We start from the raw sequence: 115343 nt of genomic DNA, 5'->3' as shown, positions 1-115343 counted from the left end.
ACCTTGCAGTCGCAGAACTGCCAGATGAACACGCCCTGGCACGGCTCGAACGCGAGGATCTGCGAAAGCTGCTCGCGCAGCGCATAGGCCTGGTACTCCTCGCTCCATATGTCGCGGCCCGGGTCGCGGAAGCCGTAGATCGCGCCGGCGCCGGTCTCGGTGACGAGGAACGGCTTGCCCTCGCCGCCGTGCTCGGCGCTCCACGCGTGCGTTTCGGAGACCATGTCGGTGGCGGTCCGCCGCTCGTACCAGTACGGGTACATGTTCCACGAGACCACGTCCGGCAGGTCGAGGCAGATGTCGCGGTGGAACTTGCAGGTGGCGGAGCTCACCGGACGGCTCGCGTCCAGCGACCGGATGAGCGCGTACTGGGCCTCGTAGCAGGTGCGGCCGTACTCGGTTTCGCTGGCGCACTCGTTGAGGATGCCCCAGATGAAGATGGACGGGTGGTTGGCGTGCGCGTCGATCATCTCGGCGATCGTTTGCTCGGACTGCTCCTCGAAGCGCGGGTGGCGCATCTGCTCCTCGCTCAGGCCGCGCGCGTGCCCCTCCTCCCAGATGAGGATACCGAGCTCGTCGGCCAGATCGAGGAAGAGCTCGTCGTTCGGGTAGTGGCTGGTGCGCACGGCGTTGCCGCCCATGTCGCGGATGAGCATGAGGTCGCGGTTCATGATGCCGAACGGGATGGCGCAGCCGTAGTCGGGATGGTCCTCGTGCCGGCAGAAGCCCTTGATTCTGGGCGCGCGGCCGTTGACGAGGATGCGGTTGCCGCGCACTTCGACCGTGCGGAAGCCCACGCGATCGATGAGGTCGTCGATCGGCTCGCGGGCGACGGCGCCGGATTGGGCGTCGCCGTCGAACAGCGTCACGGCGACGCGGTGCAGGTTCGGCTCCTCCGGCCGCCACGTGAGCGCGTGCGGGAACGTCAGCTCCTCGTCCACGCAGACGGTCGACCCCGGCTGGGCGACGGCGGCGAACGTCTGCGCGGCCTCGCCTTCCGGCACGTCCAGCAGACGCACGCCGACCGTGACCGGGCGCGGCTCGTCCGCGAGGTTGCGCACACGCACGCGCACGCGGGCGACCCAGCCGCCGGTTTCGCCGTCCGCCCCTCCGTCCACGACCAGCGGACGGACCGGCGTCACGTGCACGCGCTCCACGAACAGGTCGCCGACCTGCTCCAGCGCCACGCCGCGCGAGATGCCGCCGTACGACATGTAGTCGTTGGGCACGTCGAGCGCGTATTGGTCGGAGAACGATCCGTCCACGTCCACGCTCAGCGTGTGCTCGCCCGGCTTGAGGCCGCGCACGACCGCGTCGAACGGCGTGTACGAGCCATAGTGCTCGGCGACCGTCTCGCCGTCCACGCGCACCGAGGCGAAGTGGCTCACGCCCTTGAATTCCAGCCGCACGTTGCCTTCGTCCGTCGTCTCGAACGTCGTCTCGTACCGGGCGCGGCCGGCGTACTGCTCGAATCCGGGGTACGTCTGCCAGCAGCTCGGCACGGGCCGCATCGAGGATTCGCTCGCGCGCACGCCGTCGGCGTCGTCGAGCGGGGTGAACCGCCACAGCCTGCCGGACAGCTCCCGCGCCGGACGCACGTCATGGGTGTTGAAGGTACGCAGCATGTCATCGCTCCTGTTCCGTCGTCGTTGCCGTTGTATCCGCCGCGTGCGTGCACGCCACGTCGCGCACGGCGAGTCCCTCCACGTCCGTGCAGGTCATGCCGTCGTCCGCCGCGCAGCGGATGTCGTCCAATACAATACCCTCCAGCGGCCGCTCGGGCAGGCCCTTGAGGCAGATGCCCAGGGGCGCGCCGGCGATGTCGATGTCCCGGAAGGCCACGCGCTCGAGATCGGTGGGCGCGGCGCTCTTGGGCTCGACCGTGGTGGTGTCGTAGAACATGTTGACGTCCAGCGCCACGGTGTCCACGTCGCGGATGCTCAGCCGCTCGAAGGTGAGGTCGGACACGTAGCCGCCGCGGCCGCGCATGGATTTGACGCGCACGCCGCGCATCACGCCGCGCATCGTGCAGTCGTGGACGTGCACGTTGCCGATGCCGCCGGAGACCGCGCTGCCGATGGCGATCGCGGCGTGTCCGCCGGTCATCGCGCAGTCGCGGATGACGATGTTCTCGCACGGACGGCCCACGCGCCAGCCGTCCTCGTTCATGCCCGCGTTGACGGCGATGCAGTCGTCGCCCGTGTCGAACGAGCAGCGTTCGATGAGCACGTTCGCGCACGAGTCGGGGTTGAGGCCGTCCGTGTTGGGTCCGGCAGTGCGCACGGTCACGCCGCGCACGACCACGTCGTCGCAGTACACGGGGTGCAGCGTCCACTGCGGACCGTCCAGCACGGTGACGCCTTCGATGAGCACGCGGCGGCAGCCGATGAACTGCACGAACGACGGGCGCAGCGCCGCCTCCTCGGTGCCGAACACGCGATCGTCCACGGGCACGCCGGCGGCGGCCATGTCGTACAGCGCGTTGGAACCGGCCGCCTGCGTGCGCTTCCAGTCCCACCACGCCTCGCCGTGGCCGACCAGCTCGCCTTCGCCGGTCAGGGCGACGTCCTCGCAGTCCCTGGCGTAGACGAGCGGCGAGTAGTTCCAGCATTCCAGGCCCTCCCAGCGCGTGAACACCGGGGGCAGGTAGTCCTCGCGGTCCGCGCTGAATTCGACGCGCGCGCCGGCCTCCACGTTGAGGCGGATGCGGCTCTTCAGGTGCAGCGGGCCGGTGTGCCAGACGCCTTCGGGCACGGTCACCGTGCCGCCGCCCAGGGACGCGCAGGCGTCGATGGCCTGCTGGATGGACGGGTGGTCGGCTGCGGAGACGACAAGATTCGGGATGTTCGGTTCGGGGACGTTCAGTTCGGGGATGTTCGGCTCAGTGATATTCGGTTCAACGGTCGGGCGGCTGGCCTGACTGGCGGAGGGGGCGGAGGGGGCGTGGACGCCGGCGGCGGAAGTGGACATTTTTGCGAAAACCATTCTTCGTGTTTGGGCATTCGTGTGGGATATGGGGTTGCCGCGGCCGACGCTCGCACAATGCGTCGGCCGCGGCGGAAAGGAAAAAATCATGCGGATTGCATGCGGTTGATGGGGTTGATGATGGTGCTATAGGCGGCTCCTTGCGGCGTGACTCCTTGTGGTGCGGCGCCGTGTGGTGCGGCGCGTCACGCGGTTTCGATCGAGTGGCTCAGGTCGTTGATGAACGCCTCGGCCGCGGAGCGCGCGTCCATGCGGCCGAACGCCACATCCTCCTCGTAGCGCATGATGAGCTCGTTGAGCTTGCTGGCGCCGTTCGGCGTGGGCTCGGGGGCGTCGCCGATCGTGTCCGCGATCTGCTCGGGGAAGTCGAGCGACTGCTTGTCGGCGCCGGTGGCGGACGAGCTCATCTTCTTGAGGATGCTCTTGTTGGCGGGCAGGCCTCGCTCGGAGCCGAGGATGTCGCCGGCCTCCTCGCTGTTGACCAGCCAGTTGACCAGTTCGGCGGCCTCCTTGGGCGCCTTCGTCGACGCGGAGATGACCCAGTGCATGCCGGGCTTCATGTAGCCGTACTTGGGGTTCTTGCCGAGGTTGGGGATGGGGGCGAGCGTCATGTTCTCCGTGCCGGCGGCGGCCACGTAGGCGGGCAGCTGGGTGGTCTGGGAGAAGCCCATCGCCGCCTTGCCGGTGCCGAGCGCGCCCTGGTTGAGCGTGGCGCTGTGCTGCTCGGCCCACTGGTCGGTGGTGCCAGCGATCTCGTCGCCGTGGGTCCAGTCGTAGGCCATCTGCAGGTAGCTGGTCATGGTGTCCACGGAGATGGAGACCTTGCCGTTCGTGTACAGCGCCTCGTTGTTCTGGCGTGCCCACAGGTGCAGGCTCATGCCGTTGCCCATGGTGGAGTTGATGCCGTAGTATTCGCCGTTGGACTTCTTGCGCACCTGCGCGGCGAAGTCGATGAACTCGTCCCACGTCCATGTGGAGGTGTCCGGCAGGGTCAGGCCGAGCTTGTCGAGCACGTCGTGGTTGATGATGAGGCCGAACGGCGTGGAGGAGATCGGCATGGCGTACTGCTTGCCCTCCCACTTGCCGCTGTCCGCGAGCGACTGGTCGATGTCGCTCAGGTCCAGCACGTCGGAGACCTCGCCAAGATCGAGCAGGATGCCCTGCGAGGCGAAGGTGGCGAGGGACGCCTCGTCCATCTGGATGACGTCCGGGGCGTTGTCGCCTGCGATGGCGGTGTTGAGCTTGTCGAAGTAGCGGGACCAGTCGGAGTACTGCATTTCGACGTGGATGTTCGGGTGGCTCTGCTCGAACGCCTTCACCGCCTCCTCGGTGCGCTTGACGCGCTCGTCGCCGCCCCACCAGTTGAGGTTGATGGTGACGGAGCCGTCCTCGTTGCGGCCCGATCCGCTGTCCGCGCCGCAGCCCGACAGCACCATCGTCACCGCCGCCGTGGCCGCCATGACGGCAACCGCCTTGCGGGTGATCGTCCTGCGCGTGCCGGACTGGTGCCTGTCCGTCGGGTGGATGCCCGATCCGTGTTCGTTGTGCGCCGACATGTCCTTGCTCCTTCGCTCCGTGGGTCTCGGTTCCTTCGCGCGGTCGCCCTCGTCGGCGGACCGCCCGCATGCATGGAGCGCGATCGTCGCTGCATGGTCATTGCATGGTCATTGCATCGTCGTCGCATCATCGTTGATTGACAGGAATGTTGCTGTTCCGCCATCTCCATGTTCTGCGTGATGTCCTTGATAATACAAGGTTCCATGATGCTCGGTGACATGTGAATTGCGTTGGAGGCAATGATTCTTGCTATAGTTGGGCAGTATGAATGACGGCAGGGACGGCGGCGCGCACGGTGACGAGCGCGACGGCGAACGCGGCAACGGCCCGATCCGCGGCGGGGACGCGGATCGCGGCGCGGATGGCGATGCGGACCGCAGCCCGCACAAGGTCACCCGCGAGTGGCCGGGCAAGGTTCCCGGCGATTCCCGCTACTACATCTACGCGCCCAGTCCGTTGGCCCGCGGCATGTTCCTGTGCCCGCTGCGCGTGGGCATTTCCCACTACCGGCCCGGATTCCTGCGCCGCCCGCTGCCGTCCGACGCCTACTTCCTCATCATGGTGCTGCACGGGTCGCTGGCACTGACCGTCGGCGACGTGACGCGGCGCGTCGGTCAACATCAGGTGGCCATCATCGACTGCGCCAGAGGCTTCCAGTACACCGTCGAAGAGGACACGGAGGCCATCTGGTTGAATTTCGACGGCCCGACGGCGCCGCAGTACTGCGGCCTCATGATCGATACGCTGTCGAACGCGTTCACGCCCTCGGACGTCCCCGCGGTCATGACGCCGCTGATGGACCTGCTGCGCCTGTTCGACACGCAGACCGCCATCAGCGAGCCGCTGCTGTCGCGCATCATCACCGACCTGCTCACCGCCTGTCTGCTCAGCGGCGACGGCGAGGCCACCACGCGCACGCGCTCGCGCAACATCGACGCGGCGATCGAATACGTGTCGGACCACCTGGACGCGCCCCTGACGGTCGGCGCGCTGGCGCGGCAGGCGCATATGAGCGAATACCACTTCATCCGCCTGTTCAAGCGCCAGACGGGCATGACCCCGCACGAATACGTCACGCGGGAGCGGGTGCAGCTGGCGCAGTCGCTGCTCATCGACACCGCCGAGCCGCTGCCCGCCATCGCGCGGGAATGCGGTTTCAGCGACCGCCGCGTGCTCACCGCCGCGTTCAAACGCGTCGTCGGCATGTCCCCGACCACCTACCGCGCCGCCGGCCGTCGAGGAAAGACCGCCTGACCATCCGGTCACCCGAACTTTCGCCCGCGACTTGCCCGCGACTTGGGGCGCTCAGGCCGCGGCCGCTTCGGGCGCCCCCTCGTCGTCAGGCTGGGTTTCGGGGGCGCTCAGTTCGCGGATGTTGCCCTTTTCCGAGTCGATGAGGTCCACGTCGCCGATCACGCGGGAGCGGTCGAGCTTCTGGAGCTTGCGCGCGGAGACCAGCACACGCGACTCCAGCGACGCGGCGAACTGGTTGTAGGCGCCGACGGTCTTGGTGATGGCGTTGCCGAGCTTGGTGGCCTTGTCGCCCAGCACCGCGAAGCGCTCGTACAGCTCACGCGACAGGTCGAACAGCACCTTGGCGTCGTCGGTCAGGCTCTGCTGCTGCCATGCGTAGGCCACGGACTTGAGCACGGCCCACAGCGTGACCGGCGAGGTCAGCGCCACCTTGCGGGCGAAGGCGTCGTCCATGAGCGTCGGATCGGATTCGAGCGCGGCCTGCAGCAGGGCCTCGTTGGGGATGAACGCCACCACGAAGTCGGGCGCCACGGGGAAGGCGTTCCAATACGCCTTGTCGGATAGCGCGCGGACGTGCTCGCGCAGGTCGTGCGCATGGGCGCGCAGCAGGTCCGCCTTGCGGTCCAGCTCCTCCGGCGAGGCCGTGTCCGGGATCTCGCAGGCGCGCTGGTAGCTGGCGTACGGCACCTTCGCATCAATCGGAATGGTCTTGCCGCCGGGCAGGTGCACCACCATGTCCGGCCGCTGGATGCGGCCCTCGGCGTCGGTGACGACCACCTGCGTGTCGAAGTCCACATGGTCCAGCAGCCCTGCGGACTCCACGATGTTCTTGAGCTGGGCCTCGCCCCACGCGCCGCGCACCTTGTTGTTGCGCAGCGCGGCCGAAAGCGAGCTGGTCTCGCGGTCCAGCCGGGACTGCTGCTCCCCCAGCCCCTTGAGCTGCTCGCTCAGAGCGCCCATCTCATGCTTGCGTCCCTCCTCGATCTGCGTCACCTTGAGCTGCAGCGCGTCGAGGTTCTTCTGCACGGGAGCCAAGGCGCTCAACACCTTGCTCTGCTCCTTGAGCGCCGCCTCGCGCTCGCGCTCGCGCTGCTCCGCCTGTTCCTGGGCCCTCTCACGCTCGCGCTGCAGCCGCACCTGCTCGGCCTGCTGCGCCTGCGCCAGCTGGGACTGCACGTAACCGAGCTGACGTTCCAAGCCCTCCGTCTGGGTGCGGGCCGCGACCGCCTGCGCGTTGGCCCGCTCCAAATCGGAGCGCATGGTTTCCAGACGGGAACGGCCGTCCTCCAACTCGTGCGTCGCCTGAGCGCGCACGGATTCGGCTCCCCTGCCCTTGCCGAACAGGTAGCCCGCGAGGAGTCCCAGCAGGACTCCGATCACCAGCACCGCGACCAACGTCGCCACAATCGCAATATCGAACATGTGTTCTATAACAGCAGTTCGCATGGACTTCACCCCGAAGCGAACATGGTGCAGTCACAAGGAATCCTTACTGCCACAAGGCAACACGCCGCACGTCCATGGTCGAACATACGTTCTATATCAAGCCCGTAGGCAAAAAGCGGGCCGCGGTCTATGCCCGATGCGCCGGCTCGCGTAGAGTTGGCCGCGTACTGACAACGAAGGAGGAACGATGGGTTTCGATCTGTTCATGCTGGCCATAGCGATCATCGTGGCCGGACTGCTCACGTGGGCGGTCATCCGCTTCTTCTTCGCCGAGCGCGAGGCGGCGGCCAGCACCGTCGGCGCTGACTCGCAGACCGCCGCCATCACCGTGCGCGGCGGCTATTCGCCGGACGTCATCGAACTCAAGGCCGGCCTGCCGACCACATTGGTGTTCGACCGTCAGGAGACGGGCGAATGCACGTCCCATGTGGTGTTCGTGGACTTGGGGCTGGACGCCGCGCTGCCCGGCAACGCGAAGACCTCCGTGGAGCTGCCCGCGCTGCCCGCCGGAGAATACCCGTTCGCCTGCGGCATGAACATGGTCCACGGCCTGCTCAAGGTAACCGGCGATGCGACGGAACAGTCCAACGCCGTCACGCCCGCGGGCGCAGGGACGCCCCGCGCCGCTTCGGCTCCGGCGAACGCCTTGGAGAACGAGCGGCTCGACGCCGAGGAGCGGCGCGAGGAAATCCGATCCACCACGAGGCTGACGATCATCGCGGCCGTCTTCACCCTCCCGGTGTTCGCCATCGCCATGCTGTCCATGCACGGCAACATGCTGCCCGGTTGGCTCACCACCCCGTGGCTTCAGGCCATTCTCGTCACCCCGGTCATGTTCTACTGCGGCAATCCGATCCACCGCGTCGGGTGGTCGGCCCTGCGCCACCGCAGCCCCGACATGAACTCGCTGGTCACGCTCGGCACCAGCGCCGCATACCTGTACAGTCTGGTCGTCTGCGTGGCGTCCAGCCTCATGCCGTCGGGCTCGCAGGACCCCTACTTCGAATCCGTGGGCGTGGTCATCACGCTGGTGCTGGTCGGCCGACTGCTGGAGGCCAAGGCGCGCGAAGGCACCGGCAAGGCTGTGCAGTCGCTCATCAAGCTCGCGCCGAGATCCGCCCGCCGCATCAACCAGACCGACCTCGACGCCGGCGAGGCCCACTGGAAGCTCCTGAGCACGGGCTCCGACGTGGACATCGACCGCGTCGCGGTGGACGATCTGCTGGTCATCCACCCCGGCGAGCGCATTCCCGCCGACGGCGTCATCGTGGCGGGCTCGGCGCAGGTGGACGAATCGATGATCACCGGCGAGTCGAAGCCGATGGACAAGCGCGAAGGCGACGCCGTGACCGGCGCCACCATGACGCTCAGGGGCGCGTTCGTCATGCGCGTGACCCAGACCGGCGGCGACACCGTGCTGTCGCAGATCATCACGCTAGTGTCCCGCGCGCAGGCCACCAAGGCTCCGGTGCAGCGGCTCGCCGACCGCATCGCGCGCGTCTTCGTGCCCGCGGTGATGATCATCGCGATCTGGACGTTCGCGATCTGGCTGACGGTCGGCCCTCAGCCGAAGCTGGCCCATGCCCTCATCGCGGCCGTGAGCGTGCTCATCATCGCCTGCCCGTGCGCGCTGGGACTGGCCACGCCGCTTTCCGTGACCGTCGCCACCGGTCTGGGCGCCACGAACGGCGTGCTCGTCACGTCCGCGCAGGCGCTGGAGCAGGCGCGCCTGATCCGCACGGTCGTGTTCGACAAGACCGGCACCATCACGCGCGGCGTCACCGACGCCGGGTCGTCGCTCGACAAGGCGTCGTACGTCAACGACACCATCAAGGATGGTTCCAAGCAGGCCGTGGCCGCGCTGCGCAATGCGGGCATCCGCACGGTGATGCTCAGCGGCGACCGCGCCGACGTGGCCGAGGGCATCGCGCGCGAGGTCGGCATCGACACCGTCATCGCCCAAGTGCGCCCGGACGGCAAGGCGGACTGGATCGCCAAGCTGCAGGCCGAGCGCGACCGGGACGGCCGGAGCGGCGAACTCATCGCCATGGTGGGCGACGGCATCAACGACGCCCCGGCTCTCGCCAAGGCGGACGTCGGGTTCGCCATCGGCACCGGCACCGACGTGGCCATGCAGTCCGCCGACGTGACGCTCATGAGCGGCGATCTGCGCGGCGTGCTGCGCACCATCAACTTGTCCAACGCCACCATGACCAACATCAAGGAGAACCTGGCCTGGGCGTTCGGCTACAACGTCATCGGCATCCCGCTCGCCGCCGGCATCCTGTACCCGTTCACCGGGTGGCTGCTCAGCCCCATGATCGCCGGACTCGCAATGGCCCTGAGTTCCGTCTGCCTCGTGCTCAACGCGAATCGCCTGCGCTATGCGAGAATCCGCGAGGACGCCGTCGGCACCGCACAATCGCATGAGGGCCACGGTCATTCCGGCGACGCCGATGCGACGAGCGGCACCGGCGCGAACGCCGCCCATGCGCATGACGTGCGGGTCATCATCGACGAGCACACCGAATTCACCCAGCTTGACAGCGCCAACACCGGCGATGCCACCGCAACCAACAAGGAGAACACCATGAACATGCATCACATGCATATGGACCAGCCCGTCCACGGCGAGACCGCCACGGATCCGGTCTGCGGCATGACCGTCGCCGTCAACGCCGACGCGATCACCCGCGAGTACGAGGGCAAGACCTACTACTTCTGCGGCGAGCACTGCGCCACCAATTTCATGAAGGCCCCGCAGGTCTTCCTGAGCTAACCGGTCGAACCGCGACCGCGGCGCACCAGTCGAACCGCTCTAGGCCGACAAGCAACGCCGAGACGGCGGCAGCGGCGCAATGGCGGGCGCGGATCCGCCACCGCCGGCCAAAGCCAATGGTCGGAGCAAACGCTGACCAAGACCGGCAATGGCATAAAAACACTATGGGAACACAATGGGCGGGGTGGGAATGCCGATCATTCGGCATTCCCACCCCGCCCAAGTCATGTTCGGATTTCAGATTATCGACGGCAGGTCGATCCGCGGGGCGCCGACGCAACGCCACCGCCCCGCGACATCACATCATCACTTGCCCGACGCGCCCGCGGCACCCGAAGCACCGGAGCCGTCGCCGGTCCGCCCGGCGCCCTTGTCGTCGCCGTCGGCCTCCACATGGTCCACGGAGACGTCCGGATCGTCGGGGACGATCTTGTCGGACGCCCACGCGGACAGCTCCAGATGGTCGCCGCCGGTCTGGTCGACCAGCACGGTGTCGCCGTCGTGGACCTTGCCGGCCAGCAGCATGCGGGCCAACTGATCGCCGACTTCGGTCTGCACCAGACGACGCAGCGGACGGGCGCCGTACGCCGGGTCGTAGCCGGTGTTGGCGAGCCACTCGCGGGCCGAGTCGGTCACGTCGAGGCTGATGCGACGCTCGGTCAGGCGCGCGGCCACGCCCTTGACCTGAATGTCCACGATGCTGCCCAGCTCCTCGCGGGTGAGCGGGTGGAACATCACGATGTCGTCCAGGCGGTTGAGGAACTCCGGCTTGAAGTTCATGTGCACCGCGTCCATCACGGCCTTCTTCTTGGCGTCCGCGTCCATGTCTTCGTTCACGAGGAACTGCGAACCCAAGTTGGAGGTCATGATGAGGATCGTGTTCTTGAAGTCCACGGTCCGGCCCTGGCCGTCGGTCAGACGACCGTCGTCGAGCACCTGCAGCAGCACGTCGAAGATCTCCGGGTTGGCCTTCTCCACCTCGTCGAACAGCACCACCGAGTACGGGCGACGACGCACGGCCTCGGTCAGCTGACCGCCCTGCTCGTAGCCCACGTAGCCAGGCGCGGCGCCGATCAGGCGGGACACGGACGCCTTCTCCATGTACTCGGACATGTCGATGCGCACCATGGCCCTCTCGTCGTCGAACAGGAAGTCCGCGAGCGCCTTGGCGAGCTCGGTCTTGCCCACGCCGGTGGGGCCGAGGAACAGGAACGAGCCGGTCGGGCGGTTCGGATCGGAGATGCCGGCGCGCGAACGGCGCACGGCGTCGCTCACGGCCTGCACGGCCTCCTTCTGGCCGATCACGCGCTTGCCAAGGTACTCCTCCATGTGCAGGAGCTTCTCGTTCTCGCCCTGCATGAGGCGGCCGACGGGGATGCCGGTCCAGTCGGAGACGATCTCGGCCACGGAATCGGCGTCCACGCGGTCGGGGACCATCGGCTCCGGCTTGGCGGCGCCGTCCTCCACGGACTCGGCGTCCGCGGATTCGGCGGCGGCCAGCTCCTTCTGGATGGCCGGAATGTCGCCGTACAGGATCTTCGACGCCTTGGCGAGATCACCCTCGCGGGTGGCCTTGTCCGCCTCGACGCGCAGGTCGTCCAGCTTGGCGCGCAGGTCGCCGACCTTGTTGTGGCCGGCCTGCTCGGCGTCCCACTTGGCCTTGAGGCCGCCCAGCTTCTCGCGGGTGTCCGCGAGCTCGGCCTGCAGCTTGCCCAGACGCTCCTTGGACGCGGGGTCCTCGGCCTTCTTGAGCTGCATCTCCTCCATTTCGAGGCGCGTCACCTTGCGCTGCAGCTCATCGATCTCCTCGGGCTGCGAGTCGAGCTCCATGCGCAGGTGCGCGGCGGCCTCGTCCACCAGATCGATGGCCTTGTCCGGCAGCTGACGGCCCGAAATGTAGCGGTTCGACAGCGTCGCGGCCGCGACCAGCGCATCGTCGCCGATCGTCACCTTGTGGTGGGCCTCGTAGCGCTGCTTCAGGCCGCGCAGAATCGCGATGGTGTCCTCCACGCTCGGTTCGCCCACGAACACCTGCTGGAAACGACGCTCCAGCGCCGGATCCTTCTCGATGTTCTCGCGGTACTCGTCCAGCGTGGTCGCGCCGATCAGGCGCAGCTCGCCGCGGGCCAGCATGGGCTTGAGCATGTTGCCCGCGTCCATGGAGCCCTCCGCGGCGCCGGCGCCCACGATGGTGTGGATCTCGTCGATGAACGTGATGATTTGCCCGTTGGCGCTCTTGATCTCGTTCAGGACGGCCTTGAGGCGCTCCTCGAACTCGCCGCGGTACTTGGAGCCGGCCACCATGGAGCCGAGGTCCAGCGAAATGAGCTTCTTGCCCTGCAGCGTGGTCGGCACGTCGCCGGCGACGATGCGCTGGGCCAGTCCCTCGACGACGGCGGTCTTGCCGACGCCGGGCTCGCCGATCAGCACCGGGTTGTTCTTGGTGCGGCGGGACAGGATCTGGATGACACGGCGGATCTCCGAATCACGGCCGATCACCGGGTCGAGCTTGCCCTCCTTCGCCTGGGCCGTAAGGTCCGTGGAGTACTTCTCCAGCGCCTTGTAGCTGCCCTCGGCGTCCGGGCTGGTGACCTTCGCGCCGCCGCGCACGCCGGGCACGGCCTTGCGCAGGGCGTCCGCGGTCACGCCGTTCTGCTTGAAGATGTCCGCGCTCTGGTTCGGCGTGGACGCCACGATGCCGATGAGCAGGTGCTCGGTGGACACGTATTCGTCGCCCATCGCCTGCATTTCCTTCTCCGCCTGCGCCAGCGCGGCGGTGAGCTGACGGCTCGCCTGCGGCTGGGAGGTGGTGGAGCCGGACGCGCTCGGCAGGCCGACCAGCGCGTTGCGCACGGCCGCGCCGATGCGCTGCGGATCGCCGCCCGCGGCCTGAATCAGCCCGCGCACCACGCCCTGCTCCTGACGCAGCAGCGCGTCAACGAGATGCAGCGTCTCCACCTGGGCGTTGCCCGCGGCGGAGGCACTCTGGATGGCGTCCCCTATGGCTTCCTGCGCCATCGTCGTGAACTTCTGTTCCATATCGTCCTCCTACGTAGCGCGCCGAAGCCGACCGCCCTCGCGGCCGCGGACCCCGGCGCAATGTCGTTGTCTGATATGGTCAACCGACCTGCCACCCATTCTATTCCCAAAAGTTGAGCCCAACACACTCAAGTTTTGCATTACGTGGGCACGCCAAGCAGCCTTGCCACGCAGCCGCACGAGGCTCCGCCACCCGCTAGCCCAGTTTGCCGAGCGGGTCACGACCGCATTGCGTTACCTGCCGCCCCTGCGTACCTTCCGGATCCTCGTCCTGAACCTTGTACGGCCCGTTCCTGTTCTGCGAATCACGCTGATAATCCTGCACGGTATACGACGGGTCCACAATCCCATGATCAATGAGACACCGCACGGTATAAGGCACCAAATCAAGACGATCGGGATTGCGCACGGCGTTGAAGTAGATGCCCGTCAGCATCGCATACCCGGAGTCCGTCTGGCACCGCTTGTCCGCGGCGGTCAGCGCATTGCCGTCATTCCTCACATCGCCGCCGTCGGCCCTGACGACGACGATGCCGCCGCTGTCGTCGGTTTGCACGGCCTTATAGCCCAGATCGGAGTAGCACTGCTGCATGCGCCGCTTCGCCTCGTTCATTTCGTCGGCGGTGATGGTGTTGTCCGCGATGATCGCGGACAGGAAATCGTTGCCGGTCCGTTTGGCGAGCGCGTCCAAATCGGCCCGATATTGCGCCACGTCCGCTTCGCGGCTGTACGACACGTCCTTTGGCAGCGCGGCGGAGGCACGACCACTTCCATCCGCCGACGACGCACCGGCGCCCGAGCCACACGCCGTCAGCGACACCAGTGGCATCAGCATCGCCAATATGCCCATTACGGCGACAGTTCTTCTCATGGCCGTATCCCTTCAATTGTGACGAGCACCACCGCGAATCCACTCCGCGTCCGCATGCCTCCAGCCTATCCGGCCCGACCGCACGCCGCTCTGCCGCCCCGTCGTCCGAACGGTCGCATCCTATACTGATGCCAAGGGATCATGAACCACAGGGGGTAGGAGACAATGGCGGCACGGCAACGCGGCGTAACCGGAAACATAACCGAAGGCACGGGTCACCATTCACGTTCCGGAACCCCGCTTCGCTTGGGCATCGTGGACAACGATCCTCTGGTGTTGCGCATGCTGGAACGCAACATCAATGGCTCCGGCGCGCCGGTTGAAGTCGCCTGGACCGCGTCGAGCGCCGTCGACGCCCTTTCGCGGCGGACCCCGGACATGGTGCTCACGGACCTCCAGATGCCCGGAGTCGACGGAGCCGAGCTGGCCCGGCGCATGCACGCCGCTTCCCCCGGAATCCCCGTGGTGGGCATTACCGCATTCGCCATTGAACAGCCAACACGCGCCGAACACGATGATTCCTCGCCGTTCGCCGCCGTACTGGACAAGATCATTCCCACGCCCGACCTGCTTGCCGAGCTGGCCCGCATATCCGGCAATGCGTCGATGCTCGCATGGCTGGCGGGCGAAAGCGCGGCCAAGCCGTTGAGCGATCAGGAATTGGAGGTGATGCGCCTCTACACGGACGGTCTCACCAATGAGGCCATCGCGCATCGCATGCATGTGGGGCTGACCACCGTGAAAACCTATGCCCGCCGCGCGTTTGAAAAGCTCGGGACCCACTCGCGCACCGAGGCCGTGATCGCCTGCCTGCGGCGCGGATTGATCTAAAGTCTGCCGAGCGGGTCGCGCCCTTGTCGTTCAAACGGTCGGGGCGATCGGCGCCGGCAATACGGCCGATGCGGTCCAAATGTCGTCCTCGCGGGAGACCGTCAGGCTTCCTCCATACACGGCGAGGCTGTCGCGCAGCAAGGCCAGACCCGTTCCCCCGCTCAGAGACGATTCGCCGTCCCCGACTTCGCCCGCGTCTTCGGCTTCGCCCGCATTCGCACCCGCGCACGCATTGGACGACCACACGCGCACGCCACCCGCATCGTCCGCCACGACGGCGATCGCACACGGACCGGGCACGGCGTACTTGACCATGTTGTTGCCCATTTCATCGACGACGCGGACGATCAGCGCGGCCCGCTCCCCGTCCAGTCCCGACGGATCGCCGCGCACCACGGTTTCGCACGGCAGACCCACGCCGCGCAACCGATCGGCGGCGCGTTCCACATGTCGCCTGATCGTGGCCATGGCATCGCCGGACGCGGCGGTTCCCTCGCTCGGATGCCCGTCGGCGGCCCCAACCGGCGGCCCCTCCTCCACCAGACGGCGCGTCGGCTCGATCACCCCATGCCGCAACGACCCAAGCGCCTGCGTCACGGCCTCTTCGACCCGCGCCGCATACCCCGCGGAATCCGAATCGGCCTCCGCCGACCGCCCGTTTTCCTCCCGCATGCGCCGGCACAGCAGCACCGCATAGGCCAGCGAGCCGGCCACTTCGCCATGCAGCCGGTGCAGCAGGTCCAGCCGCTCACGGTATTGCGCGTTCTCCCGCTCCAACAACGCCCGCCGCGCTTCGGCGCGCTCCTTGCGACGCATCTCCAAGCGCCACATGCGCATGCCGAGCCCCAGCATGCACGCGACAACGAGAAACGGGAGCATGAGCATCATCGAGGGATGGAACGTGGTGATGAGCATCCGGTCGCCCTGCGCCAACGACAGGCACGACAGCACCACGATCGCCGCGACGGCCGGCCACAGCAGTCCGCGCATCGTCAGCACGATCAGGGCATACCACAGTCCCCACATGCTCTGCACCGCCCACGAATCCATGGGCATCATCACCTCGGCGAGCGTCACGACCACGATCGCCGCGCTCGCCGCCACCGGACGCAGCGGCAACGCCAGCAGCGCCAGCGCATACGCCCCGGAAATCGCCATGTCCAGCGGCGACATGACCACGGCGACCGTGCTCCATTCGCTGATCGCCGCCGCCAGACAGATCGCCGCCGCAACGGTGTGCACCACGCCCGCACTCGCGCGCGGACGATTGCGGATGAATGACCAACGTATGTGCATGGGCGCCCCAACTCGTCATCGAACGTCTCCATTGTAGGGCGCACGGACGGCCCGGGGACGGCCTCGGCTCACGCGCACAAATCCGTCAGGCGGTCGCGGAACAGGGCGGTGAAGCGGGACGCGTCCACGTTCAGGGCCACGTGCGCGGTCTTGCGCGGATCGCGCAGGCGGGTCGGGTCGCCGATCGTGCGGCCGCGGAAGCCATGGCCGTTGCCGGTGGCCGTCTCGACCATCATGTTGACGTCGAAGCACGCCACGAGACCCGGGTCGAGCGCCACGGCGACGGCGAGCGGGTCGTGCAGCGGGCTGCCGGCCAGGAAGATCGGGTCGGACGACTCGTTCGCGTTGATGTAGAAGCCGACCATGTCCGCGAGAAACGCGCCGCGCGGCGTGCCGGTCGCCCTCCACGCGGCGGCGTCGGCGCGGGTCATGAGGCACTGGTGGGTCACGTCGAGGCCGATCATGGTCACGTCGCCCACGGCGCGGAACACGCGGTTCGCGGCCTCCGGATCCTGGAAGATATTGGTTTCGCAGATGAGGTCGTAGCAGTTGCCCTCCTGCGTGAGCGAGCCGCCCATGATGACGAGCCGCATGTCCGCGGCGATGTCCGGCGCGGCCTTGATCGCGGCGTCCACGTCGGTGAGCGGTCCGGTGGCGAGGATGGTCACGTCCCGCCCGTGCGCACGCACCTCGTCGACGATGAGCCGCACGCCCTCGGGCACGCCCTCGTCCCGCCACTCGGAGGGACGGTTGGCGCAGGAGGCGTCGCACGCCAGTCCGGACGTGGCAGGCGCGAGGTCATGCCGTTCGCCGCCGAGCGACAGCGCCGCCGGGCGGTCGAGCTCGGCCATGTGTCCCACGACCGTTTCGACGCCGTCCGCGCCGCCGTCCGCCGCACCGGCCACTCCGACCACTCCGACCACTCCGGCTGCATCGGCCGCATCGGCCATGTACCGCGCCGGATCCACGTTGCCCAGCCCGTTGACGCCATGGAACCGCGCGCACCCCTCGTCCACGGCGAATCCGTCGGCCCACGACGGGCACACGCATCCGCGCGGCACGGGAACGCCGGCCGCCCCGAACAGCTCCAGCACCGCCCGGTTGTTGCGCACGGCCGTGGACGCCAGCACGTTGCCATACGTGCCGATCACGCCCGCCAGCTCACACTCCCCCGCGCGCGCCGCCGCAAGCAGATAGCACAGGGCCAGCGTGTCGTCGATGCCCGTGTCCACGTCCAGCACGATTCGCTTCGGCTCGGTCATGTCGTTCCTTTCGCTCATTCGCCCGCCCGCGGCCCCGTGCCCCGCGTCAAGGGCGGCAGGCTGTTTTGCGCACGTGGTCCCATTGTGCCCACGATGTGCCCACATTGTGCCCACGCCGTCACCAGCTCCAAAAAACAATACCAATGCTCCCCGGAAGGCCCAGCAGCCGCGCCGCGCGCACTGACCGGGGGATAAACCGGAAGGACGGCGGGGCGGGCGAATACGACGACGCCGGCGCATGCGCACGAGGAATGCGCACGCGCCGGCGTCGATCGGCTGCGACTGCACCGGTGAAATCACCGGCGGAACCTACTTGGCGAGGAACTCGTTGGTCGAGACGTCGGACACCTTGGGAGCCTGCTTGACCACGTTGTCGTTCGCGTCGGTGAACGCGTCGGCCTCGGCGATGAAGTCGAGGTACTTCTGCACGCCGTCGAAGTCGTTGGTGCCGAGCACGAAGGAGCCGTCCTTGATCTTGGCCTTGTCGCCCCAGTACTGGCCCTCGGTGATCACCTGCATGCTGCGCTTGACGAAGTCGACCTGCAGCGTGGAGTCGCCGGCGTCGTCCACGAGGATCTGCGCGGCCTCGTCCGGGTTGTCGTACGCGTACTCGTATCCCTTCTGCGCGGCCTGGGTGAAGGCGCGGACCGTGTCGGGATCCTCCTTGATCATCTTCTCGGAGGTGATGATGCCGATGCCGTCCGCGTTGCCGGGCACGCCGTAGTCGGGCTCGGTGAAGCAGTTGAGCGCCGGGCCGTACATCTCGGCCTGCACGCCCTCCCACGTGGCGTAGAAGCCGCCGAAGTCGGCCTGACCGGAGGTGAGGGTCTGGAACGTGTTGGTGCCCACGGTCACCTTGTCGAACTCGCCCTTGCCGCCGTCGGCCTGGATCATGCGGCGGATCACGGCGTCGGACTCGTTGGAGCCGAAGGTGGCGAAGGTCTTGCCGTCGAAGTCCTTCGGGGACTTGATCGACGTGTTGGACGCGAGCGCGCACCACACGGCGGACGGCTTCTGCTGCACCTGAAGGGTCTGGATGATGCCAGCGCCCTTGAGGCTGTAGCTCGCGGCGTTGGTCAGGTTGGACAGCGCGAAGTCGGCCTGGCCGGTGGACACGGCGTGCTCGGCGCCGGACTGGCCCACGGCGATGATGTCCACGTCGAGGCCGGCGTCCTTGAAGTAGCCCTTGTTCTTGGCCACGTAGACGCCGATGTGGTTGGTGTCCGGCACCCAGGCGAGCATGAAGGTGACCTTCTTGAGCTCCTTGGACGCGGAGGACGAGGCGTTGCCGGAGGTCTGGGCGGTTGTATTCGCTTCGCCGCCGCACGCGGCCAGCGAGAACGCCATGGCGGCCGCGCCCACGAGCGCGACGAGCTTGCGCATGATCTTCATGATGATTCCCTAATCCATCTCTTGAATCGCCGCGCTCTGGGAGCATTGGAAAAGCACTCACCGGCAGAGCGCGACGGGTAGGGCCGGCGGCGCGAACGTCGAAGTCCCCTCGCGCCCGCTCTCTCCAAGGCGCAGGTTTGCCACACATCGACGTCGCAAAAGCTTATCGATTATACGACCCACCCCGCACACCCGCAACGCAAGGCTCCTATACTCGCCCTCGTGCTGTTTCAATCAGGATCGCTGCTGCTGGTGATCATCGCCACCTACGCGCTCAAGCATCTGCATATCTTCACCGACCGCGACTACCGGGTCGCGCAGGGACTCGTCTTCAACCTCACGCTGCCGTGCGCGATCGTGATGAGCTTCGCCACCAACGAGCACGACATGTCCATGCTGTGGATCGTGCTGTTCGGCTTCGTGTGCGCCATCATCCCCATGTTCGTCGTGTTCCTCGGCTCGCGCGGCGACGAAACCCGCTACCGCGCCTACCAGATCCTCAACGCGTCGGGCCTCAATCTGGGCGCGTTCTGCCTGCCCGTCGCGCAGACGCTCATCGGGCCGGCGGCCGGCCTTCCCGTGGTCATGATGGACATCGGCAACGCCATGGTGGCCACCGCCCTCGCGCTGACGCTCACCAAGAGCCTGCTGCACATGGGCGACGCGGCGCAGTCCCTGCCGCTCGGGCTCAAGATCCGCAGCGTGGCGCGCGACTTCCTGAGCTCCACCTCGTTCGACACGTACATGCTCATGCTCGTGCTCATGGTGGCGCACGTGACGATCCCGCACTGGATCGTCTCGCTCGTCACGCCGTTCGCCAACGCCAACGCGTTCATGACCATGGCGATGATCGGCCTCATGATGGAGATCCCGTCCGAGCGCAAGGACCGCATGGAGCTCATGAAGGTGATCGCGTGGCGCGCGCTGTTCGCCGTGCTCATCGGCGCGGCGGGCTGGACGCTGCTGCCGTTCGACCGGCACATCCGCGGCATCATGCTGCTGTGCGCGGCCAGCCCGGTGACCATCTTCTCGACCAAGTTCACCGACTCGCTCACCGGCAACCCGAAGCTCGCCGGCTTCAGCCTCACCGTCACCGGCGTGCTCGGGCTCGTCGCCATGACGGCCATTCACGCCGTCGTGAGCATGTAGGGCCTTTCAGACCCGTCATTACGGTCCTTGGCGGACCGCTGACCGCCCGGCCGAGCCTACGGATAGCCCACCGACCGAACTATCCGCTTGACGGCTCAGCCCTTGACCACCACGTTGCGCAGGCTGCCGATGCCCTCGATGTGCACCACGGGCTCGTCGCCGGGCGCGAGGTGGCCGGACGCGTTGGGCGTGCCGGTCATGATCACGTCGCCGGGCAGCAGCGTGGAGAAGCTCGAGATCGCGGCGATCTGCTGCGGGATCGAGTGGATGAGGTTCGCGGTGGTGCCGGACGCCTCGGGCACGTCCTCGCCGTTGAGGGAGAACGAGATCTTCGCGTCCGACCAGTCCAACTCGGTCTGGATCCACGGGCCGAGCGGGCAGGAGGTGTCGAAGCCCTTGGCGCGCGTCCACATCGGGTCCTTGCCCTGCAGGTCGCGCAGGGTCACGTCGTTCACGCACGTGTAGCCGAGCACGTAGTCCATGGCCTCCAGCTCGGACACGTTCTTGGCCATGCGCCCGATCACCACGGCCACCTCCGGCTCGAAGTTCATGTCGTTCGAGCACGGCGGAATCACGATCGGGTCGTCGGGGCCGATCACGGAGGTGCTCGGCTTGGTGAAGATCCACATGTCCTCCGGGGCGTGCGCCACGTCGGAGTGGCCGGCCTCGTGCATGAACTGCGCGTGGGCCTCGTAGTTCTTGGCCAGGCCGAAGATCTTGGACGGGATCACGGGCGCGAGCAGACGGATGCCGTCCGCGTCCAGGGCGTAGCGCTGGCCGGTGGGCTTGACCGCGCCGGCGCCGAGCGGGTAGCCGTCGAGCTCGACGAGATAGTCCTTGCCGTCGTTCTGGTCCTGCTGGACGAAGGCGTAACGAGGGGTGCCATTGAGCGAAAAACGTGCGATTCTCATGGCTGCCAGTCTACTCGCCCGCCCGCACCTCGCCGGTTTCGCGGCCTATCCGCGGAGTGTGCGGCACTTTTTACCTCGTGATATGGGTGCCGCACGGAACGAAGATGGATGTCCGCGGCATCCGAAAAGTGCCGCACACCATGCGAACAGTCGGCATATGCCGCGACCGAACACGGCGCGACGCTCAGATGAACGCGCGCGGGCCGAAGATCGCGGTGCCGACGCGCACGATCGTGGAGCCCTCGTCGATCGCGAGCGCCATGTCGTTGGTCATGCCCATCGACAGCTCGCGGCATTCCGCGGTGCCCGGCTCGCCGGAGGCCAGAACCGCGTCGCGCGTCTCGCGCAAATGGGCGAATCCGCGGCGGATCGTCGCCTCGTCGTCCACGTGGGCGCCGATCGTCATCAGGCCCTCCAGGCGCAGACCCTCCAGCGCGCCGATCCGCGCCGCCAAGTCCCGCGCGGCCGCCGGATCGCACCCGGACTTCGACTCCTCGCCCGACTCGTTGACCTCGAGCAGCACGCCGACCGTGACTCCGCGGGCCGCCGCGCGCCGGGCGATCTTCTGCGCGAGCTCGAACGAGTCCACCGACTCGATGGTCGTGACGGACGGCAGCACCTTGTTGATCTTGTTGGACTGGAGCTGGCCGATGAGGTGGAACGGCAGCGGGGTCAGCGGGGATTGCGCGCCGGTCTGGCCGCTCCCGGACGCGACGATCGCCCCCAGCGCGAAGCCGCGCTCGGCGCACAGCCGCGCCAGCCCGGCGGACTTGACCTCCACCTCCTGCGGGCGGTTCTCGCCGATCATGCGCACGCCGGCGTCGATCGCGGCCATGATCTCGCCCACGTCGCGCGTCTTGGTCGCGGCGAGCAGGCGGACCTCCCCGGCCGCGCGGCCGCTCGCCGACTCCGCCTCGGCGATGCCGTCGAGCACGCGGTGCACGCCGTCCGCGATCTGCCGCGCGCGTGCGTCGTCGATGGTCTCGTTGGCCAGATCCTTGTGATCCATGTACGCGGTCATGCCACTCCCCTCGTTGCCGTCCATCCGTTTTCCTCGCCCATGAGTGTAGTCGCATGGGCGCCCGGAACACAGGTCATCGCATGGGCGGAACTGGTGACGCCCCGGAACGGTCATGCATGATGCGGCGGTTCCAGGGCGGCCGGCTGGTCCGGCATGACGCGGTCGGCAAGACCGGGACGGCCCGCGTGGCCGGCGCGCCCGGCATCATCGGAGCGCAGACCCTCCCAGCCGCCGGCGGCCACGAACGCATCCAATGCCTCCGCGGCGGTCATGGGCGCCGGCTCCGGCTGCGGGCCGCCCAACCCCAGCAGCCACGCGCAGTAGCCGACCACCTGCTCCGGCCTCACCCCCCGCGAGCGCAGGAATCCCAAGTCCATCGAATGCTCGCGTTTGGCCATGCGTCGGCCCTGCGCGTTGTCGATCAGCGGCAGGTGCGCGAACGACGGGCGCGGCGCGGGCGGGACCTGCGGAACGCGCGACTCGTATGGAGCGCGCGAGCCCGCGTCCTGCATAAGATCGCGGATGTACAGCTGCAACGCCGTGGAGCGCAGCAGGTCGCGCCCGCGCACGATGTCCGTCACACCCATGTCGAGGTCGTCCACGGTCACCGCGAGCTGGTAGGCGAACAGGCCGTCCGAGCGGCGGATCACCGTGTCGCCCACGTCGCGGGCGAGGTCGTAGCGCTGCGGGCCGAACAGGCGGTCGTCGAAGGTCACCGTTGCGGACAGGGACGGGATTCCCTCTTCCGGCACGGCGACGCGCCACGAATGCTGCTCCCCCGCCTCGACGCACCGGCGCACCTCGTCCGGGTCGGTCTCGATCAGGCGGCGGCACGTGCCCGGGTAGACCACGAACCCGTCGCCCTCGTTCGGGGCGGACGCGGCGCGGATGTCCGCGCGCGAGCAGAAGCACGGGTAGACGAGCCCGCGGTCGCACAGATCCCCGAACACCTGCTCGTAGCGGTCGAGCCGCGCGGACTGGTAGACGGGCTCGCCGTCCCAGTCGAGGCCGAGCCACGCCAGATCGTCCATAATCCAACGGTCGGCATCCTTCACCACGCGGGGACGGTCGATGTCCTCGATGCGCAGCACCATGCGCGAACCGGCGCCGGACGCCCGTCCCGCCGCCCGCGCGGACAGCCACGCCGCGAGCATGGCGTACGCGTTGCCCACGTGCATGCGGCCCGACGGCGTGGGCGCGAACCGGCCGACCGTCTTCCCGGGCGCTCCGGGCCTCCCATTCGTTTCGCTCATACCCGCCACCCTACCGCGCCGGCATGCCCTGTTATCCACCGCGACGCGAGTTGTCCACTTATCCACCGATGCGTCGGCCCGGCTTGCGAGCGCGGGAACGCCGTCCATACCGTGAAGCCATGAACGCCGATTTCAGCAGCATCCTCCTCACCACGCTCGCCAAGCGCCGCGAGGAAACCATCGCGCGATGCCTCGAGGCCGCGTCGCGCACCTCCCAGCGCCTCGTCTTCAGCCATTCGACGGCGCTGCTGCTGCTCGGCGCCGAACTGCCCGACCGCATCGCCCGCGACGCCCGCGAGGAGCTGCACGTGTGCGTCTCGCGTCAGGAGCAGCGACAGCCCCTGCTCACCGTCGCGCCACACGTTTGGAGCGGCGTCGCGGATGTCCAAATTCCGTACAATGGCTTGATGTGCGTGGGGCCATGCGTGGCATGGGCTCAAATCTCTCCCCAGCTGACGTTGGAGGAACTTGTGGTTCTCGGCGACGCATTGATGCGCAGGAATCCCAAACTGCGTCTGGCGGCGGCATCCGACTTCGACAACATGCTCGTCGGGCCGGGCAAATTCCCATCCAAACGAAAGTGCAAGCTGGCGATGCGGCTCATGCGCGAATCCACCGACTCGTCCCGGGAGACCCTGACTCGTCTGCTCATCATGCGGTACGGGCTGCCCTGCCCTCAGGTCAACTACGGCATTCCCGCAGGCAGCGGCGGCATGCTGCATTTCGACATGGCGTATCCGAATTTGAAGATCGCCATCGAATACCAAGGTTCCCAGCATGACACGGACGTGCACCAAGCACGGCTGGATCGCGGAAGGCGCGATTTTTTGCGCACCCGTGGATGGGTCTGGCTGGAGCCCGACAATCGCATTTTCATCGATCAGTCTCAATGCGAGGAATTCATCGAGAATCTGGCCATGCTGCTCAGCGACAGGCTGAAGGTCGTCCTGACGCCGTCTCCTCTCATGACGCTATATCAAACGGCGGATGCACGCAGGTCCCACAACCGGCGCAATGCCCAATTACCGGTGTAAAGCCGAACCTTGTTACGGAACGACAGCGGTATTTTCGATTCGTGTGGTGGTTTTGAGTCATTATCCCGGATATCGGCAGGATCATTCCGCCGTTATTGCAATGCCCATATCCAAGCATGTGCCGGAAAACCACCACACGAATCGAAAATCGGTTTTCCGACGTGCGCTTCGCCGTCAAAGGAGGCAAGGAATAAGCAGTTTTCGGCGCCAAACTCTTCAAAAGAGAGCTACTCCATCTGCAGGACGCCAACCTCTGCCGCGGCGCACGCCCAGCTCGGGCGACACTAAGCCACAAGCAGGGCCATCCATCGACCCGCCGCCTCAAACCGCCTCAAACCGCCAAATTAAAACAAAAACGGGGCGGGGCAACGCCGCGGCACATGCCGCAACGCCACCCCGCCCCGCAGAGGCGAGCCGAAAAGCCCGAACGAAAAACTCAGGCGAAGAACTGGAACATCCACGCGCCCACGATGGCGCCGGCGATGGGGGCCACCACCGGGATCCACGCCTCGCCCCAGCGGGAGTCGCCCTTGTGCGGGATGGGCAGGATCTGGTGCAGCAGTCGCGGCATGAGGTCGCGGGCCGGGTTCAGGCCGGGGCCGGTCGGGCCGCCCATGGAGGTCACCAGACCCCACACGATGAAGCCGACCACGATGGACGCGGCGGCCGGGTCGGCCTTGCCCCACGGCAGCACGAGGCAGCACAGCGCGCCCACCACGAGCACCAGGGTGCCGAAGAACTCGTTGAGGAAGTAGTTGACCTTGTCGTTGTGCGCGTCGGTGGTGCAGAAAGAGCCCAGGATGGCCTCGGCCTCCTCGGTCTCCTTGTAGTGCGGGTAGTAGGTGATGTACACCACGAGCTGGCCCACGAGCGCGCCGAGCAGCTGCGCGACGATGTACGGCAGCACCTCGGACCACGGGAACATGCCGTTGACGGCCTGCGCGATGGTCATGGCCGGGTTGATGTGCGCGCCGGAGACCGCGCCGAACATGAGGACCGGGAACATGACGCCGAAGCCGTAGCCCATGGCGATGTTCAGCCAGCCGGCGTGGTGGCCCTTGGTGTTCTTGAGCTCGACGTTGGCCACGGAGCCGTTGCCGAAGATCATGAGGATGGCCGTGCCGAGGAATTCGGCGGCCAGCTTGGTCATGAGGCTGTATTCCATTGCTTCTCTCTCTTTGTCGCTGGAAGGTTCCTCGCGTCCGCGCGAGCGACCGGCCGTGCGGGCAACAAAAAACCCGGCGTGCGATTTCTCGCAACGCCGGGTGAGGAAGTGCCCCCGCAGGGATTCGAACCCTGGACACGCTGATTAAGAGTCAGCTGCTCTAACCAACTGAGCTACAGGGGCGTTGGTCATTTCTTGAGCCGAGTGATAAATATACTCAGATTCGCGCGAAATGCAAATTCCGCGACACGCCGATGTTTTTCAACGTTTTTGAGACCCCGGTTTTTGCCCAGAAATCGCCGCGGAGACGAATTTGACCTCCGAATCACCCAAAATCGGGCGGTTCGGAGGCCAAATTCATGCCGCTTCGGCGTGTCGCGGATTGCCCGTGCCGGCAGTCAGGCGGCAGCCGGGCAGCTCAGCCGGGCCGAAAGGCTCAGACGATCTTCGGCATCGGCGTGGTGAGCGACGTCGTCAGGTTCACGTGCACCAGCCCGGCGCCCGCGTGCACCTCGACCTTCTTCAGGGTCACGGTGCGCTCGCCCTCCGGCGCGCGGTCGTTGTCGGTCATGGTGGCCGGCGACTTCACGGCCACCACGGCGAGGTCGTCGAGCGAGACGCCCACGCCCTTGCACAGCGCGGCGGCCTCGGCCAGCGAATCGGTGAAGCCGGGCTTGAGCAGCACGCGCTCGGACGGCACGCCGTACGCGTTCTGCGCGATCCAGCGGACCTTCTCGAGCAGGTTCATGCCCTTGCGGCTGTGGAACTGCGGCGCGGACTGCGCGGAGTCGAGCGCGGCCACGAAGCCGTCGAGCTGCGGGGCCAGCGCGTCGCCGCCGTCGCGGAACAGGTTGCCGATGATCGGGTCGCGGAACTCGAGCTCCTTCGCGGTGGCGCGCAGGGCCTCGACCTGATCGTCCTCGCCCTCCCACAGGTTGACGAGCGGGAAGGTGGGGATGTCGAAGTTCTCGAGGCGCTGGACGTGGAACGGGTAGCGCCAGGCGAGCTCCGGGTCGTCGCGCCACGTGGAGGCGCGGGTCACGACGATCGCGGCGGCGGGCCACTGCGCGCCGAACTCGCGGGCGGCGATGTCGAGCCACTTCTGCGCGCCGGCGTCGGCGCCGTAGCCGGCCTCGACGATCACCACGTCGTGCAGCGCGCACGCCATCTCAACGCTCACGAGCGTCGGGATGCCGATGGACACGTTGGCGAACGGACCGCCGTGCACGTACACCGGCGAGCCGTTCACGGTCTCGGTGACGGCCGGCTTGACCGCGTCGCCGAGGATGCCGGTGATGCGCCACAGGTCCACGAACTCGCCGAACGTGACGGGCTTGCCGTCCTTGGTGCCGGCGATCATGGCGGCCACGCGCCGGCCGATCTCGTCCATGGAGCGCGACAGGCACACGATCTGCATGAGCTCGGAGGTCGGCGTGAGCACGACCTTCTCCGCCACATTGCCCTTGCCGTAGTCCACGGCGATGGAGCGCAGCGAGCGGGACGGCACCTCGGAGACGCGCGGCACGAGGACGGTGTCGATGCGGCCCTCGTCCACGGCCTTCTCCGCGAAGGAGACGAGCAGGTTCTGCGCGGCGGCGATGGCGGCCATCTCGCCGGTCAGGCCCCAGTCGATGATCTCGGGGTGGGTGAGCGACGCCTTGCCGCCGCCGGACGCGCCGCCCTTGGAGCCGGCCGCGGTGATGCCCATGCTCGGCTGGCGCAGCACGGCGGCCGCGTCGATGCCGCGCTTGTTGAGCGCGTCGATCAGGGCGATCGTGGTGGTGGTCTTGCCCTCGCCGCGGCTCGCCTTGAGCGGGGTGTCGGCGGTGACGAGCACGACCTTGCCGTGCTTGCGCGGCGCCTCGGGGTTGGCCTTGAGCCAGTCGAGGTAGCCGAACGCGTCGATCTTGCCGACGAGGCCGTACTGGGTGGTGAAGTCCTGGATGGTGGTCATGTGGCTTGGATTTCCTTTCGTTCGTCGTCCGGGAAACGGATCGGATAAGCGGAGCGGATATGCGGATCGGATCAGAAGTCGGACATGTGGAAGCCGTTGCGCATCTCCATGCTGCGCGTGTACAGCACGGAGTCGAGGAGCTTGTCGGTCTCCTCCTTGAGCTGGTCGGCCATGGTCTGGTTGGCGGCGGCGAGGATGCCGCGCACCTCCGGGTTGCGCGTGGCGGCCACGATCTCGTCCGGTTCCATCGGCTCCACGTCGCCGTCCGCGTTGTCCGCCTCGAACTCGGCGTCCACGGCGTCAAGGCGGGCGACCTGCTCGTCGGTGGCGGCCACGAGGCGGTGGCCCATCGCGCCGGTCTTCTCCTGATAGCGCTCGACGGCGTTGGAGGTGGAGCGGAACGCGCCGTCGCACAGGGCGGCGATCACGCGGTTGGCCCAGTAGAAGTTCTCGGTGGTGACGCGCGTGGTGGTGTCCTCGAGGTACTTCGGGGTCCCGTCCACGTTCGGGAAGAACGGCACGAGCGTGTTGAACGGGTTGGAGCCGTACGCCATCCACTGGATCGCGCGGCTGGCCTGCGGGCGGTAGGGGCGGATCTGCATCACGGCGAGCTGGCTCTGGCGGTTGATGCCGATCGGGCGGAACATGTGGCGGGTGCACTCGTCGCCGAGCTGGCCGTACGGGTCGTACGGGGTGCCCTGATAGTGGGAGCTCAGCACGTACTTGATGTCCTCGATGGTGATCTTGCGCTCCGGCTGGCGGGCCCACGGGATGTCGTCGCTCATGGGCTTGTGGTCGGCGTCGGGGCCGTCCCACACCTCGTCGTAGGGGTTGAGGAAGCGCTGCATGACCCACGCGCGCGGCGTGTTGTACACATGGTCGGAGTCGGAGTGGGAGCCGAACGCGTCGCGCGGGTTGAACGGCGTGGTGGACTCGACGGCGAGGTCGAGGTGGTTGGCCTCGATGAACTCGGCGAGGTCGGCGGAGCACATGTGCTCCTCCTGGTCGCCCAGCGCGTCCTCGAGGTCGAACTCGTCGATGCCCAGCTGGTTCGGCATGGTCACGTAGGCCTCGTCCGGCACGCGCTTGGCGATCCAGTGGTGGCCGCCCACGGTCTCGAGCCACCAGATCTCCTCGGAGTCGGAGAAGGCGACGCCGTTCATCTCGTAGGTGCCGTGCTCCTCGAGCAGCGCGCCCAGACGGGCCACGCCCTCGCGCGCGGTCTTCACATACGGCAGCACGATGGTGAGGAAGTCCTCCTCACCGATGCCGCCGGGGATCTCCGGCTGGTCGCCCTTGGCGGGCACGAGCTCGACGAACGGGTCGGCGCCGAGCACGCGCTCGTTGGTGGTGAGGGTCTCGGTGGCGCTCATGGCCACGTTGGCCTCGTTGACGCCGGCCTCGCCCCAGATGCCCTCCTTGAGGTCCGCGTTGGGCACGGCGGTGTACTGCAGCGGGTCGTCCGGCAGGTCGAGCTCCACATGGGAGATGACGGAGCGGTAGTGGCGCGGCTGCTCGTCGGGCTTGACGACGATGAAGCGCTTGGGGTTGAACTCGCCGTTGGAGGAATCCTCGTTGCGGGCGATGATGGTGGAGCCGTCGTAGCTCGCGTCTTTGCCGACCAGAATGGTGGTGCAGGCCATGATGCTGTGTGTTTCCTTTCTTGGTTGATCGGTGAAATGATCGGTGAAATGAAGTATGGATGGGTGACGGGCTGGATGCCCGACCGCTTGGCTGCCCGGCTGTTCCGCTGTCCGCCTTGTCCGACTTGCCCGGCTACCCGGCGGATTGCCGGGCGGAACATGGGAGGACGTCGGGCGATCGCCGGACGGGCGTCAGCCGACGCGCGTCACGCCCTGCCGGTCAGGAAGATGCCGTCCGCGTCCGGGCTCTCGCCGGAGTCACGCAGCGCGTGGAGCATCTCGTTGAGCCAGAAGCCCTGATTGAGGCCAGGCAGCGGCTTGGCGGTCGCCCACACCTGCAGGTAGTACTCGTGGTCCTTGTCCGGCGGCTGCGGGCCGTTGTAGCGCATGGTCACGGCCGGGTCCGCGTTGCGGCCCAGGAACTTGGAGGCGGACGAGTTGCGGCCCTGCACGGCCTCGGGGATCATGGAGGGCATCTGGCGGGAGAAGTCCGGCGGGATGGCGAGCGCGTGCGAGTCGTTGAAGTCGTACATGAGCGCGTCGATGGGCAGGTTGGCCACCGACCAGTGGATCCATTCGAAGCCGCACACGGGGATCGAATCGGGGTCCACGAACTCCCAGTGCAGATAGTGCGCGTCGGGCCTGAGCTCGTCGAGGTAGAACGGGAAGGACACCACCGGGATGCCGTCGACGCGGTACTCGGGCGCGGCGGCCTTCGCAAAGTCGTCGGGAATCACCGTGAAATCAGCTGAAATCCTCATGCGACCAGTATAGGAGCCGGGCAAGTCCGGGCAACGGCGGCGGCGCGGACGGCGGGAGCGCGGCGGAAACGCGACGGGAGCACAGCGGAAAGCGGTGCGGCGGAAAGCGCGCTTCTCTCTTTCCCGTGTCCCGATCCGCATCCTTTCCCGAGTTCGGATGCGGATTGGGACACAGGAAGGCTCTCTTTTGTCTCGCAACGCCACCATTGCCGGAATCGGATGCGATCCCGGACACGGCAGGCCCGCCATGCGTCCCGATCCGCATCCCGTTCAGACAATGGATGCGATTCAAGACACGGGACGGCACCGTCATTCCGATTTTTGGACGTGACCGTGTCCGGGGCGTGACACAGACCGTGACAAAGACCGCACCGTCGCGGTCACGCATGATGCAAAACGGCTTCATTCCAACGATCTTGAATCGCCGCCACGCATCCCCACCCGTGCACGGTCACGCCGGCGCACGAGGCCCGGAGGGACGCGACACGCACGCCGCCGCACGGGTCATAAAGTTCACGGAATGAGCGCACAGAACAGGGCCTCGAACACGAGCGCGGGGTTGCCGTTGCCGAGCAGCCGCCTCCTCGCCGTGCCGATCGCCTCGAGGCGCGCCACGGCCCCGGCGCGGTTCAGCCGCACCGACAGTTCGGTGATGGCCGCGCGGTTTTCGAGGTTGATGAGCCCCACGGCATCCTCGGCGTTGTTCTGCAGCACGGCCACGTCGCGGTACACGCTGGCCACGGAGTTGAGCGCGCGGTCGAGCACGTCGCGGCTGCGGCGGGTGGTGCGCCGGCGGATCTCCTCCTTCTTGCCGATCGCGTTGAACGCCCCGCGCAGGGCCGGCGGGATGCGGTCCTTCTCCCCCAGCCCGTTGACGCGGCGGAAGTCGGCCTCCTCGGCGGCCACCTTGCGCTCCACGTCCTCGCGGGCCTGCGCGTTGGCGTTGTCGATGAGCGAGCCGGCAAGCAGCACCGCGTCGGACGCCTTGGCGAGGTTCAGCACGCCCACCACGAGCTCGTCGCGGTCGGCCATCACCTGATCGTCGCCCGCGTACAGCCGGGCCACGCCGATGTGCCCCTCCGCAAGGCGCGCGGCGCGGTTGGCCACGTGGCGGTCGGCGCCCATCGAGTCCACCAGAAAGTCGGCGACGGCGGCGTTGGACGGCACGGCGAGGTTCACGATCCGGCATCGCGACCGGATGGTGGGCAGCACGTCCTGCGCGCTCGGGGCGCACAGCATCCAGATGGTGTGCTCGCTCGGCTCCTCGATCTCCTTCAGGAGCACGTTCGTGGTGCGCTCGAGCATGCGGTCCACGTCCTCCACGATGATCACGCGCCACGGGGCGGTGGACGGGGTCTGCTCGGACGTGGCGATGAGGTCGCGCACCTGATCGATGCCGATGGTCACGCGGTCGGTGGCGAGCACGGTCACGTCCGGGTGCGTGCCGGCGAGGACGTGGCGGCAGGTATCGCATACGCCGCAGCCGTGGTCCGGGCATTCGAGCGCGGCGGCGAAGGCGCGGGCCATGTTCGACCGTCCGGAGCCGGGAGGGCCGCAGACGAGCCATGACTGGGCGAGCCGCTTCGGGTCGCCGGCGGCCAGTTCGCTCAGCAGCGCGACGGTCTGGCGCTGGCCGACGATCCCGTCCCACACGCTCATGGCCGGACCTCGGATCGGACCTCGGATCGAGCCTCGCCCAGCAGCGCGTCGAAGTCGGCGCGGATGGCGGCCCACACGTCCTCGACGGGCTGCGCGGCGTCGATCACGCGGAACCGGTCGGGTTCGGCGGCGGCGAGGTCGAGGAACGCCCGGCGCGTGCGGGCCTGAAAGTCGTCGCCCGCGGATTCCATGCGGTCCTCGCCATGGGTGAGCCGCGCGTGCGAGGCGGCCGGGTCCATGTCCAGCAGATACGTGCGCGCGGGCAGCAGGCCGGCGGTGGCCCACATGCTCAGGTCCCTGATCTCCGCCGGCGTGAGTTCGCGCCCGCCGGCCTGATAGGCGAGCGACGAGTCGAGATAGCGGTCGGTGATCACCACGTCGCCGCGGTCGAGCGCCGGGCGGACCACCTCGGCCACGTGCTGGGCGCGGTCGGCGGCGAACAGCAGGGCCTCGGCGCGAGGGGCGATGTCGGCGGATCCGGCGGCAGCATCCTTGGCGGATCCGGCGGCGGGCGCGGCGGCTCCGTCTGGCGCGGCGGCACTTCCGACGGTGTTGCCGGTGCCTGCGTCCGCGTCGGCCTGCACGCCGTGCAGCAACATGCGGCGGATCGCGACGCCCAGCGGGGTGCCGCCCGGTTCGCGGGTCACCACGGCGGTGCGGCCCAGCGACTCGACGTACGCGCGCAGACGCTCGACCTGCGTGGTCTTGCCCACGCCGTCGACGCCCTCGAACGAAATGAAAACTCCGGTCATGCTCCCACCATATCCGCCCGCGCTGATTTCGACGGGGACGCCCTTCGCATCGTCCCGGCCGCCGCGCTCCGCCCAGCATGACGGAACGGCAATGCGACCACTGGGCGCATCGGGAACCAGACCATCCCGGATGCCGGAGCACCGCCCATTGCGCAATCGGTCCAGCCTGCAGCCCCTCGGGCGCAGATTGGACCGATCATGCGCAAAACGGCCTCTCAAAGGCCCTGATTTTCAGCCGTTCGGTCCAACCTGCGATTTTTCGGGTGCAGGTTGGACCGAATGAGCAATGGATGGACGGACGGACGGACCGGCTATTCGGCCTTCTTGGCGGTGGACTTGCGGGTCGTGGTCTTTCTGGTCGCCGTCTTGGCCGTGGACTTCGTGCCGGTCTTCCTGGCCGCAGTGGACTTGGACGCGGACGACTTGGACGCCGCGGAGGTCCGGCGCGTGCGGCGCTTGGCCGGGCCGGCGGCGCGCTTCTCGGCGAGCAGGCGGAACGCCTCGGCGGGCTCGATCGACTCGGGCGTGTACTGCTTGGGCAGCGTCCGGTTCGTCTCGCCGTCGGTGATGTACGCGCCGTAGAAGCCGTCCTTGATGGTCACGTTCTTGCCGGTCTCCGGGTCGGGCCCGAGCTCGCGCAGCGGCGGCTTGGCGGTGCCGCGACCCCGGCCGCGCCCGTACTTGGGCTGGTCGAACAGGGCCTTGGCGGCGGCCAGATCCACGGTGAAGATCTCGTCCTCGGAGCCGAGCGAGCGCGTCTCGGACTTGCCGTCCGGGCCGGTCTTGGTCAGGTACGGGCCGTAGCGGCCGTTGCTGGCCTGCACCACGTACTGCGAGATCTCGCCAGTTTCCGCGTTGGTCTCCTCGAGCGTGCCCACCGTGCGCGGCAGGCTGAGCAGCTTGAGCGCGTCCTCGAGCGTGAGCGCCTCGGGATTCATGGTCTTGAACAGCGACGCCATCTTGGGCTTCGACGCGGCGGCGGCCTTCTTCGACTTGGCGGCCGTCTTGCCGGTCTGGGCGCCCGCGGTGGTGGCGTCGGAGGCGTCCGCCGCGGCCTCCGGGGGCACGAGCGCCACGTACGGGCCGAACCGCCCGTTGCGCACCTCCACGGTGCCGCCGGTCACCGGGTCCTTGCCCAGCTCGCGCGGACCGCCGGAGTGGTGCTCGATCAGGTCACGCGCCACGTCCACGGTGAGCTCGTCGGGCGCGAGCGTGTCCGGCAGCTGGGCGCGCTTCGGGGTGCCCTCGGCGTCCAGATGCTCCATGTCCTCGAGGTACGGGCCGTAGCGGCCCACACGCACGTGCAGACCGTCGCCGATCTCGATGGTGTTGATCGCGCGCGCGTCGATCTCGCCGAGCTGCGCGACCTGCTGCTGCAGGCCCGCGTGCGCCTCGTCGGCATTTTGCGCCGCGCCCTCGCCGGAGCCGAAGTAGAAGCGGGTGAGCCACTCCTTGCCGGTCTCCTTGCCGTGCGCGATCTGGTCGAGCCCGTTCTCCATGTCCGCGGTGAACTGGTAGTCGACGTACTTGGGGAACTTGGTCTCCAGCAGCTTGGTGACCGCGAAGGCGAGCCAGCTGGGGATGAGCGCGCGACCGCGCTCGTACACGTAGCCGCGGTCGATGATCGTAGAGATGATCGACGCGTACGTGGACGGGCGGCCGATCTCCTTGGCCTCCAGCGTCTTCACGAGCGACGCCTCGGTGTAGCGCGCCGGCGGCTGGGTCTCGTGGCCCTCGGCCTCCACGGCGGTCGCGGACAGCACGTCGCCGGTGGCCATGACGGGCAGGGACGCGTTGGCGTCGGCGGCCTTGTCGCCCTTGGCCGCGGAGGCGCCGCGCTCGCCGGTGGCCTTCATGAAGCCGGGGAACTCGATCACGGTGCCGGACGCCTGGAACACGGCCTCGCCGAAGTCCGGGCCGGCCGGGGCGGACAGACGCACGGTGGCGGTCGAACCGGTGGCGTCGGCCATCTGCGAGGCGAGCGTGCGCTGCCAGATGAGCGTGTAGAGCTTCAGCTGGTCGGCGGGCACCTTCGTGGCGATCTCGGTCGGGTCGCGGAACTGCGCGCCGGCCGGGCGGATGCACTCGTGGGCCTCCTGCGCGCCGGCGGTCTTGGTGGCGTACTGCTTGGGCGCCTCGGACAGGAACTTCGCGCCGAAGTGGTATTCGACGGCCGCGCGGGCGGCGGCGATGGCCTCCTGCGAGAGGGTCACCGAATCGGTACGCATGTAGGTGATGTAGCCGTTCTCGTACAGGCCCTGCGCGGCGCGCATGGTCTGGCGCGAGCTGAAGCCGAGGCGGTTGCCGGCGGTCTGCTGCAGCGTGGACGTGGTGAACGGCGGCTGCGGGCGGCGGCGGTACGGCTTGGTGTCCATGGACATCACGGTGAACGCGGCGGATCTGAGCGCCTCGGCCACGGACTGGGCGCGCGGGCCGTCGAGCAGGCAGACGTTGTCCTTGAAGCCGGCGGGCGTGAGCTTGCCGTCCGGACCGAAGTCCTTGGAGACGGCCAGACGCTTGCCGCCGAGCGAGACCATGCGGGACTCGAACGCCTCGTCGTCCGGGGCGCCGTCGGTTGTGAGGCTCGCGGTCACGTCCCAGTAGGGCGCCTTGACGAACGCCATGCGCTCGCGCTCGCGCTCCACGATGAGTCGCGTGGCGACGGACTGCACGCGTCCGGCGGACAGGCCCGGGCCGACCTTGCGCCACAGCACCGGGGACAGCTCGTAGCCGTACAGGCGGTCGAGCACGCGACGGGTCTCCTGCGCGTCCACCATGTGGTCGTCCACGTCGCGGGTCTTGGTCAGCGAGGCCTTGATCGCCTCCGGGGTGATCTCGTGGAACACCATGCGCTTGACGGGCACCTTGGGCTTCAGGGTCTGCACCAGGTGCCACGCGATGGCCTCGCCCTCGCGATCCTCATCGGTGGCGAGGTAGAGTTCGTCGGCGTCTTTGAGCGCGGCCTTGAGGTCGGCGACCGTCTTCTTCTTGTCGCCGTCGACGATGTAGTACGGCTTGAACCCGTCCTCCACGTCCACGCCGAACTTGCCGAACTTGGCCTTGGACGCGGCGGGCACCTGACTCGGCTGGGCGAGGTCGCGGATGTGGCCCACCGATGCCATCACGGTGTAGCCGCTGCCGAGGTACCCGCCGATCTTGCGTGCCTTGGTGGGCGACTCCACGATGACCAGCTTCGTGCTCTTGGTGCCGGTAGCCATGCCTTCTCCTTATATCACGTTCCAACCACGCGTTTCGTGACGCCATCATACCCACATCCCGTGGCGGCCATGACACGCGGGGCCCTTCGCGGGCCGTCCGGCCCTATTTTTGCGGCGGCGCGGGAGGCGCCCCGACCAGTCCCATCTTGCTCAGCGGGGCCGCGGTGAGCTGGCGTAGGGCCAGCGCCAGGCCGAAGACCAGCGCCGCGCATCCGGCGATCGCCACCTTCGCGGTCGCGCACGCCGGGGCCGCCATCCATTCGGGACCCACGTCCAGCGACGGGACGAACTGCCAGACCACGTACGCCGCATACAGGCACGCCACCGCGCCGGCGGTGATCAGCACGCTGGCCGCCACCTGCACGCTCACCGAGCTCACGCGCGTGCCCGGCCGGTCCATGCCCGAGCCGCGGGTGAACGCCAGCGCAATGAGCGCGAGCCCGCCCACGAGCAGGTACGCCATCACGATGTCGCTCGGCCGGTGCCACCCGTTCGCGATGAGCAACGCGCCCACCAGCGCAGACCACGCGCCGGCCGCAACCGCCACGAGCGCGCGGAACGCCCGCGGCACCGCGCACAGCAGCACCAGCCCGGCCGCGATGGTGAGCGCCATGTGGCCGGAGGGCGCGGTGTTGGTCAGCGGCGCGCCGGACTCGGTCACCACCGTGCGCACCAGCGTCTCGCGCGGCAGCAGTTCCTTGAGCAGGCGGGCCGCGGCGTAGGCGACCACCGCGAAGCCGACCGTCTGCCCGGCCAGCCACCAGCGCCGGCGCAGCAGCGCCACCGCCAGTCCGCCCACGCCCATCGCCGCCGCCACGCCGATCATGAGCGCGGACGACTTGAGCAGCGCGCCGACCGCCCCGCGCCCGGCGATCCACCCGGGAACGGTGCCGCCGAACGCGCCGAGGACCATGTCGTCGAGCTGCTGGCCCGCCGCCGTGCGCACGGCCAGCCACCACACGCCGGCGGACGCCGCGAGCAGCAATACGCCCAGCACGGCGGCGATCACGCGGCTCGAGACGCGCGGGCGGCCCAGGAACGGGTCGGATTCCAGAATGTCGGGCGCGGACGGCTCCGCGGCGACGCGTGAGAAGCGGGAGGCCCGGGAAGCCCGGGAGAAGCGGGAAGCCCGGCGGGACGTGGGTTCCGCGCCGGGACGCACGACGGGACGGTCCACCAGCCGCGGGTCGGGCACGTCCAGCGGGGCGAACGTGGGTTTGGGGGCCTCGGGCAGCGAACCGGAAGCGGACTGCACGCCGGGAGCGGACTGCATGCCGGAATCGGGCTTCACGCCGGAATCGAGCCCCGCGGCGGCATCGGACATGGGAGTATCGGTCATGGATACGACTGTAGCGCGAACGGCACCGAACGCGGGCGCCGGGTCAGGCAGCGGGCCAGACAGCGGGCCGAGAAATGGAAACCCCCACGCACCCGTCAGAGGCCACTTACCCTTGCTGCATTCCTGCCCTGGGGGAGTTGGGTGACGTAACGCCACGTGGAGGCTCTGACGAGTATACACCACCCCTACCCATTTGACGCGCGGCGACGGCGGGACGCCGGGTACCATGGAAACGAACATCATGTCTGATCGAAACGGAAGGACACCACACATGGATGCGGATCTGGTGATTGTGGGCGCGGGCCTGTTCGGCCTGACCGTCGCGCAGCAGGCGGTGGAGCACACCGGCGCAAAGGTCGAGATCATCGACGTGCGCAAGCACATCGGCGGCAACGCCTACAGCTACGTGGACGAGGAGACCGGCGCGGAGATCCACCAGTACGGCGCCCACCTGTTCCACACCTCGAACAAGCGCGTGTGGGACTACGTGAACCGCTTCACCGAGTTCACCAACTACGTCCACCGCGTGTACGCCACGCACGACGGCGAGGTCTACCCGCTGCCGATCAACCTGGGGACCATCAACCAGTTCTTCCACGCGCACTACACGCCCGCCGAGGCGCAGAAGCTCATCGAGGAGCAGGCCGGCGAGCTCGCGGGCACCGATCCGGCGAACCTCAACGACAAGGGCATCCAGCTCATCGGCCGCCCGCTGTACGAGGCGTTCATCAAGAACTACACCGGCAAGCAGTGGCAGACCGACCCGGCCGAGCTGCCGGCGAGCATCATCAAGCGTCTGCCCGTGCGCTTCAACTACGACAACCGCTACTTCAAGGACACGTGGGAGGGCCTGCCCAAGGACGGCTACACCAAGTGGATGGAGCGCATGATCGACGATCCTCGCATCCACGTGACCCTCGGCGTGGACTTCTTCGACGAGTCCCAGCCGCTCAACAAGAAGGCGCTCGTGGGCAAGGTGCCGGTCGTGTACACCGGCCCGGTGGACCGCTACTTCGACTACGAGCTGGGCGACCTCAAGTGGCGCACGGTGGACTTCAAGGAGGTCCGCTACGACGAGGGCGACCACTTCGGCTGCCCGGTCATGAACTTCTCCGACGCGGACGTGCCGTACACCCGCGCGATCGAGTTCAAGAACTTCAACCCGGAGCGCAAGGACTCCCAGAACCCGAACAAGACCGTGGTGTGGGAGGAGTACTCCCGCTTCGCCGAGCGCGGCGACGAGCCGTACTACCCGGTCAACACCGCCGAGGACAAGGCCCTGTACGCGCAGTACGAGGCCAAGGCCGCCGCGGAGCCGAAGGTCGTGTTCGGCGGGCGTCTGGGCACGTACAAGTACTACGACATGCACAACGTGATCGACACCGCCCTCACCGCCTACGAGGAGCAGGTCGCCCCGCTGCTGGCCAAGTGACGGCAGGCCAAGTGACGGCAGGCTGACCGCCTCCCCCGGAGCGCCCGTTATGCACTGGATCCGCTCATTCCGTGGCCTCATCGCGGCGGAATGAGCGGATCCAGTGCATAACGGGTGAAAAACGAGCCCAGCGCACTGGATTTGCTCAATCTCCACGATCCGATTGGCGGATTGAGCAAATCCAGTGGGGAGAAAGAGCGGAAAAGAGCGGAAAAGAGCGAAGACAAGGGCGAAACGCAACGATGCGTTTTTCCCGCATGGCAAACGCCGTTATGCCGCCATATTTGCGCGGATCGCATCCGCCGTTGGCGCGATGCGGCACCTACAACTCGCATTTCCGATTCGTGTGGTGGTTTTCCGTGCGCAGACCGGATAGCGCCCCTTGCAAATATGCGGTTTTTCAATGCGGTATATCCGCGCATGCCGTCCAAAACCACCACACGAATCGGAAATATGCCTCACGCCTTGAGCGGGAGGGGCTGGATCGCGTCGAATTCGCCGCAGAACGGGATGTCCCTCACAGCCTTGGCGCCGATCGTGAGCGCCAGGGCCGCCACGAGCACCAGCGTGGAGACCGCCATGGCGAGCGTGTATCCCATCGCCTTGAGCATCACGCCGGACAGCGCCGAGGCGAGCGAGCCCAGCAGCATGGAGAGCAGCGAGAAGAACGAGTTGACGCGCCCACGCATGTCGTTGGGCACAATGAGCTCGGTGTACGCGCCGATCACCGCGTTACCCGGGATGAGCAGGAACACGGCCACGCCGCAGGAGACCGCGATGGTCCATGGATTGTCCGTGAGCGTCATGACGACGAGGGCCACCACCGTGGGCATCAGGCTGATCTGGACCACGCGCCCGCCGCGCAGGCGCTTGGTCATGGGTTCGGTGAGCGTGGAGCCGATGAGCATGCCGGCGCCGTTGAACAGGTTGAGCATGCCGATGATCCACGCCGGCGTGCCGATGGCCTGCTGATGCAGGATGGCGATGGTCGGGCCCAGATTGAGTCCGAAGTTCATGATGGCGATCAGCGCGAAGTTGACGGTGGCGGCGGGCCATTGCGCGAACCAGCGCAGCGCGGCCGTGAGAGACTTGTCCGCGTGCGCGGCGGCTTCGGCCTTCTCCTCCTCGGTGCGGCGGTCGCCGGCCCGACCCGCCTCGGGGCGCAGGTCGGCCCTGATGAACGGCGCGCACGCCACGAGCACCACGTACATCACGGCGCTCACGATGAACGGGATCTCCGGCCCGAACGCGTACAGCCAGCCGGACAGCGGGCTGGAGAGCATGCCGGCCACGGCGTCGCGCGTCTGGTTGGCCGCGTAGGCCTGCGTGAGCTGCCCGCCGGAGACGATCTGCGGCAGCACGGTGTCCGTGACTCCGGAGAACAGCCCGGAGGTGAGCCCGCGCAACGCGGCGAAGGCGAACAGGACCGGCACGGTCATGAGGCCGGCCAGCCACGCGCCGATCATGCCGACGAGCACCGCGAAGGACGCGAGACCGCCCACGACCATGAGCCTCTTGCGGTCGAAGCGGTCGATGATCACGCCGCCGGCCAGCGTGGCGGCGCCGCGCACCAGCGAGTACACGGTGGCGACGAAGCCGGCCACGGCCACGTCATGGCTCACGGTGTAGCCGAGCAGGTCGAACGCGAAGGCGCCGATGGAGACGCCGATGAGCAGTGAGGTGTCCGCGGTGAACCAGACGCGATAGTCGCGCACCTTCCACGGCGATTGGGTTTGTCGGCTTGCATCGGACATGATGGCGAATCCCCTTCCGAACCGATATCGCATATCGCATTCACGACATATGCGCTATATCGTTTCTAGGAAGCAACGATAGCCCCCCCCGAGAATCCGACACGCCCGGGCAACAAAAAAGCTCCCCGGGGAGGGGAGCTTGGGAATTTGGCCCTACTGGGCTGTCCGCTTAACGGTGCCGGGCTACGCCTACGGCTACACCCGGCCGTCGCGGCATTAGCGGCCGCTCCCGTAAGCTACGCGAAGCCCACCGGGCTTCGCGCTTAACGCTTACGCATGCCAGATGTCCTTGCCGGCGGCCTTGGCGGCGGCCACGTCGGCATCAAGCTGCGCCTCGGTGCCCTCGGACTCGCCGGTGATGAACTTCTCCACCAGCGCCTTGGCCTCGTTGTCCTCGTGCTGCACGGCCGGCGACTTCATGAAGTACGCGGAGGCGGACAGCACCGGGCCGCCCAGACCGCGGTCCATGGCGATCTTGCAGGCGCGCAGGGCGTCGATCACCACGCCGGCGGAGTTCGGGGAGTCCCACACCTCGAGCTTGTACTCGAGGTTCAGCGGCACGTCGCCGAACGTGGTGCCCTCGAGGCGCACGAACGCGAACTTGCGGTCGTTGAGCCACGCCACATAGTCGGACGGGCCGATGTGCACGTTCTTCGGGTCCATGTCGTGCGGCACCACGGAGGTGACGGCGCGGGTCTTGGAGATCTTCTTGGATTCGAGGCGGGAGCGCTCGAGCATGTTCATGAAGTCCATGTCGCCGCCCACGTTGAGCTGGTAGGTGCGGTCCAGACGCACGCCGCGGTCCTCGAACAGGCGGGCCATGACGCGGTGCGTGATCGTGGCGCCCACCTGGCTCTTGATGTCGTCGCCCACGATCGGCAGCTTGGCGTCGCGGAACTTCTGCGCCCACTCCGGGTCGGACGCGATGAACACGGGCAGGCAGTTGACGAAGCCGCAGCCGGCGTCGATCGCGGCCTGCGCGTACGCCTTGTCCGCCTGCTCGGATCCGACCGGCAGGTAGGAGATGAGGATGTCGACCTTCTTCTCCTTCAGCACGGCGGCCACGTCCACGGGCTCGGCGCTGGACTCCTCGATCATCTCGCGGTAGTACTTGCCCAGTCCGTCGCCGGTGGGGCCGCGCAGCACCTCGACGCCCAGGTTCGGCACGTCGCAGAACTTGTAGGTGTTGTTCTGCGAGGCGAAGATGGCCTCGGACAGGTCGGTGCCCACCTTCGCGGCGTCCACGTCGAACGCGGTCACGAACTCGATGTCGCGGATGCGGTAGCCGCCGAAGTTGGCGTGCATGATGCCGGGGATCTTGGCGTCGTCCTTGGCGTCCTTGTAGTATTCGACTCCCTGCACCAGCGACGAGGCGCAATTGCCCACGCCGGCGATAGCAACACGGATGCTCATGTATTCACTCCTTGAGTAAACGGAAAACGATCCAATCGACCAGCTTAGCGCCCGGCGTGCATGCAAAACCGGCGCCAAGCCGAACGAATCCTGAAAATGCGCTGGAAATCGCGGCCAAACACGACAGGACGGGGCAAACCGTCGCGTTCCCCGCGCCGCCGAGTGGACCGCCGAGTGGAACCACAAACGGACCGCAGACGGGACACGGACGGTACGCGGATGGGACATGGCCGGCACGAGGACAGGCCGCGAACGGCACGCGGACAAGCCGCGGACGAGTCCCGGACAGGCCGCGGCCGCGTTTCACGGGAAACGTACGGAACCTATGGACGTTTCCGCCCGCGGGCGCCGATTCTCACCCCCGCCCATTACGGTATGTGCTCATGACTACCGTAAGCAGAACCGTCAGTTCCTCCGAGGGCCAGCCGCGATCCGTCTCGTCGGGCCGTCCCAGGCGCAAGGCGACCGCAGGCCCCGGACGCGCCCAGCAGCGCCGCGGGGGCAACGGCAGGAAGGGCCGCAGGGGCAACGGCAAAAAGCGCCATCTGATCCTCAAGACGTTCATCGGCCTCGTGTGCGCCGTGATCGCGCTCGGCGTGGGCGCGTTCGCCTACCTGTACGTGAGCACCGAGATCCCCGAGCCGGAAAAGTTCGCCATGGCGCAGAAGACCACCGTCTACTATGCGGACGGCACCACGGAGATCGGCTCCTACGCCTCGCAGAACCGCGAGATCATCGACTGCGCCGTGCTGCCGAGCTACGTTGGGCAGGCCATCGTCGCCTCCGAGAACCGCACGTTCTACACGGACCGCGGCATCGACCTGAAGGGCATCGGCCGCGCCCTGATCAACAACGTGACCAAGGGCACCCGCCAGGGCGGCTCCACGATCACCCAGCAGTACGCCGAGCGCTATTACATGGGCGAGACCACCTCGTACCTGGGCAAGCTGCGCGAGGCGATCATGGCCACGAAGATCGCGCAGACGGAGAGCAAGGACACCGTGCTGTGCAACTACATGAACACGATCTACCTCGGCCGCGGCGCGTACGGCATCCAGGCGGCGGCCAAGGCGTACTTCGGCAAGGAGGCCAAGGACCTCACCGTGTCCGAGGCGGCCATGATCGCCGGCATCATCCCCGCGCCGAGCTCGTGGGACCCGGCCAAGAACCCGACCATGGCCGAGCAGCGCTTCGAGCGCGTCATCGACATCATGTCGCAGGACGGCTACATCACGGCCGAGCAGAAGGCCTCCGCGGCCATGCCCACCACCATCGAGTACAACCTCGAGAACGTGTACGAGGGCACGGACGGCTACCTGCTGCGCATGGTGCGCGACGAGCTGACGAACTCCGGCGCGTTCACCGAGGACGACCTCGACACGGGCGGCTACAAGATCGTCACCACCATCCAGAAGGACAAGCAGGACCTGCTCTACCAGTCCGTGAGTCCCAAGGCCCAGTCGATGCCCGACGGCGTACAGGCCGGCGCCATGAGCGCCAATCCGAAGGACGGCTCGATCATCGCCATCTACGCGGGCGAGGACTATCTGACCCACCAGCTCAACAACGCCACGCAGGCCACGTACGAGGTCGGATCCACCATGAAGCCGTTCGCGCTGCTCACCGCCATCCAGCAGGGCACGAGCCTCGACACGGTGTTCAACGGCAACTCGCCGCGCGAATTCAGCGGCCTGAGCGAGAAGATGAGCAACTCCGGCAACGCGAGCTACGGGTACATCAGCCTGTACACGGCCACCGCCAACTCGGTGAACACCGTGTACATGGACATGGCCCAGCATCTGGGCGACCACTTCGGCGCCAAGGAGATCGCCCAGACCGCCAAGACGGCCGGCGTCTCCGGGACCATCACCACCGACGGCTCGGGCGCGTCCTACACCGTGCTCGGCAACGACGGTCTGAGCGTCAAGGACATGACGCAGGCGTACGCCACGTTCGCCAACGGCGGCGCCAAGTCCACGCTGCACATGGTCGCGCAGGTGCTCGATTCGTCCAACCAGAACCTGTACAACGCGCCCACGGCCACCGAGCAGGTGTTCGACGCCAACGACGTGGCCCTGCTCGACAAGGCCCTGACCGGCGTGATCGAGTCCGGCACCGGCAAGACGCTGAGCTCGATCGGCAAGACCATGGCCGGCAAGTCCGGCACCGCGAACGACAACAAGGCCGTGAGCTTCATCGCGTTCACGCCGTCCATGGTCACCACCGTGGCGCTGTGGAACCCCGGCAGTGACGGCTCCGCGCAGACCATGCCCAAGATCAAGGGCTACTCGTACGGCATGGGCTACCCGGTCACGCTGGTCAAGTCGTACCTGACCCAGGCGCTCAAGGGCGTGGCCGACGAGAAGTTCCCCGACGCGACCGACAACGGCGTGATCGGCGGGCAGGACGGCACGTGGGGCACGGGCAAGCGCACGTACTCCTCGCCATCACAGGGCAGCGGCTCGTCCGGATCCGGGTCCTCGGAATCCGCATCCCCGTCCGCGTCGGCGTCCCCGTCGGCCAGCGCGTCGGCCTCCGCCTCGGCCTCGCCGTCCGCGTCGTCCAGCCCGACCGCCACCAGCTCGCCGTCGAAGAACAGCAGTTCCTCGTCCACAAGCGGCACGCACAGCGGGTCAGGTTCGGGCTCCGGCTCCGGATCCGGCGGCTCGGGCTCGGGATCCGGCAACTCCGGGTCCGGCAGCTCCGGCGGGTCGAGCTCCAACGGCGGCACGTCCGGCGGATCGTCGAACAGCGGCTCCAACTCCGGCGGCAACAGCGCGCAGAGCAACTCGAGCGCGGGCAAGTAGCGGGACGGACGGACGCGCGCCCTGTCCCGCCGTCTCCCCTCTCTATGCACTGGATCCGCTCAATCCACAACCCGATGATGATGGATTGAGCGGATCCAGTGCGTAGAGAGCCTGCAACGGGTCGCCACGTACTGCATTCGCTCATTCCGCCGCTCAAACCTCACGGATTGAGCGGATCCAGTGCATAACAGGGCAAAACGGCCCGCAGCGCATTGCATTCGCTCAATCCGCAGCTTGGATCACACGGATTGAGCGCAGCGAGCGCCGACGGACGGACAACGCGAAGGGCCCCTTCCCGTGCGGTCATGAATGATGAACGCGCGGGAAGGGGCCCTTCGTCGTGTCGGCCTACGCGGCCTATGCCGCCGCGATCAGCGCTCGGAGCGGTTGATGGCGGAGATGATGGCCTTGAGCGAGCTCGTGATGATCGAGGAGTCGATGCCGACGCCCCAGATGATCTGCGTCTCCGGATCGTCGCCCACCTGACATTCCACGTAGGAGGCGGCCATGGCGTCCGTGCCGACGGACATGGTGTGCTCCACGTAGTCCATCACCGACGCGGTGATGCCCAGGTTGGACACGGCGTTGAGGAACGCGGCGATCGGGCCGTTGCCGATGCCGGACAGCTCGCGGACCACCGGCTCGTCCTTGCCCGGGTTGGCGCCGCGGTCGAGCAGCTTGACCTTGATGACGGTGTCGGATCCGTCCTCGCCGGAGCTGACGGACACCTTGAGCAGCTTGAGGCGGCCCCACTGCTTGAGGCTGTCGTCGCGCACGTCGCCCACCACGGCGCCGGCCGCGGTCGCGCCGGACTCCTCGATGGACAGGTACTCGTCCTTGAACAGGCGCCAGATGTCCTCGTCCTTGACTTCCTTCTTGGTGTCGTCCGCGTACTTCTGCACGATCTTGTCGAACTCCACCTGCAGGCGCTTGGGCAGGTCGAGGTTGTGGTTCGTCTTGAGCAGGTACGCCATGCCGCCCTTGCCGGACTGCGAGTTGACGCGGATGATCGCCTCGTACGTGCGCCCGATGTCCTTCGGGTCGATCGGCAGGTACGGCACAAGCCACACGAAGTTCTCGAGCGACGCGCCGGCGCGGTCGGCGGCCACCTGACGGGCCTCGAGGCCCTTCTTGATGGCGTCCTGATGCGAGCCGGAGAACGCGGTGAACACGAAGTTGCCGGCGTACGGGTGGCGCTCGGAGATCTTGATCTGGTTGCAGTACTCGACGGTCTTGCGGATCTCCGGCACGTTGGAGTAGTCGATCTGCGGGTCCACGCCCTGCGTGAGCAGGTTGAGGCCCAGCGTGACCAGATCCACGTTGCCGGTGCGCTCGCCGTTGCCGAGCAGGCAGCCCTCGATGCGGTCCGCGCCGGCCAGGATGCCCAGCTCGGTGGCGGCCACGCCCATGCCCTCGTCGTTGTGCGGGTGCAGGGACAGGACCACGGAGTCGCGGTCGTTCAGATGGTTGGAGACGTACTCCACCTCGTCGGCGAACACGTTCGGCGTGGTCATCTCCACGGTGGCCGGCAAGTTGATGATCATCGGGCGCTCGGGCGTGGGCTTGATCACGTCGATCACCGCGTTGCACACCTCGACGGCGTACTCCGGCTCGGTGCCGGTGAAGGACTCCGGCGAGTACTCGTAGTACAGGTCGATGCCCTTGGCCTCGCCCTCGAGGTCCTTGCACAGTTCGGCCGCGTCGGTGGCGAGCTGCTTGATCTCCTCCTTGTTCTTGCGGAAGACGACCTCGCGCTGCAGCACGGACACGGAGTTGTAGAAGTGCACGATCGCGCGCTTGGCGCCCCTAAGGGCCTCATACGTGCGGCGGATGAGGTGCTCGCGGCACTGGGTGAGCACCACGATGGTCACGTCGTCCGGGATGAGCTCGCGCTCGATGAGCATGCGGATGAAGTCGAAGTCGGTCTCGGAGGCGGACGGGAAGCCCACCTCGATCTCCTTGAAGCCCATGGAGACCAGCAGGTTCCAGAAGCGCAGCTTGCGCTCGGAGTCCATCGGGTTCACGAGGGCCTGATTGCCGTCGCGCAGATCGACCGAGCACCAGCGCGGGGCGCGGCGGATCTTCTTGCCCGGCCAGGTGCGCTCCGGGTAGTCGAACGGGATCTGCTTGTCGTACGCCGCGTACTTGGTGTACGGCATCGCGCTGGGCTTCTGCGGGGAGCCGATGAAACGCGCCGGCGGCAGCAGCGGGTCGTTGTTCCCTCCATTGGACGCCGCGGCCACGGCCGCGAGATCAAACACGGACGATTGATCCTGACCCATTACTCCTCCTTTGCTGGAAAATCGGCGCGCCCCTTCGGCCGGCGGAATTGCCGGGCAGTCGACGCGCTCCTCTGACTGCGTTACACAGCTGTAACGAACTTCCATCGTACCGGTTCAGCATCCCAACGCCGCGCCCGTGCCACATAGCGGTTACGCGGCGTTTCCACGCCGGTTTGCGCACCGGTTTCGCCGGGCGCGCGGGCCGGCGGATGGGTTAGAGTGGGCCGTATGACGACTTTGCGCTTCCGTGGGGACGGAAATGGGGACGGCACCTTCCGCGTGCTGCAGATGGCGGACGTGCAGGACGGCCCGGACGTGGATCCGGACACCGTGGCGCTCATCGAGGCGGCGATTCGCGAGGCCAGGCCCGATCTGGTGGTGTTCACCGGCGATCAGATCCGCGGGTACGATCCGGCGTGGATGCGCACGTTCCTGCGCCGGCGCGGGGAGCGGCCCGGCGACCACGTGCGCGAGGTGACGCGATTCGAGGCGTGGTGGCGCAACACGTTCGGCGGGGCCAGGCTGCCCGACCCACCCGAGTCCGAGGTGCCCGACGACGCCGTGGACGCCCTGCTCGACGACGCGCGCGCCAAGGTGCGCCGCTGTTTCGCCGGCTTCCTCGACCCGGTCGTGCGCGCGGGCGTCCCGTTCGTCGCCACGTACGGCAACCACGACTTCCAGTGCGGCATCCTCGCCGGCGAGCAGGACGGCATCTACCGCGAGTTCCCCGGATGCCTCAATCCCGATGATTCCAACGGCTCCGGCCCACTCGCCTGCGAGCCCGGCACGTTCGCCCTGCCCGTCGAGGCGTCCGACGGCTCCGGGCGCGTGGCCATGAGCGTCGTGCTCGTCAACTCCGGCGACTACGCCACCGAGCGCCTCTCCCCCGACGACACCGTGGACGGCGAACCGTCCTCGCACCTCGCGCATCCCACGGCGGCCCAGTACGCGCGGGACCCCCGCGGGCTCGATCTGGCCGACTCGGACGGCTACGGCACGCCCACTCCGCAGGCATTGGCGTGGCTCGGCGGCGTGCAGCGCGCGCTGGCCGAACGCAACGGCGACGGACGGCCGGTGCCCTCGATCGCGTTCCAGCACATCCCGCCGCAGGAGTTCTACCGCTGCCTGAAGGAGGTGCCGCCGTTCACGCCCAACGCCGTCGAGGGGACGCGCACGTTCGCCGGCCGCTGCTACGTGCTGGACCGCTCGGTCTGCCGTCCGGGCTCGGTGCTCGGCGAGTCGATCGGCTGCGCGGACGTGAACTGCGGCGAGGTGGACGCGCTGCAAAAGGCCGGCGGCTACTTCGCGCTCTACTGCGGGCACGACCACAAGAACGCGTTCGTGGGCCATGTGGACGGGCTCGACCTCGGCTACGCGCCCACCTGCGGCTTCGCCTCGTACGGTCCCAAGTCCCGCCTGCGCGGCATCCGCCTGTTCGAGTTCCGCGAATCCGACCCGTCCGCCTACGCCACACGCATGCTCACCTACGGCGACCTCGTGGAGCGCTACGGCCACAACGAGGCGCGCGTCTTCATCGGCGACCACTTGGTGGTGGACGGGCCCACCCTGCGCGACCAGCTGCGCCGCCCGGGCGTCTTCGCCACCCTCGCGCTGTTCGCCGGCATGGCCGTCTCCGCGGTTGTCTCCGCGATCGGCTCGGTGGCGCGCGGCCGCGGCCTCGGCGGCAATCGCAGGCGTTGACGCGGTCGCACTCCAACCCTCCATGCCGTTTGCCGCGGATCCCAACGCGTCGGCCGGCAGCACGGAGGCGAAGCGCACCGCAGCGTAGCCGGATGCCGCGCGAAGCGCATCGAATCCGCCGCGCACTATGCGAATGCAACGGCGCACGAGCACCCGGCTGTCAGCTTCATGTGGTATGCTAGTTATCAGATGTCTGATGACTCAAAGCTGAATTGTCAATAACATCCCAACGCCGCCTCGCATCCGCGGCACACCCACACCCGCGCATCACGCGCCATACGAACAGGCGGACCCACATGCATTGGCAGGCAACGGCATTCCCGAACGGCGAAGGCACCGTCCGTGCGGCCTTCACGTCGCACGGCGACGGGCCGGTCTTCCACGCCGTGCCGTGCTCCGCACCGTGCGAGGCGCCGGCCGTCACGTCCTGCGGCACGTCGGGCGCCTCGCCGCGAACCAACGCAACCGACACCACCAACGCAACCAACGCAGCCAACACGACCGGCGACACAACCATCCCCGCCCCAACCTCCATCCCGTCGCTCACGCTCGGCGTCCGCGACGGCCATCTTCTGCTCGAAGCGCGCCGACTGAGCCCCGATCCCCGCGATTCCAACGCCGCCGACGACCTCATGCTCGACATGGACGACGCCTGCGGCATCGAGCCCGGCACCGCACACGACATCACGCTCACGTTCGGCGCATTCGGCACGCGCATTTTCCTCGACGGCTACCAATGCTTCGCCTGCGCCACCAACCTCAGCCCCGCGCGGGTCGCCCCGGCCGGCGAATTCATTGCGGACGCGCCGGCGGGCGCCACCACGATCGCCATCCACGACGAGCCGTGGGACGCGGGCCGCATCGCCAACGCCTCCGACCCGCCGGAGCACGACATCGCCTTCGCCGGCCCGGCGCTGGCCGCACGGGACGTGGCCCGCATCGCCAACACCATCGCGGGCGCGCTGCACGCCCGGTTCCGCGTGCGCGGCCGCGGACAGCACGGCGTCATTCTGGCGGCGGGATTCGGCGGCGGCCAATCGGCGCAACCCGCGGAGGAACGCATGACCGTCGCCATCGACGCCGCCGGCATCACGCTCACCATGCGCGACGATGCGGGCGCCTACCCGTACCACGCGGCGGGGAACTGGGACGACGGCGACTGGCACGACCTCGTCATCCGCTCCGGCCAGGGCGCGGTCGACGTGTTCGTGGACGGCTTCAGCGTGCTGCACCAGCCCGGGCAGATGTGGTTCGCCGACCTCGCGCGGAATCACACCCCCATCGACCGCTTCGCCATCGGCTGCAATCTCGCCGGGGTGCGGCTCATGGGCGAGGTGCGCAGCGGCGGCGTCCTGCTCCACGCGCCCACCGACGGGCAGATCGCCCGCCTCGCGCGCCGGATCCCGCTCGTCACCACCGCATTGTTCGACGCCGGATACGCGGGCTCGGCCAGCTACCGCATCCCCTCGCTCGTGCGCACGCCGGCGGGCACGCTCATCGCCGGCGCCGACCAGCGCACCGGCATCAGCAACGACGCGCCGAACCACATCAACTTCGTCGTCCGCCGCTCCCCCGACGGCGGACGCACATGGCTGCCCATGCAGACCGTAATCGCCATGCCCGGACGCGAGGACGGTCTGGACGGGGCGAGCGCCATCGACTCCTGCCCGGTGGCGGACCGGCGCACCGGCCGCGTCGTCACGCTCATCGACCTCAACCCCGGCGGCGTGGGCCTGACCAACTGCGAGCGCGGCCTCGGCGTGGACGCCCGCGGGGATCTGAAGCTCTGGGACGCCGACGGCAACGAATCCACGCTGGGCCGGGAGCCGGACGCCGGCGACGTGTGGCGCTCCCCCGACCACGCCGGCCCCGGCCAGCGCTGGCACACCGCGCGCACGAGCTACATCGCGGAAATCCATTCGGACGACGACGGCGAAACGTGGAGCGCGCCGCGGATCATCGACGCGCAGGTCAAGGAGCCGTGGATGCGGTTCATGGGCGTCTGCCCCGGCGCGGGGATCCAGCTCGTGCGCGGACCGCACACCGGCCGTCTGCTCATCCCGTTCTACTGCAGCGGCGACAGCCGCGCCCATTATTCCGGCGGTGCGCTGATCAGCGACGACGGCGGCGAAACGTGGCGGCGCGGACGCATGATCAACGAGGGCCGCGAGGTCAACGGGATCGTCGTGGACCCGGCCACCATGCATGACGACGACGCCACGACCAGCGAGACGACGTTCGTCGAGCGCGCCGACGGAGACGTGGTGGCGTTCTTCCGCAACCAACACCGCAGCGGGCGCGTGGGCAAGGCGGTCAGCCATGACGGCGGCGAGACGTGGGACGGGCTGGAGTTCGACCCGGCGCTGCCGGAGATCTTCAGCCAGCCGAACGCGCTGGCCGCGCCGCAGCTGGGCCCCGACGCCGTGCTGTTCGCCAACGCGAGCCAGATGCTGCCCTACCGCGGCCGCGGCGTGGTGCGGCTGAGCCGGGACGGCGGGCACACGTGGGAGCGGAGCCTGTGCGTGCACCCCCGCCATCACGTCTACCAGTGCATGGCGGCATGTGAGGGTTCACAATTGGGACTATTGTGGGAAATCGAGACGTCGGGGGTCTACATTACGTACATTCCCTTCGCGTGGTTTTCGGATGGCCATGGCGGAGGCGTCGCGGCCACGGCAGGCAACCGTTACGACAAGGAGGCATCATGAGCAGCCCAGCAGACCAGCCCGACGTGCCGGCCGGCCCGAAGGACCAGTACAGCCAACAGGAGCTCGCCGCGCTCGCCAGGCTGTCCCTGAACACCCAGCCTTCGACGCCGATGCCCCCGCGCAGTCGCTGCGACGAGACGATGGACGCGATCAAGTCCTACATTCTGCACGAACGCCTGCAGCCCGGCGACGTGCTGCCCACCGAGGCGCAGCTGTGCGACGCGATCGGGGCCTCCCGCTCCTCCGTGCGCGAGGCCGTGCGCAAGCTCGAGGCGCTCAACATCGTCAGGGTGGCGCACGGCAAGGGCACGTTCGTGGGCTCCCTTTCGCTGGATCCGATGGTGGAGACGCTCGCGTTCCGCTCCATGGTCTCCGTGGGCAAGAATTTCACCGACCTGCAGGATGTGGTGGAGATGCGTCGGTTCCTCGATCTGGGTTGCGCGGACGAGGTGGTGGCGTCGCTCGCGGGCAGCGAGCAGCCCCGGCTCATGAAGCTCGCGGACGCCATGACCGACACCGCGCGCGAGGGCAAGACCTTCCTCGCGCTGGACATCGACTTTCACACGGGCATCCTCGATTCCCTCGACAACACGATCGTCAAGCAGATGGTCCGCTCCCTGTGGCTGGTGCATATGGCGGTGCTGCCGCAGCTGGGCCTGCCCGTCTCCAGCGAGCTCGACCGCACGGCCGACGCGCACCGGCGCATGCTGGACGCGGCCCTCGCCGGCGACGTGGACGGGTACCGCGAGGCCGTGCGCGACCACTACGAGCCGATCGAGTCGATCCTCAAGCACCGCATTCAGGAGCAGTAGCGGCGGGTTGCCAATGCCCGCATGCGTCCGCCACGGCCAGGACCGCCGATGCCCGCATGCACCTCTTCCAGCCTCTCGCCCGTGGCCCTTGAAGGTGTAATTTTCATAATTGGCAGGGTGTAAAATATAAAATGAAAACGGTGTAAAAATATAAATTCGGGGTGTCTATGAGTCTTCGACCGGAATCGTACAAGCCAAGGCTGCTGGACGGGCAGGTGTCCAAAATGCTCGGGGTGTTCGGCGCGGTGCAGATCGACGGCGCGAAGTGGTGCGGCAAGACTTGGTGCGCCATGGCGCACGCGAACAGCATGACCGGTCTGGACGACTACCGCGTGCGCCCGCTGGCCGAGGCCGACCCGACGACGCCCCTGATGGGAGAGCAGCCCCATCTGATCGACGAATGGCAGACGGTCCCCGCCGTGCGCGACGCCGTCCGCCACGACATCGACCGCAACGCCAACCGACCGGGCCAGTATCTGCTCACCGGCTCCAGCGCGCCTCCGCTGAAGCAGTACGAACACAGCGGCGCGGGCCGCATCGCGCATCTTCGCATGAGGCCCATGAGCCTGTACGAACAGGGTCTGTCCATGGGGGCGGTCTCCCTGCGCGGGCTGTTCGACGGCGAATTCGCGCCATCCGCCACGCAAGTGTCCCTGAGGGATCTCTCCGAGTGGATATGCCGCGGCGGATGGCCGGCGTCGCTCGGCCGGGACCTTGACGACGCCATGTACGTGCCCGGGCAGTATCTGGACGCCGTCGCCGAGGACAACGCGCCGCGCATGGGCAAGAACCCCGCCATGACGAGGCGCATCATCGCGTCGCTCGCGAGGAACAACGCCAAGGCCGCCACGATCAGGACGCTGAGCCGCGACATGTACGCCGACGACGAGGCCGCGGCCAGGGAGCCCGCCCAGGCCACGACGACCAGCTACGTGGACATGCTGCTGCGCGAGTACCTCATCGAGGAGCTTCCCTGCTGGGACGCCCCGATCAAGGCGCGCAACCGGATGCGCGTCAAGCCAAAGCGCTACTTCGTCGATCCCTCCCTCGCCGCAGCCGCCCTGGGAGCCAACCCGGCCCGTCTGCTGGAGAACGGCCAGATCTTCGGCGACATGTTCGAGAACCTCGTCGTCCGGGACCTGCTCGTCTACACGTCGGCATGGGTGGGCATCGAACGGCCGAAGGTGTATTTCTACCGCGACGACAAGGGGCTGGAGGCCGATGCGATCATCGAACTCGAGGATGGCCGCTGGGCGGCCGTCGAGATCAAGCTCGGGGAGAACAAAGCCCAGGACGGCGTCGAATCCCTGCTCCGCGTCCGGAACAAGGTCATGGCCAACCCGTATTCCCAGCAGCGCGAACCGTCCTTCCTCATGGTGGTCGTGGGCAACGGCGTATACGCCCACAGAACCCGCGAGGGCGTGTACGTCGTGCCGCTCACGCTGCTCGGCGCGTGACACGCCCTGATTCGGAGCCTGCGAGCCGCCTCAGCTCACCCGCCGCCCGGCGCACCAGACGTGCCGCACGCCCAGCGTGCCCGGGTCGGTGACGAGCAGGTCGGCCGCGTAGCCGGGCGCGACGAGGCCCAGGGGCGCACCGGTGACGGGGTTCGGGCGGTCGAAGCCGAACGCGCGGGCCGGGGTGAGCGTCGCGGCCTCGATCGCGTCCGCGAGCCCCATGCCGAGTTCGTGCACGGCGCGCCGCACGGCCACCTCGAGGATGAGCGTGGAGCCGGCGATGGCCCCGTTGGAGACGAGCCGGGCGTGACCGTCCACCACGTTCACGTCGAGCGCGCCCAGCTTGTAGGCGCCGTCCGGGCATCCGGTGGCGGCCATGGCGTCGGTGACGAACGCGATCCGGTGCGGCGCGAACTTCAGGCCCAGGCGCAGCGCCGGATTGGCCACGTGGAAGCCGTCGTTGATGAGCTCGATCACCACGCGCGGGTCCTCCGCGGCGGCCGGGATCGGGCCAGGGTCGCGGTGGTGCAGGCCGTTCATCGCGTTGAACATGTGGGTCATGAGCCCGGCGCCCGCGTCGAACGCGCGCTTCGCCACCCCATAGTCGGCGTCGCAGTGGCCCACGGCGGGCACCACGCCGGCGGCGGCGAAGCGGCGGACGGCCTCCATGCCGTGCTCGCGCTCGGGGGCGAGCGTGATCTGGCGCAGCGTGCCGTCGGCGGCTTTGAGCAGGCGCTCCACGCGCTCGGGGGTGGGGTCGCACAGGCAGTTCGGATCGTGCGCGCCCTTGCGCGACAGCGCGAGGAACGGGCCCTCCAGATGGGAGCCGAGCACGTCCGGACGCGCATGCGTGGCGGCCTTCACGTGGCGCAGGTTCTCCTCCATCACGTCCAGCGGATTGGTGATGAGCGAGAGCACCTGACGCGTGGTGCCGTGCAGCAGGTGCCACGCGCGCGCGGTGGCGATGCCGTCCGGGCCGTCGTCGAACGAGCGCTCCCATGCGCCGTGGGCATGGATGTCCACGTAGCCGGGCGTGACGAGCATGCCCCCGGCGTCGATCACGGTCACGCGGTCCGGGCCGCCCAAGTGGGCAACGCGCGTCTCAAGGTCCGCATCGCCCGCGCCCATGGCGTCGATCACGCCGTCCGCCACGCTCACCCACGCGCCGGGCAGCACGCCGCGCGCGTCGGCCTTCACGGCGTTGCGGATCACGAACGGGTCGTCCGCGCCGCCTTCCATGGCCGCCGTCACGCGGGCGACGACCTGTTCACGAGTTTCGGTCATGATTGCCTTCCTCAAAGCCTGTGGAAACACCGCGGTCCCGGCCCCGCGCGGGGCGGGAACCGGGACCACGTGCGATCAGATCGCCTGCCAGGCCGGCTTGTGCTCGAAGGAGTACCGGTAGTAGTCCTTGTTGCGCAGGCGGCCGGCGGCCTCCTCGTCCACGATGATCGTGGCGTGCGGGTGCAGCTGCAGCGCCGATGCCGGGCAGAACGAGCTGATGCCGCCCTCCACGGTCTCCGCGACGGCCTCGGCCTTGCCGGCGCCGAACGCCAGCAGCACCAGATGGCGGGCCTTCATGATCGTGCCGATGCCCTGCGTGATGCAGTGCGTGGGCACCTGATTGATGTCGTCGTCGAAGAAGCGCGCGTTGTCGATGCGGGTCTGCTCGGTGAGGGTCTTCACGCGCGTGCCGGAGGCGAGCGACGAGCCGGGCTCGTTGAAGCCCACGTGGCCGTCGGTGCCGATGCCGAGGATCTGCACGTCGATGCCGCCCGCGGCCTCGATCGCCGCGTCGTACGCCGGGCCGGCGGCGGCGATGCGCTCGCCGTCCTCCAGCGGGGCGCCGTCCAGCGCGTCGCCGGGCACGTGGACCTTGGCCGGGTCGAGGCCGAGGGGCTCGACGACCGTGCGATGGATGGTCGCGTGGTACGACTCGGGGTGGGTCAGCGGCAGGCCGATGTACTCGTCCAGCGCGAAGCCCCGGACGCCGGAGACGTCGATGGACTCCTCCTTGACGATCTTGGCGAGCGCCTTGTAGGCGGCCAGCGGGCTGGAGCCGGTCGCAAGCCCCAGCACCGCGTCCGGCTTGGCCTTGATGAGGTCCGCGACCGAGCGGCCGTACAGCTCGCCGGCCTCCTCCTGGGTTTTGACGATGATGACTTCTGCCATGGTGTTTTCCTTTCGGGCCTTGGATCCGGTCGCGGCGTCACGCCTCGGTGGAGGCGGAGACTTCCTCGGGCGTGCGGGCGAGCGTCATGCCGCACTCCTCGAGCACGGCGGCGACGCGCTTCACGTTGTCGCCCTTGAGCGGCAGGACCGGGTTGGGCATCTGGTTGGTGTCGAACACGCCGAGCAGCGCCATGGCGGTCTTGAACGCGCCCACGCCGGAGCCGAAGCCCGCGACGCCCTGCGGCACGGTGACGATGCGCATGAGCGCGGCCAGCCAGTCCTGCTCCTTCTTGACGGTGGCCCAGTCGCCGGCCTCGGCGGCCTTCCACATGCGCACGTAGCCGGTGGCCTCCACGTTGGCGAGACCGGGCACGGAGCCGTCGGCGCCGGCCATGTACGCGCCGTCCACCACGACCTCCTGGCCGGTGAGCAGCGTGAGGGGGTGGCCGGCCTTGGCGTTGTCGTCCACGAGGAAGCGGAACGCCACGTCGTCGTTGGAGGAGTCCTTGACGCCGGCGAGCACGCCCTCCTGGCCGAGCTTGACGAGCAGGCCGCCGGGCAGCTTGGTGTGCACGCACACGGGGATGTCGTAGGCGAACAGCGGCAGGTCCGGCACGGCCTCGTGGATGAGGCGGAAGTGGCGCTCGATCTCCGGCAGGCCGCCGAGCGCGTAGAACGGGCAGGTGGCCACGATCGCGGAGGCGCCGAGCTCCTTCGCCTCGAGCGCGTGCTCGATCACGCGGTTGGTCTCGGTGTCGATGCAGCCGACGAACACGGGCACGCGGCCGTCCACGATCTCCATGACGGTCTTGATGATCTCGCGGCGGCGGGCGTCGGTGCTGAACGCGACCTCGCCGGACGAGCCGAGCGTGAACAGGCCGTCGACGCCGGCGTCGATCATGCGGTTGAGCGAGCGGGCGAAGCTGGCCTTGTCGACTTCGCCGGACGCGGTGAGTGGGGTGACGACGGGGGGAATGACCCCGCGGAACTGGGTTGCCATGATGGTTTGTCCTTTGTGTTGTCTCGTTGTCGCTGATGGTGATGGATGGTTGACGGCGGCGTCAGGCGCATTCGGCGGCGGTCGGATGCAGCAGGGAGGGCGCGGCGCCCATGAGGATCCTGGTGTACTCGTCCTGCGGGTTGCGCATCACGTCCATGGTCTTGCCGCGTTCGACGACGGAACCGCGGTTCATGACCATGACCTCGTCGGAGATGTACCGGACGGTCTGGATGTCGTGGCTGATGAACACCATCGATAGGCCGAGCGTCTTCTTGAGGTCCGACAGCAGGTTGAGGATCTGCGCACGCACGGAGACGTCCAGCGCGGAGGTCGGCTCGTCCGCGATGATCGCGTCGGGGCTCAGTGACAGGGCGCGGGCGATGGCGACGCGCTGGCGCTGGCCGCCGGACAGCTGGCCGGGCAGGGCGCCGAGCACCGAGGTCGGCAGGCCGACCATGCGGATGAGTTCGCGGGCGCGCTTGTCGCGGTCGGCCTTGGAGCCGAGCTTGTGCACCACGAGCGGGTCGATGAGCTGGTCGATCACGCTCATGCGAGCGTTGAGGGCGGTGGCCGGGTCCTGGAAGACCACGGACACCACGCGGCCGATCTCCATGCGCTCCTTGGCGGTGCGGTGGGTCACGTCCTGCCCCTTGAAGAGCACCTGGCCGGAGGTGGCCTGCTGCAGGCCGCACATCACGTTGGCCGTGGTGGACTTGCCGCAGCCGGACTCGCCGACGATGCCGATGGTCTGGCCGGGCATGAGCTTCAGGTTCACCTTGTTGACGGCGGTGATCTTGTTCTTGTGGAACAGTCCCGAGCCGGCGCGGGTGGTGAAGACCACCTCGACGTCCTTGAGCTCGATGATCGGCACGTTCGGATCCTTGCTCATCGGGCATCTCCTTCCTTGCTGATGGCTGTCGGGGCGTCAACGGCCGCGGCCGGTTCCGCCGACGGCGCCGGCGTGACGTCCGCGTCCGGCGGCAGGGCCGCGTAGAAGTGGTACGTGCCGGGCACCTGCTTGAAGATCGGGCGGGTGTTGAGGCCCACGTCCGGGTGGCTGGAGCGCGGCGCGAAGCGGTCGCCCTTCGGGAAGTCCGCCGGGGACGGCACGGTGCCGGGCACCTGGTGGAGCCTTCCGGCGCCGGCCTCGATGGAGGTGACGGAGCCGAGCAGGCCGCGGGTGTACTCGTGGCGGGGGTCGGTGAGGATCTCCCTGGTGGAGCCCTGCTCGACGACCTGGCCGGCGTACATGACGGTGATGGAGTGCGCCACCTTGGCCACGAGCGCGAGGTCGTGCGAGACGAAGACCATCGCGAAGCCGAGCTTCTCGCGCAGCTCGTTCAGCAGGTCGATGACCTGCTTCTGCACGGTCACGTCGAGGGCCGTGGTGGGCTCGTCGGCGATGATGAGCTTCGGGTCGCGGGTCAGGGCCATGGCGATGAGCACGCGCTGGCGCTGGCCGCCGGACAGCTCGTGCGGGTACGACTCCAGCGTGCGCTTGGGGTCGAGGCCCACGAGCTCGAGCAGCTCCTCGGCGCTGCGGGTGCCGCCGCGGGAGGTGAGCTGCTTCATCTGCGCCTTGATGAGCATGGACGGGTTGAGCGAGGAGAGGGCGTCCTGGTAGATCATGGCGATCTCGTGGCCGCGCAGGGCGTTGTGCTCCTTGGGACTCATGCCCACGAGGTTCTTGCCGTCGAACAGGATCTCGCCGCTGATCTCGGCCTTCGGGTCCAGCAGGCCCATGATGGCCAGCGAGGTGATGGACTTGCCGCAGCCGGACTCGCCCACGAGGCCCATGGTCTCGCCGGGGCGCACCGCGAAGCTCACGTGGTCCACCACGTTCACGTCGCCGTGGCGCGGGAACTTGATGCACAGGTTCTTGACCTCGATGACCGGCGGCTCGGTGCTCTTGGGCTCGAAGCGGTCGGTGCGCCTGAGTTCGGCGGCCTTGAGCGCGGCCAGCGACTCGGCGAGGGACTCGGCCTGCATCTTGTACGCGGCGACCGGGTCGGTGAGGATGCGGTCCTCCTTGCGCTCGGCCTCGGCGTCGGCGGCGGTCTTGGCGATCGGCGCGGTCGGGGCGGCCACCATGGCGTCGGTGATGCCCTCGGACAGGATGTTGAGGCACAGCACGGTGATCATGATCGCGAGGCCCGGGAACATGGCCTGCCACCAGTAGCCGAAGATCACGCCGGCCTTCGCGGAGGACAGGATGTTGCCCCAGGTGGGGGTGGGCTCGGGGATGCCGGCGTTGATGAAGGACAGTGACGCCTCGAACACGATCGCGTCGGCGACGGACAGGGTGGTGAACACCATGACCGGGGCGGCGATGTTGCGCATGACGTGCTTGTAGAGGATCCACGGGGCGCGGGCGCCGGAGACGATGACCGCGCGCACGTAGTCCTTGCCGTATTCGCTGATGATGTTCGCGCGCACGATGCGGGCGATCTGCGGCACGTACAGCACGCCGATGGAGATGATGATGCCGATCATCGACTGGCCGAGGATCGAGACGAACACGGCCGCGAGGGCGATGCCCGGCACGGACATGAACACGTCGATGACGCGCATGATGAGCTCGGAGATCCATGTGCGGGTCACGGCCGCGAGGGCGCCGATCAGGGAGCCGACGACGAGGGCGAAGGCGATGGAGCTCAGGCCGATGACCAGCGAGTAGCGGGCGCCGTACAGCACGCGGGAGAGCACGTCGCGGCCGAGGTTGTCGGTGCCGAACCAGTGCTCGCCGGTGGGCGCCTGGTAGCTCGTGGTGATCGCGAGCGGGTCGTGCGGGGCCAGCACGGGCGCGAAGACGGCGCAGATCACCAGCAGCGCGATCACCACGAAGGAGATGCGGCTGCCCACGGTCATCTTGCTGAAGCGATTGAATTTGACGCCGGGCTGGCTTGCGGCCTCGGCGACCTTGTTCTTTCCGAAGAGCATCGTCACACCGTCCTGATTCGCGGGTTGATCAGCACGTAGAGCAGATCAACGATGATGTTGATGATGATGAACGCGAGGGCCACCACGAGCACCACGCCCTGGACGAGCATCGGCTGGTTGCCGTTGATGCCGTCGAACATCGCGGTGCCCATGCCGGGCAGGGCGAAGATGACCTCGATGACGATCGCGCCGCCCATGAGGTAGCCGATCTTCATGCCGAGGGTGGTCACCGGGGTGATCAGGGCGTTGCGGAACACGTTGCGGGCCACGACGACGCGCTTGGGCACGCCCGCGCCGATGGCGGTGCGCACGTAGTCCTTGTCGAGCTCCTCGACCATGGAGGTTCGGATGATGCGGGTGAGCTGGCCGGCGACGGGCAGGCCGAGCGCGAAGGACGGCATGGCCATGCGGGCGAGGTAGGCGCCGGGGTCCTGCGTGAACGGCACGAGGTCGCCGGAGCCGGGCAGGAGGGCCATCTTGATCTGCAGCACGTAGATGAGCAGCACGCCCAGCCAGAAGGACGGGGTGGCGATGGCGATGATGGAGACCACGCGGATGAGCTGGTCGACCCACGTGTCGCGGTACAGGGCGGCGAGCACGCCGAAGATGATCGCGAAGATGATCGCGATGATCAGGCCGATGAACGTCAGCTGCAGGGTGACCGGGAACGCCTGGCCGACGCGGGCCGCGACGGAGTCCTTGTTGACGCCGTACACGCCCATGTCGCCGTGGAACAGGCCGGCGATGTAGTTGAAGAACTGCTCCCACCACGGCAGGTCGTAGCCCATTTCGTGGCGGAACGCAGCCAGCGCCTCCGGAGTGGAGTTCTCGCCGAGCGCGGCGACCGCGGGATCATACTGGGAGAAGGACATCAGGAAGAACACCAGGAAGGTGACTCCGAATGCCATGAACGGCAGGGCGATCAGGCGCCTGCCCAACAGTCGTAACAGATTGCTCACTTTGCTTCAAAGCTCCTATGCTTCGCATCGCCGCCGCGGGCGGTTCCGGGCATGGGAAGGGGGAGTCCCTCCGGGTTTCCCCGAAGGGACTCCCCCGATTCCCTGTCAGACCCGCGTCACGGGCGGGACGATGCCGTGGATGGATGTCAGTTCAGCTTGGCCTTGATCAGGTTGATGCCGGTGGAGCCGATGGCGCCCCAGGACGAGAAGACGCCCTTCTTGACGGCCGTGGTTGTCTTGCGGTGGAACAGCGGGTAGAGCGGCAGCTCCTCGGAGAGCAAGTCGTAGCACTGGTTCCAGTAGGTCTGGCGCTCCGAGTCGGAGGAGGAGGCGAGGGCCTTGTCCATGAGCTCGTGCAGCTGGGTGTAGCCGTCGGAGCCCTTCCAGAAGGAGCGCTGCTTGGTCCAGGCGTTGTCGCCGTACCACCAGTTCATGAGCAGGTCGGGATCGTTGCCGAACACGGACGGGTCGCCGGGGGCGAGGACCATGGAGTAGTCGGCGTCGTCCTTGTCCGTGACGGACGGGTACAGGGCGGAGGACTTCATGGACTGGATGTCCACGTTCATGCCGATCTCGGCGAGGTCGTTCTTGATCTGCGGGGCCAGCTGGGTGATCCAGGAGTGGTCGGTGGTGTACAGCGTGAAGCTGATCGGGGTGGTCACGCCGGCCGCGGCGAGCAGCTCCTTGGCCTTGGCGGTGTCCTTGGTGTACACGTTCTTGGCCTGGTTGTAGTAGCTGGAGTCCTTGGGCAGGAAGCTCGTGGCGGCTTCGGCCTGGCCGCTCATCTGGTTGGAGATGAGCTTGTCGACGTCGATCGCGTAGAACACGGCCTGGCGGACGCGCTTGTCGTTGAACGGCTTCTGCTTGGTGTTGAACATGAGGAACGGCAGGTTGAAGCCCTGTGCGGTCTGCAGTTCGGAGCCGGAGGACTGGAGGGTCTGGAAGGCCTGGGCCGGGACCATCTCCATGATGTCCGTCTTGCCGCCCTGCATGGCGGTGACGCGGGCGGTGTCGTCCACGGTCACGTTCCACACCATGTACTTGGTCTGGGCCGGGTACTGGCCGTTGTACTGGTCGTTCTTCTCGAACTTGACCTGCTGGTCGGTGATCTCGGTGTACTTCCACGGGCCGGAGCCGGTGGGCATGCTCTTGAGCTCGTCGTTGGACTTGGCGGTCGGCACGATCGGGATGAGGGCCAGGCGCTGCTGGAACAGCGGGAAGGCCTTGGTGAGCTTGAAGGTGACCTCGGTGTCGGACTTGGCCTCCACGGAGTCGATGAAGTCGAGCATCGAGATGTACAGGGAGCCGGAGGCGGTGGAGCGCTCGTAGGAGCTCACCACGTCCTTGGCGGTGACGGCGGTGCCGTCGGAGAACTTGGCGCCGTCGCGCAGGGTGACGACGTACTCGGTGTCGGACACCTTCTGCGGATCGCCCTTGGCGAGGGCGGCGTACGGCTCGTAGGTGGTGTAGTCGAGGGCGTACAGCGGCTCGGTGACGTGCCAGTTGGCGGCCAGCGGCAGCGCGCCCGAGGTGGTCGGGCTGAAGTCGCGGCTGGCGTAGGCGACCTGCGCGGTGATGGTGTCGGCCACGGACGTGCCGGTCTTCACCGTGGTCTGGGCGTTGCCGCCGCCGCATCCGGCGAGCAGCATGAGGCCGGCGACCGCTGCGGCCACACCGGCCTTGAACTTTCCGTTTCTCCTGAACATGGGTTCTCCTCTTCGTTGAGTGAATGTCGGACCATCGTTCGAACTGCGACGTGATCCTTTCCTGCGTGTCGTTGTTGATACGGGTTCTCGCCATGCCGATCGTTCGGATGGGGGTCCTGTGAGAACCGTTAACGTCGTTGTCGAACCTCCTTAATGGTAAGACGTCTGATGTCTGATTTCAAGTCGGCGTGTTTGGACATTCACTCGACGGGATCCTTCCGCTCGCCCTGATGCTCATTGTTCGGCGCCGGATATCGCTGGTGCTGCAAGCCTCCACGCTTGCCTTCACGGTGATGCCGGCCGGTTGGGTCCATGATTCGCATTCATGGAATATGACGTCAGTTGTCTGTTCTTTTGTTGACTGAACGACGATCGCCGTCCATGAAATCCATGGTAGGGATTCACGGACGGCGGCGTCAATCGTTTCACGCGTTTTCCAGCGGAGCCGCCTCGTTGCGGCATCCGCCCCCGCTCACAGCTTCGCCGCGAACCAGCGCGTGATGGTCGTCGGATGCGTGATCGCCGTGCCCACCACCGCGGCCCACGCGCCGGTGGCCATGACCCGCCGCAGCTGGTCGGGCGTGTGGATGCGTCCCTCGCACAGCACGGGCACGTCCGGGAACGCCTCGATCATCTGGCCGAGCAGCTCGAAGTCCGGGCCGTCGGTCTTGGGACGCTCGCCGGTGTAGCCGGACAGCGTGGTGGAGATGATGTCGGTGCCGGCCTCCACGGCGCGCTCGGCGTCGGCGAAGCTGCCGCAGTCGGCCATCACGACCACGCCCTCGTCGTGCAGGGCGTGCACGGTTTCGGCGTAGGTCAGCCCGTCCGGGCGCGGGCGGCCGGTCGCGTCGATGGCGATGATGTCCGCGCCGGCGGCCGCGCAGCAGCGGGCGTGGCGCAGCGTGGGCGTGATGTACACACCCTCCTCGCCGTCCTTCCAGATGCCGATCACCGGCACGCTCACCTGCCCCTTGATGGCCGCGATGTCCGCCAGCCCCTGGCAGCGGATGCCCACGGCCCCGCCCTCCACGGCCGCCATGGCCATCTGCGCCATGGTCTCCGGGTGGCGCAGCGGCTCGCCCGGATACGCCTGGCAGCTCACCACGAGGCCACCTTTGATCTTCTCGATTGCCTGATGCATGTTGGTTCCTTCCTGTTGTTCAGGCCTGCTTCTGTGCCTTGCCCTGCTCTATTGCGCCCCGAGACGCCCGTGGATCGCCGCCGCCGCGCCGATCAGCGGCGCCGCCCCGCCGAGCTCGCCCTCGACGAGCGGCGTCGGCCTGACGAGCGCGAGCGCGGAATCGGCGAATCCGGCTCGCAGGGCGTCCCACCAGATCGGACCGGCCTTGACGACCGAGCCGGAGACCACGATCACGTCCGGGTCGATGAGGTTGCCCATGCCGCCGACGCATTCGCCGAGCGCGCGGGCGCTGTCGGCGAGCGTGCGGCGGGCCAGCTCCTCTCCCGCGGCAGCGCGGGCGGCCACTTCGGCGCCGTCGGCCGCCGGGAGGTTCTCGCCGCCGGCCTCCGCGCAGCGCCGGTTGTAGAGGTCCTTCAGGCCCGTGCCGGAGGCGACCGGCTCGATGTGCCCCTCGCGGGTGCCGCACGAGCACAGGAAGCCGCGCCCGAGCGCGCTCGGCACATGACCCGCATGGCCGGCCACGCCATGCGCGCCGGTGAACAGGCGCCCGCCCACCACGATCGCGCCGCCGATGCCGGTGCCCACGCCGATCGAGAGCACCACGCCCGCGCCGCGCCCGGCGCCGTACGTCGCCTCGCCCATGCCGTGCGCGCCCACGTCGCCGATCATGTACACCGGCAGGTCGGTCACGGCGGCGAACGCGTCGTAGATGCGCTGGCCGCGCCACCCGGGCAGGATGTCCGTGGCGGAGACGATCTCGCCGGTCTCGCTGTCCGGCACGCCGGCCGCCGCAATGCCGACGCCGGCGATCTCCACGCCCTCAGCCTTGGCGCGTTCGAGCTGGCGGACGGCCAGGGCGACGATGCGGTTCTTCAGGTCCTCGCCGCCGCGCGCGGCCTCGGTCGGGATCTCGCAGCGGGCCGTCACCTCGGGCCCGCCGTCCGCCGGCAACGTCACGAATCCCGAGGCGACCTTGGTGCCGCCGATGTCGAAGGCCAGGTAGACGGGAGAGGCGGCGCGCGCCCCCGCGCTCATGCGACGACCGCCTCGTGGATGCGCGCGAGGTAGCCGAGCCGCTCCTCGACCGTCGCGTCCTTGGGCACGCACACCTTGGCGCCCAGATAGTCGACCGGGTGGCCCTGCGTCTGCGCGGCGCGCACGGCGGCCCTGATGGCGGCGGCGTCCATGAGCGAGGTGGGCTCGTCCGGGTTCATGGGCAGGTGGCCGTCGATCCAGCCGTAGCCGTACTGGGTCTCCTCCGGGCCGGCGCCGGAGAACATGAGGCCGCTCAGCACGCCGGCCTTCGCGGCGGCCTCCACGTGCTCCACGGCGGTTTCGGGCGTGCGGCCCTCCACCACCGAGCGTCCCCAGTTCACAGTGAGCCCGATGCCGGCCGACTCGCACAATGCGATTTCGTCCTCGATCGGTAGGAAGCCCTTTTCCGGCTTCTGCCCCTCGATGTACTTGTCGCAGTGCTCGATCACCAGCTTGGCGCCGGACCAGTCGAACTGCGCGAGGGCGTCGAGCGAGGCGGCCATGGCGTCGCGGCTGGCGGTCCTCGTGGGGGCGGAGTGGATTTCGATGAACTTGACATCCTGGCTGGAGCGCCACTGGGCGAAGTCCGCGAGCGCCTCGCGCAGTTGCTTCATGAACGCGAGCGCGGCCTTGCGCCCGTCCTCGTCCGGGCTGGCGAGGCCGAAGTTCGGGTCCTTCCACACGTGCTGCATGGTGCCGGGGATGACGGTGACGGTGTTGCCGCGCCAGTGCTTGGGCAGGTGCCCGGCCAGCCAGATGCGGTCGGCGGTGTCCGCGAGGTCGCCGGGGAAGGGCAGCTCGGTGCCCGCGATCCACGGCTGCTCGCCGAGCAGGTCGTAATAGGTTTCCTGGGCTTCTCGCCCCTGCGGCAATGACGCGTACGCGCCGACGACGAATGATGGCATGCTGTTTCCTCCTTGAAATGCCGTTGCCTGAGAGCATTTCCATAGTACTATCATCAGACGTCTGATGTCTAATCTGTTAACGCCGGGCGACAGGTGTGTTCCGGCCTAGGGTGCGCCCAGACCAGCCCTCTGGTCGAGTCCACGCCGCGCCTGCCGCAGCGCCGCTCTTCCTCACCGCTCTTCACCGTCATGGAGTCGCCTCTCTCCGCCGCACCGTTTTTCCGCCGCGTCTCTTGTTCCGCCGCCACTTCGCGCGAGGACATATGCCGCGGCCGTCGACGAGAAACCTTTCGTCTCGATGCACTCCGCTAGTTGTCCTCCACTGATATTTGGCCTCTACTTGACCTTCCGGGGGCAGATTTCAGCGGCTGCGGACATCCACTTGCCGTTCCGAGGGCATCCCACCGAGCACACTGCGGATATCGACCCTTGCAATTGCACCATTTTTCAACGATGAAACGCCTCGGCGCCCGGACGAACCTGCCCTCGGAACGGCAAGTGGATGTCCGCACAACGGATAATCCGCCCTGGGAAGGCCATATAGCGCCGCCAGATGCGCCGGCTTATCCCCAACCGCCCTCAGCGGAACAGCGACACCCCGCGGCGGGCCATGCAGAACGCGTTACCAAGCCACGTGTGCTTCGAATTCGGCCACACGGCGCCGAGTCGCGGCGCGTTCTGGCTCATCCAGATGCTCGGCACGCGCCCGTCCGCGCTCCGGGAGCCGAGCAGGTTGAAGCCGTTCTTCTCCCGCAGCCAGTCGGGGTGCTGCGTGGCGATGGCCAGCCCCTCCTCGAGCGTGAGCGGCAGCCGCCCGTCGGAGTCGATGAGCTTGCGGGCCACGTCCGGTTCGCGGTTGGTGTACTTGGTGCCGGTGTGCGGCTCCACCACGATGTAGAACGGCCCCTCCGGCGGCTCGAACCCGTCCTGCGGCAGGAAGCTGGCGATGTCGCGCGGGGGCATGGTGGTGAACCCGGCCATGCGGTTGATGGAGGTGCGGGCGATGAGCGATTCCGGGGACACCAGCTCGCGCGTGGGCACGAGCAGGATGCGCTCGTCCAGATCGGCGTGTTCGAGCGCCTCGACGAGCGGCCGGGCGAGCGAGCGGAACGCCGCGGCGCTCATGTCCGCCACGTCCGGATATCCCAGCGCCACGATGCGGTCCAGCTGATGCTGCGCTTCCACGGATGCCTTCGACATGGTCCCCAGTGTAGAACACCGTCCCGCCCGCGCGCCCGGTGCGTTCCCGCGCGCCCGCCAGCATATGGGACCGCCGCCGCGCCCGCGCCCGCCGGCCCGTAGGATTGAACCAATGCGACGGTCGGCCATGAGGACACGGCCGACCGGGCACGCCAGTCAAATCCGCCAATCCAGAAGGTTGTTATGTCCGAGAAATTGAAGGTCGGCATCCTCGGCGCCACCGGCATGGTGGGCCAGCGCTTCGTGACCCTGCTCGAAAACCACCCGTGGTTCGAGGTGACCACCCTCGCCGCGTCCGCGCACAGCGCCGGCAAGACGTACGAGGAGGCGGTCGGCGACCGTTGGAAGATCGAGACGCCCATGCCCGAGTACGCGCGCCACATGACGGTGGTGGACGGCGACGACGCCGAGAAGGTCGCGTCCGGCGTCGACTTCATGTTCTCCGCCGTGAACATGCCGAAGGACCAGATCCGCGCCATCGAGGAGCGCTACGCGAAGACCGAGACGCCGGTCGTCTCCAACAACAGCGCCCACCGCTGGACCCCGGACGTGCCGATGGTCGTCCCGGAGATCAACCCGGAGCACTTCGCGGTGATCGAGCACCAGCGCAGGCGCCTCGGCACCACGCGCGGCTTCATCGCCGTCAAGCCGAACTGCTCCATCCAGGCGTACACCCCGGCGCTCGCCGCGTGGAAGGAGTTCGAGCCGCACGAGGTGGTCGTCAGCACGTACCAGGCCATCTCCGGCGCCGGCAAGACGTTCCGCGACTGGCCCGAGATGGTGGGCAACATCATCCCGTTCATCTCCGGCGAGGAGGCCAAGAGCGAGAAGGAGCCGCTCAAGGTCTTCGGCCACGTGGACGACGCCAAGGGCGAGATCGTGCCGTTCGAGGGCCCGCTGCGGATCACCTCGCAGTGCATCCGCGTGCCCGTGCTCAACGGCCACACCGCCACCGTGTTCCTCAACTTCGGCAAGAACCCCACCAAGGAGGAGCTCGTCGACCGTCTGGTGAACTACACCTCCGAGGCAGCGAAGCTCGGCCTGCCGCACGCGCCGAAGCACTTCATCCAGTACCTCACCGAGGACGACCGCCCGCAGGTCAAGCTCGACGTGGACTACGAGGGCGGCATGGGCGTGTCGATCGGCCGCCTGCGCCCGGATTCGATCTTCGACTGGAAGTTCGTCGGCCTCGCGCACAACACGCTACGCGGCGCGGCCGGCGGCGCCCTCGAGTGCGCGGAGATGCTCAAGGCCCTCGGCTACATCACTGCCAAGTAACGGCGTCCGCTCCCCGTCCGGCGTGTGCCGTCCGCCGCGTCTGCACCAGCCCGGACCGGTCGCAGCTTCTCCGGACCGGGAGCGATTCTCCGGACCGGGAGCGGGCACTCCCCGTCCACACCGGTTCATTTCGGCGGAATGACGCCATTTTCGTCTCATCCGGACGGGGAGCGGGCGCTCCCGGTCCGGAGATGCGCTCCCTGTCCGGATGGTAGACGGCATCACCGGCATTCCCGGCGTTTTCCGGCGCGGCATCCATGATCGGGGCGCGGCGGAAACATCAAAAAATGGGGCTTCCTCATGCGAGGGAGCCCCATTCGCGTATTCGGTGGAGTACTTGGCGAACTCAGCGACCAGTGCCGCCGTAGACCACGGCCTCCACCTGCGTGGCGTCCAGACCGTAGGCGGTGTGCAGCGCGCGCACGGCGTCGTCGAGCTGCTCGAGCGGCACCAGCGCGGCGATGCGGATCTCGGAGGTGGAGATCATGAGCACGTTGATGCCCTTCTCGCTCAGCGCGTTGAAGAACTTCGCGGCCAAGCCGGAGTGGGTCTTCATGCCCACGCCCACCACGGCCACCTTGCCCACGGAGGTGTCCACGTCGAACTCGCGGTAGTCCAGCTCGTCGTGCGACTGCTGCAACACCTCCTGCGTCTTCTTGCGCGCGGTCTCCGGCACGGTGAAGGAGATGTCCGCGGTGCCGGTGGAGGCGCCGGCCTGCACGATCATGTCCACGTTGATGCCGGCGGTCGCCAGCTCGGTGAACACCTTGGCCGCCATGCCGGGCTCGTTCGGCACGCCGCGCACGGTCACCAGCGCCTCGGTGCGGTCGTGCGCCACGCCGGAGATGACCGGGGCCTCGGGGCCGAGGTCGGGGAACAGGTCGCCCATGGACTTGTTGTCGTTGTCGCTCATTGTGTTTCGCCTTTCAGAAAGTCGGGAGGTCTTCGGTTCGCCGGCCGCGGTGGCCGCGATCCAGTCGAGGTCAGTCGATGTTGGGCAGGGTGCGCGGATCCACGCCTTCGGGCACGATCAGCGTGCCGGGGCGGTGGGAGAACGAGGAGCGCACGTGCAGCGGCATCTTGAAGCGCTGGGCGTATTCGACGCAGCGCAGCGCCAGCACCTTGGAGCCGCAGGACGCCATCTCCAGAATCGAGTCGTAGTCGATGTGCGGGATGCGGCGGGCCGTGGGCACGATGCGCGGGTCGGCGGTGAACACGCCGTCCACGTCGGTGTAGATCTCGCAGATGTCCGCGCCGAGGGCCACCGCGAGGGCCACCGCAGAGGTGTCGGAGCCGCCGCGGCCGAGCGTGGTCGGATCGCCGTCCTCGTTGATGCCCTGGAAGCCGGCCACGATGGCTACGTCGCCCATGGACAGCGCCTGCTTGACGCGGTCGGGGCGGACGGCCTTGATGTGCGCGGCGCCGTAGCGGGCGTCGGTGAGGAAGCCGGCCTGCTGCCCGGTGAAGGAGTGCGCGCGGTCGCCGGCGGCGTGGATGGCCATGGCCAGCAGGCTCATCGAGATGCGCTCGCCCGCGGTCATGAGCATGTCCATTTCGCGCTCGGGCGGGTTGCCGTCGATGCTCAGGGCCTGATCGATGAGGTCGTCGGTGGTGTCGCCCATGGCGGAGACCACCACGGCCACCTTGTTGCCCTTCCTTTTGGTGTCGATGATGCGCTTGGCCACGCGCTTGATCGAATCGGTATCGGCGACCGACGAGCCGCCGTACTTCTGTACGATGAGAGCCACGACTTTCCAATCTTCTCCGGGTATGCTGCCTGCACCCAACTGTATGCGGGCGCCCCGATTATATCGGCCTGGATGCCGCCTGTTGCCTTGGACATTCAGGATGCGGACCGAGGCGACGGGACATAGGCACGGCTCGTCCGCGCGGTCCGCCCGCGCGGCACGTTCGCATCGCCGACATCTGCAATGCCGACGTTCGTATTACCGCCGATCGCATGTCCCGCAGGTTCCGCACGACCGGCGCACACGGCCGGCGCGCCCCATGCGTCCCGTATGCCCGATGGCGTCCCAATACGCATCGACTATGAGCCGACGCCCCCTGCATGTCCCTCATACCCAGCAACTTCTCAGGAAACCCCATCGTCCCTTGCATGTTGATGCGGTTATATGGTTCTTGCCGGCGGAAGCCGACGGGGATCCGCGAGAATCCCCACAATTGAATCCCTTCTCTTCTTCTTTCCTTTCTCCTTTCCGTCGAGAGCCCGGCCCAACCCGCCGGGCTTTTCGATGTTCGGCATCACACCTCCCGGCGTCCGGCGAGGGCGCGCCCCAGCGTGATCTCGTCGGCGTACTCCAAATCGCTGCCCACCGGCAGGCCGCTCGCGAGCCGCGTGACCTTCACGCCCAGCGGCCCCAGTAGCCGGCCCAGATACGTGGAGGTCGCCTCGCCTTCGATGTTCGGGTCGAGCGCGAGGATGATCTCGGTGACGGTCCCGTCCTTGAGCCGCTCGAGCAGCTGCGGGATGCGCAGGTCTGCCGGCCCCACGTTGGCCATGGGGTTGATCGCGCCCCCGAGCACGTGGTACAGGCCGCGGAACTCGCGCGTGCGCTCGATGCTCATCACGTCCCTGGGCTCCTCGACCACGCAGATCACCGTGCGGTCGCGCCGCGGATCCATGCACACTGGGCACGGGCTCGTCTCGCACACGTTGCCGCAGACCTCGCAGAACCGCACCTTCGCCTTGACTTCGCTGATCGCGTCGGCGAGCGCCTGCGCCTCATCGTCGGACGCGCCGAGCAGGTAGAAGGCGATGCGCTGCGCGCCCTTGGGGCCGATGCCCGGCAGCCGCGAGAATGCGTCGATGAGGTTCTGGATCGCGCCGTCATATGCGAGCGCCATGGTCGTCCTTTCCTTGGGGTTCGGCGGTTTCGGCCGCCGCGGTTCCGGCGTTGCGGAGCCGCGCGTCACTCGTCGTCATGGTTTTTGTTCTTCTGCATGTTATTGGGGTTGTGCGGGTCGTCGGCCTCGAAGTCCTCGACCTTCTTGACCTCGAACAGCTTCTTCAGGTCCTCCACATCCATGGCGGCCCCCTGCCCGAGCACCTCGTCGTTCATCGAGTACTCGTCGTCCTCCGGGTCCACGCCCACATGCGGCAGCGGCACGTCGTCCTGCGCGGCGGACGGCCTCGGTTGCGCGACCGGCGGCTGCGGATGGTTCCACGGGTCGTCCGGCACGTAGTCGTCGGGTTCCGGCTCGTACGGCAGCGGGGCGGGCCCCGGTCCGGGCTGCGGGCCGCCCGCCGGGAAAGCGGGGAAAGCCGCGCGGCCGAACTGCTGGGCGGACTGCTGCGCGGACGCGCCGAATCCACCCGCATTGCCGTTGGAGGGCGTACCCGATGGAGCGCCCGCGGACGGAGCCGTCGCCGGAGCGGCGAAACCGTTCGCGCTGGTCGACGGCCCGTTCGTCGTCGCCGGGGAGGCCTGCGCAGCCGACTGCGCGGCGGGCGGCGTGGCCCACGGATCGGTGTCGTCGCTCAGGTCCGGCACCGCCACATGCTTGTGATGCTCCTCCCCGGAAGCGCCCGGAGCCGCGGCGGCGTCCCCGGCCGTCCGCGGCTGCGGTTGCGACGCCCACGGATCCTCCGCCGCATCGTTCACGGCCGGCGACTCCCACGGGTCGCCCGATGCGGGGACGCCCGATCCCTCGGCAACCGGTGTTGTGGCTGCGGATACTCCGGCCACGGACGGCTTCGGACCGGCCGAAGCGCCAGCCCCCGGAGTCCGCTTCGCCCACGGATCGTCATTCATCTCGCCCGGCTGCGCGGATTGCCGAGCCTCGTTCCGCCCGGACGCCCACGGGTCTTCGGATTCCCCACCGGCCTGCGCATGCCGCGGCTTGGAGGACGCCCACGGATCACCGTCGTCCGGTGCGGGGGAAGGCGCCGGCGAAGCGGTCGTCGGGCCATGGCCTGCCCATGGATCGTCGGACGGCTCCGGACCGCCTCGATGCACGTCGTCGGCGTCGGCCGGCGACGCGGCGTCCGGAGCAGCCCCGGTCTTCGGCTCCTTGGCCGCGCCGGACGTCTGTCCGCCGATCGCGGACATGAGACCCGCGGCGGCGAGGCCCGCCTTGGCCATGGCGATCTGCGACTTGATGCGGCTCTGCTCCTCGGGCGGCAGCTTGCCCAGCGGCGGCGCCACCTGCCCGTCGGCCATCTTCTTGGTGGGGGCCAGTTGCACGTGCTCGCCGAACGCCTTGCGCGTCTCCGCGCGCAGGATGTCCACCACCTTGCGCGAACCGTCCACGTCCTCGTCGGCCATGGCGATCGCGAACGCGTACTTGCTCAGCGGCACGTCGAACTTGATCCACAGCCGGCCCGCGCCGGTGCTCGGATTCTGGTCGAGCTTGATGCGCGGCACCTTCTCGCGCGACACGTATGCCGCCACGTCCGCGGGCAGACCGGCCACGAGCGCGTCCCAGCGTTCGTCGGGCGTGCGGTCGTCGCGCACCGGGGCCGAGGTCCGGGCCGGGGTCTGGGACTGGGCCGGCTGTTGGGCGGACTGCGGTGCGGGCTGGGCGTCCGCGGCAACGTTGGCGGAAGCGGGCTGCTGCGCCTGTCCCCAGCCGGCCACGTCCCCGCTGCCCGATTGAACGGACTGCACGGGTTGCGTGGGTTGGGGCTGTCCATGCCGCTCCGGCTGAGATTGCATGGGCCGGTCGGGCTGCGCGGACTGATCGGACTGCACACGCTGCCCGGACTCGGCAGTCTGCCCCGCCTGCCGCCCCGCCTGCGCGCTCGGTTCCGCCTGCCGCGCAGCCTGGGCGCGCGCCGATCCCGCGAATCCCCCGCGCTGCTGCCGCCTTGACGAGCCGGCGAACCCGACGCGCTCCCCCGCCTCGGAGGACGCCACACTCCCCGCCTGCAACTGCGCAGATGAGCCCGCACCGGAACCGGCCCCGACGACGGGCGCCCCGCCTCCGACGCCCACGGCCGGCCCGGCGAGCAGTCGCGCGGCGAGCAGTTCCAGCCGCATGCGCGGCGACGTCGCCCCGGACATCGAGCCCAGCGCGGTGTTGATGGTCTCGGCCATGGCGGTCAGCTGTCCCAGACCGAGCGCCTGCGCCTGCCGCTTGAGCTCGTCCAGATCCTCGGCGGCCGCGTCGTCGCTCAACACGGATTCGGCCTTGGGCCCGCCGAGCGTGAGCACGAGCAGATCGCGCACGCGGGAGAGCAGATCCTCCACGAACCGGCGCGGGTCGAACCCGCCGACCACGACCTTCTGCACCACGCCGTAGAGCGCCTCGCCGTCATGCCCGATCACCGCGTCGATGGCCTCGCCGATGAGCGCGTCCGGCGTGAAGCCCAGCAGCGCCACCGCGCTGTCCTGGCTGATCACGCCGTCCACGGAGCCGACCATGAGCTGGTCCAGCACCGAAAGCGTGTCTCGCACGGACCCGCCGCCGGCGCGCATCGCCAGCCGCAGCACGCCCGGCTCCGGCTTGATGCCCTCCTTGGCGCAGATGTCCTCCAAATAGGGGCCCATGACCTCGGGCGGGACCAGACGGAACGGGTAGTGGTGGGTGCGCGAGCGGATGGTGCCGATCACCTTGTCCGGCTCGGTGGTGGCGAAGATGAACATCACATGGTCCGGCGGCTCCTCGACGGTTTTGAGCAGCGCGTTGAAGCCCTGCGGCGTGACCATGTGGGCCTCGTCGAGGATGAAGATCTTGTAGCGGTCGCGCGCGGGCATGGCGGCCACGCGGTCGCGCAGCTCGCGGGCGTCGTCAACGCCGTTGTGGCTGGCCGCGTCGATCTCCACCACGTCGATCGACCCGGGGCCGCCGGTGGCGAGGTCGCGGCAGCTTTCGCACTCGCCGCACGGGTGCGAGGTGGGGCCCTTCGCGCAGTTGACGCAGCGGGCCAGAATGCGCGCGGAGCTGGTTTTGCCGCAGCCGCGGGGGCCGGAGAACAGATAGGCGTGCGTGAGCTTGTTCTCGTCCAGGGCGCGCATGAGCGGCACGGTGACCTGATCCTGCCCGATCACCCCTTCGAAGGTGTCCGGCCTATACCGGCGATACAGCGCCAACGCCATGTGTCCTCCCGTGGTTCCTACTCGCAAAATGCCATCTCTAACCTACCGTCACCCGGCTATCGGGCGCGTCGCGCGGACGGCTTCACCGCTCCGTGAACGCCCCGGTCGCCGGGTCGCGTCCGTCGCGCCGCAGCATCGCCTCCACGTCGCGGTCCGTGCGCCTCGCCTCCTCGGCCGCCACGGCCGGCGGCACGAGCACGCGCAGCGCCCGGTCGCACGCGGTCACCCTGACCGGCAGGTGGCCCACGTATTCGCCGTCCGCCATGAACACCGGAGGCTCGTCGCCCTCCCCGGCCCGCGTGATCTCGATCTCGCGGATGCGCCGCCAGCCGAACACCCGGCAGCTCAGCAGCCGGTCGCCGTACGCCTTGGACACCGCCTCGGCGCATTCGGGCAGGCTGGGCATGTGGTTGAGCCAGATGAGGTCCAGCTGGCCGTCCGCGAACAGCGAGTACGGGGAGACCTGCAGGCCGCCGCCGATGTGCCGCGAATTGGCCACGGTGAGCAGCGGCGTGACGATGTCCATCTCCTCCACTTCGCCGTCCACGGGCGTGACGCGCACATGGTAGCCGTAGCTGCGCAGGCGGGTGAGCTCCACCAGCACGGCGGACAGGTAGCGCAGGGTGCCGTTGGGCATATGCGAATGGTTGGCGCGGTCGTTGATGCTGGAGTCGAGCCCGCAGGACAGCATGCCGGCGTAGTAGCGGTCGATGGGAGCTTCGCCCGCGGCTCCGTCGATCTCCGCGCCGGTGCTGGGTTCCACGGCCCGGCCACCGGGCAGGGAGACCACATGGCCCATGTCCACGTCGAGGTGCGAGCCGCGCACGATCGCTCCGACGATGCCATCCACGGCCACGTCCACGCGGTCGATGGGTAGCCTGAGCCCACGCGCGAAGTCGTTGCCGGAGCCGATGGCCACGATGCCGAGCGGCTTGCCGCTGTTGCCCACCGCGTTGGCGCCGAGCGCGATCATGCCGTCGCCGCCCACCACGACCAGATAGCCGTAGCGGTCGGTTTCGGCGCGGGCGCGCGCCAGCGAATCGTCGAAGCTCGTACCGGTCAGGTCGATCACGCCGAACCCGTGCCGCGCGCCCGCTGCTTCCAGCAGTGCGATCACCTTCGCGTCGATTTTGGCGCCACGCCCCTTGTCCGACGTGGGGTTGCCGATCACCGCCACGGTTCCGTGCTGCTCTTGACTCATACGGTTCAAGATAACGCAGCGGCCGCGCTATCCGCAAAGTTCCGGACCGGCCCGGGATTCATAGGCGACGGCGGGCATCACGGGCAGGCCGGTGTCCACGGCGGCGACCACCGCGGCGTCGCCATCGCCGACCGTGCAGGAGACCAGCCGCGCCCCATGGGCCCGCACCGCGTCTCCGGCCACCGCGCAGGGATTCGCGCGGCCGTCGTCGTAGGCCCGGGCGACGGCGAGCGCCGCGGATTCCGACGCCGTGCCTGCACGCGACTGGCAGAGCATGAGCCGGCCCACGGCGGCGACGGTGCACAGCAGCACGGCCGCCAGCATGACCAGCGCGGCGCCCGCGACGGTCATGGAACCGCGGTCGGCGGCGGCCGCCCACGTCTTCGATCGTGCGTTCATACCGTTCACACCCCCTGTTTGAATCCGATCGCCTCGCCCTCCACGCGCAGCGGCAGGACGCCCAGCGGCCCCGGCATGAGCGGGCAGGCGACGCGGACCTCCCACCGGTCGGGCAGCTCATGCACCGTCACGTCGGATTCGCCGGCGATCGCGTGCGCGACGGAGCCGTAGTCCTCCACGGACTGCGCGGCGACCGTCGAGCGGGCGATGGCGCGCGCGGCCTCCTGACAGTCGAGCGAGACGGTGATGGCGCGGGTCAGCCCGAGCAGCAGCATGACCATCGCCATCACCGCCGGCAGCACGACCGCGAATTCGGCGGTGGCCGATCCGCGGTCGCAGCGGTTGCGGATCATCAGCCGACGTTGAGCGCGGTCTGGATGATCTTGGTCAGCAGCGACTTGACCGTGCCGGACTTGATCAGCGCGAGCAGCACGCCGGCGAACGCGGTGGCCGCCACGAGCACCACGGCGTACTCGGCGGTGGCGGCGCCCTTCTCGGGTTCCGCGGTGACGGTCTTCAGACGCGCGTCCAGCGTGCACACGGCGCGCTGCACGCCGCCGTACGCGCGCTGCAGCGGCGTCATGGGCTGCAGGGATTCGAGGGTGGTGGTCGGGGTCATGGTGGCAAGGGACATGATCTTTCCTTTCTTGGGTCCCGATTCCGGTCGGTTGATCGGAGTCACCCGCCACTGTGCCTGGTTCGGGGCTTGAACAAAATGGTTTTCGGGCCATGTGCGCGGACGTGCCCCCCGGTTGGGTTTTCGGCGTGTCGCGGGATGGATGGGCGGCGCATGAAACGTGCCGGCAAGCAGCCGGCGGACGACAAGACGGAAGGCAATGGTCCGAACCGGCAAACCGATGGACCGGAGGGACAGGCCGACGGATCAAACGGGACGACGGAACCCACCCATACGAGTCGAAAACGCGCCGGCCGGCTGCATGCGCGCCAGCCGAACAGCCCCGCGCTAGCCGAACAGCCCCGCGCCGAAGGACGCGATGGCGGGGACGACCCCGATGACGATGAACGACGGCAGGAAGCACAGGCCCATGGGCACGAGCATGCGCACGCCCATGCGCGCGGCCGCCTCCTCGATGATCCGGCGTTCGTCGCGGTCCCGCTGCTCCACGGCGGCCTCGATGCGCGGCAGGGGCGAGCTGCCGTGGCGCCATGCGGGTTCCAGCGTGTCCTCGAGCACCGTCATGAGAGCGCCGAACCGCGGGTCGGCGCAGGCCACGGCCCATGCGCTCCGCCATCCGGAACCGCGGTGGAGCACATCGGCCACGTGGATCATCAGCGATCCGCACGGGCCTCCCCACGCCCCGCCCACGGCATCCAGCGCGCGGGGGATCGACGCGCCCTGACGGATGGCCACAGCCAGCATTTCCAATATCAGCGAGACGGACGGTTCGGCGGCATCGTCGCCGCCGGCGTCGCCGGGCGTCCGGTCGTCCCGCCACTGCCACAGACGCACCGCGCAGCCGGCGAGCGCCGCGCTCGCCGCCATCAGCGCACCGCCAAACGCACCGCCGATCATCCGCGGCCTCGCTTCGCCGGCTCCATCGAGCCCAGCAGCCGGCGCATCCAAACCATGCCGGCCGCGTACAGCATCAGTCCGAACGCCAGACACCCCCATCCCACAGGCGAGCCGAGCAGCCACTGCACCGGATGCGCGCCGATGGCCTCGCCCAGCATCACGGTCAGGATCGGCAGTCCGGTGAGCAGCCGGACCGTGGCTTCGGGCCCGGCCTTCGCCTCGCGGCGGCGGTCGTCAGCGAGCCGTTCGCGGCGGTAGGACGCGCCGACCGCCTCCAGACACCGCGAGGCCTCGCAGCCCAATCGTTCGCTCAATGTGCAGGCCGCCCGCAACTGGCCGGCCACCGCGCGCACCCGCTCCTTGCTTTCACGCCCGTCCGCACGGCGGGACAGCGCCTCGACGGCCCTTGCCTCGGTGACGCGCGTGGTGGCGAACCGGCGTCCGGCCTGCTCCTCGAAGGCCCGCGCAACCGTGGCGCCATTGCGAACGGCGGCGCTCATCGCGGCGATCGTCTGCGCGATGCCGATGGCGGGAAGGCGGCGCACACCGTGCTTGGCGAGCGACGCCAGACGACCGGCGGCGCAGTCCCGGGCACTGGGCCACAGCGCGACGGCCAGAAAGGCGAATATTGCGACGAAAGATGCATCGGACGGCGGCATGGCGATCACCTACCTCGTGGGGACGCGGGCGGGCGGCATGGGCACGGCGGACGGCATGGCCGGAGACGCGGCCGGAGACACGGTTCGTGCGGGCGGCTGTGAACCCGACAATCCCCACCGGGCGGCGAAATTCCGCCACTGCGGATGACAGACGGGCGCGTGCGAGCCGTCCCATGAGGCGAGCGGCCGGCCGACCAGCCCGCCGCCGGCGTCCACGCCCAGCGCGCCGATGCACACCAGTCGGCGGCCCGCGCGGGTGCGCTCCAAGTGCAGCAGCACGTCGAACGCGCCCTCCGCGAACAGGGCCAGCGTGCCCGGCTCCAGCCCGGCGAGCAGGCCCAGCGCGGCCAAGCGGGACGGCACGCGGGCCACGCTGTCCGCGTGAAGCGTGGCCATGCCGCCGTGATGGCCGGAGTTGAAGGCGCGCAGCAGGTCGGCGATCTCCTCGCCGCGGCATTCGCCCAGCACCACGCGGTCCGGGCGCATGCGCAGCGTGGCCTTGACGAGCTGCGGCAGGCCGATCGCGCCCGCGCCCTCCACGTTCGCCTCGCGCGTGACGAGCGACACGTGGTTGCGGTGGTTGAAGCCGCCCAGCTCGCGCACCTCCTCGACGGTGATGATGCGCTCGGTCTGCGCGCATTCGGCCAGCAGGGCCTTGAGCAGCGTGGTCTTGCCGGTGCCGGTGCCGCCGGTGATGAGCATGCTGGCCCGCGCGGCCACGAGCCGGCGCAAGGCGGACATCCATGCGGCGGGCATCATGCCCTGCGCGGCGAGACGGCTCAGGTCCGCGCCCACGCGATCGGGGAATCGGATGGAGATGGCGGCGCCCTGCGGCACCAGCGGGGCGATGACCGCGTGCACGCGCATGCCGTCCGCGGTGGAGGCGTCCGCGATGGGGCAGGCGTCGTCCAGCCGGCGGCCCAGTTGCGAGCACAGCTGGACCGCATATTCGCGCATCACCTGCGGGTCGCGCAGCGGCATGGCGATCCGCTGCTCGCGCATGCCGTCGCCGCGGTCCGCCCAGACGGCGCCGTCGCAGGTGACCGCCACGTCGGTGACGCGCGGGTCGTCGGCCAGTTCGGCGAGCGGGCCGAAGTGCAGCCGCCCGCCGTCACTCCGTTCCACGGTCGTTCCCCGTCATGCCGCCGTGTCTGGCGCGCCGGCCTGATCGCCGCGCACCTCCCCGTCCATCGCGTCGCCCGCCGGCCCGGCCGAGCGCCGTTTCCACGTTGCCGGCCAGCGTCCCGTAGACAGCGCGGTACGCGCGCGGCACCGCGCGGATGCCCAGTCCGCCCAGCAGATCGGCGGTCAGGGACGGCTTCGGTTCAAGGGCTCCCGCAAGGGGCGCGCCAAGATACGCAGCGGCCTGATCGGCGTCGACGCCGGCCCTGCGACGCGGCACGCCGCGCGGATAGACCCCCAGCAGCCATGGTTCGGGAGCCCGTTCGTCGCGCAGCCGCGTCAGCCGTCGGCTCAGGGATCGTGCCCGGGCCAGCCCCGGCACCGACAGTTCCACGACGATCAGCGCCGGGGAACGTCCGAGCGACGGGATTTCGCCGATGCAGGCGCCGTCGCCGCCGTCGACCACCACCGCGTCGTGCACCTGCGCAAGGGCCGTGAGGGCGGCCTGCGCCTCCCACCATTGGGCGGGCCCGCCGTTCCACGGGTCGGCGCCGAGCACGCGCACGCCCTCCCATTGCGGCAGCTCCTGAGCCAGCGCCTCGCCCTCGATCCGCCCCAGCGGCGCCTCCACGTCGCCCATGCGCATGCCCTGTTCGCGTTCGAGTCCCAGCAGCACGTCCAGCCCGCCCCGCGCGAGGTCCATGTCCACCAGCGCGCAGGTGAGGCCCCGGCCCGCCAACGTGAGGGCGAGCATGGCGGCGCAGACGCTCAGCCCGGCTCCCCCGCTGGCGCACACGCAGACGATGGCGTTGCGCGCGGCGGCGTCCGCGGCGTCGGGCCCGGTGTCCGGCGACGGCGCGCGGTCCGGCCAGCCATCGGCCGATCGCCGGGGAACCCGCATGGACGGCGGCGCGGATGACGGCTCCGCGGCGTCCGCATAGTAGCGGGGCGGCGGCTTGGGCGTGGGCAGGGGCCTCGGATTCATGGGGCTGGTCGTGATCATAGTCATATGCCGATCGAATACCGGGCGGACCGCGCATGGCAAGCCGGACGGGCCACTGTGCGCGGACGTGGCCCCCGGTCGGCCGTTTTGCGGCGTGTCGGCGTCCACATCCGCGCACCACATGGGCGATGTGCGCGAATGTGGCGGCGGAGACTTTCGCAAGAGCGGCTCGGGGCGAGGCCCGTCCGCCGCGGAACCGGCATTCCTCCCCTCATGCACGGGCACCATGGGCCCGGTATGCACCCCGCAGGACCGACGTGAAACCGACGTTCCGCGCATGCGGCCATTGCGGTCATCGCAGCAGCCGGCGCGGACGGAACGGACGGCACGGCGTCCCCGCGCCGCCAGCGCGCCGCGGAACCGGCTTGAAGCCGCCGTGGACCGGCCATCGCCTTACCGCCCACCTCGCTGTGCGAACGCACAACCCGCCCAAGGCGACACGCCGCCGCGAATGCGCGCCCAACCGCCCAAAAACGCACAATCGCACAACAAATCCGGCGTCAAACGGTTGATTCGCACACCATTGCGCCACCATTCAACCAACAACCGCACAACCGCACGCCGATCGCACACCAACAAGCGGCAGGCGACCCCGACTTGCGTCCCCGCGAGGACGCGAATAATGTACCAAGTACAAGGACAACTTCACAGAGCAGACCCACAAAGGTTATGGTCACGAGGACTGTTCCGTTGAGCGGGTATTGGATAGACTTACCGTTACAACGAGGATGTTGTGCAGAGATTCTGCTCATGAAAAGGGTTCTTGCGAAAAGGGCTCCCCTATCCGGGAGCCCTTTTCATTTTGCCCGCGACTCCCTCAACTCCGCAGCCCCGCACCCTCGCAACCCCGCCCTCGAAGCCGTCCGCAGGCCGCGCCGCCCGGTGCCCTTCACGCAGCGGTAAGTTAATTGCTGTTGAATTCTGCCGGCCGTCTGCCGTGTCACGGCCCCGAACCTCTAAAGTAAGATGCATGGCCCAAATATTCGATGCACCCTCCAAGGCGATCCTGCGATCCCAGATCGCGGAGCACATCGCCGAGACTGACAAAACCGACAAGCGTGAGTCGGACGCCTCCGAGCAGCCGTTGCCCGACAACCGCTTCTTCGACCGCGAGCTGAGCTGGCTGCTGTTCAACAAGCGCGTGCTCGAACTCGCCGAGGACGAGACCCTGCCGACGCTGGAGCGCGCGAACTTCGCCGCGATCTTCGCCTCCAACCTCGATGAGTTCTTCATGGTCCGCGTCGCCGGACTGAAGCGCCGCATCGACACCGGCATCGCCGTGCCGTCCGCCGCCGGCCTGAGCCCGCGCCAGGAGCTGCGCGCCATCAGCGAGCAGGCCCACCGTCTGCAGGACGAGCACGCCAACTACGTCATCAACCACATCCTGCCGGACCTCGCCAAGGAGCGCGTGGTCCTGCTGAGCTGGGACAAGCTCACCGGCCCGGAGCAGGAGCGCCTGTCGCGCTACTACCGCCAGCAGGTCTTCCCGGTCCTCACGCCGCTCGCCGTGGACCCGGCCCACCCGTTCCCGTACATCTCCGGCAACTCGCTCAACCTCGCCGTGATCGTGGAGAACCCCGCCTCCGGCAAATCCCACTTCGCGCGCGTCAAGATCCCGGGCAACCTCAACCGCCTGGTGCCTGTGGACGATCTGACCGACGAGGAGAGCCGCGAGGAGCGCTATGGCTTCATCACCATGGAGAACCTCATCATCGCGCACCTCGAGTCGCTGTTCCCGGGCATGATCATCAAGGAGGCCCGTTCCTTCCGCGTCACCCGCAACGAGGACATCGACGTGGAGGAGGACGACGCCGAGAACCTGCTCAACGCCATGGAGAAGGAGCTGCTGCGCCGCCGCTTCGGACCGCCGATCCGCCTCGAGATCTCCGACAGCACGAGCCCGTTCCTCTCCCAGCTGCTCGCCGACCAGCTCGGCGTCACCGCCGACGAGGTGTACCGCCTGCCCGCGCCGCTGGACTTCACCGTGCTCTTCGAGCTCGGCGGCATCGACCGTCCGGACCTCAAGAACCGCCCGTTCATCCCGACCACGAACCGGCAGATCGCCGAAGTCGAGTCGAGCCGCGCGCAGGACATCTTCGCCGCCATCCGCGAGCGCGACATCCTGCTGCACCACCCCTACGACTCGTTCTCCACGTCCGTGCAGGCGTTCCTCGCGCAGGCCGCGGCCGACCCGAACGTACTCGCCATCAAGCAGACCCTGTACCGCACCAGCTCCAACTCCCCGATCGTGGACGCGCTCATCGACGCCGCCCACGCCGGCAAGCAGGTGCTGGCCCTGGTGGAGATCAAGGCGCGCTTCGACGAGGACGCCAACATCGCGTGGGCCCGCAAGCTCGAGCGCGCCGGCGTGCACGTGGTCTACGGCATCGTGGGCCTCAAGACCCACTGCAAGCTCATCGAGGTGGTCCGTCAGGAGCCCGACGGCCTGCGCCGCTACTGCCACGTGGGCACGGGCAACTACAACCCGAAGACCGCCCGCCTGTACACCGATCTGGGCCTGCTCACCTGCGACCCGGTCGTCGGCCAAGATCTGACCCGCCTGTTCAACCAGCTGTCCGGCTACGCCCCGAAGTCGAGCTTCCACCGTCTGCTGGTCGCCCCGCGTACCATCCGCACGGGCCTCATCGCGCGCATCCGCCGCGAGGAGGAGGCCGCGAAGGCCGGCAAGGAGGCGTGGATCAAGATCAAGGTCAACTCGATCGTTGACGAGAAGACCATCGACGCCCTGTACCGCGCCAGCCAGGCCGGCGTGAAGATCGACATCGTGGAGCGCGGCATCTGCGCGCTGAAGCCCGGCGTTCCGGGCCTTTCGGAGAACATCCGCGTGCGTTCGATCCTCGGCCGCTTCCTGGAGCACGCCCGCATCTACGCGTTCTGCAACTCCAACGGCCCGCAGATCGGCGAGGGTCCGGTCTCCGGCCCGGAGGTGTGGATCGGTTCCGCCGACCTCATGCACCGCAACCTCGACCGCCGTGTGGAGGCGCTGGTGCGCGTGAGCGCCCCGGAGCAGGTGGACGAGCTCATCAAGTACGTGGACCTGCAGATGGCGGACACCACGAGCTCGTGGCACATGCAGCCGGACGGCACCTACGTGCGCCATTCCAAGGACGACGAGGGCCACCCGCTGGTGGACTGCCAGGAGTACCTGATCCGCAAGCACATGCGCGGGCGCCGCAACCACTGACGCGCCCGGCGCCACGTGCGTCCCCGCATCGGTTGCGGAGTACAATCGATGTATCAGCCTGAGGCCGATACCCCGCAAGGGGCATCGGCCTTTCGCGTACTTGCGCGCGGAACGTAAAAACAACGTTGTCCGCCGAAGAAATACGTATCGAAAGGGGATGGAACGATGGCATTGGTCGTGGAGGCGGCCGGCGGCATACTCTACCGTTGGCGCAACGATCAGACCCACGACACGCCTGAGGAGGCGCTGGACGCGATCGAGGTGTGCGTGGTGCACCGCCCTCGCTACGACGACTGGACCTGGCCCAAGGGCAAGCTCAACCCGAACGAGACGTCACGCCACGCCGCCGTGCGCGAGATCGGCGAGGAGACCGGCGTGAACGTGGCGCTGGGCGCCTATCTGGGCGACGTGGAGTACCCGCTGCTGGACGAGGGTCGCAACACCAAGCGCAGCAAGGCCAAGGGCGTGGACACCAAGCACGTGCGCTACTGGATGGCCACCCCGCTGGGCGCCGACTCCAAGCAGCGCCTGCGCACCGCGTTCGGCCCCATCCAGCTCGCGGACCGCGAGGAGATCGACAACGTGGTGTGGCTGTCCGCCGCCCGCGCCCGGCACGTGCTGTCCCACCCGCTCGACCGCGACATCCTCGACCTGTTCGTGGCGCGCGTGAAGTCCGGCGCCACGGCCGCGCGCACGGTGCTGCTGGTGCGACACGCGAAGGCGGAGGCCCGCAAGACGTGGACCGGCACCGACGCCGAGCGTCCGATCACCCCGAGGGGCGCGGCGGCGGCCTACTCGCTGAGCCGCGAGCTCGCCTGCTACGACCCGCAGCGTCTGGTTACCTCGCCGTGGCGGCGCTGCCGGGAGACGCTGAAGATCCTCTCCTGGCAGTCCGGCATGCCGCTGGAGACCGCCGATCCGCTCACCGAGGACGCGTTCGCCGCCGACCCCGACGCCGCGTGGGCGTGCTTCCTGAGCCAGATCACCGGGGCGCTCGAGACCGGACGGAACACGGCGATCTGCATGCACCGGCCGGTGATCGGCGGCATTTTCGGTCATCTGCGTACAATGTGTGCCACGAAGGCACTGGCCAAACGGCTCATCCCCTCGACGCCCTACATGCCCACCGGCACCGCGATCATGTTCAGCGTCGTGGACGGGCCGAACGGGCCGATCATCATCGACATTCAGAAAGTGACGCCGATTGTCTATTAGCTCCTCAGGTTCCGTTCATTCCGCCGGCTCCAGCTTCGCGCCGGGCGGCGTGGACCCGGAGCGGCTCAGCGATCTGGCGCACACCACGGCGGCGTCGCTGCTGGACCGCGTGCACCACACCGAGGACCCGCAGGTGGTGAGCCGCGTGCTCACGCTCGTGGACGTGGAAGGCGTGGACCTGGTGGCGGAGCTGTGGAGCCACGCCGAGCCCGACTCGCTGCCGGGCATCCTGTGGCGCCTGTACATGCTGCGCACGTGGATGACGCGCGACCGCGAGTCGATTTCGCGGCTGTGGCGCGTGGGCGAGCCGGTCGCCACCGCGGCGAGCGCCATCGCGGGCGTGGATCAGGCGCCGACCGAGGACGACATCGCCCGCACCGCCGACTCGATTCTGTCCGGCGCGTTCATGGGCGACTTCGCGGTGGCGCTGGAGCGGGCGGGCGCGTTCTGCGACGTGATGGTCGCGGGGCTCGCCACGGAGGCCAAGCGCCGCAACGCCCGACTGTCGGAGGGTGCCAGCTCCCCCGCTGGCGCCGACTCGAGCACCGTCGCCAGCACCGAGGGACACGTGCAGCGGGCCGCGATCGCGCGCATGCTGCACCACGCCGCCTCGCTGCGCCAGACCGCCGCCGATTTCCGCCACGGGGCCGCGCTGTGGCGCCGCGACAAGCTCGAATAACCCTCGTTCGGTCCCGCCGATTCGATTTCTGACCTAACACGCCGGCAAGGAACGTGATTTTCGCATTGGACGGCATTGCAATCAAGCCGTTTTGCGAGCGTCGTCTCGGCCTGTTACCTGAGAGGTCCGGTCAGAAATCGCATCTGACCCGCCGATTCGTGTCGCGGGCGGCGATCAAGTACAGTAAGAGGGCGCGTCGGGCCGTGCTTAAGCCCCGGGCTCCATTTTTTGCCGCTGCGAGCGGCCTTTGCGCCGACAGGCGCTTTCACGGTTCGGCGCGTTTTCCCAGCCTTCGTGGCTTACTCTAGAAGCATGGAACTTCACGTACTGAACCATCCGCTGGTCGAGCACAAGCTCACCGTGCTGCGCGACAAGAACACCCCGTCCTCCACCTTCCGCGAGCTCGTCTCCGAACTCGTCATGCTGGAGGCCTACGAAGCCACCCGCAACCTGTCCGTGGTGGCCAAGCCGATCGAGACCCCGGTCGCCCCCATGACGGGCAAGAAGCTCGCCGAGCCGCGCCCGATCATCGTGCCCGTGCTGCGCGCCGGCTTGGGCATGCTCGACGGCATGACCCGTCTCATCCCGACCGCCGAAGTCGGCTTCCTCGGCATGAAGCGCGACGAGGAGCACCCCACCCAGCAGGTCACCTACGCCAACCGTCTGCCCGACGACCTCACCGGCCGCCAGTGCTTCCTCATCGACCCGATGCTGGCCACCGGCGGCACGCTCGTGGCCGCCACGCACTATCTGGCCGAGCGCGGCGCGAAGGACGTGACCGCGATCAATATCATCGCTGCCCCCGAAGGCATCAAGTTCGTCGAGGAGCACATCGACCCGTCCATCGACTTCAAGGTCGTGGTGTGCGCGGTCGACGAGCGCCTCAACGAGAAGTGCTACATCGTGCCCGGTCTGGGCGACGCCGGAGACCGCCTGTACGGCGTGATCGACTGAGCTTCCCATCCCGGCTCAATCCGGTTTTCCTCCAATCGGTCCAACCTGCTCCCCCGTCGGCGTAGGTTGGACCGATTGTGCTATTTCAGGCCCTCATACGGGCCGTTTTTTCGATTGATCGGTCCAAGCTGCGCCAATGAGGGCACAGGTTGGACCGATCGGGAGAAATTGTGCGCGAGTACGCGTTGGGCCCGCCCGGCAGGTGAACTGTCGGACGGACCCAACGGCGTTATGCGCGGATTGGCGGAGCGGCCTCAGCGGAGTGAGGAACGCTCACGCAATCAGTGCTGGCTTGCCAGTGCGGATTGACGTGTGTCTTCAAAGCGCGGAGCACGCCGGCGTACGAGGGTACGTCAAGTGCTCCGCAATGCGGAAGACACTCCGTCAATCAGTGCTGGTTGTTGAGACGGTGGTACATCTCGGACAGCTGCAGTTCCTTCTCGAACTGGCGAGCGTCGGTCTTGTCGTCGATGACGGCGAGCTCGACGCCGGCGATGCGGGCGAAGTCCTCCCAAGCCTCACGACCGACGGAGGTGGTCATGCAGGTGTGGTGGGAGCCGCCGGCGGTGATCCAGCACTGGACGGCGGTCTTCAGGGACGGCTGCGGCTTCCAGACGGCGCGGGCGCACGGAAGCTCCTTGAGGGAGCCCTGCGGCTCGACGACGTCCACGACGTCCATGAGCAGACGGAAGCGCTCGCGCTCGTCGGCCATGGAGACGACGACGGCGTCCTTCTTCGGCTTGCCGGAGAAGACCAGGCGGACCGGGTCGGCCTTGCCGCCGATGCCCAGCGGGTGGATCTCCAGCTTCGGCTTGGCGATGGTGCCGATGGCCGGGGAGACCTCGAGCATGTGGGAGCCCATGTCGAGCTCGTCGCCCTCGGTGAAGTTGTAGGAGTAGTCCTCCATCAGGGAGGCGCCACCCTCAAGGCCGTAGCCCATGACGGCGCCGATGCGCACGAGCACGGAGGTCTTCCAGTCGCCCTCGGCGGAGAAGCCCCAGCCGTACTCGGACGGGAAGCGCTGCGGGCCGACGCCCGGCAGCTGCGGCAGGGCGCCGAGGTCCTCGAAGTTGTCGACGCCGGCAGTGCAGCCGTTCTCGCGCATCATGTTGACCATCGCGGCCTCTTCCTTGGCGGCGATGAACAGGGAGTCGTACTTGGCGTCCAGCAGGGCCGGATCCACGTCGTACTTGGCCTTGTAGTCCTCGATGAGGTCCTTGACCTGATCGTCCTTGACCTTGTCGTACGCGGCGACGAGCTCGTTGACGGCCCAGGTGTTGATGGAGGCGCCGAAGACGCGCTCGGCCTCGGTCTTGTCGCCCTCGGTGACGGCGACGTTGCGCATGTTGTCGCCCCAGCGCATGACCTTCATGTTGTTGGAGGCGTCCCAGCCGGCGCAGGCGCGGGCCCAGGTGCCGATCTTGGCGGCGACTTCGGGGTCGGTGTAGTGGCCGACGACGATCTTGCGCGGGATGCCGAGGCGGGAGACGATGTAACCGAACTCACGGTCGCCGTGGGCGGCCTGGTTCAGGTTCATGAAGTCCATGTCGATGGTCTCCCACGGGATCTCCTTGTGGTGCTGGGTGGCCAGCTGCAGCAGCGGCTTGGTCAGCACTTCGAGGCCGCGGATCCACATCTTCGCCGGGGAGAAGGTGTGGCACCAGGCGATGACGCCGATGACGTTCGGGTTGGCGGAGGCCTCGACCATGAACTGCTTGACGCCGTCGGAGGACTTCAGGGTCGGCTTGAGGACGATCTTGGCCGGGATGACACCGGTCTTGTTGAGGTAGTCCACCATTTCGGCGGAGTGCGCGGCGACCTGACGCAGCGCTTCCTCACCGTACAGGTCCTGCGAACCGACGCCGAACCAGATCTCCTTGCCCTCGAAGGGGTTCTCCATTGCCATAATTGGCTCCTTTGACTTCATTGTGTGTGGTATTCAGTTATGAATTATTCGTTGCAAGTGTTGTGCGTCCGACCGGTTTCACCGGGAACCCGGCCGGCCATCGGCGATGCGATGCGTGCGTCCTCTAGGCGCACCGAGGGAAGGCGTACGAAGGTACGCCGACCGAGGAGCAACGACGAGGACGCTCCATCGCATCGGCGATGGCATCAGTGCTGGCCGTAGACGTTCTGGTAACGGTCGTTGAGCTTGTCGATGTCCGCCTGCGGGATCTCGATGATGTCGCCGAGCTGACGGGCGGCCCACATGGTGTGAGCGACTTCCTCGGTCATGGCGGCGGCCTTGACGGCGGCTTCAGCATCCTTGCCGATGGTGAAGGGGCCGTGGTTCTGCATGAGGACGGCGGGGGACTTCGGGTACTTCTTGAGGGTCTCGACGACGCCCTTGCCGATGGCTTCGGAGCCGATGAGGCGGAAGGGGCCGACCGGGACCGGGCCGCCGAACTCGTCGCCCATCATGGTCAGGCCGCAGGGGATGTTCTGGCCGGTGGCCGCCCAAGCGGTGGCGTAGGTGGAGTGGGTGTGCACGACGCCGTAGACGTCCGGCATGTTGCGGTAGATGTAGGCGTGGGAGGCGGTGTCGGAGGACGGGGTCTCGGTGCCGTCGACGACGTTGCCGTCGAGGTCGCACACGACCATGGAGCCCGGGGTGAGGTACTCGTAGCGCACACCGGAGGGCTTGATGACGAAGAGGTCCGCGGTGCGCAGACGCTGGGAGACGTTGCCGGCCGTCCAGACGACCAGGTTCCACTTGATGAGCTGCTCGTGCAGGGTGGCGACGACCTCGCGAACCTGCTTGACCTCGGCCCGGACTTCGGGACCGTAATCAGCCAACGTTGCCATGTTTGGCTACCTTTCTGCGTTGTGTTTGTTGACGCGATGAAAAATTCGTGATGTTGGGGATACGACTACTTGCTCTGCAGGTCGATGTTGCGCACAGCGCTCTTCTCGATCGCAAGGCCGGACTGGAAGCGGGCGAAGAAGTCCTCGAAGCCGGCGACGTCGTTGGGATCGGGCGTCTCGGTGGTGGATTCGGCGCCCTTGAAGACGCGCTCGTCGAGGTAGTCGGCCAGCGGCCACGGGGTGTGCCACAGGTAGTCGGCCAGCACGGCCATGCCCCAGGCGCCGCCCTCGGCGGCGGTGGACATGACCTTGATCGGGGTGTCGAACGCGGCGGCGAGGATCTTCTGCGCGACCTTCGGGGTGGTGAAGATGCCGCCGTGGCCCACGAGGGAGTCGATCTTGACCTCCTCGTCCTTGGTCATGACGTCCATGCCGATCTTGACCGGGCTGAAGGCGCTGAACAGCTGGGCGCGCATGAAGTTCGCGAGGTTCATGTGGGCCTCGGGGCTGCGGGCGAACAGCGGGCGACCCTCCTCGAGGCCGGCCAGGAACTCGCCGGAGCGGAACGGGTAGTTGAGCAGGCCGCCGCAGTTGGAGTCGGCCTGGTCGCTGATGGCGGCGCGGAACAGCGTGCCGTACAGGGCGCCGGTGCTGATCGGCTGGTCGATGGCCTTGGCGAAGTCGCCGAACAGGCCGACCCACGCGTTGAGGTCGGAAGTGAAGTTGTTGGCGTGGCTCATGCCGGCCAGATCGCCGGCCGGGGTGGTGACGAGGTCCACTTCGGGGTGCAGGCGGGCGAGCTTCTTCTCGAGCACGACCATGGCGAAGATGGAGGTGCCGGCGGAGACGTTGCCGGTGCGCACGCGCACGGAGTTGGTGGCGACCATGCCGGTGCCGGCGTCGCCCTCCGGCGGGGCCAGCACGATGCCGGGCTTGAGGTAACCGTCCACGTCGAGGAGCTTGGCGCCCTCCTCGGTCAGCTCGCCGGCCGGGGTGCCCGCGACGAGCGGGGTGGGCAGGAGGTCCTCGATCTTCCACGGCTGGGCCTGGATCTCGGGCAGGTTGTCGAACTTCTCGATGAAGCCGGCCTCGTAGGTCTTGGTGACGGGGTCGATCGGGAACATGCCGGAGGCGTCGCCGATGCCGTCGACCTTCTTGCCGGTGAGCTTCCAGTGGACGTAGCCGGCGAGGGTGGTGATGAAGTTGACCTTGGAGACGTGCTCCTCCTTGTTGAGCACGGCCTGGTACAGGTGGGCGACGGACCAGCGCTCGGGGATGTTGTACTGGAACAGGTCGGAGAGCTTGAGGTGGGCCTCATGCGTGTTGGTGTTCTGCCAGGTGCGGAACGGGACGAGCAGGTTGCCGTCCTTGTCGAACGCGAGGTAGCCGTGCATCATGGCGGAGAAGCCGATGTGGCCGATGCGGGTCAGACGCTCGCCGTAGGCGTTGAACACGTCGTTGGCCATCGCGGCGTAGGCGACCTGCAGGCCGTGCCACACCTCGTCGAGGCTGTAGCTCCACAGGCCGTCCACGAGGTGGCTGGCCCACTGGTAGTCGCCGGAGGCGATGGTGCGGTACTGGTCGTCGATCAGGACCGCCTTGATGCGGGTGGATCCGAATTCGATGCCGAGGGAGGTGCGGCCGCCGCGAATCTTCTCGGCGAACTCCTGCGGCGAGGTGGGCTCTTTGGTTTCAGCCATCTTTGTTCAGCTCCTTAACGCTGTTCAGAAGGACTTCGATTGTGTGCGTTCACACAGCAACCGGCGCGGGAGGCGGATTGGCCGCTTCCCAATCGCGCCGGCGGACGCCATTGTATTTCTGTGAGCGCTCACAATTTCCACTACATAGAATAGCGCATCGCGCCCACCGCCGCACCGGCGAGTCTTAGAATTCACCGGTCGGCCATGCCGTTTTCAGATATGGATTTGAGATATGGATTTGGGTATGCGAAGGGCGCGCCGCCGCCGGAAAACGGGAGTCGGCGCGCCCTTGCGAGATGCCTTGCGAGAGGATTCAGGCTTGACGGTCCGATCGGACAGACCGGACCGTCAATCGATCACTTGGACCAGAAGCTCTGGATCTCCTCGAGGGTCTTGCCCTTGGTCTCCGGGACGAGGAACTTCACGCCCAGGAACGCGATGAGATCCATCACGGCCCAGAAGATGAAGGTGCCGCCGCCCCAAGCGGAGAACATCACCGGGGTGAACTGGGCGACCAGGAAGTTGGCGCCCCACAGGAACACGGTGCACAGACCGGCCGCGCGGCCACGCAGGTAGGTCGGGAACAGCTCGGAGATCATGACCCAGGTGACCGGGCCCATGGAGAACGCGAAGGACGCGATCACGAGGCAGGCGAAGATCAGCGTGAGGACGCCCGGCCAGTTCAGCAGCATGGACAGGCCCATGAGGAAGTAGAAGATACACATGCCGAGGGAGCCGGCGAGCATCAGCGGCTTGCGGCCGAGCTTGTCGATGAAGTACATGCCCACGAAGGTGAACACGAGCTCGACGAGGCCGATCAGCGTGGAGCACAGGAAGGCGGCGGTGTCGCCCTGGAAGATCGGCTTGAAGATGGTCGGCGCGTAGTAGGAGATGGCGTTCTGGCCGACGGCCTGGTTGAAGATGGCCAGGAAGATGCCGACGAGCATGGCGTGGGCCAGCGGGGCGTGGAACAGGTCGGAGAGCTTGCCCTTGGCGTTCTCGGCGATGGAGGCCTCGATCTCAGCGGCCTCCTGCTTGGCGGAGGCGGTGCCGCCGATGCGCTCGAGCACCGCGAAGCCCTTCTCCTTGTTGCCGGACTGGAGCAGGAAGCGCGGGGACTCCGGGGAGAGGGCCAGCGCGATGAAGAGGATCAGGGCCGGCAGCGCACCGATGCCGAGCATCCAGCGCCAGGCCTGATCGGCGAAGTCGGAGTGGATGCCGCCCATGCCGGCGATCCAGAAGTTGATGAGGTTGGTCAGGAAGATGCCGAGGATGGTCAGCAGCTGGTACATGGAGGACAGCGTGCCGCGGTACTTGGCCGGGGCGCACTCGGTGATGTACGTGATGGCCAGCGAGGATGCGAGGCCGATGCCCAGGCCGCCGAGCACACGGGCGATGATCATGGAGGTCGGATCGTTGACCATGGCGGACCACAGGGCGGCCACGAAGAAGGCCGCGGCGCCGATGAGCAGGACCGGACGACGGCCGATGCGATCGGAGATGAAGCCGGAGACGCCCACGCCGATGACGCCGCCGATCATGATAGAGGAAATGATGAGGCCTTCCATGGCGGCGGAAAGCTTCCACAGCGCGGACAGGTACACGATGGCACCCGAGATGCTGACGGTGTCGTAGCCGTACAGCAGACCGGCCAGACCGGCGCTCACCGCCAGAATGACCACGTACTTCATGGAGCCCTGCTTCTCGGCAGCGCCCGACTGAGCAGTCTGAGACATTGTTCTTCCTTGATTATGTTTCACCCTTTGCGGCGGACTCTCCGGGACCTGCCATGTTCCGGTGGACTCCGTCGGCCAATCGATCATGAACGATCAAGTGCGCTCAATCCCGATAACCATGAAGAATGTTAACGCTCACGGTTTGAGGTGTCAAATCTCTTTAAAACCCTTATTTTGCAACGATTTTTGGGCGTGTCGCGTGGGCTGTAAGCGCTCTCAATGCCGATTTGCGCGTTTTTTGTTACCTAGGTCACATTATCGGCTTTATAGCATATCCATTGGGTTTTCCAACGGTTGTGATCAACTTTGCGCCTCATTCGCCTGCCCCTGTTGTCCCCCGGCTGTCGGCCCCCGTCGGTTCCCGCGGCGCCGGACCAGGACCCGAGAACCGAAAACCGAGGCCCGAAGACGATTTGTCCGGTTGACATACATTAGAGAGTCATCCCTCGGGCGCCGGACCGGGAGCGGAACCGGAACCGGGGGCGGCGGGCCGCAGTGGCAGCCCCTCGGCAAGGTCCCGGGCGTGCGGTATGTTTGACGATTGCTGTGCCGAGTCTCGGGTGGCCGCATGATCCCGTGACCCAACAGGTCCAGCCGGGCTCGACTTCCGGCGGATTGGCAGGCTTCCCCGAGGCAGACCGAAGGGAACATCGCATCGGCCGCACCGCGCCTGGATCGCATGGATCCGGCGGCGGGCGACCACTGATCAGCGCTGGCATGCGGCAGTGCGGAGGAACAACATGGCTAACTACATTGACGCCTTCGAGGCCAAGAGCCTCAAGCCGGCTGAGGAGATCCCGGAGTTCCGCGCCGGTGACACCGTCGAGGTCAACGTGAAGATCAAGGAAGGCAACAACTCCCGTCTGCAGGCGTTCACCGGCGTGGTGATCGCTCGCAAGGGCGCCGGCCTGCACGAGACCTTCATCGTCCGCAAGATCAGCTTCGGCGTGGGCGTTGAGCGCCGTTTCCCGGTGCACTCCCCGATCGTCGACTCCATCAAGGTCGTGCGCCGCGGCCGCGTCCGTCGCGCCAAGCTCTACTACCTGCGCTCCCTGCGCGGCAAGGCTGCTCGCATCGTCGAGCGTCGTGACAACAAGGCCCAGGCCAACGCCTGAGTCCTGGCCGAGCCCGCAGCGGTTCGCCAATAAGCGCCCGATCGCCCTTCGCCGGCGGTCGGGCGCTTTTGCATATGCGGGCGACGGCACGAATCGCGGTCCATCCCGCGCCTCATGTGCGCGCTTCCGTATCGCGGCGATATGATTCACGCCGTCTGGACCGGCCATCCATACGGTTTCATATCGGCACGATACGATTTACGCCGCGTGGGATCCGCTCGCGTACGTTTCCGTATCGCTGGGATATGATTTGCGCCAGCCGGGTGCGCCACATGCACGTTTTCATATCACGGTCCACCACCCGGAAGAAATCCGCCCCCGGAAGAAAGTGGATTCCGCTCACGGACGGAGAGGGGCCATGGCCTCCCGGATACCGGCCCGGCGTCCGCGTATGATGGGACGCGAACCAAGGAGGGATATGCAGTCCGAACAGTTCCCGCAATCCGACGCGCAAACCGGCGCCGGCAACGCGACCGAGACCGCCGCGGAACGAGACGTCCACACGTTCGCCGTGGCCGACCACGGCGTCGACCCCTCCCCCATGCCCCGCCGCCGTCACGCCCCGCAGACCGCCCGCAACGCCCGCAAGGACGACCGCTTCGGCTTCAGGGACCTGCTCGTCTGGTGCGGCATCCCCATCGTCGTGGTGCTGCTCATCCGGCTGTTCGTCTTCCCGCTGTACTGGATCCCGTCGTCGTCCATGATGAACACCATTCTCAAGAACGACCGCGTGGCCACGCTGAGCACGCACATCGTCCCGGCCACGAAGCTGCAGCGCGGCGACGTGATCGTATTCAAGGACCCCGCCAACTGGCTCGGTCAGGAGGACGGCGGCCACAACGGCTACCTCATCAAGCGCCTCATCGGCCTGCCCGGCGACGTGGTCGAATGCGCGGGCCCGGGCGAGCCGCTGACGATCAACGGCGTGGCGATCGACGAGACCGCCTATGTGCGCGCCGGCTCCGACCCCAGCTCCTTCTCGTTCAAGGTCACCGTGACGGCCGGCAACGTGTTCGTGCTCGGCGACAACCGCGGCGCCTCCGCCGACTCGCGCTTCCACACGGACGACGGCAACGACGGGCTCGTGCCCATGGAGGACATCTCCGGCAGGGCGTGGCTCACTTACTGGCCGCTGGGACGGTTCGGGCTGATCGACGCGCACCACGAGGTCTTCGCGAACGTGCCGGCCGGGAGCGCCGCCTGATGGCGGGTCGCGCGCCCAAGGCGGCTCCCGCGCCCACGTTGGACTTGGAGCGCGAGATCGCCATGCAGGGCTACGACGTGATCGTCGGCTTCGACGAGGTGGGCCGCGGCGCGCTGGCCGGTCCCGCGATGGTGGGCGCGGCGGCGATCCGGTCGGCGGACCTGCTCGGCGGGCGGGTGGACGTGCCGGCGGGTGTGGCCGACTCCAAGCTGCTCACCGAGCACCGGCGCGAGGCGATCTTCGACGAACTCACCGACTGGTGCGCGGCGTACGCGGTCGGGTCGGCGAGCAACGAGGAGATCGACGAGTGGGGCATCGGCTACGCGCTCGGCGTGGCGGCGCTGCGGGCGCTGGGCGAGGCGGAGCGCGCACTGGGACTGGACGGGAGCGGACCTGGCAACGCCGCCGCCCGGGTGGGCGCGATCCTCGACGGCCCGTTCGACTACATCTCCAAGGCCGAGCACACGTTCGACGCGCCCGTGGTGCCCGCGAGCCCGCATGTGGTCACGCGTGTCAAGGGCGACCGGAGCTGCGCCACCGTGGCCACCGCCGCCGTGATCGCGAAGGTCACGCGCGACCGGCTCATGGTGGACCTCGCGCGGCGGCATCCCGAGTGGGACGCGTACGGCTGGGCGAGCAACAAGGGCTACGGCTCGGCCGCGCACAGGGCCGCGATCGCCGAACTCGGGCCCACGCCGCTGCACCGCGTGAGCTGGCATCTGGTCTGACCGTCCGGCTGGTCCTCCGGTCGATCCGGTGTGCGGCATGGGCCACGGACGTCATAGGCCATGGACGGCACGGGCCACGGCACATCGCGGCGAACACCGGCGGACCGCATCCGAATCGCGGCGAAGAAACCGCTTTCCGGCGACAAATCGCCGCGACGCGCCGTGAGCGCTCACATCAATCGTTCCACGGCGTGTATGCTCGTGCCTTGTCAGTTCATACGCGCACGCACGCGCACCAACCATCCATAGGAAGAGAAGCGGTTTACAGATGAATGGCAATAAGCGTCCTTCGATGTTTGAAGTGGCACGGCTCGCCGGAGTCTCGCACCAAACCGTTTCGCGCGTGATCAACCACTCCCCGGACGTCTCCGACGCCACGCGCGCCAAGGTGGAGCACGCCATCGCGCAGCTCGGCTACCGTCGATCCAATTCCGCGCGCGCCCTCGCCTCGAACCGGTCGCGCACCGTGGGCCTCATCGCCTGCTCCATTGACTTCTACGGGCCCATCAACACCATGGCGTCCATCGAGCTGGGCGTGCGCCACCACGACATGTTCCTGTCCGTGGTGATCGTGCCGCAGGAGGAGTTCGAGAAGAGCGGCTTCGACTCCGCGGGCCGCAGCTTCAGCGAACAGGACGTGGACGCGCTGGTGTTCATCACGCCCACCGACGCCACGCTGCTCGCCGCCCTGCGCATGAACACCACCGTGCCGCGCATCATCATCACCTCCACGCACGGGGCCGTGACCGCGGACGAGGCGTTGGCCCTGAGCGGGACCAAGGGACCGGTGTCCTTCATCGGCATCGACCAGTGGACCGCCATGCACGACGTGGCCGATCTGCTCCACGGCCTCGGCCACCGCAGCACGCTGTACCTGACCGGCCCGTCCAACTGGCGCGACGCCGCCACCCGCCGGCTCGCGTGGGAGCACTACTGCGCCAAGCTCGGCATGGCCACGCGCACGATCGACGTGGATTCCTGGGAGGCCGGACGCGCCTACGATGCGGTGAACGCGGCGATCGACGCCCACCGCCGACAGCCGTCCGAGGCCGACGCGCAGGCCCCCACCGCCATCGTCACCGCGAACGACAATCAGGCCGTGGGCGCGATCCGCGCACTGCACGAGCACGGGCTGCGCATCCCCGAGGACGTAAGCGTGGTGGGCTTCGACGACATCCCCGGCGCGGACAACTTCTACCCGCCGCTGACCACCGTGCATCCGCACTTCTCCGAGGTGGGCCTCAAGGTGACCGGCAGCATGCTCGCCATGCTCGGCGCGGCCGAGCCCCCCCAGTTCGACCGGACCGCGCACGGCACCGGTCTGGTGCTCGCCGATCTGGTCGGGCGCGGCTCCGTCGGGCCCGCACGCGAACGGTAGGGTTGCGCGGCGCGGCAGCAGAGCGGCGGAACGGCATGTCCGCGGCCGTGACAGCGACAGTGACCGTGACACGAGCCGTGACCGAGTCCGGATGTGACGCCGACCGTGACAGTGACCGGCCCCGCCGCGCAAGTCTCAACAAAGAAACGGCGTAATTCCAAGGGTTTTCAACCCACCGTGACAGTGACCGCCCGGACTTTGTCACGGTCAGCGTCACGGTCAGCGTCACGGTCAGCGTCACAGTTCACTCCGCATCCGAACGGCGGCAACATGCCATGCGCGGATGCGGCGCGCGACTATAATCCCGTCCCGTGTGTGAGGGGAACGCCAACAACAACCGAATTCGGAGCATGGCCATACTGGATAACGACGTCACCAGCATGGCGCTCATCGCCGGCATCATCCGGGAAAAGCTGCCCGATTGTCCGCTCCTGTGGACGGAGACCGACGGCTACCGTGCGATCGACCGGTGCCTGGCCGCGCGCACGCGACCGGACATCCTGCTGTGCGACATGTCGCTGTCGGACATCTCGGGACCACGGGTGTGCAGAGCAATCCGGGAACGAGGCGCTCAGCCCCTGATCCTCGCGATCACGTCGTTTCCCGTGTCGCAGTATGCGTCTCTCGCCGCGACGGCGGGATGTCAGGGCATTCTGGAGAAGTCGCATATCCCTGCGCGGATCGCCGACGCCGTGCGCGCGCTGGCGGACGACCGCACCTACGGGCCGGAGGGCAATGCGTTCGAGACGGCGTTCGACGCGCACGCGCGGCTGCAGTATGCGCGCGGCGGCAAGGACGAGCTCTCGCCCAAGGAGATGCTGATCATGGACCGGCTGCTGGACGGGTACAGCCTCACGGAGATCGCCGGGCAGCTGGGCGTGAAGGACGTGACCGTGCGGACGCACATCAGCCACATCAAGGACAAACTGCACGCCAGAAACCTCAGCCAGGCGTCGATTCGGTGGTTCAGGATGCGGGAGGAGCTTTAGAATGCAACGGCGAACCGCGACTCCCCTCAGCGCGTCCATGATCGGCGCCGTGATCCCGATCGCCATACTGCTGATCGTGATGAATCAGCTGTTCTCGCCTGTTACGGTCGCAGCCTGTCTGAACTCCGGCACGCTCATTCTTTTGCTGCTGGGAGCATACCTCCGCCCCAAGCCGATCAGCATCGCCATACTGTGCTATTCCGTCGTTTCCACCGTCGTCTTCGCACCGGCGTTCAACATGTCGGTCGTGGCCGCATGCATTGCGATCGGAACGCTCATCCAAACCGGCGACGGCATGATCGGCCGGTACGCGTTCATCGCCGAATTGGTGTTCATCAACGTCTTCTATATTTACAACAACACCGCCTCGGCAAACCGCATATTGTTCTTCAACATTCTGTACAGTTGCATGCTCACCGTGACCTATGCGGTCAGCGTATCCATGCAGTGGAAGGATCGGGCCGCGCAATATGACGGCATGCGCCATGAACTGGCCATCAGGGCGCTGCATGAACGGCATCAGCACGAGCAGCGAGCCATAGCGGCGAAACTGCACGATGCGACCACGGGCGATCTGACGTATATCATTCTACTGGCCCAACAGCGTCACGAAGGCTGCGCCAGCCCCGCCGAGAAGGATGCCTATGCGGCGATCGAACGACGGGCGGAATCGGCCCTGCGCAACATTCACGAAGTCATCGGCGTCTTGAACGATGCCGCTACGCCAGCGGATCAAGCTCTCGCATCCAACGGAGACCATGTGGATCGCATGGACTCGATCATGCGCTATTGCCGCCGCAGGGACGGGGAACTGGCGGCGATCGGATTCCATGGAACGACAACCATACAGGGTGCGATGCCGCGACCTCGTCAATCGGACGATCTGGCCCGCGAAATGGAAGCCATGCTCAACGAGATATACGCCAACATCATGAGACACTGCGAAACCTCCCGCCGCGACTACCTGATCACCATCCATTTCGGCGCATCCGCCGTACGGCTCACGGAAATCAACGAGCGAAGTGACGAGACGGTCGGAGGCACCGGAGGAACGGGGCTTGGCCATCTTTCGGAGATGGTGCGGCGCCGCCATGGCACGGTCAACGTGATCGATGACGATCATAATTGGATACTGCAACTTTCCATTCCCTACGATCGCCAGGGCACATTGGCGAGTCCCGCCGCCTGCCCGGATTAGCGGATTAGCGGATCGTTCCCCTGACCGTTCCGCATCCTCCGCTCGACGAGCAGCACGACGCACAGCAGCACGCCGATGCCGAGCATGGTCATTTTAATAGTTTGATAATCATAGGGCCAGTACTCAATAGCAATGTCGGCAACCTCATGCGCAACAATAATGCCGATCAGGGATCCCGTGCATTTATAAATGACAACAACCGCGCAAATCCACAGCACATGGGTTAACGCGGGGATCCCTTGATACAAGTGATATGAGACTCTCAGTATCCCCTCAATGCAAACAATCCATATCCAAGGAACATTGCAACGTCTCAGCGCCACGACAATCAGGAATAAGGCGATGACTTCCTCCAAAATGGGACCAAGACTCGAATCGACAACGCCCAATATTTGGGCTTCCAGTCCAATGGTGAGTCTTTGATTATCGCCAACCGTCAGCATGGGATTGACATGGAAATACGTTAATAATTGATATATTGCGTAAAAAGCGAATTCGCTCACAATAAATGCCGATAGCGCCATGACAAATGAAGCGCTGTGAGACAACAGACTCACGGATTGCCTGCGGTGGCGTGGTTTGAAACAATACAGCGCGATAGCCGCCAAAACGGCACCCCCTGCAATATGACAAACCTCAATAAGATCATCTTGGACATAATCATCCAGATTCCATGGACCAATCGAATTAAAGGTGATGAGCGGCCCATTGTTGAAAGGAAATGCAAGTGGCAGTATGGGGCCAAAAATCCAGAAGAAATATGCCAAACTGGCTACGACCATGATTACCTTCAACCATGGCTTGCCGTTTATGGGTTCGATGTTTGTTTTATCCGCCCACAGGAGTTGTTTGACTGTTCTCATCATTTTCCACTTCGTTATTCGACAAACGCCATATAGAATTGCGGCGGAATAAGGTATACAACCATTTTTTATTCCTCCTTCACTTGAATAAGTTAGGCTTCCTCTTTCAACCACAACAATTGACCATCAACGTTCGTTGACCCGCTTCGCCAACCCTTGGCGCCCAGCCAAACAGCCCTGTAAAACAGCAACAGGGGCCGGCAGCCACATGAGGTGGCTGCCGGCCCCTGAAGCGGGCTCACCGGGAGATCAAGCCGGTTCGCTCAATCAGACGATCAAGCGACGCGACTCAGAACTCGCGGTTCGCGCGGTAGAACTTGATGAGCGCCTGGGTGGAGGCGTCCTGGGCGGCGAGGGCGTCGTCGTCCTGGGAGATGGCCGGGGTGATCTGCTTGGCGAGCTGCTTGCCGAGCTCCACGCCCCACTGGTCGTAGGAGTCGAGGCCCCACACCGTGCCCTCGACGAGGGTGATGTGCTCGTACAGGGCGATGAGCTCGCCGAGCGCGAACGGGGTCAGGGCCACGCCGAGGATGGACGTGGTCGGCTTGTTGCCCTCGAACACGCGGGCCGGGACGATGGCCTCCGGGGTGCCTTCGGCGCGGACCTCGTCGGCGGTCTTGCCGAACGCGAGGGCCTTGGTCTGGGCCAGGTAGTTGCCGAGGAACAGCTCGTGCACGTCCTGATCGCCGTCCTTGGTCGGGTTCGGGGTGTTCACGAACGCGATGAAGTCGGCCGGGATGAGCTGGGTGCCCTGGTGGATCAGCTGGTAGAAGGCGTGCTGGCCGTTGGTGCCGGGCTCGCCCCAGAAGATCTCGCCGGTCTGCGTGGTGACGGGGGTGCCGTCCCAGCGCACGGACTTGCCGTTGGACTCCATGGTCAGCTGCTGCAGGTAGGCCGGGAAGCGGTGCAGGTACTGGTCGTACGGCAGCACGGCGTGCGCGGCGGTGTGGAAGAAGTTGCGGTACCACACGTTGAGCAGGCCCATGAGGGCGACCACGTTCTGCTCCACCGGGGTGTTGACGAAGTACTCGTCGATCTCGTGGAAGCCGTGCAGGAACTCCTCGAAGCGGGCCGGGCCGAACACCACGGCGAGCGAGGTGCCCACGGCGGAGTCGACGGAGTAGCGGCCGCCGACCCAGTTCCAGAAGCCGAACGCGTTGGCCGGGTCGATGCCGAAGGCCTCGACCTTGTCCAGGGCGGTGGAGACGGCGACGAAGTGCTTGCGGATCGCCTCGGCGGTCTTCTCCTCGGAGCCGTCGATCGCGCCGGAGGCCTTGAGGCCCTCGAGCAGCCAGGTCTTCGCCTCGCGGGCGTTGGTGAGGGTCTCCAGCGTGGTGAAGGTCTTGGAGACGATGATGAACAGCGTGGTCTCCGGATCGAGGCCCTTGGTCTTCTCGGCCAAGTCGTTCGGGTCGATGTTGGAGATGTAGCGGGCGGAGATGCCGGCGTCCGCGTAGGGCTTGAGAGCCTCGTACGCCATGTTGGGGCCGAGGTCGGAGCCGCCGATGCCGATGTTGACGACGGTCTCGATGCGCTTGCCGGTCACGCCCTTCCACTCGCCGGAGCGGACCTTCTCGGCGAAGGCGTAGATGCGGTCGAGGGTCTCGCGCACGTCCTTGACGACGTCCTGGCCGTCGACGATGAGCTTGCCCTCATCCTCGATCGGGCGGCGCAGCGCGGTGTGCAGCACGGCGCGGTCCTCGGTGTTGTTGATGTGCACGCCGGAGACCATGGCCTTGACGCGCTCGTCCAGCTTGACGTCCTTGGCCAGGTCGGCGAACAGCTTGAGGGTCTCGGGCTTGATGAGGTTCTTGGATAGGTCGAAGTGCAGGTCGCCCGCGTCGAAGGAGAGCTTCTCGACGCGATCCGGCTCCTCGGCGAACCACTTCTTGAGGCTGACGCCTTCGGCCTGAAGATCGTTGTAGTGCTTCTGCAGCGCCGCCCACGCCGGGGTCTGCGTCGCGTCAACAGGAGGATTGATGGCCATGTGATAGGTCCTTTCATCAAACGTTGAAAGCGCCGCGGCTGTGATGCGCGTGATGCGAAACCGGCGGCCGCGCCGTTTCCTTCCACGACACAAATTTACTCACAAAAGCAGACAGAATCTCACAGCGGCAGCGGGCCGACGGGGAACGGGCGGGTAACGGCGGGGGAACATCCGGGGAACAATGGGCGAACATCGCGCCGGCGGTCGCGGCGGGCACGGCGGACACGGCGGACTTGCGACCGGCCCGCGTCCGCTACAGCACCTCGCCCCTGCCGAGCGCGCGCAGGTGGGCGACCATGTCCTTGACCTCCTGGCTGCGGGCGCGCGGGGCGATGAGCAGCGCATCCGGTGTGTCCACCACCACCATGTCGTTCACGCCCAGCAGCGCAACCGTGCGGCCGGAGTCCGGCACCACCACGTCGCCGGCGGAGTCCACGTAGGCCACGCGGTCCGCGTCGCCGAGGATCTTGACGTTCTTCGCGTTGACGCTCGGCAGCAACGCGGCCACGGAGTTGAAGTCGCCGATGTCGTCCCAGCCGAAGCCGCCGGGGACCATCGCCACGCCGCCGTCCAGCGAGAGCGGTTCGGCGATCGCGTAGTCGAAAGCGATCTTCTCCAGCCCCTCCCAGTCGCGTTCCATGGCGGCGGCGCGCGCGTCCGGACCCTCGTCCCACGCGTCCGCGATGCGCCCGATCGCCTCGGCCAGCGCGGGCTTGTACTCGTGCAGGCGGTCGAGCAGCACGCCGGCGCGCATGACGAACATGCCGGCGTTCCAGCGGTATTCACCGGTGCTCAGATAGGCCATGGCCGTGGCGGCGTCCGGCTTCTCCACGAAGCGGCGGACCAGACGGGCGTCGGGCGCGTCCGGCACCTCGGCCCTCAGCGACGCGCCCTGATGGATGTAGCCGAACGCGGTGGACGGGCGCGTGGCGGCGATGCCGATCGTGGTCACGTAGCCGGCGCGAGCGGCGGCCACGGCCTGACGCACCGATTCGGCGAAGGCCTCGGTGTCGCGGATCACGTGGTCCGCGGCGAACGAGCCGACGACGATGTCCCGGCCGTGGCGGCGGGCCAGCACGGCCGCGGCAAGGGCGATGGCGGCGGTGGAGTCGCGCGGCACCGGCTCGGCGAACACGTGGTCCGCGGCCAGTTCGGGCAGCTGTTCGCGCACAGCGGCCTCGTGGTCCGCGCCGGTGGAGACCGTCACATGGTCGGCGCCGGCGATGGCGGCCAGACGGTCGAACGTGGATTGGATCATGGTCCGCCCCGAGCCGAGCAGGTCGTAGAGGAACTTGGGGCGCGACGCGCGGCTCAGCGGCCACAGGCGGGTGCCGGTGCCGCCGGCCGGGATGATCGCGTAGAAATCGTCGAAGGTCATGCCGCCATTGTCGCACCCGGGCAGCCTTTTGGCCTTTCGGCGGGGAGGTTTCAGGGAGACCGCGGCGGGCCGCGCGGGCCGATTCGACAAAATCGCGGGCATCCGCTATATTATTTTTCCTGTGCGCGGGTGGCGAATGCCTCCCGGGCCACACGCCACTTTAGCTCAGTCGGTAGAGCGGCTCACTCGTAATGAGCAGGTCGACAGTTCGATTCTGTCAAGTGGCTCGAGTGCCCTAGGTTTTCCGGCATGCCGGTCGCCTAGGGTTTTGCATATCCAGCATATGCGCGCATGGCGAAATTGGTAGACGCGCAGGATTTAGGTTCCTGTGACTTCGGTCTTGGGGGTTCGATTCCCCCTGCGCGCACCCATTTTCGTGTTCTTTTGCGGTCTTGCCACGCCTTTTGCGCTCTTTGCGCGCCTCCGTAACCCGCACCTTCGATTTCTGACCTAATCCTTCGGGAAAGACCACCCCTGTGAACGAACCGGGCCGCGCCATTCCGCCGTTTTCGCGGCGGCCGCGCGGCCCTCTACTCGGTGGGTCAGGTCAGAAATCGGCACCGGCGCCGTTTTCGCTACTTGAGCAGCGCGTCGATGGCCGGCACGAGCGCGCGCAGGGCCTTGCCGCGGTGCGAAATCGCGTTCTTCTCCTTCGGCGTCATCTCCGCGCTGGTCAGCGGCTCGCCGAAGTGGTCCGGGTCCTCGCTGGTGCGGCCGGGCTGGTCGTTCGGCACGAAGATCGGGTCGTAGCCGAAGCCGTGCTCGCCGCGGGCCTTGCGGATCACCACGCCCTCCATGTCGCCGATCTCCACGGTCTCCTTGAGCTCGCCGTCGGCTCCCGGCACCACGAGGGCGGCGGCGCAGCGGAAGCGCGCGGTGCGCTTGTCGTCCGGGATGTCCTCGATCTGCGCGAGCAGCAGCGCGTTGTTGGCGAGGTCGTGGCCGTGGGCGCCGGCCCAGCGGGCGGACAGGATGCCCGGGGCGTTGCCCATCACGTCCACGATCAGGCCGGAGTCGTCGGCGATGGCCGGGCAGCCGGTGCGCTTGGCCACGTCGCGGGCCTTGAGCAGCGCGTTCTCCTGGAAGGTGACGCCGGTTTCCACCGGGTCGGGCAGGTGCATGCTGCCGGCGGAGACGAGTTCGATTTTCGCGGCGTCCTCGCCGAGTCCCTCCTCGAGGATGCGGCGGATCTCCACGAGCTTGCCTTCGTTGTGCGTGGCGACGATGAGTTTCATGGGTCGGTTCCTTTCGATGGCTTGGCTGTCGGTGCTTTGCGGCTCAGTCCTTGGCGAGCGCGGCCTGCTGGATGGCCTGCAGCTCGCGGTTGCCCTTGGTGGCGAGGTCGAGCAGCGTGTTGAGCTCGTCGCGGTCGAACGGGCGGTGCTCGGCGGTGCCCTGGATCTCGATGAACTTGCCGGAGCCGGTCATGGCCACGTTCATGTCGGTCATGGCCTTGCTGTCCTCCACGTACGGCAGGTCGAGCATGGGCGTGCCGTCGATCACGCCCACGGACACGGCGGACACGCTGTCGGTGAGCACGCGCGCGGCGGAGCGGATGTGCTTGTGCGCCTCGGCCCAGTTGAGCGCGTCCACGAGCGCCACGTACGCGCCGGTGATGGACGCGGTGCGGGTGCCGCCGTCGGCCTGCAGCACGTCGCAGTCGATCTGGATCTGGTTCTCGCCGAGGGCCTTCATGTTGACCACGCCCCTGAGGCAGCGGCCGATCAGACGGCTGATCTCGTGCGTGCGGCCGCCGACCTTGCCCTTGACGGACTCGCGGTCGGTGCGCTCGGCGGTGGCGCGCGGCAGCATGGCGTACTCGGCGGTCACCCAGCCGAGACCCGAGTCCTTGCGCCAGCGCGGCACGCCCGGCGTGAACGTGGCCGTGCACATCACGCGCGTGTTGCCGCAGCAGATGAGCACCGAGCCCTCCGGCACGTCGGTGAAGTGGCGGGTGATCGTGGCGGGGCGCAGCTCGTCCACCTTGCGCCCGTCGGGGCGGACCACCGTGTTCATGCCGGACAGCAGATCCTTGATTTCAGTCATAACACACTCCTTGATTCCCCGTCAGACCCTAGCACCCGCGGGGCACACGCCGTCGGCTCGCGGACGGACGACATATGCCCGGTTGCGGACGGATGACAGCCGGATGACAGGCAGGTGGCGGATAATTACGGGCCGAAAACGACGTTTTCCGCTCTTCTAAGCATCAAACGGACGCGAATCCGTCGGTTTGACGCTTAGAAGAGTGGATTTCGTCCTTTTCGGCCCGTAAAGAGGTAAGCGGCGAGCGGCGGGAATGCAACGACAGGCCCGGGTATGCAACCGGGCAACCGGCCGAACGGTCAATCGAACAGTCAGCCTACTGAGCAGTCGGCCGAGCAGTCAGCCGGACAGCCAGCCGCGACATCAGCCGAGCAGGGGCTTGTCCGGCAGAATGCGGTCGATGAGGAACAGCGCGAGGCCGCCGAGCAGGAACGCGCCCAGATAGATCACCGCGTTCCTGCCGAGCCCCGCCCAGCCGAGCGCGTTGAGGTCCACGAACGAGTACGGGTACATGGCCCCGCTCGGCAGCGGCTGGTCGGGGAAGAACGCGGCGCGGATGAGCACGAACGCCAGATACACCGGGAAGTACAGCAGCCACGTGAGCGGGTAGTGCCACTTGAAGCGGCGGTGGGCGTCAAACAGGAGAAAGTCGGCGCCGGCGGCGATCGGCGCGATCACATGCACCAGCGTGGCGGTGGGCAGGCCGAGGACGTACAGCGTGTCCGGGCCCATGACCGCGGGCGGCAGGATCAGCCACGCCACCAGGCCGGTGATGGCCATGTACAGCGTGATGCAGCCCTTGAGCCACGCGGGCGGCTGCACGCCCCGGACCAGCGTGGCCGCGCCGGCCCACAGCATCACGAACGCGAACACGATGTTCGATTGGTTGGTGAAGTACACCCAGTCCCACGCCTTGGCCCCGGACCACGTGTTGTACGTGCCGGCGATCGAGACGGCGGCCACGGCCAGACGGAAGAGTCCCGCAATCAGTCTTGTCATGCCTCTACCCTACCGCCGGGCCGCGCTCGTGGGAACAGCCCGCGGGAACATGCCGGCGCATACCGGAACACGCCGGATGACTATAAGTCAATATGACCATAAGCGGGTAGGCTTTTGAGCAAATGCCAAGAAGGAGATTCCCATGGGCGCATTTACCGATTACTCGCCGGCGCTGATGACCGACATGTACGAATACACCATGCTCGACGCATGCCTCAAGGACGGCACCGCCGGCCGCAAGTGCGTGTTCGAGGTGTTCACCCGCCATCTGCCCGAGGGCCGCCGCTACGGCGTGGTGGCCGGCACCGGCCGCATTCTGGACGCGCTCGAGCACTTCCACCTGTCCGAGGAGGACCTGAAGTTCCTCTCCGACCGCAAGGTCGTGAGCCCGGAGACCGTCAAGTGGCTCGAGAACTTCCGCTTCTCCGGCTCCATCAAGGGCTACCGCGAGGGCGAGATGTTCTTCCCGAACTCGCCGATCCTGCAGGTCGAGGGCACGTTCGGCGAGTGCACGCTGCTCGAGACGCTCATCCTGTCCATCCTCAACTACGATTCCGCCGTCGCCTCCGCCGCGAGCCGCATGGTCTCCGCCGCGAAGGACCGCCCGTGCATGGACATGGGCGGACGCCGCACCAACGAGTGGGCCGCCGTGGCCGCCGCCCGCGCCGCCGTGGTGGGCGGGTTCAAGGGCACCGCGAACCTGCTCGCCGCGCAGATCTACGGGCTCAAGGCCATCGGCACCGCCGCGCACTGCTTCACGCTGGTGCACGACGACGAGCGTCAGGCCTTCCGGTCGCAGATCGCCGCGCTGGGCGAGAACACCACGCTGCTCGTGGACACGTACAACATCGAGGAGGCCGTGAAGACCGCGGTCGAGGTGGCCGGCCCCCAGCTCGGCGGCGTGCGCATCGACTCCGGCGACCTCGCCTCGCTGGCCCAGCGCGTGCGCAACCAGCTCGACGCCCTGGGCGCCACGAACACCAAGATCACCGTCACCAACGACCTCGACGAGTACGCGCTGGCCGCCCTGCAGACCGCCCCGGTCGACTCCTACGGCGTGGGCACCATGCTCGTCACCGGATCCGGCGCGCCCACCTGCGCCATGGTCTACAAGCTCACCGAGCGCGAGGGCGCCGACGGCACCATGGTCCCGGTCGCCAAGAAGAGCAAGAACAAGGCCACCGTGCCCGGACGCAAGCTCGCGTTCCGCTCCTACGAATACAACCTGGCCGACTGCGAACACATCATCTCCGGCTCGGAGGAGGCGCTCGCGGCCTACACGCCCGACCCGGAGTGGAAGGACCTGCTCGTGGACTACGTGGACCACGGCACGATCGACCCGCAGTATCAGGGCCATGACGCGATCGTGGCCGCGCACGAGTACCGCGCCAAGGCGCTCGCCGAACTGCCGATCACCGCGCAGTCGCTCATGAAGGGCGAGCCGGTGATTCCGACCGAAACCACGGTCCTGTAGGCCCTGCGCTCCGATCGGAATCCGCCACGTCCAACGTGACGTCCAACGTAGCGCTCAACGTAGCGGCCGACCACACACTCGATCCGCTCAATCCACGGCCCGAATTCCGCGGATTGAGCGGATCGGATTCGTGACGGGCGAAAAATACTCCTCAGGCATCCGATTTGCTCAATCTGCGTCCGTGCGCCCGTGGATTGAGCGAATCCAGTGCCGTAGCGGCGCCATGACCGTGCCGCGCGTGCACAGTGCACACGTCGGCAACAGCGCGACGGCGGACGGGCCCGGCAGTACAGTGGGGACTGCAATTCGCTCAACCATCAAAGGAGAACGACATGAGTGAAGCACAGCCCTGCGGCTACTGCGACGAGGGCGAGGCCCTGGCCGCGTTCGGCATCAAGATCATGGATCTGCCGGCGTCCAAGCTGGTGCTCTTCAAGGAGCAGAGCCACCCGGGCCGCGTGATCGTAGCCTCCAAGTTCCACGTGGACGAGATCGTGGACCTGTCCAAGGAGGACCGCGAGGCGTTCCTCGAGGACGTAAACCGCGTGGCCGAGGCGACGCACGCCATCTTCCACCCGGACAAGATCAACTACGGCGCATACGGCGACACCGCGCACCACCTGCACTTCCACCTCGTGCCGAAGTACCACGAGGACGAGTTCGAGTGGGGCACCACGTTCGCCATGAATCCCGATCGCGAGTACCTCACCGATGAGGCCTACGACGAGATGATCGCCAAGTACAAGGCCGCGCTGGCCTGAGCCTCGGCCAACTTTGGCCTGAGCCTCGGCCTGCTTTCCGGCCTGATTGGGACTTTCGCGGGAACCTTCATCCCCTCGCGCCCGGGTCCGGCGCACTCGCGTACTCACGCATTTGATGTGCTCAATCCGCACGCTCCAAGCCGCGGATTGAGCACATCGAGTGCGCTGGACCCGATTTTTCGCGCTCACGCACTGGATTCGCTCAATCCGTCGCAAACGGACCATGGAATGAGCGAATCCAGTACCGGCGGAATTCAGATCAGCGAGTTCGGTGCGGCAACGCACCCAGATCAACGAATTCGGTGCCAACAAGCGCGGCGCAACGAGCCCGGACAACGCGCCCAGACCAACGCACTCACGCGTTCAGATCAACGAGCTCGGCGCCGACAAGCGCGGCGCGGCAACGCGCTCAGTGCAGCATCTCCTCGTAGATGCGCTTGCAGTCCGGGCAGACCGGGTACTGCGACGGGTCGTGCTTGGGCACCCACACCTTGCCGCACAGGGCCACCACGGGCCGGCCGGTCATGCGCGACTCGGCGATGCGCTCCTTGGACACGTAGTGGGCGAAGCGGTCGGCGTCGCCCCCGTCGTCCTTCTTCGTCTCCTCCTCGGTCTCCGGGCGCTCGAGCACCGCGGTGCCCGTGCCCTGATCCGGCGAGGACAGCGGGCTGACCGGGTCCGCCAGGTCGTCCGTCCACGCGCCGCCCGCCAACTCGTCGGCGATGAAACCATGCAGCATGTCCATTTCTTCTCCCCCTTTTCAAAAAGGTGATCCTGCTCTCATCATAGTTGCCCTTCGCGCCCGCGATTCCCCGACTTTCCGCGCCACGCGGTAGGCTTGACGGTATGACAATCGCTGTATGCCCAGGCTCGTTCGATCCCGTCACCGCAGGACATTTGGACGTGATCGAGCGATGCGCGAAATTCTTTGACGAAGTGCACGTCGTGGTGGCCGTGAACGCCGCGAAGACGCCGATGTTTTCGGTCGAGACCCGCACCGACGTGATCCGCCGCGCCCTCGACAAGGACGGCTTCCCCAACGTGAAGGTGGCGTCCACGGACGGACTGATCACCGAATACTGCAAGCGCGTCGGCGCCGAGGTGATCGTCAAGGGCCTGCGCCAGAACGGCGACTACGAGGCCGAACTCGGCATGGCTCTCGTCAACCGCAAGCTGTCCGGCGTGGAGACGCTGTTCCTGCCCGCGAACCCGGTGCTCGAGCACATCTCCAGCTCGATCGTCAAGGACGTGGCCCGCCACGGCGGCGACGTGACCGGCATGGTGCCGAGCTGCATCGTGCCCATGCTCGAGGAGGCCGTGAAGCGCGAGCGCAGGGAAAGGGGTCAGGCATGACCGATGACAATCTCACGCGGGAGTTCTCCGCCGACGACTTCAAGCCGCTCGACGACGATGACACCGGCGAGGCGCACACCGTGGAGGTGCACTCCGAGTCGGTGGTGGACGCGTCGGCGCAGGCCTCGGGCGTCGCGCCCGTTGCGCCCGAGGAGGATGACGACGACACCGGCGAGTCCGAGATCATCGCCGCCCAGCCGCTTTCCGTGGATCCGGAGCCGGCGGCCGAGCACGTGGAGTCCCCGCAGCCGGCGTTCCAGCCGCAGCCGATCCAGCCGCAGACCACACAGTCGCAGCAGGCCCAGCCCGCCCAGCAGCAGCCCGCGTTCCAACCCGCGCCCACCGAGTACTCGCAGGCCGCCCAGCCCACGCAGCCGGTGGAGCGCAAGGGCCCGCGCCACGCCGTGCAGATGCCGCAGATGCCCGACATGCGCGAGACCGGCGACCTTGATTCCGAGGCCGCGCAGTCGCGCAACGAGTTCACCACCGTGTACGACATCCTCGACGCGATCGAGCAGACGCTCGGCGAGGCCAAGCCGGGCCTGTTCACGCCGAACGTGGTCAAGATCGACCGCGACCAGCTCACCGGCCAGATCGAGGAGCTCAAGAAGATGCTCCCCGTGCAGCTCGAACGCGCCAGCGCCCTCATGCGCGAGGCCGAACGCCGGCTCGCGGGCGCCCAGACGCAGGCCAGCGCCATCGTGGCCTCCGCCCAGTCGCGCGCGGCGGACATGATCAAGGAGGCCAACGAGCAGGCGCAGTTCCTGGCCGGCCAGGAGAACGTGGTGGCGCTCGCGCAGGCCAAGGCGCGCGCTACGATGGACGCCGCCCAAGCCAAGGCCGACCGGCTCACGCAGGGTGCGGACAAGTACTGCACCGACGTCATGGAGTCGCTCGACCAGCAGCTCGACAAGCTCAAGCAGGACGTGCACGCCGGTCTGGGCGTGCTGTACAACCGCCAGCAGCGGGCCGCGCAGGATTATGCGGCCGCGCAGGCCGGCGTCCAGGCGGCGCAGGCGGCCCAGAACGCACGCGGCGCCATGCCGCAGTCCGGAGAGGAGAACCAACGATGAGCCGTCCCGAAGATTCCCCGTGGGCCGTGCCGGTCGCGCAGATCGCGAGCCGCCCGGGCCAGAGCAAGCCGATCGACGCCGTGTTCCCCGCGCCCAGCGGCATCGGCGACGCGATCGTGGGCGTTGACGAGGGCGCCGACGTGACCGTGACCGGCAGCTTCGACTCGATCATCGACGGCATCATCTTCACCGGGCGCGTGAGCGCGCCGGCGCACGCCGAGTGCACGCGATGCCTCAAGCCGATCGAACACCCGTGGGAGGCGAACGTGACCGCGTTCTTCCCGTTCGACGACTCACGCAACGCCAGGAACGGCCGTGGCGACAAGGGCGAGGTGGACATCATCGCCGGCGAGGACGAGTCGGAGGACACGTACCCGCTGAGCCCCGACGGCGCGTTCGCGGACATCGAGGCGCTGCTGCGCGACACGCTCGTGGAGGCCCTGCCCCTGCAGCCGCTGTGCCGCCCGGACTGCCGCGGCCTGTGCTCGCAGTGCGGCGCGGACCTCAACGAGGAGCCGGACCACCATCACGAGACGACCGACATCCGCTTCGCCGCGCTGGCCGACTTCAAGGCCAAGCTCGAGGCGGAGCAGGGCGAGTGAGCCGAGGCGAGGAGCCGCGGAACGCGCGGGCCGGCGCCATTCGGCACGATCACGCCGTCTGATTGGACAAAGTACGGGCCTTGCGCTACACTTCTGAACGCTTAAGCTCATTATCGTTCGAACGACAAAAGAGGAAATAACATGGCTCTGCCTAAGTACAAGACCTCGCGCGCCAACACGCATTCGCGCCGCGCGAACTGGAAGGCTTCCGCCGCCCAGACCAGCACCTGCCCGAACTGCGGCGCTCCCGCACTGCCCCACATGGCGTGCCCGAACTGCGGTTCCTACCGTGGCCGCGTCTACAAGGAGGCCATCAGGTCCGCCCACACCAAGTGAGCGACTGATCGCAAGCAATGAAAGCCCTGCCATCGACGGGTGGCGGGGCTTTTTGTATGGCACCGCCGTATGGCAGTTCATCACATCCAGCACAGTCAATCCAGAATCCACGGATAATACAACTATGACGAAGCACAACCATTCCCATGCCGGCGACGCCCCCGCCGCCAAGCCCGACGACGCCCTGCTCGCGGCGCTCGGCACCACCATCTCCCCCGAGCTGCTGGTTCAGGCGCTCACCCACCGTTCCTTCGCGCACGAGCACGAGGGCGTCAAGCACTACGAACGCCTCGAATTCCTCGGCGACGCGGTGCTCGAGCTCGTGGCCACCGAGACGCTGTTCAACGCCCATCCGGACATGACCGAGGGCCAGCTGGCCAAGATGCGCGCCAAGGCCGTGAGCGAGGAGGCGCTGTCCGCGATCGCGCGCGAGAAGCTGCACGTGGGCCCGTACATCCTGCTCGGCCACGGCGAGCGCGAGGACGGCGGCGCGGACAAGAGCTCGATCCTGTGCGACATCGTGGAGTCGCTCATCGGCGCCACGTTCGTGGAGCACGGCATCGACGAGGCGCGCAAGGTGGTCCACCGCCTCGTGGACGACACGCTCGTGGAGGTCGCCACCGAGGGCCCGGCGCTCGATTGGAAGACGTCGCTGACCGTCAAGGCGCACGGGATGGGCCTTGAGGAGCCGCGCTACCGCATGCGCGTGTCCGGACCGGAGTACGCGCTCCAGTTCACCGCGAAGGTCACCGTGGGCGAGAAGGACGAGATCATCGGCAAGGGCACCGGAACCTCGAAGCGCAAGGCTCAGCTTGCCGCCGCCGAGATGGCGTGGCACACGCTGGACGCGCGTGAGAAGGCCGCCAAGCAGGCTGCGGAGAAGAACGCCCAGCAGAGCGCGGCGGAACAGGCGACCACGGGCGCGAAGCAGGACGGCTCGGACGCGGCGAAGGACGGCTCCGGCCAGGGGAATTCCGGCAAGTCCGCCCCGGAGCAGGCCGCCGAATAAGGCCGCCGAGCAACCCGACGGCGCCCGGCGGCCGCGCCCGACAGCCACAATGCAGACGCCAAGGACGATACCGCCCGATCAGCGCCTACACTGGTAGGAATACGACCGATGCCGCGCGCCACAAGCGCAGCGGGCATCCCGGGCGTCGCCCAGCCGATCCGCACGGACGACGCCCTTTGGCAGTTCGACGGACCTGATGGAGAGAGACATCATGGCTACACCCACCCCCCTGCAGGCGTTCAGCGCCCTGCCCAAGACCACCCCCGCCGCGGACAGGCAGACCATCGTCAACGGCGAGAAGATGACCGGTGCCAAGGCGCTGGTCCGCGCGCTGGAGGATCTGGGCGTCCAGGACGTCTTCGGCATCCCGGGCGGCGCGATCCTGCCCGTCTACCACGAAATCAACGACGACACCAAGTTCCGCTTCGTGCTCATGCGCCACGAGCAGGCCGCCGGCCACGCCGCCGAGGGCTACGCCGTGGCGACCGGACGCGTGGGCGTGTGCCTGGTGACCTCCGGCCCGGGCGCCACCAACGTGGTCACGGCCATCGCGGACGCCAACATGGACTCCGTGCCCATGGTCGTCATCACCGGTCAGGTGGGCGTGCCCGCCATCGGCACCGACGCCTTCCAGGAGGCGGACATCGTGGGCATCACCTACCCCGTCTCCAAGCACTCGTTCCTCGTCACGCGCGCGCAGGACATCCCCCGCGTGCTCACCGAGGCCCACTACATCGCGCGCACCGGCCGCCCCGGTCCGGTGGTGGTCGACCTGACCAAGACCGCGCAGGTGGGCGAAATGTACTACTCGTGGCCGCAGCGCATGATCCTGCCCGGCTACAACCCCACGCTCAAGGCGCACGGTCACGTGCTGCGCGACGCGGCCAAGCTGTTCGCCCAGTCCTACCGCCCGGTGCTCTACGTGGGCGGCGGCGCGGCCCGTTCCGGCGCCGGCGAGCTCGTGGCCAAACTGTCCGAAGTGACCGACGCCCCGATCGTCACCACCCTGCCGGCCCGCGGCGTGGTCCCGGACTCCAACCCGCGCAACCTCGGCATGCTGGGCATGCACGGCACGATCGCAGCCACCGGCGCCGTGCAGCGCTCCGACCTGCTCGTGGCGATCGGCGCGCGCTTCGACGACCGCGTGACCGGCAAGCTCGACGCCTTCGCGCCCACCGCGCGCGTGATCCACATCGACATCGACCCGGCGGAGATCGGCAAGAACCGCGTGCCGGACGTGCCGATCGTGGGCGACGTGTCCGCCGTACTCACCGACCTCATCCCGGAGATCGAGCGCACGCAGGCCATTCAGGGCAAGCCGAACCTCAAGCCGTGGTGGGACCTGCTCGACGATCTGCGCACCAAGTACACGATCCACTACGACGAGCCGCAGGACCAGCCGACCGATGGCTCGCTGTCCCCGCAGTGGGTGGTCGAGCAGCTGTCCAAGGCCGCCGACCCGTCCACGATCTGGGTGTCCGGCGTGGGCCAGCACCAGATGTGGGCCGCGCAGCTCGTGGACTTCGAGAAGCCGAACTCGTGGATCAGCTCCGGGGGCCTGGGCACCATGGGCTACGGCCTGCCCGCCGCGATCGGCGCGTCCGTGGGCTCGCAGCGCGACTTCGACGCGAAGAAGCCCGTGTGGCTCATCGACGGCGACGGCTCGTTCCAGATGACCAGCGAGGAGCTGGCGGCCGCGTTCCTCGATCATGTGCCGGTGAAGATCGCCATCCTCAACAACTCCGTGTACGGCATGGTCCGCCAGTGGCAGACGCTGTTCTACGAGCACCACTACTCGCAGACCAACCTGCTCGACGGCGAGGCGCGCGAGGACACGCCCGCGGACGAGTTCTTCGACGTGCCGGACTTCGTCAAGCTCGCCGAGGCGTACGGCTGCGTCGGCATGCGCGCGTTCACCAAGGAGGAGGCCGTCAGCGCCATCCAGCGCGCGAACGAGATCAACGACCGCCCGGTGCTCATCGACTTCCGCGTGTACAAGGACGCGATGGTGTGGCCGATGGTCTCCGCGGGCGCGTCGAACGACACGGTCACGTATCGCCCGGGCGTCAACCCGCTCATCAACAAGCCGGCCGCCGATCCGGCCGACGCCCCGGACGTTGATCGGAACGCCGCCCCGGCCAATCAGCCGGCGGACAACGACTAGGCCGCGTCAGCACTTCAGGAACGTCGAACGTCCTTCAGGAACGTCAAGGAGAATCCCATGGCAGTTGTGTATCCCGCTTCCCAGCCCGGCTCCGAGCGCCACACGCTTTCGGTGCTGGTGGAGAACCGCCCGGGCGTGCTGGCCCGCATCGCCGGCCTGTTCGCCCGCCGCGCGTTCAACATCAATTCGCTGTCCGTCTCCCCCACCGAGCGCCCGGACATCTCGCGCGTCACGGTGACCGCGGACGTGGACGCCCTGCCGCTGGAACAGATCATCAAGCAGCTCAACAAGCTGCTGCACGTACTCAAGATCGTCGAGCTGGATCCGAACACCACCGTCGAGCGCGAGCTCGTGCTCATCAAGGTGGCGGCCGACCAGTCCACGCGCTCCGACGTGCTGGAGATCGTGCGCCTGTTCCGCGTGCGCGTGGTGGACGTGAACCCCGAGTCGCTGACCATCGAGGCCACCGGCGCGGAGGGCAAGATCGACGCGCTGCTCGGGCTGCTCGAGCATTACGGCGTGATCGAGCTGGTGCGTTCCGGCGCCGTGGCCGTCACGCGTGGCCCGCGCGCCCTGAGCGAGAAGGTCCTCGGTTCGGAGATCACGGGACGCTGAGCCCAGTGGTCTCAGCGTGGCGAGAGCGGGCCTAGTGCCGGCGAACCGCACGAACAGGGTGGACCTACCGTGGCGTGAGCGGGCCCGGTGCCGGCGAACCGCACGAACAGAGTGGGCTTAGCGTGGCGCGAGCGGGCTTGGCGACCGAGAACCGCGCGAATATCCACATGAGGATGAATTGACTACTGAGGGGCGACCTGCCGCATGGTGGGTCGCCCCTTTTGCGTCATCAGCCATCCCCGAGCAGTCGGCCATACATTCGGCATTAGCCATTTTGGGCTTGGCGGCAACCACCCGGCGTTGGCCGTTTGACATTGGCCATTGGGCATTGGGCTTATCGGCAACGGAAAGCCGATTTTCCCCGTACCCGCGGCGATATATCAATGTTTCACCGTAAATAATCCCGCTTCCGTTGTCATAACCGACTGGCCCGCCGACAACGGAAGCGGGATTTTTTATCCGCCGATGCCATCCTTCCGCCAATTGGCCGGGAAAAATCGACACTCCGTTGCCGGTTCTCTCCGGTA

At 67.5% G+C, this 115343-nt stretch carries 87 protein-coding genes, 3 tRNA genes, 1 other RNA gene and 1 pseudogene (1 of these 92 only partly in view); 33 read left to right on the top strand and 59 right to left on the bottom strand.

Annotated elements, in window-relative coordinates; all coding sequences use genetic code 11:
* The 3 genes from DSM100685_RS03050 to DSM100685_RS03040 all read right to left on the bottom strand — a co-directional run.
* Positions 1 to 1625: the 5' portion of a glycoside hydrolase family 2 protein gene (locus DSM100685_RS03050; protein WP_152349882.1), read on the bottom strand. It extends 136 nt beyond the left edge of the window; 1625 of the gene's 1761 nt are visible here — the first part of the coding sequence; the start codon lies at positions 1623 to 1625; its stop codon lies off the left edge, out of view.
* Between the two features lies 1 nt (position 1626).
* A complete protein-coding gene (locus tag DSM100685_RS03045; RefSeq protein ID WP_163200789.1) occupies positions 1627 to 2970 on the bottom strand; it encodes a glycoside hydrolase family 28 protein in 1344 nt (447 codons plus the stop codon).
* Between the two features lie 200 nt (positions 2971 to 3170).
* Positions 3171 to 4541 carry an ABC transporter substrate-binding protein gene (locus DSM100685_RS03040; protein ID WP_152349880.1) on the bottom strand — a complete coding sequence of 457 codons (1371 nt, stop codon included), beginning with the start codon at positions 4539 to 4541 and terminating at the stop codon, positions 3171 to 3173.
* A gap of 265 nt (positions 4542 to 4806) precedes the next feature.
* On the opposite strand from DSM100685_RS03040, the gene DSM100685_RS03035 reads away from it, so the two are divergent.
* A complete protein-coding gene (locus DSM100685_RS03035) occupies positions 4807 to 5796 on the top strand; it encodes an AraC family transcriptional regulator (protein ID WP_152349879.1) in 990 nt (329 codons plus the stop codon).
* A 51-nt stretch (positions 5797 to 5847) separates the two neighbouring features.
* Here the strand turns inward: DSM100685_RS03035 and DSM100685_RS03030 are convergent, their stop codons facing one another.
* On the bottom strand, positions 5848 to 7218 hold the full coding sequence (locus tag DSM100685_RS03030; protein WP_152349878.1) for a DNA recombination protein RmuC: 1371 nt from the start codon (positions 7216 to 7218) through the stop codon (positions 5848 to 5850).
* Positions 7219 to 7429: 211 nt separating this feature from the next.
* Between DSM100685_RS03030 and DSM100685_RS03025 the strand changes: the two genes are divergently transcribed.
* Positions 7430 to 10021, top strand: a complete 2592-nt coding sequence (locus tag DSM100685_RS03025) for an HAD-IC family P-type ATPase (RefSeq protein WP_152349877.1) — start codon at positions 7430 to 7432, stop codon at positions 10019 to 10021.
* Positions 10022 to 10327: 306 nt separating this feature from the next.
* Here the strand turns inward: DSM100685_RS03025 and clpB are convergent, their stop codons facing one another.
* Entirely contained in the window at positions 10328 to 13060 is a 2733-nt protein-coding gene (gene clpB, locus DSM100685_RS03020) for an ATP-dependent chaperone ClpB (protein ID WP_163200791.1), read from the bottom strand.
* A 196-nt stretch (positions 13061 to 13256) separates the two neighbouring features.
* The gene (locus tag DSM100685_RS03015) at positions 13257 to 13931 is read right to left on the bottom strand and encodes a hypothetical protein (protein ID WP_152349876.1); all 675 of its coding nucleotides are present in this window, start codon (positions 13929 to 13931) and stop codon (positions 13257 to 13259) included.
* A gap of 255 nt (positions 13932 to 14186) precedes the next feature.
* Here DSM100685_RS03015 and DSM100685_RS03010 point away from each other — a divergent pair, with 255 nt between their 5' ends.
* Positions 14187 to 14762 (top strand): response regulator transcription factor, encoded by a 576-nt coding sequence (locus tag DSM100685_RS03010; RefSeq protein WP_240811878.1) that lies wholly within the window; start codon positions 14187 to 14189, stop codon positions 14760 to 14762.
* Between the two features lie 30 nt (positions 14763 to 14792).
* On the opposite strand, the gene DSM100685_RS03005 is transcribed toward DSM100685_RS03010, so the two are convergent.
* The 3 genes from DSM100685_RS03005 to DSM100685_RS02995 form a co-directional block, all read right to left on the bottom strand.
* Complete coding sequence (locus DSM100685_RS03005) at positions 14793 to 15935, bottom strand: sensor histidine kinase (protein WP_152349874.1); 1143 nt, start codon at positions 15933 to 15935, stop codon at positions 14793 to 14795.
* 191 nt (positions 15936 to 16126) lie between these two features.
* Positions 16127 to 17320: a nucleoside hydrolase gene (locus DSM100685_RS03000; protein ID WP_152349873.1), complete on the bottom strand. Its 1194-nt coding sequence runs from the start codon at positions 17318 to 17320 to the stop codon at positions 16127 to 16129.
* Between the two features lie 309 nt (positions 17321 to 17629).
* On the bottom strand, positions 17630 to 18712 hold the full coding sequence (locus DSM100685_RS02995; RefSeq protein WP_152349872.1) for an ABC transporter substrate-binding protein: 1083 nt from the start codon (positions 18710 to 18712) through the stop codon (positions 17630 to 17632).
* Between the two features lie 222 nt (positions 18713 to 18934).
* On the opposite strand from DSM100685_RS02995, the gene DSM100685_RS02990 reads away from it, so the two are divergent.
* Positions 18935 to 19861 carry an AEC family transporter gene (locus tag DSM100685_RS02990; protein ID WP_152349871.1) on the top strand — a complete coding sequence of 309 codons (927 nt, stop codon included), beginning with the start codon at positions 18935 to 18937 and terminating at the stop codon, positions 19859 to 19861.
* A gap of 95 nt (positions 19862 to 19956) precedes the next feature.
* Here the strand turns inward: DSM100685_RS02990 and DSM100685_RS02985 are convergent, their stop codons facing one another.
* The 3 genes from DSM100685_RS02985 to gluQRS form a co-directional block, all read right to left on the bottom strand.
* The gene (locus DSM100685_RS02985; RefSeq protein WP_152349870.1) at positions 19957 to 20772 is read right to left on the bottom strand and encodes a fumarylacetoacetate hydrolase family protein; all 816 of its coding nucleotides are present in this window, start codon (positions 20770 to 20772) and stop codon (positions 19957 to 19959) included.
* Positions 20773 to 20956: 184 nt separating this feature from the next.
* Positions 20957 to 21793 carry a YggS family pyridoxal phosphate-dependent enzyme gene (locus tag DSM100685_RS02980; RefSeq protein ID WP_152349869.1) on the bottom strand — a complete coding sequence of 279 codons (837 nt, stop codon included), beginning with the start codon at positions 21791 to 21793 and terminating at the stop codon, positions 20957 to 20959.
* A gap of 110 nt (positions 21794 to 21903) precedes the next feature.
* Entirely contained in the window at positions 21904 to 23046 is a 1143-nt protein-coding gene (gluQRS, locus tag DSM100685_RS02975; protein WP_152349868.1) for a tRNA glutamyl-Q(34) synthetase GluQRS, read from the bottom strand.
* Positions 23047 to 23165: 119 nt separating this feature from the next.
* Between gluQRS and DSM100685_RS02970 the strand changes: the two genes are divergently transcribed.
* Positions 23166 to 24080, top strand: a complete 915-nt coding sequence (locus tag DSM100685_RS02970) for a hypothetical protein (RefSeq protein WP_152349867.1) — start codon at positions 23166 to 23168, stop codon at positions 24078 to 24080.
* Between the two features lie 436 nt (positions 24081 to 24516).
* Here the strand turns inward: DSM100685_RS02970 and DSM100685_RS02965 are convergent, their stop codons facing one another.
* The 10 genes from DSM100685_RS02965 to ffs all read right to left on the bottom strand — a co-directional run bounded on the left by DSM100685_RS02965 (position 24517) and on the right by ffs (position 36740).
* A complete protein-coding gene (locus tag DSM100685_RS02965; protein WP_152349866.1) occupies positions 24517 to 25245 on the bottom strand; it encodes an MIP/aquaporin family protein in 729 nt (242 codons plus the stop codon).
* 109 nt (positions 25246 to 25354) lie between these two features.
* Positions 25355 to 25428, bottom strand: a tRNA-Lys gene (locus tag DSM100685_RS02960).
* A gap of 253 nt (positions 25429 to 25681) precedes the next feature.
* Positions 25682 to 27199: a formate--tetrahydrofolate ligase gene (locus DSM100685_RS02955; RefSeq protein WP_152349865.1), complete on the bottom strand. Its 1518-nt coding sequence runs from the start codon at positions 27197 to 27199 to the stop codon at positions 25682 to 25684.
* Positions 27200 to 27270: 71 nt separating this feature from the next.
* Positions 27271 to 28842: a C69 family dipeptidase gene (locus tag DSM100685_RS02950; RefSeq protein WP_152349864.1), complete on the bottom strand. Its 1572-nt coding sequence runs from the start codon at positions 28840 to 28842 to the stop codon at positions 27271 to 27273.
* Between the two features lie 206 nt (positions 28843 to 29048).
* Positions 29049 to 29603 carry a YbhB/YbcL family Raf kinase inhibitor-like protein gene (locus tag DSM100685_RS02945; RefSeq protein WP_152349863.1) on the bottom strand — a complete coding sequence of 185 codons (555 nt, stop codon included), beginning with the start codon at positions 29601 to 29603 and terminating at the stop codon, positions 29049 to 29051.
* A gap of 513 nt (positions 29604 to 30116) precedes the next feature.
* Complete coding sequence (locus tag DSM100685_RS02940; protein WP_152349862.1) at positions 30117 to 31262, bottom strand: DNA polymerase III subunit delta'; 1146 nt, start codon at positions 31260 to 31262, stop codon at positions 30117 to 30119.
* On the bottom strand, positions 31259 to 32014 hold the full coding sequence (gene tmk, locus DSM100685_RS02935) for a dTMP kinase (RefSeq protein ID WP_152349861.1): 756 nt from the start codon (positions 32012 to 32014) through the stop codon (positions 31259 to 31261). The genes DSM100685_RS02940 and tmk overlap by 4 nt, the downstream gene beginning before the upstream one ends.
* Before the next feature lie 311 nt (positions 32015 to 32325).
* Complete coding sequence (topA, locus tag DSM100685_RS02930; protein WP_152349860.1) at positions 32326 to 35232, bottom strand: type I DNA topoisomerase; 2907 nt, start codon at positions 35230 to 35232, stop codon at positions 32326 to 32328.
* Positions 35233 to 35335: 103 nt separating this feature from the next.
* Positions 35336 to 36571 carry a phosphatase PAP2 family protein gene (locus tag DSM100685_RS02925; RefSeq protein ID WP_152349859.1) on the bottom strand — a complete coding sequence of 412 codons (1236 nt, stop codon included), beginning with the start codon at positions 36569 to 36571 and terminating at the stop codon, positions 35336 to 35338.
* A gap of 72 nt (positions 36572 to 36643) precedes the next feature.
* An RNA gene (ffs, locus tag DSM100685_RS02920) (signal recognition particle sRNA small type) lies at positions 36644 to 36740 on the bottom strand.
* A 102-nt stretch (positions 36741 to 36842) separates the two neighbouring features.
* On the opposite strand from ffs, the gene glf reads away from it, so the two are divergent.
* Positions 36843 to 38003 carry a UDP-galactopyranose mutase gene (glf, locus tag DSM100685_RS02915; protein ID WP_152349858.1) on the top strand — a complete coding sequence of 387 codons (1161 nt, stop codon included), beginning with the start codon at positions 36843 to 36845 and terminating at the stop codon, positions 38001 to 38003.
* A gap of 458 nt (positions 38004 to 38461) precedes the next feature.
* Here the strand turns inward: glf and DSM100685_RS02910 are convergent, their stop codons facing one another.
* Both DSM100685_RS02910 and DSM100685_RS02905 read right to left on the bottom strand, forming a co-directional pair.
* The gene (locus DSM100685_RS02910; RefSeq protein WP_163200795.1) at positions 38462 to 39757 is read right to left on the bottom strand and encodes an MFS transporter; all 1296 of its coding nucleotides are present in this window, start codon (positions 39755 to 39757) and stop codon (positions 38462 to 38464) included.
* 270 nt (positions 39758 to 40027) lie between these two features.
* The gene (locus tag DSM100685_RS02905; RefSeq protein WP_152349856.1) at positions 40028 to 41170 is read right to left on the bottom strand and encodes an inositol-3-phosphate synthase; all 1143 of its coding nucleotides are present in this window, start codon (positions 41168 to 41170) and stop codon (positions 40028 to 40030) included.
* Positions 41171 to 41553: 383 nt separating this feature from the next.
* On the opposite strand from DSM100685_RS02905, the gene DSM100685_RS02900 reads away from it, so the two are divergent.
* Positions 41554 to 43977 (top strand): transglycosylase domain-containing protein, encoded by a 2424-nt coding sequence (locus DSM100685_RS02900; protein WP_152349855.1) that lies wholly within the window; start codon positions 41554 to 41556, stop codon positions 43975 to 43977.
* Positions 43978 to 44348: 371 nt separating this feature from the next.
* On the opposite strand, the gene leuA is transcribed toward DSM100685_RS02900, so the two are convergent.
* Complete coding sequence (gene leuA, locus DSM100685_RS02895) at positions 44349 to 46259, bottom strand: 2-isopropylmalate synthase (RefSeq protein WP_152349854.1); 1911 nt, start codon at positions 46257 to 46259, stop codon at positions 44349 to 44351.
* Positions 46260 to 46487: 228 nt separating this feature from the next.
* On the opposite strand from leuA, the gene DSM100685_RS02885 reads away from it, so the two are divergent.
* The 4 genes from DSM100685_RS02885 (at position 46488) to DSM100685_RS02870 (ending at position 52937) form a co-directional block, all read left to right on the top strand.
* Positions 46488 to 47960, top strand: coding sequence for a metallophosphoesterase family protein (locus DSM100685_RS02885; RefSeq protein WP_152349853.1), 1473 nt, complete (start codon positions 46488 to 46490; stop codon positions 47958 to 47960).
* A 296-nt stretch (positions 47961 to 48256) separates the two neighbouring features.
* The gene (locus DSM100685_RS02880) at positions 48257 to 50668 is read left to right on the top strand and encodes a sialidase family protein (RefSeq protein ID WP_152349852.1); all 2412 of its coding nucleotides are present in this window, start codon (positions 48257 to 48259) and stop codon (positions 50666 to 50668) included.
* Positions 50665 to 51480: a FadR/GntR family transcriptional regulator gene (locus tag DSM100685_RS02875; protein WP_152349851.1), complete on the top strand. Its 816-nt coding sequence runs from the start codon at positions 50665 to 50667 to the stop codon at positions 51478 to 51480. The genes DSM100685_RS02880 and DSM100685_RS02875 overlap by 4 nt, the downstream gene beginning before the upstream one ends.
* A 167-nt stretch (positions 51481 to 51647) precedes the next feature.
* Positions 51648 to 52937: an ATP-binding protein gene (locus DSM100685_RS02870; protein ID WP_152349850.1), complete on the top strand. Its 1290-nt coding sequence runs from the start codon at positions 51648 to 51650 to the stop codon at positions 52935 to 52937.
* A gap of 30 nt (positions 52938 to 52967) precedes the next feature.
* Here the strand turns inward: DSM100685_RS02870 and DSM100685_RS02865 are convergent, their stop codons facing one another.
* The 11 genes from DSM100685_RS02865 to DSM100685_RS02815 all read right to left on the bottom strand — a co-directional run bounded on the left by DSM100685_RS02865 (position 52968) and on the right by DSM100685_RS02815 (position 65995).
* Complete coding sequence (locus tag DSM100685_RS02865) at positions 52968 to 54221, bottom strand: N-acetylglucosamine-6-phosphate deacetylase (protein ID WP_152349849.1); 1254 nt, start codon at positions 54219 to 54221, stop codon at positions 52968 to 52970.
* A gap of 75 nt (positions 54222 to 54296) precedes the next feature.
* A complete protein-coding gene (nagB, locus tag DSM100685_RS02860; RefSeq protein WP_152349848.1) occupies positions 54297 to 55109 on the bottom strand; it encodes a glucosamine-6-phosphate deaminase in 813 nt (270 codons plus the stop codon).
* Positions 55110 to 55146: 37 nt separating this feature from the next.
* Positions 55147 to 56109, bottom strand: a complete 963-nt coding sequence (locus DSM100685_RS02855; protein ID WP_152349847.1) for a dihydrodipicolinate synthase family protein — start codon at positions 56107 to 56109, stop codon at positions 55147 to 55149.
* Between the two features lie 61 nt (positions 56110 to 56170).
* Positions 56171 to 56998 (bottom strand): ABC transporter ATP-binding protein, encoded by an 828-nt coding sequence (locus DSM100685_RS02850; protein WP_152349846.1) that lies wholly within the window; start codon positions 56996 to 56998, stop codon positions 56171 to 56173.
* Positions 56995 to 59049 carry a dipeptide/oligopeptide/nickel ABC transporter permease/ATP-binding protein gene (locus tag DSM100685_RS02845; RefSeq protein ID WP_152349845.1) on the bottom strand — a complete coding sequence of 685 codons (2055 nt, stop codon included), beginning with the start codon at positions 59047 to 59049 and terminating at the stop codon, positions 56995 to 56997. The genes DSM100685_RS02850 and DSM100685_RS02845 overlap by 4 nt, the downstream gene beginning before the upstream one ends.
* A 2-nt stretch (positions 59050 to 59051) precedes the next feature.
* On the bottom strand, positions 59052 to 60008 hold the full coding sequence (locus tag DSM100685_RS02840; RefSeq protein ID WP_152349844.1) for an ABC transporter permease: 957 nt from the start codon (positions 60006 to 60008) through the stop codon (positions 59052 to 59054).
* A gap of 146 nt (positions 60009 to 60154) precedes the next feature.
* Entirely contained in the window at positions 60155 to 61714 is a 1560-nt protein-coding gene (locus DSM100685_RS02835; RefSeq protein WP_152349843.1) for an ABC transporter substrate-binding protein, read from the bottom strand.
* A 472-nt stretch (positions 61715 to 62186) separates the two neighbouring features.
* Positions 62187 to 62855 carry an N-acetylmannosamine-6-phosphate 2-epimerase gene (locus DSM100685_RS02830; RefSeq protein ID WP_152349842.1) on the bottom strand — a complete coding sequence of 223 codons (669 nt, stop codon included), beginning with the start codon at positions 62853 to 62855 and terminating at the stop codon, positions 62187 to 62189.
* Positions 62856 to 62903: 48 nt separating this feature from the next.
* Positions 62904 to 63890 (bottom strand): ROK family protein, encoded by a 987-nt coding sequence (locus DSM100685_RS02825; RefSeq protein WP_152349841.1) that lies wholly within the window; start codon positions 63888 to 63890, stop codon positions 62904 to 62906.
* Positions 63887 to 64795: a DUF4862 family protein gene (locus DSM100685_RS02820; RefSeq protein WP_152349840.1), complete on the bottom strand. Its 909-nt coding sequence runs from the start codon at positions 64793 to 64795 to the stop codon at positions 63887 to 63889. The genes DSM100685_RS02825 and DSM100685_RS02820 overlap by 4 nt, the downstream gene beginning before the upstream one ends.
* A gap of 579 nt (positions 64796 to 65374) precedes the next feature.
* A complete protein-coding gene (locus DSM100685_RS02815) occupies positions 65375 to 65995 on the bottom strand; it encodes a DUF5701 family protein (protein ID WP_152349839.1) in 621 nt (206 codons plus the stop codon).
* Between the two features lie 183 nt (positions 65996 to 66178).
* On the opposite strand from DSM100685_RS02815, the gene asd reads away from it, so the two are divergent.
* Positions 66179 to 67273 (top strand): aspartate-semialdehyde dehydrogenase, encoded by a 1095-nt coding sequence (gene asd / locus DSM100685_RS02810; RefSeq protein WP_152349838.1) that lies wholly within the window; start codon positions 66179 to 66181, stop codon positions 67271 to 67273.
* A gap of 346 nt (positions 67274 to 67619) precedes the next feature.
* Here asd and DSM100685_RS02805 read toward each other — a convergent pair whose 3' ends face one another.
* From DSM100685_RS02805 to DSM100685_RS02750, 12 genes and pseudogenes are all read right to left on the bottom strand, one after another.
* The gene (locus tag DSM100685_RS02805) at positions 67620 to 68186 is read right to left on the bottom strand and encodes an ACT domain-containing protein (RefSeq protein WP_152349837.1); all 567 of its coding nucleotides are present in this window, start codon (positions 68184 to 68186) and stop codon (positions 67620 to 67622) included.
* Between the two features lie 70 nt (positions 68187 to 68256).
* Entirely contained in the window at positions 68257 to 69021 is a 765-nt protein-coding gene (locus DSM100685_RS02800) for an aspartate kinase (RefSeq protein WP_152349836.1), read from the bottom strand.
* Between the two features lie 514 nt (positions 69022 to 69535).
* Positions 69536 to 70138 (bottom strand): recombination mediator RecR, encoded by a 603-nt coding sequence (gene recR / locus DSM100685_RS02795; protein ID WP_152349835.1) that lies wholly within the window; start codon positions 70136 to 70138, stop codon positions 69536 to 69538.
* A gap of 2089 nt (positions 70139 to 72227) precedes the next feature.
* Positions 72228 to 73332 (bottom strand): annotated as a pseudogene (gene dnaX / locus DSM100685_RS11180) (DNA polymerase III subunit gamma/tau); the annotation flags it as partial.
* A gap of 82 nt (positions 73333 to 73414) precedes the next feature.
* On the bottom strand, positions 73415 to 74533 hold the full coding sequence (locus DSM100685_RS02785) for a diacylglycerol/lipid kinase family protein (RefSeq protein WP_152349833.1): 1119 nt from the start codon (positions 74531 to 74533) through the stop codon (positions 73415 to 73417).
* Between the two features lie 27 nt (positions 74534 to 74560).
* Positions 74561 to 74932, bottom strand: coding sequence for an Rv3654c family TadE-like protein (locus DSM100685_RS02780; protein WP_152349832.1), 372 nt, complete (start codon positions 74930 to 74932; stop codon positions 74561 to 74563).
* Positions 74933 to 74937: 5 nt separating this feature from the next.
* Entirely contained in the window at positions 74938 to 75285 is a 348-nt protein-coding gene (locus DSM100685_RS02775; protein ID WP_152349831.1) for a TadE/TadG family type IV pilus assembly protein, read from the bottom strand.
* The gene (locus DSM100685_RS02770; protein ID WP_239512602.1) at positions 75285 to 75515 is read right to left on the bottom strand and encodes a DUF4244 domain-containing protein; all 231 of its coding nucleotides are present in this window, start codon (positions 75513 to 75515) and stop codon (positions 75285 to 75287) included. Before DSM100685_RS02770 ends, DSM100685_RS02775 begins: the two co-directional genes overlap by 1 nt.
* Positions 75516 to 75896: 381 nt before the next feature.
* On the bottom strand, positions 75897 to 76436 hold the full coding sequence (locus DSM100685_RS02765; RefSeq protein ID WP_152349829.1) for a type II secretion system F family protein: 540 nt from the start codon (positions 76434 to 76436) through the stop codon (positions 75897 to 75899).
* Positions 76437 to 76462: 26 nt separating this feature from the next.
* Entirely contained in the window at positions 76463 to 77125 is a 663-nt protein-coding gene (locus DSM100685_RS02760) for a type II secretion system F family protein (protein WP_152349828.1), read from the bottom strand.
* A gap of 9 nt (positions 77126 to 77134) precedes the next feature.
* A complete protein-coding gene (locus tag DSM100685_RS02755) occupies positions 77135 to 78226 on the bottom strand; it encodes a TadA family conjugal transfer-associated ATPase (RefSeq protein ID WP_152349901.1) in 1092 nt (363 codons plus the stop codon).
* A gap of 10 nt (positions 78227 to 78236) precedes the next feature.
* A complete protein-coding gene (locus tag DSM100685_RS02750; protein ID WP_152349827.1) occupies positions 78237 to 79256 on the bottom strand; it encodes a CpaE-like family protein in 1020 nt (339 codons plus the stop codon).
* Between the two features lie 964 nt (positions 79257 to 80220).
* On the opposite strand from DSM100685_RS02750, the gene DSM100685_RS02745 reads away from it, so the two are divergent.
* The 4 genes from DSM100685_RS02745 to upp all read left to right on the top strand — a co-directional run bounded on the left by DSM100685_RS02745 (position 80221) and on the right by upp (position 85303).
* Complete coding sequence (locus DSM100685_RS02745; RefSeq protein ID WP_152349826.1) at positions 80221 to 82455, top strand: RNA degradosome polyphosphate kinase; 2235 nt, start codon at positions 80221 to 80223, stop codon at positions 82453 to 82455.
* Positions 82456 to 82620: 165 nt separating this feature from the next.
* Entirely contained in the window at positions 82621 to 83670 is a 1050-nt protein-coding gene (locus DSM100685_RS02740) for an NUDIX hydrolase (RefSeq protein ID WP_152349825.1), read from the top strand.
* Entirely contained in the window at positions 83660 to 84349 is a 690-nt protein-coding gene (locus tag DSM100685_RS02735; RefSeq protein ID WP_240811875.1) for a hypothetical protein, read from the top strand. The genes DSM100685_RS02740 and DSM100685_RS02735 overlap by 11 nt, the downstream gene beginning before the upstream one ends.
* A gap of 312 nt (positions 84350 to 84661) precedes the next feature.
* Positions 84662 to 85303 carry a uracil phosphoribosyltransferase gene (gene upp, locus DSM100685_RS02730; RefSeq protein ID WP_152349824.1) on the top strand — a complete coding sequence of 214 codons (642 nt, stop codon included), beginning with the start codon at positions 84662 to 84664 and terminating at the stop codon, positions 85301 to 85303.
* Positions 85304 to 85691: 388 nt separating this feature from the next.
* Here upp and araA read toward each other — a convergent pair whose 3' ends face one another.
* From araA to DSM100685_RS02710, 4 genes are all read right to left on the bottom strand, one after another.
* A complete protein-coding gene (gene araA, locus DSM100685_RS02725) occupies positions 85692 to 87209 on the bottom strand; it encodes an L-arabinose isomerase (protein ID WP_152349823.1) in 1518 nt (505 codons plus the stop codon).
* A gap of 206 nt (positions 87210 to 87415) precedes the next feature.
* Entirely contained in the window at positions 87416 to 88108 is a 693-nt protein-coding gene (locus DSM100685_RS02720) for an L-ribulose-5-phosphate 4-epimerase (RefSeq protein WP_152349822.1), read from the bottom strand.
* 65 nt (positions 88109 to 88173) lie between these two features.
* A complete protein-coding gene (locus DSM100685_RS02715) occupies positions 88174 to 89808 on the bottom strand; it encodes a xylulokinase (RefSeq protein ID WP_152349821.1) in 1635 nt (544 codons plus the stop codon).
* 356 nt (positions 89809 to 90164) lie between these two features.
* Positions 90165 to 91544, bottom strand: coding sequence for a sugar porter family MFS transporter (locus DSM100685_RS02710; RefSeq protein WP_152349820.1), 1380 nt, complete (start codon positions 91542 to 91544; stop codon positions 90165 to 90167).
* A gap of 740 nt (positions 91545 to 92284) precedes the next feature.
* Between DSM100685_RS02710 and rplS the strand changes: the two genes are divergently transcribed.
* From rplS to DSM100685_RS02680, 6 genes are all read left to right on the top strand, one after another.
* Positions 92285 to 92659, top strand: coding sequence for a 50S ribosomal protein L19 (gene rplS / locus DSM100685_RS02705; RefSeq protein ID WP_152349819.1), 375 nt, complete (start codon positions 92285 to 92287; stop codon positions 92657 to 92659).
* A gap of 418 nt (positions 92660 to 93077) precedes the next feature.
* Positions 93078 to 93863 (top strand): signal peptidase I, encoded by a 786-nt coding sequence (lepB, locus tag DSM100685_RS02700; protein WP_239512593.1) that lies wholly within the window; start codon positions 93078 to 93080, stop codon positions 93861 to 93863.
* Positions 93863 to 94591 (top strand): ribonuclease HII, encoded by a 729-nt coding sequence (locus DSM100685_RS02695; protein ID WP_152349818.1) that lies wholly within the window; start codon positions 93863 to 93865, stop codon positions 94589 to 94591. The genes lepB and DSM100685_RS02695 overlap by 1 nt, the downstream gene beginning before the upstream one ends.
* A gap of 292 nt (positions 94592 to 94883) precedes the next feature.
* Positions 94884 to 95969 (top strand): LacI family DNA-binding transcriptional regulator, encoded by a 1086-nt coding sequence (locus DSM100685_RS02690; protein ID WP_152349817.1) that lies wholly within the window; start codon positions 94884 to 94886, stop codon positions 95967 to 95969.
* A gap of 350 nt (positions 95970 to 96319) precedes the next feature.
* Positions 96320 to 96958, top strand: a complete 639-nt coding sequence (locus DSM100685_RS02685) for a LuxR C-terminal-related transcriptional regulator (protein WP_152349816.1) — start codon at positions 96320 to 96322, stop codon at positions 96956 to 96958.
* 1 nt (position 96959) lies between these two features.
* A complete protein-coding gene (locus tag DSM100685_RS02680) occupies positions 96960 to 98156 on the top strand; it encodes a sensor histidine kinase (RefSeq protein ID WP_170284982.1) in 1197 nt (398 codons plus the stop codon).
* On the opposite strand, the gene DSM100685_RS02675 is transcribed toward DSM100685_RS02680, so the two are convergent.
* The 3 genes from DSM100685_RS02675 to DSM100685_RS02665 form a co-directional block, all read right to left on the bottom strand.
* Positions 98153 to 99022, bottom strand: coding sequence for a CPBP family glutamic-type intramembrane protease (locus DSM100685_RS02675; RefSeq protein WP_152349814.1), 870 nt, complete (start codon positions 99020 to 99022; stop codon positions 98153 to 98155). The two genes, DSM100685_RS02680 and DSM100685_RS02675, sit on opposite strands and share 4 nt — an antisense overlap.
* 286 nt (positions 99023 to 99308) lie before the next feature.
* Positions 99309 to 101006, bottom strand: coding sequence for a glucose-6-phosphate isomerase (pgi, locus tag DSM100685_RS02670; protein WP_152349813.1), 1698 nt, complete (start codon positions 101004 to 101006; stop codon positions 99309 to 99311).
* A gap of 253 nt (positions 101007 to 101259) precedes the next feature.
* Positions 101260 to 102384 (bottom strand): mannose-1-phosphate guanylyltransferase, encoded by a 1125-nt coding sequence (locus DSM100685_RS02665; protein WP_152349812.1) that lies wholly within the window; start codon positions 102382 to 102384, stop codon positions 101260 to 101262.
* 154 nt (positions 102385 to 102538) lie between these two features.
* On the opposite strand from DSM100685_RS02665, the gene DSM100685_RS02660 reads away from it, so the two are divergent.
* Together DSM100685_RS02660 and DSM100685_RS02655 are read left to right on the top strand one after the other, a co-directional pair.
* Positions 102539 to 102611: transfer RNA gene (locus DSM100685_RS02660), tRNA-Thr, on the top strand.
* A 58-nt stretch (positions 102612 to 102669) separates the two neighbouring features.
* Positions 102670 to 102751 (top strand) — tRNA-Leu (locus DSM100685_RS02655).
* Between the two features lie 208 nt (positions 102752 to 102959).
* Here DSM100685_RS02655 and DSM100685_RS02650 read toward each other — a convergent pair.
* The 3 genes from DSM100685_RS02650 to DSM100685_RS02640 form a co-directional block, all read right to left on the bottom strand.
* Entirely contained in the window at positions 102960 to 103619 is a 660-nt protein-coding gene (locus DSM100685_RS02650; RefSeq protein ID WP_152349811.1) for a non-canonical purine NTP pyrophosphatase, read from the bottom strand.
* A 43-nt stretch (positions 103620 to 103662) separates the two neighbouring features.
* Complete coding sequence (rph, locus tag DSM100685_RS02645) at positions 103663 to 104430, bottom strand: ribonuclease PH (protein WP_152349810.1); 768 nt, start codon at positions 104428 to 104430, stop codon at positions 103663 to 103665.
* Positions 104431 to 104793: 363 nt separating this feature from the next.
* The gene (locus DSM100685_RS02640) at positions 104794 to 105429 is read right to left on the bottom strand and encodes a Pr6Pr family membrane protein (RefSeq protein WP_152349809.1); all 636 of its coding nucleotides are present in this window, start codon (positions 105427 to 105429) and stop codon (positions 104794 to 104796) included.
* A 142-nt stretch (positions 105430 to 105571) separates the two neighbouring features.
* Between DSM100685_RS02640 and DSM100685_RS02635 the strand changes: the two genes are divergently transcribed.
* Together DSM100685_RS02635 and DSM100685_RS02630 are read left to right on the top strand one after the other, a co-directional pair.
* Positions 105572 to 106903 (top strand): nicotinate phosphoribosyltransferase, encoded by a 1332-nt coding sequence (locus DSM100685_RS02635; protein WP_152349808.1) that lies wholly within the window; start codon positions 105572 to 105574, stop codon positions 106901 to 106903.
* A gap of 332 nt (positions 106904 to 107235) precedes the next feature.
* On the top strand, positions 107236 to 107664 hold the full coding sequence (locus DSM100685_RS02630) for an HIT family protein (RefSeq protein WP_150354714.1): 429 nt from the start codon (positions 107236 to 107238) through the stop codon (positions 107662 to 107664).
* Between the two features lie 409 nt (positions 107665 to 108073).
* On the opposite strand, the gene DSM100685_RS02625 is transcribed toward DSM100685_RS02630, so the two are convergent.
* Positions 108074 to 108403: a DUF3039 domain-containing protein gene (locus DSM100685_RS02625; RefSeq protein WP_163200805.1), complete on the bottom strand. Its 330-nt coding sequence runs from the start codon at positions 108401 to 108403 to the stop codon at positions 108074 to 108076.
* Between the two features lie 107 nt (positions 108404 to 108510).
* On the opposite strand from DSM100685_RS02625, the gene coaD reads away from it, so the two are divergent.
* The 7 genes from coaD (at position 108511) to ilvN (ending at position 114816) form a co-directional block, all read left to right on the top strand.
* The gene (gene coaD / locus DSM100685_RS02620; RefSeq protein ID WP_152349806.1) at positions 108511 to 109017 is read left to right on the top strand and encodes a pantetheine-phosphate adenylyltransferase; all 507 of its coding nucleotides are present in this window, start codon (positions 108511 to 108513) and stop codon (positions 109015 to 109017) included.
* A 206-nt stretch (positions 109018 to 109223) separates the two neighbouring features.
* Entirely contained in the window at positions 109224 to 110090 is an 867-nt protein-coding gene (locus DSM100685_RS02615) for an ATP synthase subunit B family protein (RefSeq protein WP_420837369.1), read from the top strand.
* A complete protein-coding gene (locus DSM100685_RS02610) occupies positions 110087 to 110692 on the top strand; it encodes a YceD family protein (RefSeq protein ID WP_152349805.1) in 606 nt (201 codons plus the stop codon). Before DSM100685_RS02615 ends, DSM100685_RS02610 begins: the two co-directional genes overlap by 4 nt.
* 141 nt (positions 110693 to 110833) lie before the next feature.
* Positions 110834 to 111028 (top strand): 50S ribosomal protein L32, encoded by a 195-nt coding sequence (gene rpmF / locus DSM100685_RS02605; RefSeq protein WP_152349804.1) that lies wholly within the window; start codon positions 110834 to 110836, stop codon positions 111026 to 111028.
* A 124-nt stretch (positions 111029 to 111152) separates the two neighbouring features.
* Complete coding sequence (rnc, locus tag DSM100685_RS02600; protein ID WP_152349803.1) at positions 111153 to 112037, top strand: ribonuclease III; 885 nt, start codon at positions 111153 to 111155, stop codon at positions 112035 to 112037.
* A gap of 211 nt (positions 112038 to 112248) precedes the next feature.
* Positions 112249 to 114201 (top strand): acetolactate synthase large subunit, encoded by a 1953-nt coding sequence (locus DSM100685_RS02595; protein ID WP_152349802.1) that lies wholly within the window; start codon positions 112249 to 112251, stop codon positions 114199 to 114201.
* Between the two features lie 57 nt (positions 114202 to 114258).
* Entirely contained in the window at positions 114259 to 114816 is a 558-nt protein-coding gene (gene ilvN / locus DSM100685_RS02590) for an acetolactate synthase small subunit (RefSeq protein ID WP_152349801.1), read from the top strand.
* The last annotated feature ends 527 nt before the right edge of the window (positions 114817 to 115343 follow it).

The organism is Bifidobacterium avesanii, assembly GCF_009299475.1.
Classification (GTDB): Bacteria; Actinomycetota; Actinomycetes; order Actinomycetales; family Bifidobacteriaceae; genus Bifidobacterium; species Bifidobacterium avesanii.
This window is presented reverse-complemented; position numbering and strand designations above follow the sequence as displayed.

What these genes read in the sequence shown, in the direction of transcription:
- DSM100685_RS03045 (WP_163200789.1), bottom strand. Translation starts at nt 2,970, where the DNA reads ATGTCCACTTCCGCCGCCGGCGTCCACGCCCCCTCCGCCCCCTCCGCC.
- DSM100685_RS03040 (WP_152349880.1), bottom strand. Translation starts at nt 4,541, where the DNA reads ATGTCGGCGCACAACGAACACGGATCGGGCATCCACCCGACGGACAGG.
- DSM100685_RS03035 (WP_152349879.1), top strand. Translation starts at nt 4,807, where the DNA reads ATGAATGACGGCAGGGACGGCGGCGCGCACGGTGACGAGCGCGACGGC.
- DSM100685_RS03030 (WP_152349878.1), bottom strand. Translation starts at nt 7,218, where the DNA reads ATGTTCGATATTGCGATTGTGGCGACGTTGGTCGCGGTGCTGGTGATC.
- DSM100685_RS03025 (WP_152349877.1), top strand. Translation starts at nt 7,430, where the DNA reads ATGGGTTTCGATCTGTTCATGCTGGCCATAGCGATCATCGTGGCCGGA.
- clpB (WP_163200791.1), bottom strand. Translation starts at nt 13,060, where the DNA reads ATGGAACAGAAGTTCACGACGATGGCGCAGGAAGCCATAGGGGACGCC.
- DSM100685_RS03015 (WP_152349876.1), bottom strand. Translation starts at nt 13,931, where the DNA reads ATGAGAAGAACTGTCGCCGTAATGGGCATATTGGCGATGCTGATGCCA.
- DSM100685_RS03005 (WP_152349874.1), bottom strand. Translation starts at nt 15,935, where the DNA reads ATGTCGCCGCTGGACATGGCGATTTCCGGGGCGTATGCGCTGGCGCTG.
- DSM100685_RS03000 (WP_152349873.1), bottom strand. Translation starts at nt 17,320, where the DNA reads ATGACCGAGCCGAAGCGAATCGTGCTGGACGTGGACACGGGCATCGAC.
- DSM100685_RS02995 (WP_152349872.1), bottom strand. Translation starts at nt 18,712, where the DNA reads ATGAAGATCATGCGCAAGCTCGTCGCGCTCGTGGGCGCGGCCGCCATG.
- DSM100685_RS02985 (WP_152349870.1), bottom strand. Translation starts at nt 20,772, where the DNA reads ATGAGAATCGCACGTTTTTCGCTCAATGGCACCCCTCGTTACGCCTTC.
- DSM100685_RS02980 (WP_152349869.1), bottom strand. Translation starts at nt 21,793, where the DNA reads ATGACCGCGTACATGGATCACAAGGATCTGGCCAACGAGACCATCGAC.
- gluQRS (WP_152349868.1), bottom strand. Translation starts at nt 23,046, where the DNA reads ATGAGCGAAACGAATGGGAGGCCCGGAGCGCCCGGGAAGACGGTCGGC.
- DSM100685_RS02970 (WP_152349867.1), top strand. Translation starts at nt 23,166, where the DNA reads ATGAACGCCGATTTCAGCAGCATCCTCCTCACCACGCTCGCCAAGCGC.
- DSM100685_RS02965 (WP_152349866.1), bottom strand. Translation starts at nt 25,245, where the DNA reads ATGGAATACAGCCTCATGACCAAGCTGGCCGCCGAATTCCTCGGCACG.
- DSM100685_RS02955 (WP_152349865.1), bottom strand. Translation starts at nt 27,199, where the DNA reads ATGACCACCATCCAGGACTTCACCACCCAGTACGGCCTCGTCGGCAAG.
- DSM100685_RS02950 (WP_152349864.1), bottom strand. Translation starts at nt 28,842, where the DNA reads ATGGCCTGCACCACCATTCTGGTCGGCAAAGACGCGAGCTACGACGGC.
- DSM100685_RS02945 (WP_152349863.1), bottom strand. Translation starts at nt 29,603, where the DNA reads ATGAGGATTTCAGCTGATTTCACGGTGATTCCCGACGACTTTGCGAAG.
- DSM100685_RS02940 (WP_152349862.1), bottom strand. Translation starts at nt 31,262, where the DNA reads ATGAGCGTGTGGGACGGGATCGTCGGCCAGCGCCAGACCGTCGCGCTG.
- tmk (WP_152349861.1), bottom strand. Translation starts at nt 32,014, where the DNA reads ATGACCGGAGTTTTCATTTCGTTCGAGGGCGTCGACGGCGTGGGCAAG.
- topA (WP_152349860.1), bottom strand. Translation starts at nt 35,232, where the DNA reads ATGGCTACCGGCACCAAGAGCACGAAGCTGGTCATCGTGGAGTCGCCC.
- DSM100685_RS02925 (WP_152349859.1), bottom strand. Translation starts at nt 36,571, where the DNA reads ATGACCGATACTCCCATGTCCGATGCCGCCGCGGGGCTCGATTCCGGC.
- glf (WP_152349858.1), top strand. Translation starts at nt 36,843, where the DNA reads ATGGATGCGGATCTGGTGATTGTGGGCGCGGGCCTGTTCGGCCTGACC.
- DSM100685_RS02910 (WP_163200795.1), bottom strand. Translation starts at nt 39,757, where the DNA reads ATGTCCGATGCAAGCCGACAAACCCAATCGCCGTGGAAGGTGCGCGAC.
- DSM100685_RS02905 (WP_152349856.1), bottom strand. Translation starts at nt 41,170, where the DNA reads ATGAGCATCCGTGTTGCTATCGCCGGCGTGGGCAATTGCGCCTCGTCG.
- DSM100685_RS02900 (WP_152349855.1), top strand. Translation starts at nt 41,554, where the DNA reads ATGACTACCGTAAGCAGAACCGTCAGTTCCTCCGAGGGCCAGCCGCGA.
- leuA (WP_152349854.1), bottom strand. Translation starts at nt 46,259, where the DNA reads ATGGGTCAGGATCAATCGTCCGTGTTTGATCTCGCGGCCGTGGCCGCG.
- DSM100685_RS02885 (WP_152349853.1), top strand. Translation starts at nt 46,488, where the DNA reads ATGACGACTTTGCGCTTCCGTGGGGACGGAAATGGGGACGGCACCTTC.
- DSM100685_RS02880 (WP_152349852.1), top strand. Translation starts at nt 48,257, where the DNA reads ATGCATTGGCAGGCAACGGCATTCCCGAACGGCGAAGGCACCGTCCGT.
- DSM100685_RS02875 (WP_152349851.1), top strand. Translation starts at nt 50,665, where the DNA reads ATGAGCAGCCCAGCAGACCAGCCCGACGTGCCGGCCGGCCCGAAGGAC.
- DSM100685_RS02870 (WP_152349850.1), top strand. Translation starts at nt 51,648, where the DNA reads ATGAGTCTTCGACCGGAATCGTACAAGCCAAGGCTGCTGGACGGGCAG.
- DSM100685_RS02865 (WP_152349849.1), bottom strand. Translation starts at nt 54,221, where the DNA reads ATGACCGAAACTCGTGAACAGGTCGTCGCCCGCGTGACGGCGGCCATG.
- nagB (WP_152349848.1), bottom strand. Translation starts at nt 55,109, where the DNA reads ATGGCAGAAGTCATCATCGTCAAAACCCAGGAGGAGGCCGGCGAGCTG.
- DSM100685_RS02855 (WP_152349847.1), bottom strand. Translation starts at nt 56,109, where the DNA reads ATGGCAACCCAGTTCCGCGGGGTCATTCCCCCCGTCGTCACCCCACTC.
- DSM100685_RS02850 (WP_152349846.1), bottom strand. Translation starts at nt 56,998, where the DNA reads ATGAGCAAGGATCCGAACGTGCCGATCATCGAGCTCAAGGACGTCGAG.
- DSM100685_RS02845 (WP_152349845.1), bottom strand. Translation starts at nt 59,049, where the DNA reads ATGCTCTTCGGAAAGAACAAGGTCGCCGAGGCCGCAAGCCAGCCCGGC.
- DSM100685_RS02835 (WP_152349843.1), bottom strand. Translation starts at nt 61,714, where the DNA reads ATGTTCAGGAGAAACGGAAAGTTCAAGGCCGGTGTGGCCGCAGCGGTC.
- DSM100685_RS02830 (WP_152349842.1), bottom strand. Translation starts at nt 62,855, where the DNA reads ATGCATCAGGCAATCGAGAAGATCAAAGGTGGCCTCGTGGTGAGCTGC.
- DSM100685_RS02825 (WP_152349841.1), bottom strand. Translation starts at nt 63,890, where the DNA reads ATGAGCGCGGGGGCGCGCGCCGCCTCTCCCGTCTACCTGGCCTTCGAC.
- DSM100685_RS02820 (WP_152349840.1), bottom strand. Translation starts at nt 64,795, where the DNA reads ATGCCATCATTCGTCGTCGGCGCGTACGCGTCATTGCCGCAGGGGCGA.
- DSM100685_RS02815 (WP_152349839.1), bottom strand. Translation starts at nt 65,995, where the DNA reads ATGTCGAAGGCATCCGTGGAAGCGCAGCATCAGCTGGACCGCATCGTG.
- asd (WP_152349838.1), top strand. Translation starts at nt 66,179, where the DNA reads ATGTCCGAGAAATTGAAGGTCGGCATCCTCGGCGCCACCGGCATGGTG.
- DSM100685_RS02805 (WP_152349837.1), bottom strand. Translation starts at nt 68,186, where the DNA reads ATGAGCGACAACGACAACAAGTCCATGGGCGACCTGTTCCCCGACCTC.
- recR (WP_152349835.1), bottom strand. Translation starts at nt 70,138, where the DNA reads ATGGCGCTCGCATATGACGGCGCGATCCAGAACCTCATCGACGCATTC.
- DSM100685_RS02785 (WP_152349833.1), bottom strand. Translation starts at nt 74,533, where the DNA reads ATGAGTCAAGAGCAGCACGGAACCGTGGCGGTGATCGGCAACCCCACG.
- DSM100685_RS02780 (WP_152349832.1), bottom strand. Translation starts at nt 74,932, where the DNA reads ATGAACGCACGATCGAAGACGTGGGCGGCCGCCGCCGACCGCGGTTCC.
- DSM100685_RS02775 (WP_152349831.1), bottom strand. Translation starts at nt 75,285, where the DNA reads ATGATCCGCAACCGCTGCGACCGCGGATCGGCCACCGCCGAATTCGCG.
- DSM100685_RS02770 (WP_239512602.1), bottom strand. Translation starts at nt 75,515, where the DNA reads ATGACGCCGCTGCAGCGCGCGTACGGCGGCGTGCAGCGCGCCGTGTGC.
- DSM100685_RS02765 (WP_152349829.1), bottom strand. Translation starts at nt 76,436, where the DNA reads ATGGCGGCGAGCGCGGCGCTCGCCGGCTGCGCGGTGCGTCTGTGGCAG.
- DSM100685_RS02760 (WP_152349828.1), bottom strand. Translation starts at nt 77,125, where the DNA reads ATGCCGCCGTCCGATGCATCTTTCGTCGCAATATTCGCCTTTCTGGCC.
- DSM100685_RS02750 (WP_152349827.1), bottom strand. Translation starts at nt 79,256, where the DNA reads ATGACTATGATCACGACCAGCCCCATGAATCCGAGGCCCCTGCCCACG.
- DSM100685_RS02745 (WP_152349826.1), top strand. Translation starts at nt 80,221, where the DNA reads ATGGCCCAAATATTCGATGCACCCTCCAAGGCGATCCTGCGATCCCAG.
- DSM100685_RS02740 (WP_152349825.1), top strand. Translation starts at nt 82,621, where the DNA reads ATGGCATTGGTCGTGGAGGCGGCCGGCGGCATACTCTACCGTTGGCGC.
- upp (WP_152349824.1), top strand. Translation starts at nt 84,662, where the DNA reads ATGGAACTTCACGTACTGAACCATCCGCTGGTCGAGCACAAGCTCACC.
- araA (WP_152349823.1), bottom strand. Translation starts at nt 87,209, where the DNA reads ATGGCAATGGAGAACCCCTTCGAGGGCAAGGAGATCTGGTTCGGCGTC.
- DSM100685_RS02720 (WP_152349822.1), bottom strand. Translation starts at nt 88,108, where the DNA reads ATGGCAACGTTGGCTGATTACGGTCCCGAAGTCCGGGCCGAGGTCAAG.
- DSM100685_RS02715 (WP_152349821.1), bottom strand. Translation starts at nt 89,808, where the DNA reads ATGGCTGAAACCAAAGAGCCCACCTCGCCGCAGGAGTTCGCCGAGAAG.
- DSM100685_RS02710 (WP_152349820.1), bottom strand. Translation starts at nt 91,544, where the DNA reads ATGTCTCAGACTGCTCAGTCGGGCGCTGCCGAGAAGCAGGGCTCCATG.
- rplS (WP_152349819.1), top strand. Translation starts at nt 92,285, where the DNA reads ATGGCTAACTACATTGACGCCTTCGAGGCCAAGAGCCTCAAGCCGGCT.
- lepB (WP_239512593.1), top strand. Translation starts at nt 93,078, where the DNA reads ATGCAGTCCGAACAGTTCCCGCAATCCGACGCGCAAACCGGCGCCGGC.
- DSM100685_RS02695 (WP_152349818.1), top strand. Translation starts at nt 93,863, where the DNA reads ATGGCGGGTCGCGCGCCCAAGGCGGCTCCCGCGCCCACGTTGGACTTG.
- DSM100685_RS02690 (WP_152349817.1), top strand. Translation starts at nt 94,884, where the DNA reads ATGTTTGAAGTGGCACGGCTCGCCGGAGTCTCGCACCAAACCGTTTCG.
- DSM100685_RS02685 (WP_152349816.1), top strand. Translation starts at nt 96,320, where the DNA reads ATGGCCATACTGGATAACGACGTCACCAGCATGGCGCTCATCGCCGGC.
- DSM100685_RS02680 (WP_170284982.1), top strand. Translation starts at nt 96,960, where the DNA reads ATGCAACGGCGAACCGCGACTCCCCTCAGCGCGTCCATGATCGGCGCC.
- DSM100685_RS02675 (WP_152349814.1), bottom strand. Translation starts at nt 99,022, where the DNA reads ATGATGAGAACAGTCAAACAACTCCTGTGGGCGGATAAAACAAACATC.
- pgi (WP_152349813.1), bottom strand. Translation starts at nt 101,006, where the DNA reads ATGGCCATCAATCCTCCTGTTGACGCGACGCAGACCCCGGCGTGGGCG.
- DSM100685_RS02665 (WP_152349812.1), bottom strand. Translation starts at nt 102,384, where the DNA reads ATGACCTTCGACGATTTCTACGCGATCATCCCGGCCGGCGGCACCGGC.
- DSM100685_RS02650 (WP_152349811.1), bottom strand. Translation starts at nt 103,619, where the DNA reads ATGAAACTCATCGTCGCCACGCACAACGAAGGCAAGCTCGTGGAGATC.
- rph (WP_152349810.1), bottom strand. Translation starts at nt 104,430, where the DNA reads ATGACTGAAATCAAGGATCTGCTGTCCGGCATGAACACGGTGGTCCGC.
- DSM100685_RS02640 (WP_152349809.1), bottom strand. Translation starts at nt 105,429, where the DNA reads ATGACAAGACTGATTGCGGGACTCTTCCGTCTGGCCGTGGCCGCCGTC.
- DSM100685_RS02635 (WP_152349808.1), top strand. Translation starts at nt 105,572, where the DNA reads ATGGGCGCATTTACCGATTACTCGCCGGCGCTGATGACCGACATGTAC.
- DSM100685_RS02630 (WP_150354714.1), top strand. Translation starts at nt 107,236, where the DNA reads ATGAGTGAAGCACAGCCCTGCGGCTACTGCGACGAGGGCGAGGCCCTG.
- DSM100685_RS02625 (WP_163200805.1), bottom strand. Translation starts at nt 108,403, where the DNA reads ATGCTGCATGGTTTCATCGCCGACGAGTTGGCGGGCGGCGCGTGGACG.
- coaD (WP_152349806.1), top strand. Translation starts at nt 108,511, where the DNA reads ATGACAATCGCTGTATGCCCAGGCTCGTTCGATCCCGTCACCGCAGGA.
- DSM100685_RS02610 (WP_152349805.1), top strand. Translation starts at nt 110,087, where the DNA reads ATGAGCCGTCCCGAAGATTCCCCGTGGGCCGTGCCGGTCGCGCAGATC.
- rpmF (WP_152349804.1), top strand. Translation starts at nt 110,834, where the DNA reads ATGGCTCTGCCTAAGTACAAGACCTCGCGCGCCAACACGCATTCGCGC.
- rnc (WP_152349803.1), top strand. Translation starts at nt 111,153, where the DNA reads ATGACGAAGCACAACCATTCCCATGCCGGCGACGCCCCCGCCGCCAAG.
- DSM100685_RS02595 (WP_152349802.1), top strand. Translation starts at nt 112,249, where the DNA reads ATGGCTACACCCACCCCCCTGCAGGCGTTCAGCGCCCTGCCCAAGACC.
- ilvN (WP_152349801.1), top strand. Translation starts at nt 114,259, where the DNA reads ATGGCAGTTGTGTATCCCGCTTCCCAGCCCGGCTCCGAGCGCCACACG.